Source organism: Nocardia sp. NPDC005745, assembly GCF_040630775.1.
Lineage (GTDB): Bacteria > Actinomycetota > Actinomycetes > Mycobacteriales > Mycobacteriaceae > Nocardia.
Map to the genome: position 1 here is coordinate 1 of NZ_JBEXYF010000033.1, position 87,929 is coordinate 87,929.

At 68.8% G+C, this 87,929-nt stretch carries 87 protein-coding genes and 1 pseudogene; 48 read left to right on the top strand and 40 right to left on the bottom strand.

The features are described from left to right. On the bottom strand, positions 1-287 hold a 287-nt coding region (locus ABZ420_RS27850; protein WP_357128582.1), incomplete at its 3' end, for a helix-turn-helix transcriptional regulator. A gap of 113 nt (positions 288-400) precedes the next feature. Between ABZ420_RS27850 and ABZ420_RS27855 the strand changes: the two genes are divergently transcribed. Further along, positions 401-1,756 carry a hypothetical protein gene (locus ABZ420_RS27855; RefSeq protein ID WP_357128585.1) on the top strand — a complete coding sequence of 452 codons (1,356 nt, stop codon included), beginning with the start codon at positions 401-403 and terminating at the stop codon, positions 1,754-1,756. A gap of 534 nt (positions 1,757-2,290) precedes the next feature. Here the strand turns inward: ABZ420_RS27855 and ABZ420_RS27860 are convergent. After that, positions 2,291-3,811 carry a catalase gene (locus tag ABZ420_RS27860; protein ID WP_357128588.1) on the bottom strand — a complete coding sequence of 507 codons (1,521 nt, stop codon included), beginning with the start codon at positions 3,809-3,811 and terminating at the stop codon, positions 2,291-2,293. A gap of 496 nt (positions 3,812-4,307) precedes the next feature. Here ABZ420_RS27860 and ABZ420_RS27865 point away from each other — a divergent pair, with 496 nt between their 5' ends. The 6 genes from ABZ420_RS27865 to ABZ420_RS27890 all read left to right on the top strand — a co-directional run bounded on the left by ABZ420_RS27865 (position 4,308) and on the right by ABZ420_RS27890 (position 9,988). Beyond that, positions 4,308-5,357, top strand: coding sequence for a fused (3R)-hydroxyacyl-ACP dehydratase subunits HadA/HadB (locus ABZ420_RS27865; protein ID WP_357128591.1), 1,050 nt, complete (start codon positions 4,308-4,310; stop codon positions 5,355-5,357). Between the two features lie 161 nt (positions 5,358-5,518). Continuing rightward, entirely contained in the window at positions 5,519-5,683 is a 165-nt protein-coding gene (locus ABZ420_RS27870) for a hypothetical protein (RefSeq protein WP_157113828.1), read from the top strand. A gap of 274 nt (positions 5,684-5,957) precedes the next feature. Next, on the top strand, positions 5,958-7,166 hold the full coding sequence (locus ABZ420_RS27875; RefSeq protein ID WP_357128802.1) for a fused response regulator/phosphatase: 1,209 nt from the start codon (positions 5,958-5,960) through the stop codon (positions 7,164-7,166). After that, a complete protein-coding gene (locus ABZ420_RS27880; RefSeq protein ID WP_357128593.1) occupies positions 7,163-8,788 on the top strand; it encodes a CHASE3 domain-containing protein in 1,626 nt (541 codons plus the stop codon). The genes ABZ420_RS27875 and ABZ420_RS27880 overlap by 4 nt, the downstream gene beginning before the upstream one ends. After that, complete coding sequence (locus ABZ420_RS27885) at positions 8,785-9,231, top strand: response regulator (protein ID WP_357128596.1); 447 nt, start codon at positions 8,785-8,787, stop codon at positions 9,229-9,231. Before ABZ420_RS27880 ends, ABZ420_RS27885 begins: the two co-directional genes overlap by 4 nt. Before the next feature lie 337 nt (positions 9,232-9,568). Beyond that, positions 9,569-9,988, top strand: a complete 420-nt coding sequence (locus ABZ420_RS27890; protein WP_357128599.1) for an ATP-binding protein — start codon at positions 9,569-9,571, stop codon at positions 9,986-9,988. A 9-nt stretch (positions 9,989-9,997) separates the two neighbouring features. Here ABZ420_RS27890 and ABZ420_RS27895 read toward each other — a convergent pair whose 3' ends face one another. After that, positions 9,998-10,354: a MerR family transcriptional regulator gene (locus ABZ420_RS27895; protein ID WP_357128602.1), complete on the bottom strand. Its 357-nt coding sequence runs from the start codon at positions 10,352-10,354 to the stop codon at positions 9,998-10,000. A 143-nt stretch (positions 10,355-10,497) separates the two neighbouring features. Between ABZ420_RS27895 and ABZ420_RS27900 the strand changes: the two genes are divergently transcribed. The 6 genes from ABZ420_RS27900 (at position 10,498) to ABZ420_RS27925 (ending at position 14,158) form a co-directional block, all read left to right on the top strand. Then, positions 10,498-10,917 (top strand): HSP20 family small heat-shock protein, encoded by a 420-nt coding sequence (locus tag ABZ420_RS27900; protein WP_040872081.1) that lies wholly within the window; start codon positions 10,498-10,500, stop codon positions 10,915-10,917. A gap of 117 nt (positions 10,918-11,034) precedes the next feature. Further along, the gene (locus ABZ420_RS27905) at positions 11,035-11,190 is read left to right on the top strand and encodes a hypothetical protein (RefSeq protein ID WP_357128605.1); all 156 of its coding nucleotides are present in this window, start codon (positions 11,035-11,037) and stop codon (positions 11,188-11,190) included. A 16-nt stretch (positions 11,191-11,206) separates the two neighbouring features. Continuing rightward, on the top strand, positions 11,207-11,476 hold the full coding sequence (locus ABZ420_RS27910) for a cold shock domain-containing protein (RefSeq protein WP_357128608.1): 270 nt from the start codon (positions 11,207-11,209) through the stop codon (positions 11,474-11,476). Positions 11,477-11,667: 191 nt separating this feature from the next. Beyond that, positions 11,668-12,654, top strand: a complete 987-nt coding sequence (locus ABZ420_RS27915; protein ID WP_357128611.1) for an LLM class flavin-dependent oxidoreductase — start codon at positions 11,668-11,670, stop codon at positions 12,652-12,654. A gap of 185 nt (positions 12,655-12,839) precedes the next feature. Beyond that, positions 12,840-13,196, top strand: a complete 357-nt coding sequence (locus tag ABZ420_RS27920) for an OB-fold domain-containing protein (protein WP_357128616.1) — start codon at positions 12,840-12,842, stop codon at positions 13,194-13,196. Between the two features lie 188 nt (positions 13,197-13,384). Next, entirely contained in the window at positions 13,385-14,158 is a 774-nt protein-coding gene (locus ABZ420_RS27925; protein WP_357128618.1) for a hotdog domain-containing protein, read from the top strand. Between the two features lie 6 nt (positions 14,159-14,164). On the opposite strand, the gene ABZ420_RS27930 is transcribed toward ABZ420_RS27925, so the two are convergent. From ABZ420_RS27930 to ABZ420_RS28000, 15 genes are all read right to left on the bottom strand, one after another. Next, entirely contained in the window at positions 14,165-15,229 is a 1,065-nt protein-coding gene (locus ABZ420_RS27930) for a dihydrodipicolinate reductase (protein ID WP_357128621.1), read from the bottom strand. A gap of 98 nt (positions 15,230-15,327) precedes the next feature. Continuing rightward, complete coding sequence (locus ABZ420_RS27935) at positions 15,328-15,756, bottom strand: DUF427 domain-containing protein (protein WP_357128624.1); 429 nt, start codon at positions 15,754-15,756, stop codon at positions 15,328-15,330. A gap of 29 nt (positions 15,757-15,785) precedes the next feature. Then, a complete protein-coding gene (locus ABZ420_RS27940; RefSeq protein ID WP_357128805.1) occupies positions 15,786-16,616 on the bottom strand; it encodes an acyl-CoA thioesterase domain-containing protein in 831 nt (276 codons plus the stop codon). Then, on the bottom strand, positions 16,558-17,268 hold the full coding sequence (locus ABZ420_RS27945) for an LLM class flavin-dependent oxidoreductase (RefSeq protein WP_357128627.1): 711 nt from the start codon (positions 17,266-17,268) through the stop codon (positions 16,558-16,560). Before ABZ420_RS27945 ends, ABZ420_RS27940 begins: the two co-directional genes overlap by 59 nt. A 45-nt stretch (positions 17,269-17,313) precedes the next feature. Next, the gene (locus ABZ420_RS27950) at positions 17,314-18,150 is read right to left on the bottom strand and encodes a mycofactocin-coupled SDR family oxidoreductase (RefSeq protein ID WP_062967592.1); all 837 of its coding nucleotides are present in this window, start codon (positions 18,148-18,150) and stop codon (positions 17,314-17,316) included. Positions 18,151-18,223: 73 nt separating this feature from the next. Continuing rightward, positions 18,224-19,501 (bottom strand): cytochrome P450, encoded by a 1,278-nt coding sequence (locus tag ABZ420_RS27955; RefSeq protein WP_357128631.1) that lies wholly within the window; start codon positions 19,499-19,501, stop codon positions 18,224-18,226. A 117-nt stretch (positions 19,502-19,618) separates the two neighbouring features. Further along, positions 19,619-20,293: a hypothetical protein gene (locus ABZ420_RS27960; RefSeq protein ID WP_357128634.1), complete on the bottom strand. Its 675-nt coding sequence runs from the start codon at positions 20,291-20,293 to the stop codon at positions 19,619-19,621. Between the two features lie 57 nt (positions 20,294-20,350). After that, positions 20,351-21,649, bottom strand: a complete 1,299-nt coding sequence (locus ABZ420_RS27965; protein WP_357128637.1) for an MlaD family protein — start codon at positions 21,647-21,649, stop codon at positions 20,351-20,353. After that, complete coding sequence (locus ABZ420_RS27970) at positions 21,646-22,752, bottom strand: MlaD family protein (RefSeq protein WP_357128640.1); 1,107 nt, start codon at positions 22,750-22,752, stop codon at positions 21,646-21,648. Before ABZ420_RS27970 ends, ABZ420_RS27965 begins: the two co-directional genes overlap by 4 nt. Then, positions 22,749-23,849: an MCE family protein gene (locus ABZ420_RS27975; RefSeq protein ID WP_357128643.1), complete on the bottom strand. Its 1,101-nt coding sequence runs from the start codon at positions 23,847-23,849 to the stop codon at positions 22,749-22,751. The genes ABZ420_RS27970 and ABZ420_RS27975 overlap by 4 nt, the downstream gene beginning before the upstream one ends. Then, the gene (locus ABZ420_RS27980; protein WP_357128646.1) at positions 23,846-24,901 is read right to left on the bottom strand and encodes an MCE family protein; all 1,056 of its coding nucleotides are present in this window, start codon (positions 24,899-24,901) and stop codon (positions 23,846-23,848) included. The genes ABZ420_RS27975 and ABZ420_RS27980 overlap by 4 nt, the downstream gene beginning before the upstream one ends. Before the next feature lie 4 nt (positions 24,902-24,905). Then, complete coding sequence (locus tag ABZ420_RS27985) at positions 24,906-25,943, bottom strand: MlaD family protein (RefSeq protein WP_357128649.1); 1,038 nt, start codon at positions 25,941-25,943, stop codon at positions 24,906-24,908. Next, positions 25,940-27,208 (bottom strand): MCE family protein, encoded by a 1,269-nt coding sequence (locus ABZ420_RS27990; protein ID WP_357128652.1) that lies wholly within the window; start codon positions 27,206-27,208, stop codon positions 25,940-25,942. Before ABZ420_RS27990 ends, ABZ420_RS27985 begins: the two co-directional genes overlap by 4 nt. After that, the gene (locus ABZ420_RS27995) at positions 27,205-28,059 is read right to left on the bottom strand and encodes an ABC transporter permease (protein WP_357128655.1); all 855 of its coding nucleotides are present in this window, start codon (positions 28,057-28,059) and stop codon (positions 27,205-27,207) included. Before ABZ420_RS27995 ends, ABZ420_RS27990 begins: the two co-directional genes overlap by 4 nt. Beyond that, complete coding sequence (locus ABZ420_RS28000) at positions 28,059-28,949, bottom strand: ABC transporter permease (protein ID WP_357128658.1); 891 nt, start codon at positions 28,947-28,949, stop codon at positions 28,059-28,061. The genes ABZ420_RS27995 and ABZ420_RS28000 overlap by 1 nt, the downstream gene beginning before the upstream one ends. Positions 28,950-29,666: 717 nt before the next feature. Between ABZ420_RS28000 and ABZ420_RS28005 the strand changes: the two genes are divergently transcribed. Further along, positions 29,667-30,275: a TetR/AcrR family transcriptional regulator gene (locus tag ABZ420_RS28005; protein ID WP_357128661.1), complete on the top strand. Its 609-nt coding sequence runs from the start codon at positions 29,667-29,669 to the stop codon at positions 30,273-30,275. Between the two features lie 20 nt (positions 30,276-30,295). On the opposite strand, the gene ABZ420_RS28010 is transcribed toward ABZ420_RS28005, so the two are convergent. Together ABZ420_RS28010 and ABZ420_RS28015 are read right to left on the bottom strand one after the other, a co-directional pair. Further along, positions 30,296-30,808, bottom strand: coding sequence for a hypothetical protein (locus tag ABZ420_RS28010; RefSeq protein ID WP_357128808.1), 513 nt, complete (start codon positions 30,806-30,808; stop codon positions 30,296-30,298). 410 nt (positions 30,809-31,218) lie between these two features. Next, entirely contained in the window at positions 31,219-31,935 is a 717-nt protein-coding gene (locus ABZ420_RS28015; protein ID WP_357128664.1) for an enoyl-CoA hydratase/isomerase family protein, read from the bottom strand. 91 nt (positions 31,936-32,026) lie between these two features. Here ABZ420_RS28015 and ABZ420_RS28020 point away from each other — a divergent pair, with 91 nt between their 5' ends. The 7 genes from ABZ420_RS28020 (at position 32,027) to ABZ420_RS28050 (ending at position 39,085) form a co-directional block, all read left to right on the top strand. Next, entirely contained in the window at positions 32,027-33,586 is a 1,560-nt protein-coding gene (locus ABZ420_RS28020; protein ID WP_357128666.1) for an AMP-binding protein, read from the top strand. 38 nt (positions 33,587-33,624) lie between these two features. Next, the gene (locus ABZ420_RS28025) at positions 33,625-34,818 is read left to right on the top strand and encodes an amidohydrolase family protein (protein ID WP_357128669.1); all 1,194 of its coding nucleotides are present in this window, start codon (positions 33,625-33,627) and stop codon (positions 34,816-34,818) included. Beyond that, positions 34,815-36,242: a FadD3 family acyl-CoA ligase gene (locus ABZ420_RS28030; RefSeq protein ID WP_357128672.1), complete on the top strand. Its 1,428-nt coding sequence runs from the start codon at positions 34,815-34,817 to the stop codon at positions 36,240-36,242. The genes ABZ420_RS28025 and ABZ420_RS28030 overlap by 4 nt, the downstream gene beginning before the upstream one ends. A gap of 63 nt (positions 36,243-36,305) precedes the next feature. Then, positions 36,306-36,758 (top strand): MaoC family dehydratase, encoded by a 453-nt coding sequence (locus tag ABZ420_RS28035; RefSeq protein ID WP_357128675.1) that lies wholly within the window; start codon positions 36,306-36,308, stop codon positions 36,756-36,758. Between the two features lie 7 nt (positions 36,759-36,765). Further along, positions 36,766-37,305, top strand: a complete 540-nt coding sequence (locus ABZ420_RS28040) for an amidohydrolase family protein (protein WP_357128678.1) — start codon at positions 36,766-36,768, stop codon at positions 37,303-37,305. Between the two features lie 217 nt (positions 37,306-37,522). Then, the gene (locus tag ABZ420_RS28045) at positions 37,523-38,779 is read left to right on the top strand and encodes an amidohydrolase family protein (RefSeq protein ID WP_062967618.1); all 1,257 of its coding nucleotides are present in this window, start codon (positions 37,523-37,525) and stop codon (positions 38,777-38,779) included. A 9-nt stretch (positions 38,780-38,788) separates the two neighbouring features. Beyond that, positions 38,789-39,085 (top strand): hypothetical protein, encoded by a 297-nt coding sequence (locus ABZ420_RS28050; protein ID WP_357128681.1) that lies wholly within the window; start codon positions 38,789-38,791, stop codon positions 39,083-39,085. Between the two features lie 70 nt (positions 39,086-39,155). Here ABZ420_RS28050 and ABZ420_RS28055 read toward each other — a convergent pair whose 3' ends face one another. The 4 genes from ABZ420_RS28055 to ABZ420_RS28070 are packed head-to-tail and all read right to left on the bottom strand — an operon-like array spanning position 39,156 to position 44,206. After that, on the bottom strand, positions 39,156-40,313 hold the full coding sequence (locus ABZ420_RS28055; RefSeq protein ID WP_357128684.1) for a beta-ketoacyl synthase N-terminal-like domain-containing protein: 1,158 nt from the start codon (positions 40,311-40,313) through the stop codon (positions 39,156-39,158). After that, positions 40,310-41,488: an OB-fold domain-containing protein gene (locus ABZ420_RS28060; RefSeq protein WP_357128687.1), complete on the bottom strand. Its 1,179-nt coding sequence runs from the start codon at positions 41,486-41,488 to the stop codon at positions 40,310-40,312. Before ABZ420_RS28060 ends, ABZ420_RS28055 begins: the two co-directional genes overlap by 4 nt. A gap of 19 nt (positions 41,489-41,507) precedes the next feature. Beyond that, positions 41,508-42,716, bottom strand: coding sequence for a CoA transferase (locus ABZ420_RS28065; RefSeq protein ID WP_357128811.1), 1,209 nt, complete (start codon positions 42,714-42,716; stop codon positions 41,508-41,510). A 23-nt stretch (positions 42,717-42,739) separates the two neighbouring features. Next, a complete protein-coding gene (locus ABZ420_RS28070) occupies positions 42,740-44,206 on the bottom strand; it encodes an aldehyde dehydrogenase family protein (protein ID WP_357128690.1) in 1,467 nt (488 codons plus the stop codon). A gap of 303 nt (positions 44,207-44,509) precedes the next feature. On the opposite strand from ABZ420_RS28070, the gene fabG reads away from it, so the two are divergent. From fabG to ABZ420_RS28115, 9 genes are all read left to right on the top strand, one after another. After that, the gene (gene fabG, locus ABZ420_RS28075) at positions 44,510-45,217 is read left to right on the top strand and encodes a 3-oxoacyl-ACP reductase FabG (protein WP_357031357.1); all 708 of its coding nucleotides are present in this window, start codon (positions 44,510-44,512) and stop codon (positions 45,215-45,217) included. A 59-nt stretch (positions 45,218-45,276) separates the two neighbouring features. After that, positions 45,277-46,137 carry a mycofactocin-coupled SDR family oxidoreductase gene (locus ABZ420_RS28080; RefSeq protein WP_357031360.1) on the top strand — a complete coding sequence of 287 codons (861 nt, stop codon included), beginning with the start codon at positions 45,277-45,279 and terminating at the stop codon, positions 46,135-46,137. Positions 46,138-46,151: 14 nt separating this feature from the next. Further along, positions 46,152-46,346: a ferredoxin gene (locus ABZ420_RS28085; RefSeq protein WP_357128693.1), complete on the top strand. Its 195-nt coding sequence runs from the start codon at positions 46,152-46,154 to the stop codon at positions 46,344-46,346. A gap of 11 nt (positions 46,347-46,357) precedes the next feature. Continuing rightward, positions 46,358-47,716, top strand: coding sequence for a cytochrome P450 (locus ABZ420_RS28090; RefSeq protein ID WP_357128696.1), 1,359 nt, complete (start codon positions 46,358-46,360; stop codon positions 47,714-47,716). A gap of 79 nt (positions 47,717-47,795) precedes the next feature. Further along, positions 47,796-49,481 (top strand): OB-fold domain-containing protein, encoded by a 1,686-nt coding sequence (locus tag ABZ420_RS28095; RefSeq protein WP_357128699.1) that lies wholly within the window; start codon positions 47,796-47,798, stop codon positions 49,479-49,481. A gap of 16 nt (positions 49,482-49,497) precedes the next feature. Beyond that, on the top strand, positions 49,498-50,457 hold the full coding sequence (locus tag ABZ420_RS28100) for an alpha/beta fold hydrolase (RefSeq protein ID WP_357128702.1): 960 nt from the start codon (positions 49,498-49,500) through the stop codon (positions 50,455-50,457). A gap of 4 nt (positions 50,458-50,461) precedes the next feature. After that, positions 50,462-50,983, top strand: coding sequence for a DoxX family protein (locus ABZ420_RS28105; RefSeq protein WP_357128705.1), 522 nt, complete (start codon positions 50,462-50,464; stop codon positions 50,981-50,983). Beyond that, on the top strand, positions 50,983-51,801 hold the full coding sequence (locus tag ABZ420_RS28110) for an NAD(P)-dependent oxidoreductase (protein WP_357128708.1): 819 nt from the start codon (positions 50,983-50,985) through the stop codon (positions 51,799-51,801). The genes ABZ420_RS28105 and ABZ420_RS28110 overlap by 1 nt, the downstream gene beginning before the upstream one ends. A gap of 1 nt (position 51,802) precedes the next feature. Continuing rightward, positions 51,803-52,606: an NAD(P)-binding domain-containing protein gene (locus ABZ420_RS28115; RefSeq protein ID WP_357128712.1), complete on the top strand. Its 804-nt coding sequence runs from the start codon at positions 51,803-51,805 to the stop codon at positions 52,604-52,606. 275 nt (positions 52,607-52,881) lie between these two features. Here ABZ420_RS28115 and ABZ420_RS28120 read toward each other — a convergent pair whose 3' ends face one another. Further along, on the bottom strand, positions 52,882-53,070 hold the full coding sequence (locus tag ABZ420_RS28120; RefSeq protein ID WP_357128715.1) for a ferredoxin: 189 nt from the start codon (positions 53,068-53,070) through the stop codon (positions 52,882-52,884). Then, positions 53,067-54,368, bottom strand: a complete 1,302-nt coding sequence (locus ABZ420_RS28125) for a cytochrome P450 (RefSeq protein WP_357128718.1) — start codon at positions 54,366-54,368, stop codon at positions 53,067-53,069. The genes ABZ420_RS28120 and ABZ420_RS28125 overlap by 4 nt, the downstream gene beginning before the upstream one ends. A gap of 140 nt (positions 54,369-54,508) precedes the next feature. On the opposite strand from ABZ420_RS28125, the gene ABZ420_RS28130 reads away from it, so the two are divergent. Together ABZ420_RS28130 and ABZ420_RS28135 are read left to right on the top strand one after the other, a co-directional pair. Continuing rightward, the gene (locus ABZ420_RS28130; protein WP_357128721.1) at positions 54,509-55,654 is read left to right on the top strand and encodes an acyl-CoA dehydrogenase family protein; all 1,146 of its coding nucleotides are present in this window, start codon (positions 54,509-54,511) and stop codon (positions 55,652-55,654) included. Between the two features lie 34 nt (positions 55,655-55,688). After that, a complete protein-coding gene (locus tag ABZ420_RS28135) occupies positions 55,689-56,918 on the top strand; it encodes an acyl-CoA dehydrogenase family protein (protein WP_357128724.1) in 1,230 nt (409 codons plus the stop codon). Between the two features lie 190 nt (positions 56,919-57,108). Here the strand turns inward: ABZ420_RS28135 and ABZ420_RS28140 are convergent, their stop codons facing one another. The 4 genes from ABZ420_RS28140 to ABZ420_RS28155 all read right to left on the bottom strand — a co-directional run bounded on the left by ABZ420_RS28140 (position 57,109) and on the right by ABZ420_RS28155 (position 60,788). Continuing rightward, entirely contained in the window at positions 57,109-57,420 is a 312-nt protein-coding gene (locus ABZ420_RS28140; RefSeq protein ID WP_357128727.1) for a 2Fe-2S iron-sulfur cluster-binding protein, read from the bottom strand. Positions 57,421-57,577: 157 nt separating this feature from the next. Next, positions 57,578-58,345 (bottom strand): enoyl-CoA hydratase-related protein, encoded by a 768-nt coding sequence (locus ABZ420_RS28145; RefSeq protein WP_357128730.1) that lies wholly within the window; start codon positions 58,343-58,345, stop codon positions 57,578-57,580. After that, a complete protein-coding gene (locus ABZ420_RS28150; RefSeq protein WP_357128733.1) occupies positions 58,345-59,616 on the bottom strand; it encodes an acetyl-CoA hydrolase/transferase C-terminal domain-containing protein in 1,272 nt (423 codons plus the stop codon). Before ABZ420_RS28150 ends, ABZ420_RS28145 begins: the two co-directional genes overlap by 1 nt. Next, positions 59,613-60,788 (bottom strand): CoA transferase, encoded by a 1,176-nt coding sequence (locus ABZ420_RS28155; RefSeq protein WP_357128736.1) that lies wholly within the window; start codon positions 60,786-60,788, stop codon positions 59,613-59,615. The genes ABZ420_RS28150 and ABZ420_RS28155 overlap by 4 nt, the downstream gene beginning before the upstream one ends. 106 nt (positions 60,789-60,894) lie before the next feature. Between ABZ420_RS28155 and ABZ420_RS28160 the strand changes: the two genes are divergently transcribed. The 7 genes from ABZ420_RS28160 (at position 60,895) to bfr (ending at position 68,211) form a co-directional block, all read left to right on the top strand. Beyond that, on the top strand, positions 60,895-62,433 hold the full coding sequence (locus tag ABZ420_RS28160; protein WP_357128739.1) for a class I adenylate-forming enzyme family protein: 1,539 nt from the start codon (positions 60,895-60,897) through the stop codon (positions 62,431-62,433). Beyond that, positions 62,430-63,206, top strand: coding sequence for an SDR family oxidoreductase (locus tag ABZ420_RS28165; RefSeq protein WP_357128742.1), 777 nt, complete (start codon positions 62,430-62,432; stop codon positions 63,204-63,206). Before ABZ420_RS28160 ends, ABZ420_RS28165 begins: the two co-directional genes overlap by 4 nt. 137 nt (positions 63,207-63,343) lie before the next feature. Further along, positions 63,344-64,327, top strand: a complete 984-nt coding sequence (locus tag ABZ420_RS28170; RefSeq protein WP_357128745.1) for an MDR family oxidoreductase — start codon at positions 63,344-63,346, stop codon at positions 64,325-64,327. Positions 64,328-64,340: 13 nt separating this feature from the next. Continuing rightward, positions 64,341-65,534 (top strand): MaoC family dehydratase N-terminal domain-containing protein, encoded by a 1,194-nt coding sequence (locus tag ABZ420_RS28175; RefSeq protein ID WP_357128748.1) that lies wholly within the window; start codon positions 64,341-64,343, stop codon positions 65,532-65,534. A 28-nt stretch (positions 65,535-65,562) separates the two neighbouring features. Continuing rightward, entirely contained in the window at positions 65,563-67,272 is a 1,710-nt protein-coding gene (locus tag ABZ420_RS28180; RefSeq protein WP_357128751.1) for a class I adenylate-forming enzyme family protein, read from the top strand. Between the two features lie 209 nt (positions 67,273-67,481). Next, positions 67,482-67,673, top strand: a complete 192-nt coding sequence (locus ABZ420_RS28185; protein ID WP_040871767.1) for a (2Fe-2S)-binding protein — start codon at positions 67,482-67,484, stop codon at positions 67,671-67,673. A gap of 58 nt (positions 67,674-67,731) precedes the next feature. Then, positions 67,732-68,211 (top strand): bacterioferritin, encoded by a 480-nt coding sequence (bfr, locus tag ABZ420_RS28190; RefSeq protein ID WP_062967666.1) that lies wholly within the window; start codon positions 67,732-67,734, stop codon positions 68,209-68,211. A 37-nt stretch (positions 68,212-68,248) separates the two neighbouring features. Here the strand turns inward: bfr and ABZ420_RS28195 are convergent, their stop codons facing one another. Genes ABZ420_RS28195 through ABZ420_RS28215 form a run of 5 tightly spaced genes read right to left on the bottom strand, consistent with a single transcriptional unit; the run spans position 68,249 to position 73,499 of the window. Then, positions 68,249-69,379: an acyl-CoA dehydrogenase family protein gene (locus ABZ420_RS28195; RefSeq protein WP_357128754.1), complete on the bottom strand. Its 1,131-nt coding sequence runs from the start codon at positions 69,377-69,379 to the stop codon at positions 68,249-68,251. Next, positions 69,376-70,572: an acyl-CoA dehydrogenase family protein gene (locus tag ABZ420_RS28200; RefSeq protein WP_357128757.1), complete on the bottom strand. Its 1,197-nt coding sequence runs from the start codon at positions 70,570-70,572 to the stop codon at positions 69,376-69,378. Before ABZ420_RS28200 ends, ABZ420_RS28195 begins: the two co-directional genes overlap by 4 nt. After that, positions 70,569-71,351: an enoyl-CoA hydratase/isomerase family protein gene (locus ABZ420_RS28205; RefSeq protein ID WP_357128760.1), complete on the bottom strand. Its 783-nt coding sequence runs from the start codon at positions 71,349-71,351 to the stop codon at positions 70,569-70,571. Before ABZ420_RS28205 ends, ABZ420_RS28200 begins: the two co-directional genes overlap by 4 nt. Positions 71,352-71,355: 4 nt before the next feature. Beyond that, on the bottom strand, positions 71,356-72,297 hold the full coding sequence (locus ABZ420_RS28210; RefSeq protein ID WP_357128814.1) for an acyl-CoA dehydrogenase family protein: 942 nt from the start codon (positions 72,295-72,297) through the stop codon (positions 71,356-71,358). A 32-nt stretch (positions 72,298-72,329) separates the two neighbouring features. Continuing rightward, positions 72,330-73,499 (bottom strand): acyl-CoA dehydrogenase family protein, encoded by a 1,170-nt coding sequence (locus ABZ420_RS28215; protein WP_357128763.1) that lies wholly within the window; start codon positions 73,497-73,499, stop codon positions 72,330-72,332. Between the two features lie 121 nt (positions 73,500-73,620). On the opposite strand from ABZ420_RS28215, the gene ABZ420_RS28220 reads away from it, so the two are divergent. The 8 genes from ABZ420_RS28220 to ABZ420_RS28255 all read left to right on the top strand — a co-directional run bounded on the left by ABZ420_RS28220 (position 73,621) and on the right by ABZ420_RS28255 (position 84,767). Beyond that, on the top strand, positions 73,621-74,427 hold the full coding sequence (locus tag ABZ420_RS28220) for a GntR family transcriptional regulator (RefSeq protein ID WP_357128766.1): 807 nt from the start codon (positions 73,621-73,623) through the stop codon (positions 74,425-74,427). A gap of 478 nt (positions 74,428-74,905) precedes the next feature. Then, positions 74,906-76,501 carry an SMP-30/gluconolactonase/LRE family protein gene (locus ABZ420_RS28225; RefSeq protein ID WP_357128769.1) on the top strand — a complete coding sequence of 532 codons (1,596 nt, stop codon included), beginning with the start codon at positions 74,906-74,908 and terminating at the stop codon, positions 76,499-76,501. A 6-nt stretch (positions 76,502-76,507) separates the two neighbouring features. After that, entirely contained in the window at positions 76,508-77,368 is an 861-nt protein-coding gene (locus ABZ420_RS28230) for an SDR family oxidoreductase (RefSeq protein WP_357128772.1), read from the top strand. Positions 77,369-77,397: 29 nt separating this feature from the next. Continuing rightward, on the top strand, positions 77,398-78,774 hold the full coding sequence (locus ABZ420_RS28235; protein WP_357128774.1) for an aromatic ring-hydroxylating dioxygenase subunit alpha: 1,377 nt from the start codon (positions 77,398-77,400) through the stop codon (positions 78,772-78,774). A 56-nt stretch (positions 78,775-78,830) separates the two neighbouring features. After that, positions 78,831-80,660, top strand: a complete 1,830-nt coding sequence (locus ABZ420_RS28240; protein ID WP_357128777.1) for an NAD(P)/FAD-dependent oxidoreductase — start codon at positions 78,831-78,833, stop codon at positions 80,658-80,660. 45 nt (positions 80,661-80,705) lie between these two features. Continuing rightward, the gene (locus ABZ420_RS28245; protein WP_357128780.1) at positions 80,706-81,632 is read left to right on the top strand and encodes an SDR family NAD(P)-dependent oxidoreductase; all 927 of its coding nucleotides are present in this window, start codon (positions 80,706-80,708) and stop codon (positions 81,630-81,632) included. After that, complete coding sequence (locus tag ABZ420_RS28250) at positions 81,622-83,328, top strand: thiamine pyrophosphate-binding protein (RefSeq protein WP_357128783.1); 1,707 nt, start codon at positions 81,622-81,624, stop codon at positions 83,326-83,328. Before ABZ420_RS28245 ends, ABZ420_RS28250 begins: the two co-directional genes overlap by 11 nt. Positions 83,329-83,330: 2 nt before the next feature. Beyond that, positions 83,331-84,767 (top strand): aldehyde dehydrogenase family protein, encoded by a 1,437-nt coding sequence (locus ABZ420_RS28255; protein WP_357128786.1) that lies wholly within the window; start codon positions 83,331-83,333, stop codon positions 84,765-84,767. Positions 84,768-84,800: 33 nt separating this feature from the next. Here the strand turns inward: ABZ420_RS28255 and ABZ420_RS28260 are convergent, their stop codons facing one another. From ABZ420_RS28260 to ABZ420_RS28275, 4 genes are all read right to left on the bottom strand, one after another. Then, positions 84,801-85,637, bottom strand: coding sequence for a patatin-like phospholipase family protein (locus ABZ420_RS28260; RefSeq protein ID WP_357128789.1), 837 nt, complete (start codon positions 85,635-85,637; stop codon positions 84,801-84,803). A 180-nt stretch (positions 85,638-85,817) separates the two neighbouring features. Next, on the bottom strand, positions 85,818-86,240 hold the full coding sequence (locus ABZ420_RS28265) for a hypothetical protein (RefSeq protein ID WP_245659770.1): 423 nt from the start codon (positions 86,238-86,240) through the stop codon (positions 85,818-85,820). A gap of 325 nt (positions 86,241-86,565) precedes the next feature. Beyond that, positions 86,566-86,991: a DUF4383 domain-containing protein gene (locus tag ABZ420_RS28270; protein WP_357128793.1), complete on the bottom strand. Its 426-nt coding sequence runs from the start codon at positions 86,989-86,991 to the stop codon at positions 86,566-86,568. Positions 86,992-87,101: 110 nt separating this feature from the next. Continuing rightward, on the bottom strand, positions 87,102-87,437 hold the full coding sequence (locus ABZ420_RS28275; protein ID WP_357128796.1) for a hypothetical protein: 336 nt from the start codon (positions 87,435-87,437) through the stop codon (positions 87,102-87,104). 93 nt (positions 87,438-87,530) lie between these two features. On the opposite strand from ABZ420_RS28275, the gene ABZ420_RS28280 reads away from it, so the two are divergent. Further along, positions 87,531-87,713 carry a hypothetical protein gene (locus tag ABZ420_RS28280; protein ID WP_357128799.1) on the top strand — a complete coding sequence of 61 codons (183 nt, stop codon included), beginning with the start codon at positions 87,531-87,533 and terminating at the stop codon, positions 87,711-87,713. Positions 87,714-87,847: 134 nt separating this feature from the next. On the opposite strand, the pseudogene ABZ420_RS28285 reads toward ABZ420_RS28280, so the two are convergent. Continuing rightward, positions 87,848-87,929 (bottom strand): annotated as a pseudogene (locus ABZ420_RS28285) (TetR/AcrR family transcriptional regulator); the annotation flags it as partial.

An 87,929-nucleotide genomic window follows, 5' to 3' on the forward strand; every position in this document is an offset into this window, starting at 1 on the left:
AAATGCGCCTTCTCCGCCGCATCCAACGACAACGTCCGCGCCACAGCATTCAAAACTTGGACACTGACATTTATTTGCCGCCCCTGCTCGAGCCACGTGTACCACGTGATCCCTATCCCGGCCAATTGAGCGACTTCTTCCCGGCGGAGGCCCGGGGTACGTCTGCGCGGTCCAGGCGGTAGTCCTACGTCCTCGGGCGAGATCCGGGCTCGACGGGACTTCAGGAAAGCCCCGAGTTCGGCACGCCGGGCCTTGCGGAGAGCCTGGACGTCGACAACATCGGTCATCCTGAGATCCTCCCGTACCGTGCCACAGGTATCCAGGTGCTGGTAATACCAGTTTCGGAGGCGGGCGGGCGGGCGGGGATGTTCGGTTCGACTTCGCTGGGTACGCCTGTGGAGTGGTGCGACGGAGTGAGGTGCTCGAAGGCGTCACGGCGTTCCTGGCCACGGCGGTGGCCGGGCTGCTGCTGGTCGTGCCGCTCAGCTTCGGGCGGACCTGCCGTTGCACGCCTTACCAGGTGAACCAGCTGATCCTCAGCGTGCCGCGGGAGGCGGCGATCGGGGTGTTGGTCGCTGCGGTCACGGCGGTGGTCGCGGTCAGCCTGGCCCGGCCGCGCACCGCGTGGTGGATCGCTCTGGCGGGGACGCTGCTGCTGTTCATCACGCACACCGTCGAAGCGCACAGCTCCTCGCCCGACATCCTGACGACCACCGCATACCTCGATGCGATCAGCAGTGGAATCCTGCTCGGTGCGACGGGCGTGGCGGTGCTCGGCCGCCGCGTACCCGGGATGGGGTTCGTCGTGGGCGGCGCCGGGTGCTTCGTGGTCATCACGCTCTCGCAGGCGTCGGGACTGCTGGGCAATCCGCACCGGGCGACGTCCGAACCGCACGTGTGGTCGGTGTTCGGAACGCAGCCGCTCTGGTTGCTCGCGGCGGTCACCGTGCTCATCCTGGCGTGCCAGCTGGTCACCCGGCAGCGGTTCACGCCGGAACCCATCTATCCGGAATTGCCGCTCAGCCCCGTCGTCGCCGCGATCGTGCTGGTGATGACCGAATTAGCCGTCGCGGAATGGCGCTTCCGCCACGGCGACGGCAGCATGGGGCTCATCGTGACAGCGGTGTGCACCTTGCTGGCCACGACCGTCGCCGCGTGGTTGCTGCCGCGCCGGGACGGGATCGCGATCTTTCTCGCGGTCGCACTCAGCGCCACCGGCAGCGCGGTGGGCAACGGGCCGCGCCCGGCATGGAGCGTGCCGCTGCTGCTCGGTCTGATCCTGCTGGGCTACCTCGGCGGACTCCGATGGTCGAATCCGCTGTTCGGCGCCGGATTGCTCGCCGCTGTCGCGTTGCTGGCCGCCGTCGCTCCGGCCGGTGACATGCGCAACCTCGCCACGGCCGCCCTGGCCGTCGGCGCGGGGTACTGCTGCGCTTACATCCAGCCCCGAACGGCGGGCAGCATCCTGGCGATCGCCATTCTGTGGCGGCCGTCGACCGTGGCGCCCATTCGTACCGAATCGTTCGACTGGACGATGGTCTCGCCGCACCATCTCGGCGACCGGGGCCCCATCACCGTGGTCTCCGGTTCGGCATGGGCCGGGTTCGCCATCGTGGTCGGCTGCGGGATCGGACTCGTACTCCGTGCTTTCCCCAAAGACAAAGCGGCTGCGGATCTTCGCGATCCGGCCGCCGAGGCGGGAGATACCGCCGCTGTAGCGGGGCGGTATGCCGAGAACATCGGCGACTCGACATGAGCGCGTGCAATGGAGTTCTAGGCCGTCGGAGCGATCGAAGCGTGGTGTGGAACCGCGCGACCGAACGGCATCTGGGGAATCGGGGGTGCGGGCGGGGTGAATCGCAGCATCTCGGGAAAGCCCCGAAATCCACCGGGAATGGGGACTTCTACTGGGACATCGGGTGCGCCGCGAAGGGACGGCTGCGCGATGGCGGGCGCGGCGGCGAGTACTGCGGTGGCGGCGACAACCCCGGCTGTCATGACCTGCCACGAACGACGTGACGTGCGTCGAACAGGTCGAACATCGAACGCCATACTGCGGTCCTCCGATCTACGTCGGCCGGCCCGGTACGATCCATCCACTGCCACGGGGACGTCACCGAGCCTCGAATTGATTCGAAACACCACGGTGCTTGCGGTCCACTGGATCCGGGACTCATGCTCCCGCACTCGATCGAAGTGCGCGCCCAGGACACTCCCGAACAATATAACGAAACAATAACGCCGCGCGGGCCGAAGCGGCCGGTCGTGAACCGGCCGCCCGCGGCATCCGTCAGGCTTTGACCTGCGCCGACGAGCGAGCCGGATTGGCTTGGCCGGCTGCCTTGGGGTCGCGTTCGTCCTGTTTCGCGCGCACCCCTGCCTCGACCCGGTCGCCGAGGTTCTTGTCGACATTGCGCCAATATTCGAAGGCCCGCTCGAGTACCGGTGCGGTGACGCCGTTCAGCAGGTGTCCGACGATGTTGTCGACCAGCCGCTGGCGCGCCGCGTCGTCGAGCACGTCGCGGACCAAGGTTCCGGCCTGACCCCAATCGTCGTCGTCCCGGTGCAGCGTGTAGGCCGAGCGCACGAGTTCGCCGTCGGTGTGCCAGGTCGCCGGCGGACCCGCGGCCGCGGGATCGGCATGCGGGCCGCCTTTGGAATTCGGCACGTAGACCGGGTCGCCGGGGTTGTGGTGGCGCAGCGCGCCATCCTTGCTGTACGACCGGACAGCGGTGGCGTGCGGTGTATTGACCGGCAACTCTTTGTAGTTGACGCCGATGCGGTATCGGTGCGCGTCGGGGTAGGAGAACCAGCGTGCCATCAGCATCTTGTCCGGACTGGGGCCGGTGCCCGGCACCGAATTGCTCGGCTCGAATGCCGCCTGTTCGATCTCGGTGTGGTAATCCGCCGGATTGCGGTCGAGGGTCATCTTGCCGACGTCGATCAGCGGATAGTCGCCGTGCGGCCACACCTTGGTGAGATCGAAGGGGTTGAACCGGTAGTCGCGCGCCTCGTCGAACGGCATGATCTGCATCTTCAGCGTCCAGCTCGGGAAATCGCCGCCTTCGATCGATTCCCACAGGTCGCGGGTGTGATAATCGGTGTCCATCGCCGCCATCTGATCACCTTCGTCCTGGGTGAAGAACTCGATGCCCTGATCGGACTTGAAGTGGTACTTGACCCAGAAGCGTTCGCCCGAGGCGTTCACCCACATGTAGGTATGGCTGGAGTAACCGTTCATGTGCCGCCACGTGCGCGGGATGCCGCGATCGCCCATCAGCCAGGTCACCTGATGCGCGGATTCCGGTGACAGCGTCCAGAAGTCCCATTGCATGTCGTGGTCGCGCAGATTGTTGTCGGCGCGGCGCTTCTGGGAACGGATGAAGTCCTGGAACTTCATCGGATCGCGAACGAAAAAGATCGGTGTGTTGTTGGCGACCATGTCGAAGTTGCCCTGCTCGGTATAGAACTTCAGCGCGAACCCGCGTGGATCCCGCCAGGTGTCGGGGCTGCCACGCTCACCGGCGACGGTGGAGAAGCGGGCCAGCATCTCCGTTTTCTTCCCCGGCTGGAACACGTCGGCCATGGTGTAGGCGCTCACGTCGTTGGTGACCTCGAAGACGCCGAACGCACCGCCGCCCTTCGCGTGTGGCTGACGTTCGGGCACGCGTTCCCGATTGAACGCCGCCATCTTCTCGATCAGATACCAGTCCTGCAGCAGGATCGGTCCATCCGGTCCGGCGGTCAGCGAGTGCTCATCGCTGGGAACCGGGATACCGGCGTCGTCGGTGGTGTGGTTCGGAACAGACATCTCTCTCCTCTCCTACAGCCGCGGGCGGAGGGCCGGCGACCGAACCGCCGGGGCGAGGGGCGCGAGATCGCGATACCCGGCTGCGAAGTGGCTGCGGCGGTTCGGCCGGAAGCTCTCCGATCGGCGTTACAACCGACCTATCCTGCCGAGGAGCGCGGCCACGACGGGGCCGAATGCCGACCCCATCCCGTCGGTCCTGTCGATCGACTTCCCAGGGGTCCGCTGCTCAAACCGCTGTCGACCGGGGCGGCGTCGGATACGCGGTATGCCGGGAGCCGGCGACCGGAACACCCGACGCCGACGTCGCGGTGCAGGTGAGCGCCCACCAATCGGTGCAAGGGACCGCGGACGTGATGGTGGCCGCCGAGTGGAGTCTCTGCTGAACCGACCGGAGCGGCGGCCGACGCGACCTGGTTCGCGGACGTCGCCTGCCGCGAAACGGCGTGCGATGCGGGCTGACCGGAATTCCGCCGCGCGTTGGGTAGATTCCCCCGCGATGTCCAGACTCCCTACCCCATCCGGTGCGAACGACGTGACCGATGCCGCGCTTCCCGCCTCGATGGTCGGGCGCCGGTATCGCAGCAGCGACTACTACGAAGTCGGGCGCGAGAAGATCCGTGAGTACGCCCGCGCGGTGCGCAACCACCACCCTGCGCATCGGTCGGAGGAGGCGGCGGCCGAACTCGGTTACGACCGCCTGCTCGCTCCCCCGACCTTCGGCGCGGTGCCGGGGTACCTCGCCTACGCCGAAGCGTTCGAGACGATCCTGCCCGGCTACGACCTGAGCAGGACCATCCAGACCGATCAGATGATCGAATTCCACCGCCCGCTCCAGGCAGGCGACCGGATCGACTTCGAGATGTGCCTGGACTCTTTCCGGCACGCGTTCGGCGGCGACCTCATCGGCCTGCGTCAGACCATCCTGGATCAGGACGACCGGCCTGTCGTGACGTCCCGGACCAGTTTGGTCGGGCGGGCCGACGAGGCTCTCCCGACGTGGTTCGACGCGGTCGTGATGCACGGCGCCCGCCCGGAAGGGCGGAAGCAGCGTCGCGCATCGCACCCGCGATATGTCGGGGACGGCAGCGAGCCCGGACGCCGGACGCCGCCCGCACCGGCCGGTCCCCATGTCCGGCCCTTCGACACCGTGCGTCTCGGAGCGGAGCTGCCGCCGCGCGCCCTCACGGTCACCCGGGGCGATCTGGTCAACTACGCCGGAGTCGCGGGAGATCCGAATCCCATCCATTGGAGCACCGCGGCCGCCGCGCTGCTGGGGCTGGAAACCGTCGTCGCGCAGGGCATGTTCACCATCGGGCTCAGTGTGGACTTGCTCACCTCCTGGCTGGGCGACCCCGGCGCGCTGCGCTCCTACAACGTGCGGCTGACCAATCCCGTCCACGTCGGCGTGACCGGCGGCCGGATCGAGTTCGCCGGCCGGGTGAAACACCTGGACACGCACACCCGTACCGCCACCATCGCGATCACCGCCGAGCACGACGGACGCAAGATCTTCGGTCGTGCGACGGCCGAGGTAGTCCTCGCGTGACCGCACGCCCCGTCCGCGCCCCCGGAATCGATGGGTTTGGCTTGGAGCAGCCGGGGCACGTTGGAGGCGGAGCGCGCGCCCGCCGGGGTCGGCGACGCGAACTCGGCACCCGATCGAGCGGGCAACCGGCCCGTTCGCACCCGAAAGGACCGGTATCTGTCGTGGTTGTGCTTCTTGCTGTGATCGGCTCGGCCTCCCTTGCCGTCATCGCGGTTCATGCCACGGTCGTCGCCCGCAGCTTGGCGGAACTCCGTTCCCCGCGCCGCGATGGCGCGGTCCGGGAGGCCGAGCGGGACACCGCGCGGCTCACCGGCACCACGGTCTGATCGCCCGCGCACCTTTCGGCAGCTTCTCCATCCGCGCAGGTCGGCACTGCCATGTCTCGGTCGGATGTCGGATCGGATACGATCTTGACTGTTTCTCGGTCCAGCAAACGGCCGCGGAGACAGTCGGCGTGCGCTGGTGCCGCCCCATGGTGATCGGAGGCCGGGTTGTCGGTGTTCGCCGACGACGGCAATCGTGCTGTCATTCGTTCTGCCACAATCGGACCCGCGACCGGTGGTGTCCGTGCGGCGTGACGGGACAGACGACGATCCCGAAGTGATCGTGGACGCGGATTGGCCGTGGCAGCAACCTTCGGTGCTGCTGATCGAGGACGATCCGGGGGATGCGCTGCTGGTCGAGGAACTGGTCGTGGACGGCGCGCCCGGGTTGCAGCTGCACTGGGTCCGGTCGCTGGCCGAGGCCGCCGAGCATCTGGCCACCGCCGAGCCCGACTGTGTGCTGCTGGACCTGCATCTGCCCGATGCCCAAGGGCTCGAGGCGGTAGAACGCATCCGCCGGCACACCGACCAGGTCGCGATCGTGGTGATGACCGGTCTGGATCAGGAGCAGACCGGTTTGGCCGCGGTCGCGGCGGGAGCCCAGGACTACCTGGTCAAGGGCCGGGTCGAGCCCGAACTGTTCGGGCGTGCCGTGCGTTATGCGATCCAGCGCAAGCAGGCCGAGCGCACCAGCGCGGCCTTGCAGGCGATCAATATGCGCGCGCAGGAGAACGCGCGGCTGGAACGCGGCCTGCTGCCCACTCCGCTGCTGCGCGGGAAGCGGGTCGTCGACGTGGTGGCGCGCTACCGTCCCGGCCGGGCCCACGCGCTGCTCGGCGGCGACTTCTACGACGTGGTGCAGGACTCGGACGGCACGGTGCACGCCGTCATCGGTGACGTGTCCGGGCACGGCCCGGACGAGGCGGCGACCGGTGTGGCGTTGCGCCTGGCCTGGCGCACGCTGGTGCTGAGCGGGGTGACCGGGGCGCGACAGCTGCGGTTGCTCGAACAGGTCCTGCTGGCCGAACGCACCGGCAGGCAGACCTTCGCGACGGTGACCAGCCTGATGTTGCATCCGGGCGAGCGCCGTGCTCAGGTGCTGCGGGCCGGGCACCCTGGGATGTTGCAGCGCTCGGCCTCCGGATTGACCTGGGTCGAGGTGCCCGGCGGGCCTGCCCTCGGCTTCCTGCCCGGTCGCGCCGAGTGGCCCGTGCACGATGTGGACCTTCCGCTGGGCTCCGGGCTGATGGTGTTCACCGACGGATTGTTCGAGGGACGGGTCGGGACCGATCAGGAACGTCTCGGCGAAGAAGGATTGATGGAGGTCGCCCGCGCCGTCCAGGCCGCGGATCCCGACTGGTTCGTCGACGAGCTGATCGGCCGCGTCGAGGCACTGGCGGGGGCGTCGGGCGGTTTGGACGACGATGTCGCCATCCTGTATCTGGGATGGCACGGCGACGGGCGAGGACAGGACCAGAACCGATGACGACGAAGACCGGGCGGCCGCCCCTGAGCACGCGACTGACCGCCCAGGCCTGGTTTCAGCTGGTGCTCGCCTCGATGGTGCTGGTGGTGATCATCGGCACCGTCGCGGGCGCCCAGGTGATCGCGCAGACCAACCGGGGGGCCGATCGGCTGCTCGACAAGTCGTTGCCCGCGGCGGCCGAGGCCTACAAATTGCAGAGCGCCCTGGTAGACCAGGAGACCGGCCTACGCGGCTACGGCATCACCGCCGACCCGCAGTTCCTGCAGCCCTACCGGGACGGCACCCGGGACGAGGCTCAGTCGGTAGCCCGCTTGCGGGAACTGCTGGCCGACCGGCAGCCATTGCTCGACGACCTCGACGCCGTGGAGCAGTCCGCGCAGCGTTGGCGCACCGAGTACGCCGAGCCGCTGGTAGCCGGATTGACCTCCGGGGCGACCCGCGGTCTCGAGCCTTCCACCCCGAGCCGCGGCAAGCCGCTGTTCGATGAACTCCGGACGCGCTTCGAGGCCCAGAACAACGGTCTCGAGGCGGCCATCGCACACGACGAAGAGGAGCTCGCGCGCACCCGCACCGTCCGGGACGCCGTGCTGGCCGGAATGGTCATCGCGTTCCTGCTCACCGGTGTGGTGCTGACCGTGTTGGTGCGGCGCTTGATCGCCCGTCCCCTCGGCTCCTTGACGGACGCGTCGCTGCGGGTGGCGGGCGGCGACTTCGATCATCACATCGACGTGCACGGTCCGGCCGACTTGGCGACCGTCGCGCAGGCGGTGGAGAGTATGCGCCGCCGGATCGTCGCCGAGCTGGAATCCTCGCGCGCTCAGGAAGCCGCGCTCGCCGAGCAGAAGACCGACCTCGACCTGCAGGCCATGGAACTGCGCCGTTCCAACGCGGAGCTGGAGCAGTTCGCTTACGTCGCCTCACACGATCTGCAGGAGCCGTTGCGCAAGGTGGCGTCGTTCTGCCAGCTGCTGGAGAAGCGCTACGGCGACAAACTCGACCAGCGCGGCAAGCAGTACATCGACTTCGCCGTCGACGGCGCCAAGCGGATGCAGGTGCTCATCAACGACCTGCTCACATTCTCCCGGGTGGGCCGCATCACCGACCGCACCGAGCCCACGGGCCTCGGCCAGTCCCTGGACAAGGCACTGACCAATCTCTCCGCGGTCATCGATGACACCGACACCGCGATCCGGCGCCCGGAGGAGCTGCCCGAGATCATCGGCGATCCGACGCTGCTGACGATGCTGTGGCAGAACCTGATCGCCAACGCCATCAAGTTCCGTCGACCCGATCACCCGCCGGAGATCGAGATCACCTGCGAGCCGGGCGAGGAGGGCAACGGCTGGCTGCTGTCGGTCTCCGACAACGGCATCGGGATCGCACCCGAATTCGCCGAGAAGGTGTTCGTCATCTTCCAGCGGCTGCACAATCGTGAGGAGTACAGCGGCACCGGCATCGGGCTGGCGGTATGCAAGAAGATCGTGGAGTATCACGGCGGCCGGATCTGGATCGATACCGATTACACCGCGGGCACCCGTTTCTGCTTCACGCTGCGTACCGCCGACGCCGACACCACCGCCCGCACCGCCGATATTCCCGCCCCCGAAGGAGCCACCGTATGACCTCCCCCGGCCAGCCGATCGACATCCTGCTCGTCGAGGACGATCCCGGCGACGAGCTGATGACGCGAGAGGCCTTCGAGGACAACAAGATCGGTAACAACCTGCATGTCGCCAGAGACGGGGAGGAGGCGCTCGAGTTCCTCTACCGCCAGGGCCGGTACCCGGACGCGCCGCGGCCGGACCTGATCCTGCTCGACCTGAACCTGCCCAAGTACGACGGCAGGCAGGTGCTGGAGAAGATCAAAGCCGACCCCGATCTGGCGCACATTCCGGTGGTCGTGCTGACCACCTCCGCGGCCGAGGAGGACATTCTGCGCAGCTACCGGCTGCACGCGAACGCGTACGTCACCAAGCCGGTCGACCTCGATCAGTTCGTGGCCGCCATCAAGCAGATCGACGATTTCTTCGTCCAGGTCGTCCGGCTGCCGCGCCAAAACCTGTAGCGGCGTTCCCTCGCGAAACCGCGCCGGCTCTGCCGGGCTGTGGCACAGCGTTTTACGGATGCCGCGCGATGGCCGGGGGCCGGATCTGCCCGGCCGCCACCCAGGATGAATGGGGAATGATCAACTGGGTATAGCCTCGGGGAGCATGGCACACGCACGGCGAACACGGCCGCCGAGCTCGATGACGGTCCACGTGCTCGGCGTGACGGGTACAGCGCACCGATCCCCGACAGGGAGGTAACGAGGTGACGGCGCATCGACGCCCTTGGCACGGCACGACCACGGGACGACCGGACCGCGACAGACGCACTCCGATCCCGGCGGCTGGTGCGCGCTCGTGAGCGCGGGCGAGCGGGTCCCGCTACCCAACGCCGTGACGCCCCTGGAGTTGGATTTCGCTGCCGAGGCGGTGCACTTGGCGACCGTCCGGCATACCCTCCAGGAATGGCTCACCGAGTGCGGGATGGCGGCCGCCCCGGCCTACGACGTGCTGCTGGCCGTCGGTGAAGCGTGTACCAACGCCGTAGAACACGGCCATCACGGCGACGGCGGCGTGGTCCGCTTGCGCGCATCGATCGAGGGCGACGAACTCCGGGTGACCATCGCCGACAGCGGCCGATGGAAACAACCCGACCCGCAGGCGGATCCGCTGCGCGGGCGCGGTATGCCGCTGATCCGCGCGCTCATACCGCACGTCACTGTGACCACCGGCGATTCCGGCACAGTGGTCGATCTGCGCACCCACTTCTCGGAATAGTTTGCGCGCTCACGCCAAACCTGGCGCGTTGTCCTGCGCGTCCCGCAGCCGGACGTTGTCGGCGTGCAGCCGGTCGTTGTCCGCGTGCAGGTCGGCATTCGCGTCCTCGAGGTCGAGAATGCGGCGGATGCCCGCGAGGTTCACGCCCGTGGCGACCAAGTCGGTGATCCGCCGCAACCTGGCGAGGTCATTGCCGCTGTAGCGGCGGGTGCCCCCGTCGCTGCGCGCTGGAGTCAGCAACCCGTGACGCTCGTAGAGCCTGAGCGTCTGCACGCCGATTCCGGCCAGGCCGGCAGCGACCGAGATCCCGTACACCGCTTGGCCCGGATCCGGCAGGTGCCCCGAGTCGCCCCTCTCCCGCGTCATCCATCCTCACTTCGAGTTGCCAACAGATTTCCTAGTTTAGCGCCTTGCGCTCAACTTCTCTCGATGCTATAAAAAATCTATGTCAGGTAACAGAGGTTATCTGGCCCCTACTACGGAGAATGGAGTGAGTGGAGGTGGCGACCATGCTGATGCGCACCGATCCGTTCCGCGATCTGGACCGTCTGACGCAGCAGGTGTTCGGCACGAAGGCGCATCCCGCGGTGATGCCGATGGATGCCTGGCGCGCGGGCGAGGAATTCGTCGTCGAGTTCGACCTGCCCGGCATCGACCCCGAATCCCTGGACCTGGACATCGAGCGCAATGTGGTGACGGTGCGCGCCCGCCGTCCCGAACTCGACTCGGGCCGTGAGATGATCGCCGCTGAACGCGCCCGCGGCGTGTTCAGCCGTCAACTGTTCCTGGGCGAGAACCTCGACACCGATAAGATTCGCGCCGATTACACCGACGGCGTACTGCGGCTGACGATTCCGGTCGCGGAGAAGGCCAAGCCGCGCAAGATCGAGATCGGTCGCGGCAACGGGCACAAGGCGATCGACGCCTGAGGCAGCCGCGGAGAACGCGGGTCCGGGATCCCGGGCCCGCACCCGGCCGGGAACGCGAAAGGCGTTACCGCACAGAGGTTATCTTCGCGAACGGAACACCTGATGGAGCACCCGATCATGACATCGACCGAACGGCACGACCCGCTGCTCGCAACGGCCGAGTCCGGAACCGAGGTTTCCCCCGAAGCCGCGGTCGTCTGGCCCGACCCCAGCCCACTGGACGCGTGGTGGCAGCGGATCATGCACGCCGATCCGTTGCCCGACGCCGCGTGACCCGGATGATCCTTTCGTGACCGGCCTGCCCCACCACCGGACCGCGGCGGATTTCTGGCGCCGCGGCACGGTGGTCTGGTTCAACATCGAGAAGGGTTTCGGATTCCTTCAGCCCGCGGACGATCCCACCCAGGTCTTCGTCGAGTACACCAGTATCGAGACGACCGGATACAAGTCGTTGTACGCCGGCCAGCCCGTCCTCTTCACCGCCACCATGCGCAAGCGCGGCCCCGAAGCCACGGCGGTGCGTCCACTGCTTCCGGACGTTCGGCCGCGGTCTCGATGATCGGGACCATCATGACGCTGCGTGCAGCGGCGCGACGACCGCGTAAATCACGATGTGCGCGGTCTGCCGGTAGGCCCGGTCCGCGCGACACTTGCGCGGCCACACCGGGACAGTGATATAACCGGACATACGTGTCCGGAGATGTCATGGGCCGGAGCGCAGGTCGCAAGCTCGCGGGAGGTGGTGGTCGCGTGACGTCGGACCCGCCGCGCCTCGAGCCGGTTCCGCCGCACCGGAGTGCCGGAACTCCCGCCGGAATGGAGTTCGGGATCTACGTTCCGCAGATCGTCCCGGAGTACGAGACGCTGCTGGACCTCGCGCGAACCGCCGAGCGGACGGGCTTCGACACGCTCTGGTTGTTCGACCACCTCTACGCGCCCGCGCTCCCCGACCATCCGGCGCTCGAGGCGTGGACAACCGCCACGGCGCTGCTCGCCGACACCACGACTCTGCGTGTCGGCGCCCTGGTGCTGTGCAACAACTTCCGGCACCCGGTGCTGCTCGCCCGCATGGCCACCACCCTCGATCTGATCTCCGGAGGGCGGCTCGAGTTCGGCCTCGGCAGCGGTTCGGTGCGCGAGGAGCACCGGCAGGCGGGCCTGCCCTGGGGGTCGGCCGCGGACCGAGCCGAACGGCTCGGCGAAGCGCTCGAGATCATCACCCGGATGTTCGCCTCCGAGCGCACGTCGTTCCAGGGCCGTCATTACCAGGTGACCGAGATGCCCAATCGGCCGCGACCCGTCCAGCAGCCGCGGCCCCCGATCCACATCGGTGGCGCGGGGCCGAAGTACACAATGCCCCTGGTCGCTCGTTACGCCGACGTCTGGAACGTGCCCACCTACGGACTGCGCGACTGGCCCGCGCTCACCGGTGTGCTGGAGAAGGAATGCGCACGGATCGAGCGGGACCCGGGCCTGATCCGCAGATCGCACCAGGCCGTCTTGGCGGTGGCCGCGCACGAGCGCGATCTCCCCGAGTTGCGGGCCCGCGTCGGCCGCCGCTTCGCCGCCGCGGCGTTCGGTGTCGACGACGGCTATATCGGGACGCCCGCCATGTTGGCGGATCGACTGGGCGAACGAGCCCAGCAGGGCATCTCCTCGTTCGTGTTCATGGTCGGGGCGAAACACGCCGCGGCGACGATGGAGCTCTTCGCCGCCGAGGTCATGCCCCGGCTGTGAGCCGGGGCAGCGAAAAATAGGTATACCCCCGGCCGATCGGCCGTCGTGCGGTGAAACACGCCTACGAGAGACTGACATGGTCGGTGACATCAGCACGATGATTTCGAGGCTCTATGTACCAGCGCGATCCGAAACACACCGGAAACGTCGGTGACACCCCCTCCGCTCGACGAGAGGCAACGCTGATGATCAGGCGTTGCGAATGCTGCGGCCGTCTGCTGGCGCCCCGGTTCGACGCGTGTTCGTCCTGCCGATCCGCTGATCTGGCATGGGTTCCGTGCTCCGGCGCCGGATCGGTCGTGTCGTGGCGGGTGTTGCAGTGCGCCGCGAATCCACGCGCCGAGGTCGAGCGCTCCACGATCGCCATTGTGGAACTCGATGAAGGCCCGTGGTTGTACACGACGATCCATGGCGAACTGCCGCCCTCCTCCACCGGGCCGGTCCGTGTGCGGTTCCGGGCACGTTCCCACGGGGACAGATTTCCGGTGTTCGCGGTCAACCGTGGGGCGCGGGTCTCGGACGCCGGTCTTCAACCGGCATAACTCCAGCTTTCCGCACCGCGCTCCCTCGGCTGCGCCGAAGCCGTATGCCGTCATCGCCTCCGACGACAGCACCGGCGGCCCACCCGGGCGTGCTATGTTGGATATCGGCATTCTCTCATTTAAGAATTAGATTACTCACTGTCCGAGGCCTCGCGAGCTCGAGCCGTGGCGCCGAGCAGGAGGAAGCCGTGACGAGCGTCCCGAGCAGCCTGGAAGAACGCGGCCGCATTCTGCGGGAACTGGGGTTCGCGACGCGCCGGGTCGGCGACGAACTGCACGGTCGCGCCGAGATAACGCCCGAGATGCACGTACCGGACACCGCCGTGCTGCGCACGTCCATCCTCGCGACCTGGGCCGACACCGTTTCCGGCCTGCTGGCCTCCCTGGCGATGGGCCCGCGGGTACCGGTCACGCTGGAACTCGACGTCAACCTGTACCGTCCCGCCCCCGGTACGGGCGAGGTCAGGGCCGTCGGACGAACGGTGAAGGCAGGTCGCTCGGTCTTCGTGGCGGAGTTCGAATTCAGCGTCGACGACGAGCCCATCGCCCTCGGGGCCGCTTCCTTCATGGTGGCGCCCGATCCGGACGTGCAGTTGCCGCCGCGGCTGAGCGTCGAACTGCCGCCCACGGCGGAGCGGCTGCCGATGCCGTTGGCAGAGCGCGCCGGCTGCCTGCGGGTCGCCCCGGGAACGGTGGTACTGCCGCGGTCGGCCGAGGGGCTCAATGCCTCCGACACCATCAACGGTGGCCTGCTCGCTTTGGTCGCGGAGGAGGCGGTGCTCTCGCTCGCCCCCGGCGACAGCCTCTGTTTCCTCGGCCTGCGCTACGTGCTCGGGGCCCGGGTGGGCCCGGTGGTCGCCGACGCGCGGTTGCACGAGGGACTGGGCCGGGTCGAAGTGCGCGACACCGGGAACGACAATCGGCTCACCACGCTGGCCACCGCCCGGGTTTTCGGCAGGTGAACGGCCTCAGCCCTGCGGTGCCACGCCGCGAGGCAGGATGAGCGCCAAGTCGTTGTAGGTCACGATGCCCGGGGCGGCGCCGACAACGGCGGGAATGGCGTTGATGACCGGCATGGCGGTCATGATGTGCCCAAGGGTCATGAAATCGGCGATCGTCTCGGCCTGGAAATCCGGCGGCGGCAGAAAGCTGACGATGTTCTGCACCGTCGGGCGGCCGTCGACTCGCAGCACCCATCCGTCCTGCTCGATCCGCCAATCGGGCTCGAGCGTCTGCCCCTTGCGCCAGCGGACGTTGATCTCGACGAGGGTCCGGTCGCCCGCTCGCCCTTTCCAGCTCGCGTGGACGCCGGCGACACAGCCCGCCGGGATGGTCCACGACCCCAGATCGAGATCGGCGGTGGTCTGCGCGTACTGCGCGTCACAGCGCACTTCGTCGAGTTCGACACCGAGAGCGTCGCCGATCAGTCGTACGGCCTCACCGAACACGCCGGTGCCGTGCGCGGTCATCGCGGGCAGGGCGGGATCGCCGATCGGCCTGCCGAACCCTACCGGCTTCTCGGTTTCCGGCGAGTCGTAGAACGTGGTGTCGGCGGCCTCGTCGATGGTCACCTTGTCGACCCGGTCGCAGATGCCCGCGGCCACCACTGCCAACAGGTTGATGTACCCCGGGCTGATACCGGAACCGAACATGGTTGAACCGCCGCGGCGGCATGCCTCGGCGATCCGGTCGCGGCCGTCTCCCTGGTTGTGGCCGGTGATGAACGAAGCGGCGGCGACGACATCGACCCCCGCCGACAGGATGCGGACCAGTTCGTCCACGTCGATCCACATGGGGTTGTAGACCACGCAATCAGGTTTCAGCGCCAGCAGCGCCTCGATGTCGTCGGTGGCCATGACTCCCAGGGGCTCGATACCGCACAACTCGCCGGCATCGCGCCCCACCTTGTCCGGCGACCAGGCGTAGCAGCCGACGAGCTCGAACAGCGGATTGGCCGCGATGGCTCGCACCGAACTCTTACCGACATTCCCCGTGGTCCACTGAACGACCCTGTACGCAGGTGTGTTTGACACGCGCTCAGCATAGAAGCCGACAGCGCCATTTCGAAGTCGAATTCTCATATTCGAGAACTTTGCTCTCATAATGCGCCGAGCACCGGATTGTGGAGCGCTCAGGCCCGGGCGGACACTCCCGGGACCGCCGGAGTCGCCACACCGACGCAGACCTGTACCCGGTCCTGATAGAAGGCGACGTGCCCGTGTAGGCGCGCCACTTGGCGGATCGGGTCGTCGTAACTCCAGCACACGGCGGCGTCGCCGTCGCCGTCGAAACGCCAGTAGGTCGCCTGCCCTTTGAACGGGCATCGGCTGCTGCGCGCGTCGTCGCGCCGGAGCGCGACCCGCACGTCCTCGCGGGGGAAATAGAACACCAGACCGTGGTCCTGCTCGTCGACGAGCAGGGGCCGCGTCGTCTCGGCGACGAGCCGGTCGCCGAGCCGGGCCGTGACGAGGTTGCGGCGGCGGTGGATGTCGACGCGATAGTCGGGTCTGGCCGCGAAACCGGAGTGCTCGACCTCCGCAACGGTCCGCTGTTCATCCATCCCAGGGTTCCTTTCCGAAGCCCGACCGCTCACAGCCGCGCGGCCGCCGGGATCTCGGCGTGTTCCCGGCGCAGCGGGCGGATCATCGCCTCCTGCGTGAACGAGGCGATCAAGCGGCCGTCCTCGGTGTGCACCTGGCCGCGGACATACGACATGCCCCCGCCGACCTGCGTGCTCTCGTGGGAGTACAGCAGCCAGCCGTTCCACCCGACCGGCTCGTGGAAACTCACCGTCACGGTCATGACCGCCGTCGAGATGGTGTGGTGCGCCTGGCTGGTGCCGACACCCGCGTGCGCGCGCATGGTCGCCGATACCGAGAGGTGACCGGTGAAGTGGGCGAGCAGGGCCTTGGCGAGGTCGTCGCGGACCGGAATCGTTTCGTAGCGCAGCCAGGCGGACAACTCGGGCGGGCCGACCTCCGCGGGGTCGTTCACATCGGCGACGCCGACGATCCGCAGCTCGCGGCCCGCCATCGGCATCTCGGCCACGATCGCCTCGTCCGGCCCCGGGACTCGCGGGCGTGGCGCGTGATGCCGGATGACGTCGGCTGCCGGTGTGTCGGCCAGGACGGCGACCGACGCGCAGCGGCGACCGTTCTGTTGCACCGCCACCGCCGCCGCGGCCATCGAACGTCCCTCGTGTGTCACGTCGACCACGAACTCGAGGGGCTCGTCCGGATCGACGACACGGGTGAAGATGGCGTGCGCCGACCGGATCGATCTGCCGGGCAACCGTTTCGCAACCGCGACGAGGGATTGCGCGAGGAGCTGGGTGCCGTCGACCACCTTGCGCGATCCGCCGTCACTGGCGCCGGTGAAGGCGTTCACGCCGACGGGCACGACATCGAAGATCTCGAGCATCCGCGTCACCGAGGACTCGCCGGGCGCGGCCGTGTCCTCGATGGCGTTCGTCGCGTCTCCGCCGGGGCCGGCCCCCGGCCGGGTATGGGTCATCTGGTTCCTTCTTCTCGGTGCCGGTCCGCGGTGACCTGCCGCGGCGCGGCGGACCCGCGGTCACGCGGCGCAGTGCCTGCGCGTACTCCCCCGGGCCGGGATGAAAGCCTTCCAGCCACCAGGTCGCGCCCGCCGCCGCGATAGCTTCGACCGTGACGCAGGCCGCCTCGGGCCGGTCGGCGGGCGTCCGGCCGGTGATGACGACGTCGAACGCGGACCCGTCCGTGCGATATTCGGCGACCGCGCCGACCAGTTCGGTGACGATCCGCGGCGCCGGTCCGAACGACCCGTCGGCACCGATGATCATCGGGGCGACACCGTCCCAGCGGGCGGCACGCCGTAGCGGCGAGCGATTGGGCCAGTTGCCGCCGATCCAGATCGGCGGGCGAGGTCGTTGCACCGGGGTCGGCAGAAACGTGACGCCATCGGCCGACAGGTGCGTGCCATGGAAGTCGACCTCCGCACCGGACCACAGCGCGGTGAGCAGAGCCAGCCCTTCGTCCGACCGCTCGGCGACCGCGCGTGGCTCGGCCGGTTCGCCCCAGGTGCCGTACCGCAAACCGTTCTCACCCCCGGGCGTAGCCGTGTGACGCGCAGCCGCCTTTCACTTGAGCATGCTGCCCGCGTCGATCGGCAACGGAACACCGGTGACGAAACGGGACTCGTCCGAAGCGAGGTAGAGCACCGCGTTGCTGATGTCGACCGGCTCCACCCACGGGATCGGCAAGGTGTGGAACATCCGGCAGATCGGTTCGAGATCGGCGGGGCCCGGATTCTCCAGATCGGGGCGGAACAGCTTGTAGGTGCCGTCGTTCATCACCATCGGCGTGTTCACGTGCGTCGGATGCACCGAGTTGACCCGGATCGAGTGGTGGCCGAGTTCCACGGCGAAGGTTCGCATGAGACCGACGACGCCGTGCTTCGCGGCGACGTAATGACCCACGTTCGGATACGCCTTGAGGCCGCCCACGGAACTGGTGAGCACGATCGAGCCGCCACGGCCGCCCGCGATCAGATGCGGCGCACCGGCTTTCACGGTCTTCCACACGCCGCCCAGGTTGACGTCGATCATGTCGTCCCACAGGTTCTCCTCGAGGTCGAGCAATTGCCCGCCCTCGTTGCCGATACCCGCGTTCGCCACGATGACGTCCAGCCGGCCGAGCTGCTCGACGCCGCTGTCGACGGCGGTCTTCAGCGCGGCGAAGTCGCGCACGTCCACCTCGGCGGTGAACACCCGCCTGCCTTCGGCTTTGACCAGATCGGCGGTGGTCGCCAAATCCTCGGGGGTGGACATCGGGAAGGGCACGTTGTCGAGCTGCTTGCACACGTCGACGGCGATGATGTCGGCGCCTTCCTGCGCCAGCCGCACCGCGTGGCTGCGGCCTTGGCCACGCGCAGCACCGGTGATGAACGCGACCTTTCCTTCTACCCGTCCGGTCATGGTTACCTCTATTCGTTGTTCCGCCGAAACGGCTGGTTCGTGAGATCGCCCGTGAGCGGGGAGTTACCCCTGCTCAGGAGTTGGGCGTGAAGGTGATGTGGAGGTCGGTGAGCCCGCGCAGGATGTAGGTGGGCTCGTAGCTGTAGCGCCGCTCCCCCGCCGGTCCGTGGCGTTCCTCGTCGATGGCGATGTCCAGCATCCGGTCCAGGATGCGTTCGATCGACACGCGCCCCTCGACCCGAGCCAGCGGGCCGCCGGGGCAGGAGTGCACCCCGCGCCCGAAGGCCATGTGTTCGCGGAAATTCGGCCGGTCCAAACGGAATTCGTGCGGATTCTCGAACCGCCGCGGGTCCCGGTTGGCCGCGCCGGGGCAGAACATCACCGTCGAGCCCACCGGGATGTCTATATCGCCGATGGTCGTCGCGCGCTTCGCCAGGCGGAAACCGCTCTTGACCGGCGAATCCATGCGCAGCGACTCCTCGATGAACACCGGAATCAGACTGCGATCGGCGCGCAGCCGCTCCTGCACCTCGGGATGATCGCCCAGCACCCGCAGTGACGCGCCCAGCAACTTCGCGGTGGTTTCCTGCCCGGCGGCGAACAAGAAGGTCGCCGAGCGCACCACATCGATGACCTCGGGTGTGGAGCCGTCCGGGTACTTCGCCAGCGCCAGCGACGTCAGGACGTCGTCGCGCGGCTCGCGCCGCCGATCGCTGATGTACGAACCGAATTTCTCGTCCAGCCACTCCAGCGGATTGCTCGACACCACCTCTTTGTCCAGCGCGCCGACCCGCGACCCCGGACGCTCGGCGCCCAAAGCGATGCGGAAGTCCTCGTGGTCCTCCTCCGGCACGCCCAGCATGTCGGCCACGACCAGCAACGAGAACGGCTTGGCGTATTCGGCGAGGAATTCACACCGCCCGCGCTCCAGGAATTCGTCGAGCTGGCGGTCGGCCAGCCGCCACATGAAGTCCTCGTTCTCCTTCAGCCGCGCCGGCGTCAACAACCGGTTCAGCAACGACCGCGCGTAGGTGTGCTGCGGCGGATCCATCGTCACCATGTGCTCGAACATCGGCAACTGGCTGCGGTGCTGTTCGAGCAACTCGGTGAGGTCGTCGCCCTGGACTTCGAACGGCAACGGCGGGAACGGACCTCCCACGGCGATCGCGGAGGAGAAGACCTCCGAGTTCTTCAGCACCTCCGTCGACTCCTCGTATCCGGTCACCGCGTACACCCCGTACCGCGATTCCCGCGTCACCGGGCACTTGGCCCGCAGGTGATCGAAGTACGGATGCGGATCCGGTACGACGGCCGGATCGGTGAAGTAGTCGACCGAATCGAAGTCAGTCATGGAGAGCACTCCTGAGTGATAGAAGCTACTTAGCGAAAGGATAACATTATTCTCTTCTAGAGCGAAGATCATTCTCACGCCGCCGCGAAGAGATTCACTCGCGCGGTGGGGCGGGGATCAGGGCAGGTAGACCCGGCTCGCCAGCCAGCGGCCTCCGACGAGTTCCATGGTCATCTCGACCCGGCTGCGATCGACTCGCGGATCCGCCGAGGCGGAATTGGTCACCGTCTGATCGATGAACAGCAGGACTTCGACTTTCGTCTCCGTCGCCGACTTGACCGCGGCGTCCAGCACCGTTCCCTTACCGGTCGCTTTGTTCTCCAGCAGCAGCTGGCGCAACTGTCCGCTCGAGCGGGTGTACATATCCCGGAACTCGCCCGTCGCGCCGTCCAGTACGGCGGCGAAATCACGGTCGAGGGTGCCCGAGTCCACGCTGGTCAGCGTCATGGCATACGAGCGTGCCGCGGAAAGCCCGGCCGCCGCCGCGGCGTCCACGTCGCGTTCCTTCTTCAGCTGCCAGCCCAGGACGGCCGCCGCCGCTATGGCGGCGACCGCGACGGCCGCGGTGACGGGCAACAGGGCTCGCCGGATCAGCGGGGTCACGCGTGACAGCAGGCCCGGTCGCGCGGACGCGCTCGACTGCCGTTCGGCGGCGTCGCCGTCGGCAGGCCGCTCGTCCGGGGCCGGATCCGTCACGGCGGCCGTCTCCTCGGCCGTCTCCTCGGCTTCGCCCGGGGCGGTCGACAGCTTCTGCTCGGTCGCTACCGAGGTCGCGGTATCACTGTGACTCATGATGACTCCTCGTTTGTGGTGTGTGTGCACTGTCAGGCCGACCGTGGCCGCGGCCGGTCATCGCCGCGGCGCGGGCGGTGGGGGCGGCAGCGGCGGTCCCGCGAACGTGAGTGGAAGCGACAACGGCCCGATCGGGGTGGGGGTGGCCTGCTGGTCGGCACGCACGCCCGGCGGCGAGCCGTCCGGGATCTCCTCTCCCGGTGGACGTGGCGCATTGCGCGCGCCACGGATCAGCACCGAGGGATCGTGGTCGGGACACGACGTGTACAGATAGGGCTCCGGGAAGTCCGGCAGAGACGGCGGGCGGCGCGGCAGGTCGTAATCACAGCTGCGGCGCGGGTACAGATTCACCAGTCCCCAGATGCCGCCGTCGTGGAACGCCACGCCTATGGCGTCCAGCGTGGAACCGGCGCGCTCGGTCGGGAAGAAGAACTCCTGGAGAGCGGGGACTCGCTTGGATGTCGTGTCCGCCACCACCGCCAAGTTGTCCAGCAGCGCGGCGCCCGCGCCCGAATTCTGCGCGAGTACCGCGTCGAGCGCACGCAGGGTTCCCGGTGCGGCGCCGAGCAATTCGGCGTAACCACCGGACTTCTTTTCGACGCCGCTCAGCAAGGCATTCGTGTTGCCCGCGAACTCGATCAGACCCGGCCCGAAATCACGGATGGTCCCGAGCACCGACCGGCTGTCCCGCAGCAGGCTCACCGTCTGTGGGAGCACCGAATCCAGTGTGGAGAGCAGGAATACGCCGCCGTCGAGGATATCGGCGAGCTTGCCCGGCCCAGCCGGGCTCACGCCGAGTTCGTCCACGATGGCCGCCAGCTGGGCGGGATCCACTTGGGCCAGTGCCGAATCCAGTTCGGAGAGCGTCTTCCACAGGGGCGTCGGCGTCGTGGTGGCCTCGACGGCGATCTCCGCGCCGTCGGTGAGGTACGGCCCGTCGTCGCGGGTGGGGCGGAAGTCCAGGTATTGCTCGCCGGCCAGCGACAGGCTCGCCACACGCACCTCCCCGTCGGCGGGCACCCGGATGTCCGCGTCAACGGCGGCGACCGCGACCAGCCCGGTGCTGGTCAGCTCCACCGATTCGACCCGGCCGATCGGTACTCCGCGCAAGGTCACCTGCCGACCGGCCAGCAGGCCGCCGGAGTCGGCGAGGTGCACCCGCACCGTGATCGTCGCTGCGGTCGGATCCACGCCGAGCGCGCCGAACACCAGATAGCCGACGCCCACCACCAGGGTGAGCACCAGCGCGCCCGCGGAAAGGCCCGAGCGCCTGGCTCGTCCCGCGCGCACCACCGTCACCAGCAGCCGCGCCGGCAGTTCCAGCGCCGCCGCGCGCAGCCGGGCCGGTGTGCTCATCGGCCGGTTCCCGTCACCCGTTGCTGGAGCTTCAGCAGTGTGTAGGTGAGGCTGCCCACGAACGCTTCCCAATCCCGCGCGTCCGGCAGGCGGCTGGCCGGATCACCGGGATGGTTCGGGTCCGGCAAGACGCCGAGCGCCAGATCCCGCATGTCGGCGTCGACGCTCGCCGAGGTGCTGCTTGTCACGGCGATGACCGGTCCGAGCATCGCGTTCATCGCCGCCACGCTCGCGTTCGGGTCGGTCGCGGCGGCGTTGAGTTCCGCGGCGATCCTGTTGATGTCGGCGACCATGCCGGTGGTGGCGGCGCCGTTCAGCCCGGGCAACTTCTCCAGTTGGCCGCTGATCTGATCCACCCGCCGGACCAGTGCCAGCGCTTGCCGCGCATTGTCCTGCAGCGTGGTCAGCGCGGGACCCGCCGCGAAGACCACGTCGTCGATGGTGCGCCGCTGGGCGTGTACCTGCCGGGTGAGCTCGTCGATCTGGGCGAGGGTGGTGCGGATGTCCTCCGAGCGAGCGGCCAGTGCCCCCACCACTCGGGTGGACTGCTCGATCAAGGCGCCGACCCGCTCGCCGCGGTCGCCGACCGCTTGCCCGAGTCCGTTGACGAGAGTGGTGAGATTGCGGATCGCGCCACCGTTCACCAGCAGCGCGGCCGTGGTCAGCAACTCTTCGATGGTCGCGGCGGCAGCCGTGGCATCCCGGGCGATGCTGTCCCCGTCACGCAGGGCGGGGGTGGCGGGTGTGGCGTCCGGCGGCGGTGTCAGCGAGACGAAGACATCGCCCAGCGGGGTGGCGGTGCGCAGCTCCGCGCGCGTCCCGAGCGGCAGGACCACGCCTTGGTCGATGCCCATCGTGACGACGGCGGTGAAGTCGCGCACCGCCATACCGGTCACCTCGCCGACGTCTGCCCCGGAGAGCCGGACTTTCGCCTTGGCGGGCAGGTTCAGCGCGTTGGCGAAGTCGGCGTGGACGGTGTACTTCGCGCCGCCGATGCCGGGCGCGGGCAACGGGAGGTCCTCCAGCCCCACCGAGCACGCCGTCATCGTCGCCAGCACCGCGCCGAGCGCCGCGGCGCGCATCCCGAATCTCCAGTTCGTCATCGCGGCAACCTGGACATCGCGTCGAGCATGTCGGTGATCCCGAAGTCCGGACCGAAGTCCTGCAAAGTTCCGGTCGCACAGCCGAGTTGGCGCAAGCCCAAGATGTTGCACACCTCTTTGACGAGCTGACCGTCGAAGAACACCTTGTCCAGCAGCGCGTGCACCCGCACCCCGCGATACGGGAAATCGACCGCGTTGTACGCGTTGTTCAGCAGCAGCGGTGTCACATCGATGAACTCGGCCAGCTCACGCCGGTAGTCGGCGAGCGCGCGCGTCACGGTGTTCGCGTCGGCCACCGTGGACCGGATGCTGTCCGCGTTGTGCGTGAGCAGATCGTTCGCTTGCAGCAGGATCTGGTTGATCTGCGCGCCCGTCTCCCCCGCGCCGATGTTCAGATCGGCCAGCGCATCGCCCAATTGTGCGGTGGCGCCGCCGAATTCACGGATCACACCTTCGTTGTCGGCGGCGGCGCGCGCCAGGACGGCCAGTTGGTCCACGATCCTGGTGATCGCGTCGCGGACCTGCGCGCCGCCATCGTCACCCAGGCGCACCGCGTCGGCCAGTTCGTCCATGGTCCGGCGCAGTTGCGGGCCGCTGCCGGTGGTGATCGCCGCGGATACGCTCAGCAGCTCGGCGATCGGACCGTCGCCGGGCCGTGCGCCCTGCAATTGGCCGCCCATTCGGTCGGCGGCCCCCAGCAGGCGGTCGAACTCGACCGGCGTCCTGGTGCGATCGAGTCCGATCCGAGCGCCGTCGGCCAGGGTGGGACCGCCCTGGTAGGCCGGGGTGAACTCGACGTGGCGGTCGGTGAGGACCGAGGTCGACAACGTGACGGCCTTCGCGTCGGCCGGGATGTCGACATCGGCGTCGATCCGCATGGTCACCTCGACGTGCGAGCCGTGCGGCTGCACCGCGGTGACCTCACCGACCGGCATGCCGAGTACGGCCACCGCGTTGCCGACGTACAGGCCGGCCCCGTTGTCGAACGCGGCGGTCACGGTCGTGCCGGGGTCGCCCACCGCGTCACCGGCACATCCGGCCGACGCGCCGACCAGCAGCACCGCGCCGATCCTGACCAAGACTGATAGCGCTCTCATCGGCAGTCCTCGAAATAGGGCGGGAGGTCGATTCCGGGGGCGCGGCTGCTGATGGCGCACATCCAGGAGTCGATCAGCGGGCCTGCCGGTGCGGTGAAGTCGACTTCGTTCGCGGTGCCGGAGGCGTTGGCGAAGTTGCGCACCGGAACGGGCAGGATTTCCAAGGTGCTTCGCAGCAGTTGGTCGTTGCGGGCCAAGCTGCCGAGCAGTCCGTTCAAGCCGGTGATCAGCTCCTCGAGCTTCGGCCGGTCGTCGACGACCAGCACGCGCAGCTGGTCGGCGAGGCGGCGGGTCCCGTCCATCAGCCGCTCGATCGCGTCGCGGCGGGCGACGATCTCGCCGAGCAGGTCGCGGCCCTGCGCCGTGATCGCGGCCAGGTCGGCCCGCTGCTCGGTGACCACCGTGGTCAACCGCTGCGTCCCCGCCAGCAGCGCGCCCAGCTCGCCGCGGCGATCGCCGATGATCGTGGCAAGCGCGCGCATGTTCTCCAGCAGTCCGGGCAGCACCGCGGGCACCCCGTCCAACTGGGTGGCAAGACTGTCGAGCGATTTGCTGATCTGCTGCGCGTCGATCTGCTCGAAGGTGACCGTGGCGTTCTCCAGGGCCTGCTGCAGGTCATACGGAACGGCGGTGTGGCGCAGCGGTATCCGTCGTCCGGGCAGCCCGCCCTGCCCGGCGGGCCGTAGCTCCACGTAACGGGCGCCGAGCAAGGTGGTCAGCTTGATCGCGGCGCCGGTCTCCGCCCCGAGCGCCACGTTCTCGTCGACAGCCACCGTGACCACCACGTGGTCGCCGGCCAGTCGTTGCGCCTCGACGGTCCCGACCGGCACACCGGCGATGGTGACCGAGTCGCCTGGGCGGATGCCCGCCGCCTGGGCGAATTCCACCTCGTAGGAGACCCGGCCGACGCCGAGCGCGTTGAACCCCAGCGCGGCGGCCAGGACGGCCAGCAGCACCGCGAGCGCCAGCACGCCGAGCACACTGCGCCGGTGCGACTCGATCGGCTGCCGCAACGTCCGAATGGCTTGTGCGGCGATCTCTTTCGATTTCATACTGTCACCTGCAGATCGGTGATTGCTGGGGCTGCCCGGTCGCGGACGCGAGCCCCACGATCGTGGGCACGAGCGTGGCGAGGCTCGGGATCAGGTCGACGCCGAAATTGCACAGATAGGTGTCGAGATAAGCGCCTTCTTGGCTCACCCTGGCCAGGCCCTTCATCAGGGCGGGCAGGTTGAAGCCCAGGTAGGCGAAGTTTTCCTTGTTGTCCATGAAGTGCCGGGTGAAACCCGGTTCGCGATAGAGCATTTCGTCGAGTTCCGGTCGCACGCCCGCGACCACGCCCGCCATCCGGTCGGTCAGGGTCGCCGCGGTGCTCAGCGTGCCGAGCAGTTCGTCGCGGTGCAGTGCCAGGCCGTCGATGACCGCACGCGATCGCGTGATGAGCGCACTCACCTCACCGCTGTGCACGGCGAGATCACCCACCACCTGGTTCAGGTTGCTGATGACCGCGCCCAGTACCTGATCCGGTCCGGCCAGCGACCGGGCCAGTGTCGAGACCTGCTCGATCAGCAGCACCACCGACGTGTTGTCCCCCTGCAACGCCCGGATCAGGGCACCGGTCACATTGTCGACCTGGGCGGGGTCGAGTCCGCCGAACAGCGGCTCGAATCCGTTGAGCAGCGCGGAGATGTCGAACGAGGGTTCGGTGTGCTCGAGCCGGATCTCCCCACCCGGCCGCAGCGGGGACGGGTCACCGAAATCGGCAGGCGAGAGGCCGAGGTACCGCTGGCCGATGACGTTCTGGTAGGTGATCGACGCCTTGGTGTTGCCGGACAGCCTCTGGGCGTCCTCGACCCGGAACCGCACCCGCGCTCGCGTGCCATCCAGCTCGATCTTGTCGACGCGACCGACCCTGACCCCGGCCATGCGGACGTCGTCGCCCACCCGTAAGCCGCTGACGTCGCTGAACACCGCCGAGTACGGATCGGTCCCGCCGTCGATTCCACGGTCCAACGTCACGAAGGTGACCCACAGCAGGGCGACGGCGGCGGCCACGAAAAGGCTGACGCCGATCAGGGAGCGGCGATAGCTCATCGGGCACCTCCGCCGGGGAAGGGACCGTCACCCAGCAACGGCGCGAGCAGTGATTCCGCGCCGTCGGCTCCTCCGCTCAGGACGCGGCGGATCAGCTCCTGGAGGTCCGGCGGCAGGTCCGGTGGGGACGGGTAGTTGCGCGGATCCATGGCCGGTGGCAGTTCCTCGGTGGGTGCGGCGGTGGGAGCGGTGCTGCAACTGGCTCCGGCCAGTTCGCCGTAGCGGGGGCAGTCGGCCCTGGTGTAGGGCGTGTGCGGGGTGAACCGGAACTGGAACTTGCCGCGCCCGCGCGGGCTGTCCTGGTTCCAGAACTCGGTGAACCACAGGTCGGACAGCTTCTTGATCCGGACCACGATCGGCCCGAAAGCCGGTGAGCCGTCGGCGAAGACGTCGAGCACCGGACCCATCTGATTCGCCACGGTGACGATCTGGTCGGTGCGCCGGTCCAGCGTGTCACCTACCGAGGACAGGGTCGTGCCACCTGCCGACAGCAGCCCGACCAGTTGCTGGTTCTGCTCGGCGAAGGTTCGCATGGGCAGGACAGCGTGGTGCAGCGCGTCCAGCAGATCGGGCGCGGAGGCGTTCAGGGCGCGCACGGCGCCGGCCAGCACGGTCAGCGTCGGCGGACCACCGTCCGCGGTGAGCAGCGCGTCGAATTCCCTGGTGATGCGCTCGAGTTGCGCGCCGGCCGCGACGATGTCGGCGCCACGGCGGTCGGTCGCGGTCGCCACCGCGGCCAGCACGCCCACGGTGTTGCCGGCGCCGATCCGCGCCGCGCTCGCGATGATCTCGCGCAGTTTGGTGAGAGCGGTCTGCAACTGCACCGTCGACAGACTGCGATCCTGGCGGATTTCGGCATGCGGAGGCAGCGCCGAGCCGGGACCGTTGTCCACCAACTGGACCGACGACACGGCGAAGACATTGCTCGGGACCACCCGCGCGGTCACCGTTCGCGGGATCCCGGCGGCGGCCGCGGGATCCAGGACCAGCCGCACCCGGTTGGGACCGCCGGCGGCAGGCGCGACCTCGGCGACGGTGCCGACCAGCATGCCGCGGAACTTCACGTCCGACCGGGCGGGCAGCCCGTCGCCGAGTTGTTCCAGCAGGGCGGTCACTTCCACCTTGTCGTCGAAGCGGCCGGTGGACTTCATCAGCAGCACCGTCACGACCGCCACGGTGACCAGGACGAGGATCAGCCCGCGCACGAGCAGCGAGATCACCGAGGGGCCGCGCCCGTCTTTCTCGAACAGGATCGACATGGTCATCCTCCGAGCCTCGCGCTGGCGCCGATGCCCCAGAGCGCAATCGTGAGCAGCAGATTGACGACGATCATCAGCGAGATCGCCGCGCGCATCGCCCGCCCGGCCGCGATGCCGACCCCTTGCGGGCCACCGGCCGCGTAGAAGCCGTAGTAGCACTGGACGGTCGAGGTGAGGATCACGAAGACGACCGCCTTGAGCAGCGAGTAGACGATGTCCGGTCCGTTGAGCACCAGTTGGAAGTAGTGCTCGTAGGTTCCCGCGGACAGCCCTCCGGACAGCCCGACCACCACACGCACGGCGAGATAATTCACCGCGAGGCACACCACGTACAGCGGGATCATCGCGAGTATCGAGGCCAGGATCCGGGTGCTGACCAGATACGGGATCGAGCGAATGCCCATCGACTCCATCGCCTCGATCTCCTCGGCGATGCCCATGGCGCCCAACTGCGCGGTGAACCGGCAACCCGCCTGGGCCGCGAACGCCAGCGAGGCCATGATCGGAGCCAGTTCCCGCGTGGAGGCGGTCGAGGCGATCAACCCCACCGTCGGCTCCATTCCGAGCAGATGCAAGGCGTTGTAGCCTTCCAGGCCCACGATGGCCCCGCCGGCGGCGCCCAGCACGATGATGACGCCTGCCGTGCCGCCACCGACGACGATCGAACCGTTGCCCCACGTGACATCGGAGAGGATGCGCACGAACTCGGTTCGGTAGTGGCGCAGCATGACCGGTATCGAGAACAGTGCCCGCAGGAAGAACGTCATCATGTGCCCGAGCCGCATGACAGCGGTTCCCAGCCGAGCGAGCCCGCGCAGCGCGACGCGGGTCCCCGGCGGGCGGTACGGCGCGGCCATCACAACCCCTGCCGGGGCAGCAGGATCATCGACAGCTGGGTGACGCCGACGTTCACGGTCATCAACAGCAGGATCGAGGCCACCACGGTCGAGTTGACCGAGTTGGCCACGCCGGCGGGGCCGCCCTTGGTGGACAGTCCCTTCTCGCACGCGACGACGGCCACGATGGCGCCGTAGACGACGGCTTTGAACAGTGTCAGCACCAGGTCGCCGACCGTCGCGAACGACGCGAAGGTGGTCACGAAACTACCGGGCGCCCCGCTCTGGACGAAGACGTTGAACAGATATCCGGCCAGGAAGCCGACGAAGCAGACGACACCGGTCAGCGAAACGCCGACGACCACCGCGGCGGCCAGCCGCGGTACGACCAGCCGCCGCACCACCGACACCCCCATCACCTCCATGGCGTCCAGTTCGTCCCGGATCTTCCGGGAGCCGAGATCCGCGCAGATCGCCGAGCCGACGGCGGCGGCCATGAGCAGCGCGGCCACCATCGGCGCCCCCTGCCGGATGACCGCCAGGCCGCTCGCTGCCCCCGCCAGCGAGGTGGCGCCGACCTGCCCGGCCAGCAGGCCGAACTGGATCGACAGCGTCACCCCGATCGGCAACGACACGAAGATCGTCGGCAGCACGGCCGCCGAGGCCATGAACGCGGCTTGCCGGACGAACTCGGCGAACGCGAACCGTCCGGTCACGATGTCCACGCACAGGTATTGCAGTGCGCGCACGCCCAGCACGAACTGGCCGCCGACGGTTTCCAGGGCGGTGACGGGATGGCGGCGCAGATAACCCCGGAACCACGCGGTGATCTCCCGGGTCGCCGACGAGGCGCCGCTGTCGGCGGCCGCACGCGTGTTCTCGCGCGCGTCGGTCTCGCGGGAAATCATCATCGATCTCGAATCTTCGGGCCGGCATCCGTGGACGAGCGCGCGAGAATATTCCGAAACAGGTTTATCCCACGCGAGCTCCCCGCACTGCGGTACAAGGAATGGCCGGACGTTCGAACGGTCCAGTGACTGCCACGCTTCCGGAGCGTCGAGAATATGTTCCCGGGATGTCGACTCAGCTGTCCGACTCGAATTTCGCCCCGAGCTCACTCCGGCGACGAAGCGTCACATCGCTATTGTGCGTGCCGTTACATCACGAGTCAATAGCGAGAGGAACGGCCTGTGGCGATTCGATCGAGCACGAAAAACCGATGAACGGCAGGATGATGAAAGCACAAATGGAGTGGCGGAGCGTCCCCACCACCCGAATCGCCGAAGTTTCGCGGAAACGGCAATTCGTTTCCGAAAACGTATTGTTTTACTCGAGCCGACGCGCGACGATATGCGCGCATGCCACGGAATCGGCGCCCCGATCGACTGCCGCTCACCGCGACCCCGTTACGAGCCTCCTGACTACCTGCGTCCACTGTCTCTCGCACCACACCGCATCAGGACACCGCAGCGGATCGACCGGCGCGGATGCCCAGTGCCGAGCGGGTGCTCAGCACCCTGCTGTGCACATGCATAGCACGAGGGTGGACAATGCGTCAATAGAACCGGCTCCCGGTACTACGATACGAATTGATCCGATGACCGAATATTGCCGAAGGAGGCCGGTGGATGCCATCGTCCCGCAGGATCGGAGCACCCGACGCCAAGAATCGCGGCGTCCTGATCGACGCCGCCGAACAGCTGCTGCTGGAAGAGGGATGGGCGGCGGTCACCTCCCGCCGGGTGGCCGAACGCGCCGGACTCAAACCGCAACTGGTGCACTACTACTTCCGATCCATGGACGAACTGCTGCTCGAAATCTTCCGGCGCCGCGCGGAGCAAGGACTCGAACTCCAGGCGGAGATGATGAAAACGGAAAAACCACTGCGCGCGCTATGGGATTTCAGCACCGACGCGACGGCGGTGCGCTTCACCATGGAATTCGTCGGACTGTCCAATCATCGGCCCGCGATACGAGAGGCGGTGGCCGGCTACGCGGAGCGATTCCGGAGCATCCAGACCGAGGTTTTGCATCGCATTCTGAACGAATACGAATTCGATACCACGCGCTTTCCGCCCGCGGCCATGGCGGTGCTGATGACGAGCGTTTCCCGCGTGGTCGTGCTGGAGCGGGCGCTCGGCATGTCCGGCGGCCACGCCGAAGCCTTCGAGCTGGTCGAGCGTGAGATCGACAGACTCGAGGGCGAGCGCGGCGACGCCGGGCCTGGCATCGCCTGACCGGCGGCGACCGGCCGGGTTCAGCGTGCCGGAACCAGATCCACCTCGCAGCGGTAGGCCGGCGGCCGGAGTTCACCGGTCCGGAACGCCTCGCTCGCGCCCACGGCCTCGGCGGGCAGCCCCGCCGCGGCGAGGGCGCACGACTTGAAAGCCCGCGCGGCCACACTCATCCGATGCTGCGCGTGATCGACCCGGTGCTCCAGTTCGGCGGGCAGGTCCACGCCCCACAACGCGACTTCGGTGAGGCCGCGATCGAGGCAGTCGAGCACCCCGGCACGCACCCGGCCGTCGGACCGGTAGGTCTGCGCGGCCACGGCGACGGCCGTCGGCCAGGTGTCGTGCACCGGCGTGGTCAGCGACTGTTCCAGGTCGAGCACCGTGGCGCCGAGAATCCGCAGCGGACGCACGTTCGCGTGGTCGGCGACCAGAACTGTCACCTCCCACCCGGCGGTGGTGCGGTCGAACAGCCAACCGCCCGCGTGACGGATCACCTCGGTCGCACTCGGTGCGACGACCGCCAAGCGGTAGCGCAGCGGATGCCGCCGCGCATGGGCTCGCCAGCGCGCGACGGAGTGGAGTTCCCGAACACCTCGGTCGATGGAATCGACGGATCGTCTGACCATGGTTACCCATCCCGTAATCGAACGTGCAGTTCAGGGCAGGTCCGACCGCGAAACTCGCGCGAGCGCACGCGGTCTCGCCGACACCGGAATCGGCGAAGCCGTGCTCGGCGGCGCCCGCACGTCGAGCCGAACGGTCGAAGCCGGAGCGGACGGCACGCCAGGGCTGATGACGGAGCCCGTGCCGCTCCACCGGAAACCTACCGAACACACCGTAAATCGGTTCTTCCCGCCGTGATAATGACCTACCAAATATGCATTATGTGATTTACATCACATTCATGCCTGCACCCGCGCAACACCCACCGGCGCATGACCTGAAATCACTTGGCGCGATTCATCACTCGATCGGCGGCGCGCCAGTGCTCGTCGGCTACCCAGAGCCGGGCGAACTCCGTGACAGCCTCCTCCGCGGGGACACCGCCGATCACCCGTTTGATCGCAGCGGCGGGCAGGCTCGCCAGGGACCGGGCCACGGCCCGCCAGCCCTTGTCGAATTCGGCACGGGGCAACACCTTGTCGACCAAGCCGACTCGCTCGGCGGACGCGGCGTCGAGGATGGCGCCCGAACCGGCGAGCAGCAGCGCCCGACCCGGCCCGACCAGCCGGGTCAGCCGCTCGGCGCCACCCCACGCGGGCATGATCGCCAGCGACACCTGGTTGAACCCGATCTTGATGTCGTCGGCCGCGATCCGGATGTCCGCGGCCACCGCCACCTCTGCGCCGCCCCCGAGCGCGTGTCCGTTGAGTGCGGCGATCACCGGGCCGGGGAACGCGGCCAGCCGGTCGCAGATGCCGCGCATCCGCCGGGCCATGGCCGCCGCCTGCTCTTCGGTTCGCAGCGCGGCGAGTTCCTTCAGATCCCCGCCGGAGACGAAAGCGCGATCCCCCGCCCCGGTGACGACCAGTGCGCGGGCATCGGCGGCGGCGTCGATCGCCTTCTCCAGTTCGTCCATCGTGCCGGGCGCGATGGCGTTGCGGGCGTGCGGGCGATTGATGGTGACGACCGCCAATCCCGCCTCCAGCTCGAACTCGACCATTGCTTGTTCTCCTATAGGGAAATGTGATTCTCTTGTCGAGAGAACTATAGGTGTACCGCGCGGCCCTCCGCCACGAGACAGGAGTTCGACCATGCGCAAAGTCCCCCTCGACCTGGTCCAGCGCTACCAGGAGGAGGGCTGGTGGACCTGCGAGACGATCGGTGACCTCTTGGCAGGTGGACTGGCCGCCGCGCCCGGCACCGCGTTTCGCATCCATTCCGCGGTGCGGCCGTGGTCGGGGACGTTCGGCGATGTCGAGCAGATCGCCCGCAGGCTGGCCGCCGGGTTGCGCCGCCGCGGCGTAGGTCCCGGCGACGTGGTCGCCTTCCAGCTGCCGAACTGGATGGAGGCGGCGGCGGTGTTCTGGGCGTCGGCCTTCCTCGGCACCACGGTGGTGCCGATCGTCCACTTCTACGGGCGCAAGGAAGTCGGCTACATCTTGGCGACGGTCCGGCCGAAGGTCTTCGTGACCACCGATCGGTTCGGCAACGCCGAGTTCGCCCCCGGCCTGCGCGACGCGGTCCCGATCGTCGGCGTGGTGGGCGAGGATTTCGAGGACCTGCTCGACCCGGCGCCCATGCGGGGGACCCTTCCGGCCGACCCCTCGGGGCCCGCGCTGATCGCGTTCACCTCCGGCACCACCAGCGCCCCGAAAGGCGTGGTACACAGCCATCGGACGCTGGGCCACGAGACCAGACAACTGGCCGGGATGTACCCGGCCGACCGTGGCGACCAGCTCACCGGGGCGCCGGTCGGCCATTTCATCGGCATGGTGAACGCCTTCCTCATCCCGGTGCTCGACCGGGTGCCGATCAACCTGATCGATGTCTGGGATCCGGGCAGAGTGCTCGAGTTGATGCGCACCGAACACCTCACGGTGGGCGGCGGCGTGCCCTACTACGTCACCAGCCTGCTCGAGCATCCGGACTACACGCCCGAGCATCTGCCCCAGCTGCGCTACGCGGGGCTGGGCGGCGCGGCGGTGCCCGCCGCGATCACCACCCGTCTGGCGCGGACCGGTATCACCGTGTACCGCTCCTACGGCAGCACCGAACACCCCTCGATCACCGGATCGCACCCGACCGCCCCCGAGGCAAAACGGCTGTTCACCGACGGCGCCCCGCTGGCGGGCGCAGAGGTGCGACTGGCCGAGGACGGCGAAATCCTCAGCCGCGGACCGGATCTGTGCCTCGGCTACACCGATCCGGAGCTCACCGCGGCGGCCTTCGACGACGATGGCTGGTACCACACCGGTGACATCGGCGTGCTGGACGCGGACGGTTACCTGACGATCACCGACCGCAAGTCCGACATGATCATCCGCGGCGGCGAGAACATCAGCGCGCTCGAGGTCGAAGAGGTGCTGCTGGCCCTGCCCGGCGTGACCGAGGCGGCGGCGGTCGCCGTGCCCGACCCCCGGCTCGGCGAGCGCACCGCCGCGGTGCTGCGCCTGCAGCCGGGGCGGGCCGCGCCGCACCTGGACGAATTGCGTGCGCACTTCGGCGGCGCCGGGCTGGCCAAGCAGAAGTGGCCGGAGGAAGTGCACGTCGTCGACGACTTCCCCCGTACCGCGAGCGGAAAGATCCAGAAGTTCGTGGTCCGCGCGAACCTGGCGGCCGCACGGGTCGAGGGCGTTGCGGTACAACCCTGAAGAGAATAACATTCTCATTAATCGAAAAGGAGGCTTCCATGACTGAAGTCGAGCTGCCCTACCAGCTCTTCGACGCCGACAACCACCTGTACGAGACCAAAGACGCCCTCACCAGGTACCTGCCCAAGGAGTACGAGGGCACCATCCAGTACGTCGAGATCAAGGGCCGCACGAAGATCGCGGTGCTCGGCCAGATCAGCGAGTACATCCCCAATCCCACCTTCGACGTCGTGGCCCGGCCCGGCGCCATGGAGGAGTACTTCAAGCACGGCAACCCCGAGGGCAAGAGCAGGCGCGAGATCTTCGGTGAGCCGATGCGCGCGATCGAGGCCTTCCGCGATCCGGTGGAACGCCTGAAGGTCATGGACAACCTGCAATTGCAGCGCGCGCTGATGTTCCCGACCCTGGCCAGCCTGGTCGAGGAGCGGATGCGCCACCATCCGGACCTGATCCACGCGGTGATCCACTCGCTGAACCAGTGGATGCTCGAAACCTGGGGCCAGGACGGCAATTACGTGCACTCCGGCCGCATCTTCACCGTGCCCGTGGTCAGCCTGCCGATCGTCGAGAAGGCGATCGCGGAACTGGACTGGGTCGTCGAGCACGGCGCCAAGGCGATCCTGGTGCGCCCGGCCCCGGTGCCCGGCCTGCGCGGCATGCGGTCGTTCGCGCTGCCCGAGTTCGACCCGTTCTGGAAGCGGGTCGTCGAGCACGACGTGCTGGTCACCATGCATTCCTCGGACAGCGGCTATTCGCGCTTCGATGCCGAGTGGGATGGCAACAGCCTGGAGATGCTGCCGTTCAAGACCAACACCTTCGCGATGACCAACCAGTGGCGGCCGGTCACCGACGCCGTCGCGTCCTGGGTCTGCCACGGCGCGCTGAACCGCTTCCCGGAACTGAAGGTCGCTGTCATCGAGAACGGCTCCTCCTGGCTGGAGCCGCTGCTGCAACAGCTGTCGGACGTCTACAAGAAGGCGCCGGAGGGCTTCGGCTTCCAGGATCCGGTGGAGACCCTGAAGCGCAGCCTCTATGTCAGCCCGTTCTGGGAGGAGGACCTGCAAAGGCTGTCGAACACGATCGGCGCCGATCACGTGCTCTTCGGCTCCGATTGGCCACACCCGGAGGGCCTGGCCGAGCCGGCGCGCTATATCAACGAGATCAAGGACATGCCGCTGGAGGATCAGTCGAAGATCATGGGCGGCAACCTGGCGCGGCTGCTGAAGGTATGACCTGGCAGACCCTCCCCGAGCTGGTCCTCGACGCGGCGGACCGCTTCGGCGACGCCGAAGCGATCGTCGACGGGGACCTGCGGTGGAGCTTCACCGAACTGGCCGAGCGGGTGCGCCGGGCCGCGGGCGCCTTCGCCGCGGCGGGGATCGAGAAAGGCGACCGCGCGGCGATCTGGGCGCCGAACTCGGCGGAATGGATCGTCGCCGCGTTCGGCCTGCTCACCGCGGGCGGCGTCGTGGTGCCGGTGAGCACGCGTCTGAAGGCCGCGGAGGCGGGCGACATCATCCGCCGCAGCGGCGCCAAGGCGGTGCTGGTCCAGCAGGGGTTCCTCGGCGTCGACTACACCGGTGCCACCGATGTGCCCGTGATCGATGTGAAGTCGGATTTCCTGAGCGGGGGCATACCGTTCGAGCGGAACGTCGCCGGCACCGACATCGCCGACGTCGTCTACACCTCCGGCACCACCGGGCGTCCCAAGGGAGTGATGATGAATCACGCCCAGACGTTGCGCCTGTACGCGGAGTGGTGCGATCTTGCCGATCTGCGGGAAGGCGACCGTTATCTCATCGTCAACCCGTTCTTCCACACCTTCGGGTACAAAGCGGGTCTGGTCGCGTCGCTCATCCGCGGCGCGACGATCCTTCCGGTGCCGGTGTTCGACGTCGATCGGGTGCTGGAACTGGTGGCCCGGGAGCGGATCACGATGCTGCCCGGGCCGCCGACCCTCTACCACTCGCTGCTGGAGGCCGTGGGCGAGCATGATCTGTCCTCACTGCGCGCGGCCGTCACCGGGGCGGCCGACATTCCGGTCGAACTCATCCGCCGGATGCGCGAGGAACTCCCGTTCCAGTCGATCATGACCGGATACGGGCTGACCGAGGCGGGCACCGCGACCGCCTCCCGGCCCGGGGACACCTTCGAGCAGATCGCGACGACGGTTGGGAAGCCCTGCGACGGCGTGCGGATCCGCATCGCCGAGGACGGCGAGATCCTCGTCCGCGGTTACAGCGTGATGCAGGGCTACCTGGACGATCCGGAGGCGACGGCCGAGGCGATCGACGCCGAGGGCTGGTTGCACACCGGCGATCTGGGCAGCCTCGACACCGACGGCAGGTTGCGCATCGTCGGCCGCAAGAAGGACATGTTCATCGTCGGTGGGTTCAACGCCTATCCCGCCGAGATCGAGGGATTCCTGCTGGAACATCCCGCGGTCGCGCAGGCCGCCGTCGTCGGCGTGCCGGACGAACGGCTCGGGCAGGTCGGCCGGGCCTTCGTGGTGACGAGAAGCCCCGTCACCGAGGACGAGTTGATCGCCTGGAGCCGGGACCGGATGGCGGGCTACAAGGTTCCGCGCTCGGTGCGTTTCCTGCGCGCCCTGCCGCTGAACGCGACCGGCAAGGTGATGAAGGACCAACTGCGGTAGCAGCTGACCCGGCGGCCTGCGCGCCGGATATCGTGCAGGCGCCGACCGCAGAGAGGATCCCGCATGACCGAGTTCCATGATTTCGACGCCCTGCGCGCCGCGGTGGGCTCCGTGCTCGGGCCCGGCGAGTGGCTCGAGATCGACCAGCGGCACATCGACCTGTTCGCCGAGGCCACCGGCGACCACCAGTGGATTCACGTCGATCCCGGCCGCGCCGCGGACGGCCCGTACGGGGCCACTATCGCCCACGGATTCCTCACCCTCGCGCTGCTCGCGCCGATCAGCCAGCAGTTGATGTCGGTGCGCTCGGCCCGGATGGCGATCAACTACGGGCTGAACAAGGTGCGCTTCATCAGCCCGGTCCTGGTCGGCAGCCGGGTGCGCGGCACCGTCACGCTCACCGCCGTCACCGATGTGCCCGGCGGGGTGCAGGCCGAACGCACCGTGACGATCATCGCCGAGGGCGCGGACAAGCCGGCCTGCGTCGCCGAGCACCTGGTCCGGTACCTGGCCTGAGCGGCCCATGCTGATTCGTAACGCCACACTGTCCGGCAGCCCGCACACCGACGTGCGCTGGCGCGGTGGGCGCATCGTCGAGTGTGGCACCGGATTGCGGCCGCTGCCCGGCGAGGACGATCTGGATGCCCGCGGCGGCTGGTTGCTGCCCGGACTGCACGATCATCACCTCCATCTGCGGGCGCTCGCCGCGCAGACCGGGTCCGTGCCGGTCGGCCCGCCGCACGTCCGGGATGCCGCCGCGTTCGCCGCGGCGCTGAGCCGGGCGGACGCCGAACTACCGGCGGGACAGTGGATTCGCGGCGTCGGCTACCACGACAGTGTCGCGGGGCCGCTCGACCGGACGGCGCTCGACCGCCTTGTCCCGGATCGGCCGGTGCGGATCCAGCACCGATCCGGCGCGCTCTGGGTGCTGAACTCCCACGGCTGCCGGGAGACCGGGGCGCACGGCTGCGCGCTGCCGGGGGTGGAGCGCGACCGGCGAAGTCCGCTCCAGCGGTACCGGGGTCACCGTGCCGATGCCCCGAGCGTCCTCCGATTCATGTGAAACCAAAATTCTCTCCCGGGGAGAATGCTCTCCCAACGCGCGGTAGTCGCCGATGGTCGACGAGACACCGGGATGACGTCCTCACCCTGTCGACCCGGCCCGACCCGAGGTGTATCGTCTACTAGAGCTACGAGAGTGACATTCTCTTATTAGAAGATTTATCGTCTCTAGCTGCCGGAGCGCAGCCCGGCGCAGCGCGCGAACAGCGAGGAGTCACGTGAACATCGACGACATGATCCTGGTGAGCATCGACGACCATGTGGTCGAGCCGCTCGAGATGTTCGACAACCACGTTCCGAAGAAGTGGGCCGAATTCGCCCCGAAGGTCGTCGTCGACGAGAACGGCATCGACCGGTGGGTGTACCGGGACCGGCCCACCGGCGTCGCCGGTCTCAACGCCGTCGTCACCTGGCCTGCCGAGGAGTGGGGCAAGGACCCGGCCGGATACGCCGAGATGCGGCCCGCGGTCTACGACGTGCACGACCGCGTGCGCGACATGGACGCCAACGGCGTCCTCGCCTCCATGTGTTTCCCCACGTTCACCGGCTTCAGCGCGGGTCACCTCAGCCGCGGCGGTCAGGACGAGATCACCGTCGCGATGATCTCGGCGTACAACGACTGGCACATCGAGGACTGGGCGGGCGCCTACCCGGGCCGGTTCATCCCGATCGGCATCCTGCCCATGTGGGATCCGGCCCTGGCGGTGGCCGAGATCGAGCGGCTGGCGGCGAGGGGCTGCCACTCGGTGACCATGCCGGAGCTGCCGCACATCGACGGCCTGCCCAGCTACCACGATCTCGACTACTGGGCGCCGGTGTTCCAGGCGCTGTCGGACAACGAGACGGTGATGAACCTGCACATCGGACAAGGCTTCGGTGTGCTGCGGCTGGCGCAGGACGCCCCCATCGACAACCTGATGGTGCTGGCGCCGAGCATCTCGCTGATCGCCGCCCAGGATCTGTTGTGGGGCCCGGCCTTCCGCAGCTATCCGAAACTGAAGGTCGCGCTGTCCGAAGGCGGCGTCGGCTGGATCCCGTTCTTTCTGGACCGCTCCGACCGGCACTACACCAACCAGCGCTGGCTGCGCCGCGACTTCGGCGGCAAGCTGCCCAGCGAGGTGTTCCGGGAGCACGTGCTCGCCTGCTACGTGACCGACAAGACCGCCCTGAAGTTTCGCCACGACATCGGCATCGACAACATCGCCTGGGAATGCGACTACCCGCACTCGGACTCGATCTGGCCGGACGCGCCCGAGTTCGTGCTGGGCGAACTGCGGGCCGCGGGCGCCGACGACACCGACATCCACAAGATCACCTGGCAGAACGCCACCCGTCACTTCGACTGGGATCCGTTCGCGCACATCCCGAGGGAGCGGGCGACCGTGGGGGCGTTGCGGGCGAACGCGACCGACGTCGACACCTCGACCAGGTCGCGCAAGGAATACGCCGCGGCCTATGCCCAGCGCGCGAGCTGAGGCGGCGGAGTGCGGCTGCTGGTCTTCTCCACTCCGCGGGACGGAATGGACGCCGAATACAACGAGTGGTACGCCGGGACGCACATCCCCGAGATGCTCGCCGTCCCCGACGTCCTCTCCTGCACTCGCCACCGCTTGATTCGTGGCGACGCAGGTGAGGCCCGCTACCTCGCGGTGTACGACATCGACGGCGATGTGCACACCGTGCTGGCCGAACTCGGCGAGCGCGCCGCCGACGGACGTATGGCGCTCACTCCGGCGGCCGACCCCGACCGGACCAGAATCACCGTCTGGGAACAGATCTGAGCGGGGACAGCCCCGGTGCACGACGGTCGAGACCGTCCGCACCGGGGCTGTCCGCTGCCCGGGCCTGGCCTCAGCGCGGCCCCTCCAGGATCGTTACCGCCGACACCGCGGTCGGCCCGCCGAGATTGTGTGCCAGACCGATTCGCGCGCCGTCCACCTGGTTGACGGCGGTGCCGCGCAATTGCTCGAACAGCTCCACGCACTGCGCGACGCCGGTCGCGCCGGGCGGGTGACCCTTCGTCTTCAGTCCGCCACTGGGATTGACCGGCAGGACGCCGCCGACCGTCGTCGCTCCGGCCTCCACCAGCTTGTGCGCCTCCAATCGCTCGGCGAAACCGAGGTCCTCGTAGCTGATCAGCTCGATGCCGGTGAAGAAATCGTGCACCTCGGCGACGTCGATGTCGGCCGGGGCGAGCCCTGCCATCGCGAACGCGGCGCGCGCCGCCCGCACCGTCGCCGGAAAGGTGGTCATGTCCCGCTTGTGCTGGTGCATCACCGAGTCCAAGCCGAGGCCGACGCCGCGGATCCACACCGGGCTGTCGGTGTAGCGGTCCACGACGTCCTCGGCGGCGAGCACCAGAGCCGCGGCCCCGTCGCTCTGCGGCACGCAGTCGTACACGCCGAATGGATCGGCCACGATCGGCGCGGTGAGCGCCTGCTCCAGCGTGATCTCGAACCGCAAGCGGGCCTTGGGATTGCGCGCGCCGTGCCGATGGTTCTTCACCGCGACCATCGCCAAGTGCTCCCGCGTCGCCGAGGACTCGTACAGGTACCGGTTGACATGCAACGCGAACCCCGCCGGGGCGAACAGGCCGAGCTGGTAGTCCCAAGCGTTGTCCCTGGTCTGGGTCTCCCACTCGCGCAGCAGATCCTTCTGCGCCGTCTCGCGCAACTTGTCGGCGCCGATCACGAGCGCGACGTCGACCGCGCCGGAGGAGAGGGCGAACAGCGCGTTGCGGACCGCGTCGTGACCGGTGGCGCAGGAGTTGTCGATGTGCGTCACGGGCAGGTCCGGCAGGTCCAGCGCATCGGCCAGCACACCTGCGGGGAAGCCGCCGGTGGTGCCGATGGCGCCGAACCAGGCGGCCTGTAGATCCGTCGTGCGCAGGCCCTTGTCGACCGAGGCTGCGCAGTCGGCGAACGCCATGAGCAGCAGGTCTTGGATGCCGAGCGCGAAATGTTCGGCGAAGGGCGTCATCCCCGCGCCGACGATGGCCACTTTCCTCATACCGCCTCCGGTTCCGGTTCGAACGCGTATCCGTAATCCGGCACGCCGGAACGCACCGCCACCCGGCGCAGGACCATGCGCCCGCGATCACCGATGGTCACCGTGCCCGGGTCGGCTCCGGTGACCTTGGCCAGCGCCCGGACGCCGACGTCGTCTAGTTCCACGATCACCAGCGAGTACGGGCTCTTCAGCCCGGGCACCGGGATCCGCACCGTCGTCTCGGCGTAGACGCTGCCGGTCCGCGGCAGCGGCACCAGTGTGTAGCCGGTGCTGAGACTGCCGTCCCGGCCCACCCGGTAGCGGGGCGGGAAGTCCAGCTCCGCGCTGTCGCCGTGCCTGCCCGCTTCCCAGCGGACCTTGGCCTCGAACGCACGCTCGTAGGCGGCCAGCGACATCGGCAGGTCCGCGCCGGGCAGGGCGACGACCTCCGGAAGCGCCCGCGCGGGCGGTTCGTTGCGCCGCACCCGGGCAGCGCCGGGCACCACCATGACCCCGCTCAGGTTGGCCTGTTCCACGCCGACCAGCAAGCCGGCCCCACCCCAGTCGGCCATCGCGGCGAGCGCGAACAGCCCGGCGCTGGCGCCCAGCGTCGGCAGTCGCGGCGGCGCGGCCAAGCACAGCGCCGCCGCCTGCTTGTGATCGACGCCTGCCACCGCCACCGGCGTGTCCAGCCACGCCGCCGAAAGCGAGGCGACCAAGCCCCTTTCGTGCAGCAGCCGGGGATCACCGTAGTCGTGCACCGCGCCGAGGGCGTTGCGGGTACGCACCGGCAGGCTGCGCGTGACGCGCGCCGCGGTGCGCACCTGCAGGCCTTCGCGGTCGGACACCCAGGCCGCCACCGCACCCGCCGGTTCCAGGTCGACACCGATGACCAGCGTGCGCGGGCGCGCCGAACTCAAGGCGTCCAGCGCCGCCGGAGCGCCGCCGAGCCGCTCGATGACCTCCAGTTCGGGATCCAGTCCCAGGCCGGCCAGCAGGACGGCGGCATTACTGCTCTCCACCAGCGGCAGATCACGACTGACCAGCACGACGCGTTCCACCGGCTCGCCGGACGCGACAGCGGATCGCCCGGCCTCCACCGCCAGGGTGACGGCGTCCTCGTCGTCGCCGGGAATCCGGCTGCGCTGGCTGCCCCAGCAGGGTAGATACGTGCCCAGCGATGCGATGTACGGCATCGGTCCCTCTTTCCCGCGCCTAGGCCACCGCGCCGGCGGCCTTGAGCGCGATGATGCGATCCCAGTCCAGGCCGAGTTCGAGCAGGACCTCTTCGGTCTGGGCGGCGAACTCGGGGCCGGGCCGCAGTTCCGGTGCGCCGACGTCGAACTGCACCGGACTGGACACCAGCTCCAATTCCCCTGCCGGAAGCAGGTACTCGTTCGCCCTGATCTGCGCGTCCTGCGTCACCTGCCACGAGTCCTGCACCGGAGCCCAGGGTCCGGCGAGCGTGGCGAAGCGCTCGGTCCACTCGGCCAGCGTGCGTTGCTTGATCACCTCGCGCAGGATCTGCACCGCCTCGGCGGTGTGCGCGGCGATCTGCGCGGCATCGGCGAAGCGCGGGTCCTCGGCCAGTTCCGGGCGGTCGATATGCCGGCAGACGTCCGCCCAGAACTTGGCGGGTTGCAGCATCACGAACGACAGATAGCGATCGTCGGCGGTGGCGTAGAGCCCCGACAGCGGGTTGCTCGGTGCGCCGTGGGCGCCGGGCACCGGCGCCACCAGCGGCTTGTCCTGACTGGCCGACAACGCGACCGTGTGCCCCAGCGCCCACAGACCGCTGCCGAGCAGCGAGACGTCGACCACCGAAGGTTGCCCGGTCCGTTCGCGTTTCAGCAGCGCGGCGGCTATCCCGCCGGCGAGATTGGTGCCGGAGATGGTGTCGCCGAACGCCGGGCCGGGCGGATGGATCATGCCCTCGATGCCGGGCGGGGTGATGGTGGCCGCGATACCGCCGCGACACCAGAACGCGGTCATGTCGTAGCCGCCCCGGCCGGATTCGACACCGCGCGGTCCCAGTGCGCTACCTCGCGCGTAGACGATGTCCGGGTTCACCGCGCGGATATCGTCTACGTCGATGCCGAACTTGGCGCGCGCCTGCGGCAGGAAGCTGGTCAGGAACACATCCGCGCGACGAGCCAGGTCATAGATCACCTCGCGGCCCTCGGCCACCGACATGTCCACCCCGATGCTGCGCTTGCCCCGATTGGCGTGCTCCACATTGGGATTCGGATCGCCCTCGACCTTGAACACCCCCACCTGCCGCAGTCCGCGCTGCGGGTCACCGGTGACGGCGTGCTCGACCTTGACGACGTCGGCCCCCCAGTCGGAGAGCACCGCGCCCGCCGACGGGACGAAACCGTACATCGCGACCTCGAGCACCCGGATGCCCTCCAGCGGCTTGCTCACGACGTCGCCTCGCTCGGGCTCGCTCACGCGACCACCTCCGCGAGGGTCTTGCGCTCCAGGAACTCCTCCAGGCCGACGCGCCCCAGCTCGCGGCCGATGCCCGATTGCTTGTATCCACCGAAGGGCGCGTCGGGGTGGAAGTAGTTGCCGCCGTTGATGCTGAGGGTGCCGGTGCGGACGCGCCGCGCCACCGCCTTCGCCCGTTCGGCGTCGCCGCTGAACACCGCGCCGGACAGGCCGTAGATGGAGTTGTTCGCGATCCGTATCGCGTCCTGGTCGTCGGTGTAGGGGATGAGGGTCAGCACCGGGCCGAACACCTCCTCCTGCGCGATCTCGCTGTCCGGGTCGACGTTCGCCAGCAGGGTGGGCTTGTAGAAGTAGCCCGGATTCAGTTTCTCGCCGCCGGTGACGAGCGTGGCTCCGCCCTCCACCGCCCGCTGCACCATGCCGTGCACCTTGTCCCGCTGGCGTTCGCTGATCAACGGGCCCATATAGGTTTTGGGATCACCGGGGTCACCCCAGGTGACATGCGCGAAATTGGCCGCGATCAACTCGGCGACCTTGTCGTGGTCCTGCCGCGGCACGAGCACCCGCGTGGTCAGCGCGCAGCCCTGCCCGGCATGGGTGACCACGCTGAACGCCGCGAACAGCGCGGCTTTGGTGTAGTCGGCGTCGTCGAGCAGGATCATCGCCGATTTGCCGCCCAGCTCCAGGAACACCCTTTTGAGCGTGCCGCTGGCGGCGGCCATGATCTGGCGTCCCACCGGCGTGGAACCGGTGAAGGTGACGACGTCGACGTCCGGGTGGGTGGTCATCCGCTTGCCGACCTCGATATCGGAGGAGGCCAGGACGTTCACCACACCGGCTGGAATGTCGGTGTGCCGGGCGATGATCTCGCCCAGCGCCAAGGTGGCCAGCGGAGTATCGGGCGCGCCCTTGAGCACCACGGTGCATCCGGCGGCGAGGGAGGGCGCGAGCTTGGCCAGCGCCAGCTGATGCGGGTAGTTGTAGGCGGCGATGGCGGCCACCACGCCCGCGGCTTCCAGCTCGACCCAGCGCCGGTGCTGCTGACCGCGGATCTCCACCACGCCGAGGTCCTCGCTCCAGCTGTAGTCCGCCAGCAGTTCGGCGTAGTAGCGCACGATCTCGAACGGAATCTCGAGCTGGTTGCCGTGGGTCAGCGTGCGCGTCGCGCCCACCTCCGCGATGGTCAGCTCACGCAGCTCCTCCACATTGTCGCGCAGCGCCTGGTACAGCTGGTTCAGGCAGTGCGCCCGGAACTCGTGGTTCGTCGCCCAGTCGGTGGTGTCGAAGGCCCGTCGCGCCGCAGCGACGGCCGCATCCACCTCGGCCACACCGGCTTCCGGCGCGTAGCCGTATACCGCACCGGTCGCGGGATCGAGCGACGCGAGCGTGTGCCCGGTCTCGACCAACCGTCCGTCGATCAGCAGCCGCCGCGCCACCGCTATCGCCTGTTCCTGCGTTGACATCCTGTCTCCTCGCCGGATATGGAAATTAGATTCTCGATAACGGAGAATTTAACACTCGCCATAGCGGAACGCAGCAACAATCACCAAGCTGCGCAGCTTCGGGGATCTCACCTCCAGCCCGAGGGGCGAAGCTCGGTTCCGCCTGCGGCGCGACTCTTGCGCCCGAGAACTGAACGAGAGTACGGTTCTCGCAATCGGAAGGGAGATTCTTGTGGTGAACACGACAACACGGATCCCGGTCTCGGCGCAGCCGCGCGCACGCCGGTCGCCGATCGGCGCGATCACCGGAGAGGGGTCGCACGCGTGAAGACGGCCGTGGTCACCGGAGGGGCGTCCGGCATCGGGCTGGGCATCGCACAGCGGTTGCGCAGCACCGGATTCCACGTCGCATCCCTCGACCTCAATCCGCCCGCCGACGACGACTTCGCCTACCGGGCCGACGTCACCGAACCGGAGCAGATCGCCGACGCGCTCACCGCCATCCGGGCGAAGCTGGGCCCGGTCACCGTGCTGGTGAACGCCGCGGGCATCGACGGCTTCAAGCGCTTCCAGAACATCTCGTTCGCCGAATGGCAGCGCGTGATCGACGTCAATCTCAACGGCGTCTTCCATTGCGTCCAAGCGGTGTTGCCGGACATGCTGGCCGCCGGGTGGGGGCGCATCGTCAATATCTCCTCCTCGAGCACGCATTCGGGCCAGCCGTTCATGACGCACTACGTCTCGGCCAAGTCGGCGGTCAACGGCCTGACCAAAGCGCTGGCGCTGGAGCTGGGCCCGTCCGGCATCACCGTGAACGCGGTGCCGCCGGGGTTCATCGACACCCCGATGCTGCGCAAGAACGAGGAGGCGCGCCGGCTCGGCGGCTCCGTCGAGGACCACATCCAGCGGACCCCGGTCCGCCGGGTCGGCACACCCGAGGACATCGCCGCCGCCTGCGCGTTCCTCATCTCCGAGGAGGCCGGTTACATCACCGGCCAGATCATCGGCGTCAACGGCGGACGCAATACCTGAGACCCGTTGCGCAGCAGGCGCGATAGGTCAGCACGACAAGCAAGAACGAAAGGATTGCCGTGGGACGCGTAGAGGGCAAGGTCGCCTTCGTCACCGGAGCCGCTCGTGGCCAAGGCCGCAGCCATGCGGTACGGCTGGCGCAGGAAGGTGCCGACATCATCGCGGTGGATATCTGCCGCGACATCGACACGATCGGGTACGCGCTGTCGCGCCAGGAGGATCTGGACGAGACCGCGCGGCTGGTCGAGAAGACCGGCCGCCGCATCGTCGCCGAACCGGCCGACGTGCGCGAGGCCGGGCAGCTGCGCGCCGTGCTGGAACGCGGCATCGCGGAGTTCGGCCGGCTGGACATCGTCATCGCCCAGGCTGGCATCGCGGGCATGAAGGGCACGCCGCAGTGGCAGGCCTGGTCCGACGTGATCGACACCAACCTGGTCGGTGTCATCAATACCATCCAGGTCGCGCTGCCCCATCTGGGCGCGGGCGGGTCGATCATCGCCACCGGCTCGGTGGCCGCGCTGATGGACGTGTCCAAAGTGGACCAGCCGGGCAAGGATCCCGGCGGGATCGCCTACGTGGTCGCCAAACGCGGCCTCGCGCAGTATGTTCACGCGCTCGCGTTGCACATCGCGCCGCAGAACATCCGCGCCAACGTCATCCACCCCACCAACTGCAACACCCCCATGCTGCAGAGCGAACCGATGTACCGGTCCTTCCGCCCCGACCTGGAGCATCCCACCCGCGCGGACGCCGAGCCCGCCTTCCATGTGCAGCAGGCCATGCCGACCCCCTACGTCGAGCCGGAGGACATCAGCGACGCGGTGCTGTTCCTGGCCTCCGACGAGGCGCGCTACATCACCGGCACGCAGTTGCGCGTCGACGCGGGCGGCTACCTGAAGTGGTACGACTACCACGTCTGAGAGGAAGAAACACCGTGAAGGTCCGAGTCGATCAGCAGCGCTGCCAAGGGCACACGCTGTGCGCGATGATCGCCCCGAAATCGTTCGAACTCAGTGAGATCGACGGCCACTCCTCCCCGATCGGCGAATCGGTTCCCGCGAACCAGCTCGATCAGGTCCGCGAGGCGGTGCATTCCTGCCCGGAACGCGCGATCTCGATCGCCGAGTAGGGGCCTGCGCCATGACCGTGGAGAACGTCACCGATACCGAACGCAAGCAACCCCGGTTCCATTTCGACCGCTACGCTCCCGAATACCGGGAGAACTTCCAGGCGATCACCGAGGCGATGCAGAGCGAGTGCCCGCTCGCTTGGACCGACACCTACGACGGTCACTGGGTGGCCGCGGGCAACAGGGAGGTGTTCGAACTCGCGCGCTGCCCGCACATATCCAACGATCACGACCCGCAGGGCGTTCGCAAGGGCTACCGGGGAATCTCCATTCCGCCCGCGCCGCGCGCACGCGGCATCCGCGGCGGCATCCTGGAGATGGACGAGCCGGAGCACCGGGAACTGCGTTCGGCGCTCAACCCGTACCTCTCCCCGGCCGCCGTCCAACGCTGGGTACCGTTCGTGGACGAGGTGGTGCGCGCGGCCATCGACGAGAAGATCGAGAGCGGCCGAATCGATTTCGTCGACGACCTGGCGAATGTCGTTCCCGCCGTGCTGACCCTCGGCATGCTGGGCGTTCCCTTGCGGAAGTGGACCATCTACAACGAACCGGTGCACGCCGCGGTCTACACGCCGCCGGACTCGCCGGATTACCCACGCGTCGCGGAGATGCACCGCACGATGGGGCTGGACCTGCTCACCAATCTCGCCGAGATCCGGGAGAGTCCCCGGCCCGGGCTGATCCACGCGGTCGCCTCGGCGCAGGTCAACGGGGGTCTGTTGCCGGACATGGAGATCCTGGGCATGCTCAGCCTGCTCATCGGCGGCGGTTTCGACACCACCACCGCGCTCACCGCGCACGCTCTGGAATGGCTGTCGCAGAATCCGGGTGAACGCGAAACCCTCAGCCGGGAAAGGGATCTGCTGCTCGACTCGGCGACCGAGGAGTTCCTGCGCTACTACACCCCGGCTCCCGGCGACGCGCGCACCGTCGCGGAGGACTGCGAGGTGGCGGGAGCCTCCTTCCGAGAAGGTGATCGCCTCTGGTTGTCGTGGGCTATGGCCAACCGCGACCCGGCGGTGTTCGAGAATCCGGAGCGGCTGATCCTGGACCGGAAAGGCAACCGGCACTACAGCTTCGGTCTCGGCATCCACCGCTGCATCGGTTCCAATGTCGCCCGCACGGTGTTCAAGCGGATGCTGGTGGCCGTGCTGGACCGGATGCCGGACTTCCGGTGCATCCCGGAGGAGACCGTGCACTACGACACGATCGCGGTGATCCAGGGCATGCGGCACCTGCCCACCGAGTTCACCCCGGGCCCCCGGCTCGGTCCCGGACTCGACGAGACCCTGGCGAAGTTGCAGCGAGTCTGCGACGAGCAGCGGCTCGCCGAGCCGGTGACCGTCCGCAGAGGCGCGGCACAGATCTGACCGGAACCGGACCGACCCCGCCGCGTGTGGCCGACCGGACACGCGCGGCTCCCGGCTGCGACGACTACGAGGAGGCGCTGTGGCGGACACGGAGCAGACCCCCGCGACGGCCGAGCCGTCGGGACGGCCACTGCCGCTGCTCGGCCTGGACACCGAGTTCTTCTGGACCTCGGGCGCCGACGGCACGCTGCGCATCCAGGAGTGCCGATCCTGCGCGGCGTTGATACACCCGCCGCAGCCGGTGTGCCGGTACTGCCGCGGGCACGATCTCGGCGTGCGGGAAGTCTCCGGTGCGGCCACCCTGGCGAGCTTCACGGTGAATCACCGCTTCGCCGTCCCCGGCCTGCGGCCGCCGTACGTGGTGGCGCAGGTGGCGCTGGTGGAGGATCCGCGCGTCCGGTTGACCACCAACATCGTCGACGCCGATCCGGACGACCTGACCCTCGGCATGCGGATGGAGGTGGTCTTCCAGCAGGACGCCGACGTGTGGCTGCCGCTGTTCCGGCCCGCCGCCGAGCAATCCGAGCCCGCGCCGCTGCCGGTGGACGAGATCGAGCCGGAGCGTTTCGCCGAACACGTGCGGCCGATGCTGCGGCAGGAGAAGTTCGAGGAGAAGGTCGCGCTGACCGGGATCGGGATGTCCCGGATCGGGCGCAGGCTCATGGTGCCGCCGCTGGCGCTGACGATCGAGGCGTGCGAACGCGCGGTCGCCGACGCGGGCCTGACGCTCGACGACATCGACGGCCTGGCGTCCTACCCGGGCGGGGGGAATCTCGGCGGCTTCGGCGAGGGCGGGGTCACCGCCCTGGAAGCCGCGCTAGGCCTGCGCCCGAGCTGGCACAACGGCGGTATCGAGACCTTCGGGCCCGGCGGATCGGTGATCGCGGCGATGACGGCGGTGGCCGCCGGGCTGGCCCGGCACGTGCTGTGCTTCCGCACCGTATGGGAGTCGACCTTCAACGAGCTGACCAAGGCGGGCCGGATCCCGCCGTCCGGCGGCCGCACCACGAGCTGGCTGACGCCGTTCGGCGCGATCTCCGCCGCGCACACGCTGGCCCAGAACGCCCAGCGTCACTTCCACCGCTACGGCACCACCCGCGAGACGCTGGGCTGGATCGCGCTCAACCAGCGCGCCAACGCCGAACTCGAGCCGACGGCGGTCTACCGCGACCCGATGACCATGGACGACTACCTCTCCGCGCGGCCGATCACCTCTCCGTTCGGGCTCTTCGACTGCGACGTGCCCTGCGACGGCGCGGTGGCGGTGATCGTCTCGGCGCTCGACGCCGCACGCGATCTGCCCGGTCCGCCGGTGCTGGTGGAGGCGGTCGGCACCCAGATCGTCGAGCGCGTCGAGTGGGACCAGAGCACGCTCACCCACGAACCCCAGGTGCTCGGCCCGGCCGCGCATCTGTGGACGCGCACCACGCTGCGTCCCGAGGACGTGGACGTCGCCGAGCTCTATGACGGGTTCAGCTTCAACTGCTTGTCCTGGATCGAGGCGCTCGGTTTCTGCGGGATCGGCGAGGCCAAGGACTTCCTCGACGGAGGCAAGAACATCGCCCGCGACGGCACGATCCCGGTCAACACGCACGGCGGCCAGCTCTCCCACGGCCGCACGCACGGCATGGGCCTCCTGCACGAGGCGATCGTGCAGCTGCGCGGCGCGGGCGGGCAGCGGCAGGTGGCGGGCGCCCGGGTCGCGGTCGTCTCCAGCGGCGGACTGACGCCCGGCGGCGCCATGCTGCTGCGCTCGGCGTCCTGAACGCGATGGGCACGCCATGACACTCACCGAATCCGACCTCGGCCGCCTCGACGACACGGCACCGCTGCCCGTGGTCGCCGACGTCGACGGCATCCCGGTGTCGGGGCTGCTGGCCGAGGCGCCCGCGCCCCGCGCGGTGGTGGTCGCCCTGCACGGTGGCGCCACCACCTCGGCGTACTTCGACTGCCCCGGGCATCCGGAGCTTTCCCTCCTGCGGCTCGGCCTCCGGCTGGGATACACGGTGCTGGCGCTGGACCGGCCCGGATACGGCGCCTCGGGTCCGTTCGCCGACGAACTCCTCCCGCCGCAGCGCCGCGTCGATCTGATGTTCGGGGCCGTCGAAGCGCAGCTCGCCGGCCGTCCACGCGGGGCGGGCGTCTTCGTGCTGGCGCACTCGGCGGGATGCGAACTGGCCCTGCGCATGGCCGGTGACGAACGCGGCAGCGAGCTGCTCGGCCTCGAGTTGGCGGGCACCGGCCGCACACACCATCCCGAAGCCCAGAAGGTGCTGTGGAGTCCGCGGCCGGAAGGCACCCGGCCCGCCGGACTCGGCGCGCTGCTGTGGCGACCGCGGCGGTTGTATCCCCCCGACCTGGTGGGCGGCGCCTCGATCGCCGTCCCCGGCCCGCGGCTGGAGGCCACCATCGTCACCGAGTGGGCCGATCGGGATTTCCCGCGCTTGGCCGCGCGGGTGCGGATCCCGGTGCGATTCACCGCGGGTGATCACGAAACGGTGTGGCGCAACGACATCGAGGAGCTGACCGCCATCGCGGCGCTGTTCGGCGCGGCGCCGCGGGTGGTGCTCAATCAGCAACCCAACACCGGGCACAACACCAGCCTGGGGTACACGGCGGCGGCATACCACCTCAAGGCGCTCGCCTTCGCCGAAGAGTGCGTCGTCGCGGCCCGCACCGGCGAATTCACCGGTCCCGCAATTCAATTGGACGGGCGCGCGCACGCGCGACCAGAAAGGTGAGGCCATGGAGGTCACCGATGTCGCGCTGCTGCTGTTGCGGCTGGTGGTGGGAGTCACCATGATCGCGCACGGCGTCAATCACTGGATCGGCGGCGGCCGGATCGCGGGGACGGCGCGGTGGTTCAGCGGGCTGGGGCTGCGCAACGGCGTCCTGCAGGCCTGGCTGAGCGTGGTTACCGAGCTCGGCGCGGGCGCACTGCTCGTGCTCGGGCTGCTCACGCCGTTCGCCGCCGCGGCGATCATCTCGGTCATGCTCGTCGCCGGACTGCTCGCGCACCGCGCCAACGGATTCTTCGTCTTCAAGGAAGGCTACGAGTACGTCCTCGTGCTGGCCGTGGTCGCGCTGGCGCTGGGCCTGCTCGGGCCCGGATGGCTGTCGCTCGACCACGCGGCGGGCGTCGAGATCACCGGTTGGGCCGGTGGCGGCATCGCACTCGGTATGGCGGTGCTGGCGACGGTGGGACTGCTGACCGCCTTCTACCGGCCCGCTCCCGCGCCGGAGATCGTCACCGAGGAGGTGCGCTGATGCGTGTGGGGTTCATCGGGCTGGGCAGTCAGGGCGCGCCGATGGCGCGCCGCATCATCGAAGGCGGCTACCCGACCACCTTGTGGGCGCGCCGCCCCGCCTCGCTGGAGCCGTTCGCGGGCACGGCGGCCGTGACGGCCGAATCCCCCGCTGCCCTGGCCGCACGCAGCGATCTGGTCTGTCTGTGCGTGGTCGGCGATGCCGACGTGCGCGAGGTGGTCACCGGACCCGACGGCGTCCTGGCAGGCCTTACGCCGGGGTCGATCATCGCCGTGCACTCCACCGTGCACCCGGGCACCTGCCGGGAGCTGGCCGATCTCGCTGCGCCGCACCGGGTCACGGTGATCGACGCGCCGGTCAGCGGCGGTGGGCCCGCCGCGGCGGAGGGCAGGCTGCTGGTCATGGCAGGCGGTGCCACCGAGGCCGTCGAGCGCAGCCGACCGGTGTTCGAGACCTACGCGAACCCGATCGTCCACCTGGGCGAGCTGGGCTCCGGTCAAGCCACCAAACTGCTGAACAACCTGTTGTTCACCGCGAATCTCGCCACCGCCGCCGCCACGCTCGCGCTCGGCCGAGGGCTCGGCATCACGCCCGAACAACTCGGCGAAGTCATCACGCACGGCACCGCGAACAGTTTCGCGCTGGAACGGATCGTCGCCGCGGGCGGCACTGTGGATCAGTTGGCCGCGCATGCCGGCGATCTGCTGCGCAAGGACGTCGGCCTGGTCGCCGAGCTGGCCGCCGCGGCGGGAGTGGCCCCGGGGATCGTGCTCGGCGCTGCCGACGCGACGCTCGCGCTGATGGACCGGCAACGCTGACGTGCGCATCGGTTTCGTGGGAGCCGGGCGGATGGGCCGCCCGATGATCGGGCGACCGGTGTCGGCCGGGCACGCCGTCCGGGCGGTCGGGCGCTCCGCCGAATCGCGCGCGGCCCTCGCCGAGATCGGGGCCGAGCCGGTCGCGACCGTCGCCGAGGCCGCCGACGCCGCGGAGGCCGTGGTGGTGTGCGTTTTCACCGACGATCAGGTCCACGAGGTATGCCTCGGCGGCGCCCTGCTGCGTGAGCTGCCGCGCGCGGCCGTGCTGATCGTGCACACGACCGGCAGTCCCGCGACGGTGGCCGAAATCGCGGCGGCCGCCCCGACGGTCGAGGTGGTGGACGCGCCGGTGAGCGGCGGACCGCACAACATCGCCACGGGTGAGCTCACCGTCTTTCTCGGCGGTACCGACGAGGCGGTGCGCCGTGCGCGGCCCGTGGTGGCGGCTTACGCCGACCCGGTCCTGCACCTCGGCCCACTCGGCGCGGGGCAGCGGGTGAAGCTGGTGAACAACGCGCTGTTCGCGGCGCAGATCGGGCTGGTCGCCGATGCGGTCCGGCTCGGCGGCCAACTCGGTGTGGACGAGGCCACCCTGCTCGCCGCCCTACCGCACGGCAGCAGCGGTGGCCGCGCCGTCAGCAGCGTCGCGGGGAAGGGCGGGGTCGAGGTATTCCGCGCCTCGGTGGGAGAGTTCCTCCGCAAGGATGTGGCAGTGACTCGCGCGCTCGTCGCCGAATTGGGTAGTGCAATGGGGATATTGGACGCCGCCATCGACGCGGGCATACCCGCGACCGACCGCAACTGATCAGCGAGCCGACACCGCCGTCTGGTGCCGAGAAGGCGGTGCGGCCGAAGACGTCGATGCCAGGGTCACATCGCCGCGGCGGTGGCACCACCACTGCGCGCTGCACTCGCGTCGGCCCGTATGCTGGATTCCGCGGTGTGATCGCAGGCCGCGGACCCCATCCCGCAACGCCTGCCTATCTCTCACGTGCCGAACAAGCCTCTTGGGCCGGACAACTCGTCTCAGCCGCTGCGCACCGCCGATATCTCAGGGGCGGGATCCGCGCGCGCCAACGCTCACTCGACGACGATGGCCTGTTCGGGACAGGACTGCACCGCTTCGTGCACCTGCGCCTCGAGGTGCGCGGGTACGTCGGCGACGGTGGCTTCGGCGTAGCCGTCGTCGGTCAAGGAGAACACCTCCGGGCACAGACCGAGACACACGCCGTGCCCCCGGCAACGATCCTCGTCGACGGTGACCTTCATCGGCCCACGCCCTCCGCGACGTCGAACTCCAGATGCAGCGAGGTGAGCCCGCGCAGGATGAACGTCGGCAGATAGCGGTAGTCGCGCGCGCCCTCGGGGCCGTGCACGCTCTCGTCGATCCGGAAGCCGGTGGTGCGCTCGAGCAGCCGTTCGATGGCGACCCGCGCTTCGGCCCGCGCCAGCGGCGCACCGGGGCAGGTGTGCACTCCGCGCCCGAAAGCCAAGTGCGAGCGAGCATTGGAGCGTTCCGCCGCGAAGGTGGTGGGGTCGTCGAATCGGCGCGGGTCCCGGTTCGCGGCGCCGTTGACCACCATCAGCACCGTGCCCGCGGGCACCTCGGTCCCGCCGACCGTCGTGGACACCTTGGCCAGCCGGAAATCGCCCTTGACCGGGCTCTCCATCCGGAGGCACTCCTCGATGAAGTTCTGGATGCGGCTACGGTCCTCGCGCAGGTACTGCTGGATGTCGGGGCGCTCGGCCAGTATCTTCAGCGCCGAACTGAGCAGCCGGACGGTGGTCTCCTGACCCGCCGAGAAGAGGTTCGCCGCCACCCGGACCACATCGAGCACCTCGGGCTCGCGCCCGTCCGGGAACGTCGCGGTGGCCATGCTGGTCAGCACGTCGTCCCGCGGGTTGGTCCTGCGATCCGCGACGTACTCGGAGAACTTGGCGTAGAGGAATTCGATGGGGTTGTGCGACATGTTCTCCCCCGCGGTGCTGCCGACGCTGGAGCCCTCGCGGTGCGGATCGCGTTGCAGCGCCTGCAGGAACGCCTCCTGATCGTCCTCGGGCACACCCAGCAGGTCGGCGATCACGTAGAGCGTGAAGGGGCCCGCGAATTCGCGCATGCAGTCCCCCTTGCCCTCGGCCAGGTACTGATCGAGCATCCGGTCGGCGATCGCCCACATCGCCTGCTCGTTCTCCTTCAGGCGTTTCGGGGTGATCAACCGCATCAGTAAGGCGCGGTGATCGGTGTGCACCGGCGGGTCGAGGGTCGGCAGCTGGTCGCTCATCGGCAGCGTGTCCCGATGCTCGGCGATGAGGGCGTCGACGTCGGTCGCCCCCTCCAGCGGTACCGGGAATCCGGGGAACGGACCGGTGACCGAGATGCAGGAGGAGAACCGTTCGACGTCGTTGTAGACCTCGAGCGCCTCCTCGTAGCCGGTCACCATCATCACGTCGTGGTGCTTCTCGCGCGTCACCGGGCACTGCTCGCGCAGCGCGTCGAAGTACGGATACGGATCGGCGACCAGTTCCTGCCCGAGGAAGAAGTCCAGATCCTGGAAGTTTTTCACCACTCGACGATCCCTTCGACGCCCGGCCGGCATCGCCAACAGCGTGATTTGCCGGTCGACTTCCGTGATTGAGAATATGCCTCTCATCTGTGAGTATGAGATTTCCATATCCAGCGCTGCGAGTCAACCGAAGGACCGGAACCATGAGCCTCGATCCTGCCGCCGATCAGCGGTTTTTCCAGTCGACCACCCGTGATTTCCTCGCGCGCACCGTCCCGGTGGGTACCGTGCGAGCGCTCGGCGCGTCCGGAACGGGATTCGACCGGACCTGGTGGCAGCGCGGCGCGGAACTGGGATGGACGGCCATGCTGGTGCCCGAAGAATTCGGTGGCGGAACGGTTTCCGGGCGGCCGATGACCGAGCTCGCCTTGGTGGCCGCAGAACTGGGTCGCGCCTGCGCGCCAGGGCCGTTCGTCACGACCAACGCGGTCCTGGCCGGGCTCACCTCGGAGGCGAGTCGTTTCGCCGAAGCCCTCACCGCCATCGCCGCAGGCGAGACGATCGCCACGTGGGCGGTCTACGAACCGGGCCGAGGCTTCGACGCTCTCTCCCCCGGCTCCGGCCGGGCCGCGCGCACCAGGGCCGAACCCGACGGCCGCGGTTACCGGCTCAACGGTGTGAAAGACCGCGTGGAGTCGGCCGACCAGGCAGACCTGTTCCTGGTAACCGCCGAGAGCGCCGACGGCCCGGTCCAGCTGCTGGTGCCCGCAGACACCCCGGGCGTGAGCGTCACACCGGCGTGGACCCTGGATCTCGTCCGCCGCACCGCGCGTGTGATGTTCGAGGACGTCGCGGTGCCCGCCCACGCCGTGCAGGTGGGCGCGGGCGCCGCCGACGCGATCCGAGCGCAGGCGCGCACGGCGGCCGCGCTCACCGCCGCCGAGATGGTCGGCGCCACCGACACCGCGCTGGCCGCGACGTCGACCTGGTTGTTCGACCGCTACACCTTCGGCAGGCAACTGGCCTCCTACCAGGCGCTCAAGCACCGGATGGCCGACAACAAGACGTGGCTGGAAGCGTGCCGAGCCACCGCGACCGCCGCCGCGGCGGCCTGGGACGACGACCCGGCGAGCGCGGAGGAGGCGATCAGCATCGCGAAGTCGTATGTGGGAGCGAAGGCCCCCGTGATCGCCCAGGACTGTGTGCAGCTGCACGGCGGCATCGGCGTCACCTGGGAACACGACCTGCACCTGTATCTGCGCCGCATCACCCTGGGCCGCGCTCTCTACGGCACTCCCGAAGAGCACCGGCGCCACATCACCGATCTGCTCGACACCGCAGCCGCGTGAACCGAATCGAACTCGCTTGGAAGGCACCGACGCTATGACCACGGATCTGGAGCCCGTCGAAGACTTCCGCGCACGTGCGCGGACCTGGTTGCGCGACAACCTGCCCCCGGCCTCCGCCGCGGAATACAAGTCCGACACCGAGGAGGCGTGGGACCGCGCCCGGCAACTGCAACGGATTCTCCACGACGGCGGCTTCGCCGGGATCTGCTTCCCCGCGGAGTACGGCGGACTCGGCCTCACCGCCGCCCACCAGCGGGCGTTCACCGAGGAATCGCTTCCCTACGAGATGCCGCTGCTGCTCAACGTGCCGACGCTGGCCATCTGCGCGGCGAGCCTGCTCGATCTCGGCACCGAGGAGCAGAAGCGCGCGCACCTGCCCGCCGTGCTGCGCGGCGAGGAGATCCTGGCGCAGTTCCTGTCCGAGCCGCGCGGCGGGTCGGATCTGGCCGGGCTCACCACCCGCGCGGAGCGCGACGGCGATCGCTGGATCCTCAACGGATCCAAGATCTGGAGCTCCGGCGCCTACGCCGCCGACTACGGCCTGTGCCTGGCTCGAACCAACTGGGATGTCACCAAGCACCGCGGGCTCACCATGTTCCTGGTGCCGGTGCGCGCCGAAGGCGTGACGGTGCAGCGGATCAAACAGGTGACCGGCTCGACCGAGTTCTGCCAGGAGTTCTTCGACGACGTCGCGCTGCCCGAGGAGGCGGTGCTCGGCCAGGTGGACGGTGGCTGGGACGCCGCGTCCCGGCTGCTCTACCACGAGCGGGCCGCACTGGGCGGCACCTCGCCGTACACCAGCGGCGCACGCCCGCATCTGGGCGGCGAGGCCGGCCGGTTGCTCGAGCTCGCCCGCGCCACCGGCCAGTGGAACGACCCGCGCACCAGGGAGGACATCGGCGAGGCGCGGGCCATGAACGTGGTACGCGACCAGCTCATCGCGCACATCTCGCGGGCGATCGCCAGCGGCGAGCTGCCACCCTCCGCCGGCGCCATCACCCGGCTGTTCACCGCCGAGAACGCCTGGCTGCAAACGGATCTCGCGGTACGCATCGCCGGGCCCACCGCGGCTACCCACAGCCCCGGGGACGCGGCCGACACGACCGAGGTCGGCCTCGACTACCTGTTCCGCTCGGCGTGGAGCCTGGCGGGCGGCAGCACCGAGATGGCGCGCAACGTCATCAGCGAGCGCGTGCTCGGCATGCCCCGCGAGTTCGCCGCCGATCGCGACGTCCCGTTCAACCAGGTCGAGCACGGCCGATGACCCGGGACGGCGGGACCGCCGCTTCGGCGGCCCCGCCCGGGAGGGCTGGTGCGACGACGACTGGGGACGGATCGACCCCGGCCCGGCCCGACACCGCATAGGAGATCGACGCCGAACCGGTGGACATTCGCCGGATCCGGCGGACCAGCGGAATCGTTGCACCGCAGGGGAAGTCGCGCCGCAGCACCGATCATGCGTAATCGACTGTCACCGAAGGGGTCTGCGGAACGGACTGACAGGTGAGCACGTAACCGTCGGCCACGTCCTCGTCGGTCAACGCGTCGTTCACCCGCATCTCGACGCGGCCCGCGACGAGCCGCGCCATACAGGTGCCGCAATTGCCCTCCTCACAGGCGAACGGCGGGTTGAGCCCGGCTCGCTTCGCGGCTTCCAGCACCGTCTCGTCGGGGCGCACGTCGATGGTGGACTGCGCGCCGTCCAACAAGACGGTCGCCACGCAGGTGGCCGTCTTCGGCGACTCGGACAGTGGGGATACGGCCATGACGCACACTCCTGATCAATGGGGATCGCACAACGCCGATGTCGCGCCGACCGGCGCCGCCCGGGGCGTAGATTGAGCACTCGCTCAGCATGCTGTGCACATGCGTAGCATGGTTCTTCCGGCTGGGTCAAGCGGAGGACCGCGCAGGGGGACCGGGTCAGCGGCCCGTCCAGCGCGGGCTGCGCTTCTCGGCGAACGCGCGGGGACCCTCTTGCGCGTCCTCGCTCGTGTAGCAGCGCACCGACGCGTGCCGAGCGGCTTGCAACGCGGCCGAGCGGCCCATCTCGGTCGCGAGCATGACCGTCTCCCTGGCGGCCCGCACCGACAGCGGAGCGCCCGCGAGGATCTCGGCGGCCAGCTCGAGTGCCGTGTCCAATAGAACCTCGGGTTCGGCCAGCCGGTTCACCAGTCCGATCTCGTAGGCCCGCCGCGCGTCGATCGGCTTTCCGGTCAGCAGCAGCTCCATCATGATCCGCTGCGGGATCATGTGGATCAGCGGCGCGGCCCACGGCGAACTGCGACCCACCTTGACCTCGGTGACCGCGAAGGTCGCCGTAGTGCTCGCGACACACAGATCGCATGCCTGGGCGATCATCCAGCCCCCGGCGAACGCCGCGCCGTTGACCGCCGCGATAGTGGGCTTGGACAGCTCGATGGTGTCGTACGGCAGCGGGTACATCTCGCGCGGCGGCACCGTCATACCGGTCGCCACCATCTCCTCGAGATCCCCTCCCGCGCAAAACGCTTTCGGCCCCGCGCCGGTCAGGATCGCGACGCGCAACGCGGGATCGCGCTCGAATCGGTCCCAGGCGTCGAACAGCCCCTCCCGCACGTCCCGCGCCAGGCAATTGCGCCGTTCCGGCCGATTCAACGTGATGATCGCGATCCCGTCGGAGCGGGCGTCGAAGACAACGGCGTCGGACATCAGAAACCTCTCCGCTGGACGACGCGCGCCGCCCGCTCCAGTTCGTCGCGAAAATCGGGATGCGCCACGGCGATCAGTCTGCGGGTGCGCTCGGCCAGCGTCCGTCCGGCGAGTTCGGCGGCCCCGAATTCGGTGACGATCACGTCCACGTCACTGCGCGCCGTGGTGACCGGCCCGGACAGTGCTGCGGTGATCCGGCTGACCGTCCCGCCTTTGGCGGTGGAGGGCAGCGCGATGATCGCGTGCCCGCCCGGCGAACGAGCGCCTGCCCGGACGAAGTCCACTTGGCCCCCTGTGCCGCCGAGATAGGACGCACCGCTCTGTTCGGCGTTCACCTGCCCGGTCAGGTCGACCTCCATGGCGGAGTTGATGGTGACCAGCCGTTCCAGTCGCGCGAGCACGCCCGCGTCGTGGGTGTAGTCGGTCGCGCACATCCGGATCGCCGCATTGCGGTCGGCGAACCGGTACAGGCGCTCGGTGCCGATGAGCGCGCCGGTGACCGATACCCCGCGATCAATAGGTTTGCGCCCGTTGGTGATCGCGCCCGACTCGACCAGATCGACCAATCCGTCACCGATCATCCCCGAATGCACGCCGAGATCGGTGCGGTCGTGCAGCAGGCGCAGCACGGCGTCGGGTACGGCGCCGACCCCGATCTGCAGCACCGCGCCGTCCTCGATATAGGCCGCCGCGTGCGCGGCGATCGCTTCATCGACCGGACCGATCCGGGCGGGCGGCACCTGAACCGGCGGCCGGGAAACGCGCACCGCGTAGTCGATTCGAGCGCCGGGCAGCCGTTCGCCCAGCGTGAAGGGCACTTGGTCGTTGACCTCGGCGACCACGACGCGCGCCGCCGCCACCGCCGCGCGCACATGGTCGCTGACCAGGCCGAAGCTGTGGTCGCCGTGTTCGTCGGCTGGACTCACCTGCACGAAAGCCACATCGCAGCCGAGGATTCCGGCTTCGATCATCGGCCCCACCCGGCTGACGTGGCAGGGGACGATGCCGAGCCGATGCTCCTCGGTCAGCGACCGCAGCGCGCCGATGGCGCCCATGCTGGACAAGGTGAAGGATTCGGTCGCCGCCGGGGTGAACAGACCGGAGAAGCTCGTCGCGATGAACGCCGACACCGCGCCGATCGCACCGCCCTGTGCGATGAGCGCCTCGATCAAAGTGGCGGGCTCGCCGCATGCCTGACCGACCACGATGCGGTCACCGGCCCGCAGGATCGTGCTGAGGTCCAGGTCGGCGGGCTCGAGCAGCGCGGTCACCGCTGGACCCGGCCGTTCGGGCGGTCGTCGGCGGCGTGGCGCAACCCGCCGAGCACCTCGGCGGTGTCGGCGCCGAGCCTGGGTGCTGGTCCCGCGATGCTTCCAGGAGTGCGGGAGAACCATGTTGGCGGACCGGGGAAACGGACCGATCCATATGGTGAATCCACGGTTTCGAAGAAGTCCGTGTCGGCGAGATGCGGATTGTCGAAGAGTTCGTCCAGCGACCGCACCGGTGCGGCCGGAATGTCCAGCGAGCGCAGCAGTTCCAGCCATTCGACCGTGGTTCGCTCACGGAACGTTTCGGCGAGACGGGCATAGACGATGTCGATCCTGGCCGCGCGCTGCTCCAGCGTGGCGAACTCCGGCCCGGCCCACGGCGGGCGCACCGCCTCGACGAATGCCGTCCACTGCTTGTCGTTGTAGACCAGCGCGGACAGGTAGCCGTCCGCGGTGCGATAGGGCTTGCGGTTCGGCGTCACCGCGCGCGGGTAGGCCGCGGGCCCCAGCGGGGGATCGAACATGGCCCCGTTGGCGTGCTCCACCAGCATGAACGCGGCCATCGTCTCGAACATCGCGACCTCGACTTCTTGCCCCTCCCCGGTGCGTTCCCGGTGGAACAGCGCCATCGTGGTCGCGTACAGCGCGGTCATCCCGGCGATCTTGTCGGCCATGATGGTGCCGACGTACCCGGCGGCGCCGGTGAGCCGCTCCTGCACGAAGGGCAGTCCGCACTCGGCTTGAATGGTGTCGTCGTAAGCGGTACGGCCCGCGTCCCGGCCACGGCGGCCGTAACCGTAGCAATTGGTGTAGACGATCGAAGGATTGAGCGCGGCCACCTCGTCGTAAGCGAAGCCCAGCCGGGCGATCGCGGAGGCGCGCATCGAGTGGATGAACACATCGGCCTGTGCGACGAGTTCGCGCAACGATCGCTTGCCGTCCTCGGATCGCAGGTCCAGCACCACGCTGCGCTTGCCGCGGTTGACGTTGACGAAAACGCCGCCCATCCCCCGCTCCGGGCCCACCGAGATGTAGCGGGTGTTGTCCCCGTCCGGCGGCTCTATCTTGATCACGTCCGCGCCCATGTCGGCCATGATCTGCGTGCAGTACGGGCCCATGACCATCGCCGTCAGATCGACGACCCGGACCCCCACCAGCGGACCACGATGTTCCATCGCCACGCCTCTTTCACCACCCTCCACCGCCGCCGGATCGCCATCCGAGCGACGGCCGTGAGCCTATCTGATGAATCTTTGCAAGGATAGTGATATCAAGGATGCTGTGGACGATTTCAACGCTGACGCCCCACCCCCTCGGCGTGCCCTCCGCCCGATCGCCGAGGTGCTGGACGTCGCGCTCGGCTCCCACCCCGACGCCACCGCGGTGGAGGCCGCTTCCGGTGCGTGGACCTACGTCGAACTCGACGATCGCGCCCACCGCGCGGCCGGCGCGCTCTGGGCGCTCGGCGTGCGCCCCGGCGATCGCGTCGCGGCCTGCCTCCCCAACGATCTGGACATCGTCGCCGCCTTCCACGGCGCGCAACGCATCGGTGCGGTGTGGGCGGGCATCGGCGAGGCGCTGACAGCGACCGAACAGCAGCACCTGCACGACCTGTGCGAACCGGCAGTCGTACTCGCCGGGTCCCGCTGCCGGGTGGACCCGCCCGGTACGGTCGACCCCGATCATTGGGCGGCACTGCTGGATCGCGCGGCACCCGCGCCACGGGTGGAGCACGACATCGATGCCCCGGCCGGAATCGCCTTCACCAGCGGCACCTCCGGACAGCCGAAGGCCGTGGTGCACAGCCAGCGCAACCTCCTGCTGCCCGGCGCCGTGCTGACGGCCACGCGAGGCTGGGGGCCCGATCTGCGCAAGGGCGACAGCTTCCCGCTGACGATCCTCAATCTGATGGTCCTTTCCACCCTGCTCACCGCGCAGGCCCGCGGCTGCTCGGTCGTCATGGACCGCCGCGATGCCGACGGGGTGGCCGACTGGATCGCCGAGCATCGCGTCACGGTCTGGAACGGCGCACCCGCGCAGCTCTACGACCTCGCGCGCAGGCCGGGGCTCGATCTCGGCTCGTTGCGCGAAGTCTGGAGCGGCGGCAGCGATACGCCCGACTCGGTTCGCGCGGCCTTCGCCGACGCGCACGGGCCGGTGCCGCGTGCCACCTACGGCCTGACCGAGGCGCCGACGGTGGTCTCGATCGACCCACCCGGCAACGAATGGTTCCCGGGTGCCAGCGGCCGGGTGCTGCCGCACTACGACGTCGCCGCCTACGACGACGATGGCCGCAGGCTACCGCCCGGTTCGCTCGGCGAGCTGCGGCTGAAGGCGGCCGCCACCGGCCCGTGGGCCCGATGGTGGACGCCGATGCTGGGCTACCGGGAGCGCGATGGAGTGCGACCGCCGCGACCCGGCCCGCTCCCCACCGGCGATGTCGGCACCGTCGACGCCGAAGGCAGGCTGTCGGTCCTGGACCGCAAGAAGATGGTCATCATCCGGGGCGGGGCGAACGTCTACCCGCAGGAGGTGGAGCGGGTCATCGCGACGCACCCCGGCGTGGCCAAGGTCGCGGTGTGCCCGGTGCCGGACGAGCGGCTCGGCCAGAGGGTCGCGGCGGTGATCGAAAGCGCCGATCCCGCGGTGGATCTCGACGCCCTGGCGCGATTGTGCCGACGGGAGCTGGCCGGATACAAAGTGCCGGAGTTCTGGACCCTGGTGGATGCACTGCCGGTGAACGCCATGGGCAAGATCGAGCGAACGCGGCTCACCGAACTGGCGACCGCCGCGCGGCACACGACGCGGGAGCGGCCGTGACCGCGCGGCCCGCGCGCGCCCCGCGCCTGTTCGACCTCGACGGCAGGGTGGCGATCGTGACCGGAGCATCCTCCGGGCTCGGCGCCGCGGTCGCGGAAACGCTGGCCTCGCTCGGGGCCCGCGTCGCGGTCGCGGCCCGCCGCGCCGACCGGCTGACCGAGCTCGCCGGGCGCATCGACGGGCTCCCCGTGGTGTGCGATCTGACCCAGCCGCAGGGCATCGGCGCCGTGGTCACCGCGGTGGCCGCCGGCCTGGGGCCGCCGGAGATCCTGGTCAACGCGGCGGGGAACCGATTCACCACCGAGCGGGCCGAATCCGAGCCGCTCGACGCCGTGCACCGGACCCTGGAACTCAACCTGGTGGCGCCGTTCCTGCTCGCCCAAGCGGTGTTCCCGCACATGCGCGCGGTGGGTCGCGGCTCGATCGTCAACGTATCCTCCATCAGCGGCCGGGTCGGCGTTCCCGGCATCCCGCAGGCGTCCTACGCCGCGAGCAAGGCGGGGCTGTCCGGGCTCACCGCCGAACTCGCCGTGCAATGGGCGCGGTATTCGATCCGGGTGAACACCGTCGCGCCCGGCTTCTTCCGCAGCGAGATCACCGACACCCTCTATGACGACGAGCGCGGCGCCGCTTACCTGCGCCGCAACACCCCCCTGCCGACCGAGGCGGAGGCCGAGGACATCGTCGGAGCCGTCGTCTGGCTGGCCGGTGACGCCGCGCGGTACGTCACCGGCCAGACCGTCGTCGTCGACGGCGGCTGGACCGCTCGATGAGCGAACGGCGATTCCACGTTGACACCCGAATCCCACGGTGAAAGCATGACAACATCTTAAGAGAATGTCATTCTCCAAATTGGAAACTGTACATACACTCAAATGACCCACTCGTTCTAGGAAGGGAATTCTTCCGCATGTTTGCCGCAGTTCTGATCGAGAAGGGCGAGGCGGGACCGAAGGTCACGCTGACGAACGCGGACGAAGCGTCGCTGCCAGAGGGGGACGTCACCGTCGAGGTCGCCTACTCCACCCTCAATTACAAAGACGCCCTGGCGATCACCGGAAAGTCTCCCGTCGTGCGCGCGTTCCCGATGGTGCCCGGCATCGACTTCGCCGGTGTCGTCACCGAGAGCAGCCACGCGGATTGGTCGGTGGGTGACGACGTGATCCTCAACGGCTGGGGCGTCGGAGAATCGCACTGGGGCGGCCTCGCTCAGCGGGCCCGCGTGAACGGCGACTGGCTGGTGCCCCGGCCCGCCGAGTTCACCGCGCGACAAGCGATGACGATCGGCACCGCCGGATACACCGCGAGCCTGTGCGTCGAAGCGCTGCTGCGCCACGGCGTTCGGCCCGACGGAGGCGAGATCCTGGTGACCGGCGCGACCGGCGGCGTGGGCAGCATCGCGATCGCGCTGCTGAGCAGAGCCGGGTTCGCCGTCGCGGCCGCCACCGGCAAGACCGCCGAGACCGCCTACCTCCAGCAACTGGGCGCGGGCACCGTGGTGGATCGCGCCGAACTGGCCGAGCGCGGCAAGCCGCTACAGAAGGAGCGCTGGGCAGGTGTGGTCGACACCGTCGGCAGTCACACGCTGGCCAATGTGTGCGCCCAGACCCGGTACGGCGGCGCGGTGGCCGCCTGCGGCCTGGCTCAGGGGATGGACTTCCCCGCCACGGTCGCCCCGTTCATCCTGCGCGGGGTCACGTTGTTCGGCATCGACAGCGTGATGGCGCCCAAGCAGCGGCGCCTCGACGCCTGGGCGCGGCTCGCCCGTGACCTGGACCCGGCCGTCCTGGACGGCATCGCCCAGGAGATCCCCCTCGGCGAGGCCGCTGCCGCGGCCGGCCGGCTCGTCGACGGCGCCGTGTGCGGCCGGATCGTCGTCGACGTGAATCGTTGATCAGGAGCATCCCGTGACCAGGAAATCGATGAAATCGACTGTGGAACTCGATCTGTCCGACGTCGACCACCGGGTCGGCAAGCCGGTGGGCGGCGGCCAACTGTGGGACCCGTGCAGTTCCTCCGACATCCGCCGCTGGGTGATGGCGATGGATTATCCGAATCCGCTGCATTGGGATCAGGAATTCGCTCGCGAATCGCGATACGGCGGAATCGTGGCACCCCAATCCATCGCGGTCGCTTTGGATTACGGGCACGGCGCACAGCCGGCCTGCGTCGGCCACATCCCCGGCAGCCACCTGATCTTCGGCGGCGAGGAATGGTGGTTCTACGGCTGCCCGGTGCGCCCCGGCGACACCTTGTTCCAGGACCGGCGATTCCACGACTACAAGGTGGTGGAGACGAAGTTCGCCGGGCCGACGATGTTCTCCCGCGGCGACACCGTCCACCGCAATCAGCACGGCGCGCTGGTCGCCCGCGAAAGGTCCACCGCCATCCGCTATCTGGCGTCGGAGGCCATCAAGCGGGGCATGTACGACAGCCGGCTCGGCGCGGTGCGGACCTGGACCGCCGCCGAACTGGCCGAGATCGAGTCGCTGCGGCACGAGTGGATCCTGACCAACCGCGCCGGGGTCTCGCCGCACTTCGACGAAGTGAAGGTCGGGGATCGGCTGCCGCGCCGGGTGATCGGCCCGCACACCATCGCCGGCTTCACCACCGAGTACCGCGCCTTCTTGTTCAACATCTGGGGCACATTTCACTGGACCGCGCCGGCGGGCATCGATGATCCCTGGGTTTACCAGGATCCGGGCTGGACCGAGGGGTTCGCCTTCGACGAAGAGGGCGCGCGCATCGACCCGCGCAAGCGCGACGGCCTGTACGTCGGTCCCTCCCGCGGGCACATCGACGCCGACAAGGCGGGCGAGGTCGGGATGGCGCGGGCCTACGGCTACGGCGCCACCATGGGCGCCTGGTGCACCGACTACCTCTCCTACTGGGCCGGGCACGACGGCATCCTCCGCCACAGCAAGGCGGACTTCCGCCTGCCCGCTTTCGAAGGCGACGCGACCTACTTCGACGCCGAGATCATCGGCAAGGAAGCGGATTCGGTCTGGGGAGTACCGCTGGTGCAGGTGAAACTGCGGTTGACCAATCAGGACTTCGGCGTATTGGTGGACTGCACGGCCGAGGTCGAGCTTCCGTACTGACAGTCACCGGAAAGAAACGGGAGAGGCGATGCCCACCGACACCAACGACGTCCTCGCGCCTGCCGTGGCGATCGCCTCCGGGCCGCCGCTGTCCGAAGAGCCGGGTCTGGGACCGCTCACCCTGCCCGGCTTCCTGCGCGAAGTCACCCGCGGGTACGGCGACCGCGAGGCGCTCGTCGCGCACACCGGCACCGGCGTCGTCCGCTGGAGCTATGCCGAGTTGTGGGAGCGCGCCACCGAAGTGGCCCGCGCTCTGCGCGCCTGCGGGATCGGCAAGGACAGCCGGGTCGGCGTGCTGATGACGAACCGGCCGGAGTGGCTCTCGGCCGTCTTCGGCGTGTCGCTGGCCGGCGGGGTGGCCGTCGCCCTCAGCACCTTTTCCAGCCCCGCGGAACTCGACCATCTGCTACGGCTGTCCGGTGTGTCGATGCTGCTGTTCGAAAGGTCGGTGGCGAACAGAGATTTCGCCGACGTGCTGACCGGACTGGAACCCGCCGTCGGCACCGCCGCGCCGGGCGCTCTGCGCTCGACGGCCTACCCGTTCCTACGTCATCTCGCGATGGTCGGCGAACCGGTGCCCGATGCGGCGATCGACTCCTGGCACACGTTCCTGGCTCGCGGGCACTCCGAAGCACAGGAACTGATCGAGGCGACGGCCGCCACGGTGCGACCCGCGGATACCGCTGTGCTGTTCTTCTCCTCGGGAACCACCAGCAAGCCGAAAGGCATCCGCAGCGCGCACCGCGGCGTCGCCATCCAGATGTGGCGGTTCCGGCGCATGTTCGGGTTCGGCCCGGACGACCACGTGCGCTGCTGGACCGCCAACGGTTTCTTCTGGTCCGGCAACTTCGGTCAAGCGCTCGGCGCCACCCTGGCCGCGGGCGGCACCCTGGTGCTGCAATCAACCTTCGACGCCGCCGAGGCGCTGGAGTTGATGCGGGCCGAGCGAGTGAACTTCCCGGTCGCGTGGCCGCACCAGTGGGCGCAACTGGAAGGCGCGCCCAACTGGTCGACGACCGACCTGAGCAGCCTGCGATTCGTGGACGTGAGGACGCCCGCGGCGCGGCACCCTCGCGTGTCGACCACCTGGACCGAGCCCGGGCACGCCTACGGCAACACCGAAACCTTCACCATCACCACCTGTTTTCCGGCCGATACACCCGAGGACGAGATCGCGGGCAGCAGTGGCAAGCCGTTGCCCGGCAACACCGTCAAGATCGTCGACCCGCTCACCGGCGCGGTCGCGGCGCGCGGCGAGCGCGGCGAGATCTGCGTCAAAGGGCCGACACTCATGCTCGGCTATCTCGGCACCGCATTGGACGAGACGCTCGACGTCGACGGCTACTTCCACACCGGCGACGGCGGCTACCTCGATGACGCGGACCGGCTGTACTGGGAGGGGCGGTTGACCGACATCATCAAGACCGGCGGGGCGAATGTCTCCCCGCTGGAGGTCGACGAGGCGTTGGCCGGCTTCCCGGGTGTCAAGGTCGCGCGCACCGTCGGCGTACCGCACGAGACGCTCGGCGAGGTCGTGGTGGCGTGTGTGGTGCCGCACGCGGACGCGACCGTGGACGCCGCCGCGGTCCGCGCGTTCCTGCGCGAGCGGCTGGCCAGCTACAAGGTGCCGCGACAGGTGCTGCTGTTCGCCGAGGAGGACATCGCGCTCACCGGAAGTGCGAAGATCAAGTCCAGTGACCTGCGGCAGCTGGCGGTGAAGCGGCTGGCCGACAGCTAGCGCCACGGGCCCTGCCGAGGCTTCTCCCGTCCAGCGCGTCCAGTGCCGCGCCGACGGTCCCGAGGTCGCTCCGCCCGGCGACACCAGACACGGCGACACCGCACCCACCGGGCTTCACACAGCCGATCCCGGATGCTATATATTAGGGGAGGCTTACCTCGTTAGTCGAGGCTAACCTCATTGAAACGGTGACCTGGCTGTGAGGCTTCATGTACGTGTGCATCTGTAACGCGCTGTCCGAAGGTGACGTGCACACCTGCGTCGCGGCCGGGGCCGACAGTGTCCGCCAAGTGAAGAACGCCTGCGGCTGGAAGCCCGGCTGCGGCAGTTGCACGGCGCGATTGGCCGAGGTCATCGGCCGCGCCCGCGCGACGACCGAGGCGCAACCCTCGGCCGCCTGATCCGACACACCAGGCGGTCTGCCTGCCGCTGCGCACAATCTGTGCCACGATCGCAGCTATGGACGGCGACAAGGACATCGTGGCGTTGCTCAACGAGCAGCTGACGGCCGAACTCACGGCGATCAACCAGTACTTCCTGCACGCCAAGATGCAGGAGAACTGGGGCTTTACCAAGCTGGCGCGGCACACTCGGCACGAGTCCATCGATGAGATGAAGCATGCCGAACTCCTCACCGACCGGATTCTCTTCCTGGACGGCCTGCCGAACTACCAGAAGCTCAATCCGTTGCGCATCGGGCAGAGCGTGCCGGAGCAATTGCGGGCCGACCTGCAGATCGAGCTGGAAGCGGTCGAACGGCTTCGCCGGGGCATCGAGTTGATGCGGTCGCGCGGCGACGTGACCTCGGCTCGCATCTTCGAGCACATCCTCGAAGACGAGGAGCAGCACGTCGACTACCTGGAGACCGAACTCGACCTGGTGGAGAAGCTGGGCGAGCCGCTGTACCTCCAGCGCTTCACCGAGACCCCGGAGGACTGACCCGGTATCCGGGGCGCCTGCGAACGGCTGTCCGGCGCTACGCCGAGTCGTATCGCCGGGCCAGTCGTTTCCGATGCTCGGCGGGCGTACCGAAGAGGGAACGATCGAGCGTTGCCCGCTTCAGGTACGCGTGGATCCCGCTTTCCCAGGTGTAGCCCATGCCGCCGTGCAGTTGCATGGCCTTCCCCGCCACCCGCACCGCCGTCTCGGTGCTCAACGCCTTGGCCATCGACGCCACGTCGCCCGCGTCCGGCGCCGACGTCGCCTCGGCCCGGACGGCGGCCGCTACCACCTGCCGGGCCACCGTGACCTGCACCAGCATGTCCGCGCAGGCGTGTTTGACGGCCTGGAAGGAACCGATCGGACGGCCGAACTGCTCGCGCACCGCGGCGTAGCCGACGGTGGCCTCGAGCATGGCCTCGCTCAGTCCGAGGCTGTCGCAGGCCATCGCGACCGCCGCCCGGTCGTACAACCGCCGCACGGCGCGCTCCCCGTCGCCACGGAATCGCCACACCGCCGCCGGCGCCACCGCGACGTCGTCGGCGGTTACGCGCCCGAGGCTGCGGGTCGCGTCGACCACCGGTCGCGCGGTGACCACCGACCCGGTCGCACCGGATTCCACTGCCGCGAGCACGATCTCGCCGCCGGGATCGCGGGCAGGAACGAGCAGCCGGTCCGCGCCCGGCGCGTCGAGCACGAAGTCGGCGCAACCGTGCAGGCGCAGGCCGCCGGTACCGGTCACCAGCCGGAACGGCGATTCGACCGGCGTGCGATCGGCGTGCGCGGAGACCGCACCTGACGACTCGGCGCCGGCCCGCCGCTCCCCCGCAAGCGCGACAACCGGAACCACCGCACCGGCGACGGTGCCGCGAAACAACTCGTCCCGTTGCGGATTCGGCTCCAGCAAGGCGAGCGCGCCGACGGCGAGCACCGCCACCGACGGGTAGGCGCCACGGGCGACCGCTCGGCCCACTTCACGGAGCACCACGGCGACTTCGGCGAAAGTCGCTCCGGCACCGTCGAATTCGGCGGGCGCCTCCAGACCGAGCCACCCCGATCGAGCGATCGGCGACCAGTCGACCGCCGACTCGGAATCGGCTTCGCCGAGCAGGTCGCGCGCCACCGCGCGCAAATCGTCGTGGCTGGCGGCGAATTCGTCGCTCATCATGTTCCCGTCGGTTCCCGGGGCAGGCCGAGCCCGCGCTCCGCGATGATGGTGCGCTGGATCTCGCTGGTCCCACCCGGAATAGTCCATTCCCAGGAGCCGACGAAGTCGAGCACCCAGGCGCCCGACTCCCAGCCGCTGGACATCGGTTTGCGCAGCACAGTGTGCGCGGCCAGTCCCCCGACCTCCGTGCCGAAATCCGTCATCCGCTGCAACAATTCGCTGTAGTACAGCTTCACCACCGAAGCGTCGGCCGGGCCCGCGACGCCCGCCTCGTGCCGCTCCACCAAGTCGCGGCACAATGCGCGCAATCCGAAGATCTCGATCTCCAGCGCGGCCAGCCGATCGGCCACCACCGCGTCGTCGACCGCTCGCCGCCCACCGGGATCGGCTCGCTCGCACGCTTCGAGGAGCCATCGGAATCCGGCGTTGCCGAGCCGTTCGGCCAGCTCCAGCATGGTCAGGCCCCGCTCGGCGCCGAGCGTCCGCTGCGCCACCTGCCAACCCGCGTGTTCCGCGCCGACCAGCCCGTCCGCCGGGATCCGCACCTCGTCCAGGAAGATCTCGCAGAAGTGCGATTCCCCGGTGGCCTGCCGGATCGGGCGCACTTGGATGCCGGGGCTGCGCATGTCCAGCAGGAAGTAGGAGATGCCGCGCCGCTTCGGGGCGCCCGGGTCGGTGCGGGCCAGCAGCAGGCACCAGTCCGCGTATTGCGCACCGCTGGCCCACACTTTCTGCCCCGTCACGACATAGCCGTCACCGTCTCGGCGGGCGCTGGTCCGCAATGCCGCCAGATCGGATCCGGCGCCGGGTTCGGAGAAGCCTTGTACCCAGATCTCGCCGTCCAGGATCGCGGGGAGATGCCGCCGCCGCTGCTCGTCGGTCCCCGCCGCCAGCAACGTCGCGGCCGCGTGGTGAACGGCCACGAAGGCCAGCACCAGTCGCGGCGCGTCATGGGCGGCGAGTTCCTGATACAGCACGATCTGTTCCGGGATGGACATGCCGCCGCCGTATTCACGCGGCCAATGCGGCACCGCGTATCCCGCATGGCGGAGCTGCTGGAACCACTCGTGCTGGAAACGGACGAATTCCGCGTCCGTGGGGCCGGTCTGCGACCGCCGCCAATCGGCGGGCACGTGCGCGCGGCACCAGTCCCGGACCTCGCCGCGGAACCCGTCGAGGTCGTGCCCGGTCACCGTGCCCGCGCCCGCTGTCGCAACGCCAGCAGCCGGTCCCGGTGTTCCGGTGACCGCATGGTGACCACCTCGGCGGCGAAACCGGCTTGCATCGGACCACCGAGCGCCTGGGACAGGTACATGTTCACCACCCGTTTCGTGCTGCGCAGCGCCTCCGGCGGCAGGGCGGCCAACCGGACGGCCAGTTTCCTGGCCTCGCGGAGCAATTCGTCCGCGGCGACGACCCGCGACGCCAATCCGACCTCGACGGCGGTGGCGGCATCGATCCGGTCGCCGGTGTACAGGAATTCCCGCGTCCGAAGGATCGGGGTGAGCAGCGGCCAGAACGCGGCGCCGCCGTCCCCTGCGACCAGCCCGACCGCCACGTGCGGGTCGGCCAGGTAGGCGCGATCCGACATCAGCACGACGTCGCACAGCACCGCCAGGCTGGCGCCGAGCCCCATCGCCGCGCCGTTCACCGCGGCGATCACCGGCAGCGGGAAGCGCAGCATCTCCTCGATGATCTGGGCACCTTCGCGAATGCTCTCGTCCCGCGCGACCGGGTCGTCCGCGAAGGAGCTGATCCACTCCAGGTCGCCACCCGCGCTGAAGGCCCGGCCGGAACCGGTGAGGATCACGACTGCGGCCTCCTGGTCCGCGGCCAGCTGCCGCCACACCCCGGCCAGCGCTCGGTGCAACTCGGCGTTCACCGCGTTGAGCTCGTCGGGGCGGTCGATGACGACGATACGGACGGGCCCTTCGCAGGCCACGGTCAGCACATCGGGCAGGTCGTAGCGCATGGCGTCACCCTTCCCCCGGATCGGAGAACAATCCGGTCAGGCCGCGGCGGCCCGCCAGCCGGGCCAGCAGATCCTCGGTGGCGACCGAGCCGAGCGGAAGTCGGCGCAACGGCAGGCTGTAACGCGACAGCCAGGACAGCGGCGACTCGTCGCAGAAGCCGAGGGCGCCGTGCAATTGGTGGGCGACGCGGAACACGGCCTCGGCCGCCTCGAGTGTCGCGGAACGCAGAGCCAACGCGTCGATCAGCGCATCGCCGCGCTCGGCTTGAATGCTCCACAACGCGTGGCGGGCGAGCATGTCCACGCCGCGCCGTTCCACCTCGGCGTCGGTCAACTGGAACTGCACCGACTGGAACTCGGCCAGCGGCTTGCCGAACTGCTCCCGGACCAGCACGTGGGCCCGGGTGAGTTCGACGGCACGATCGAGCATGCCGAGCAGGGTCCAGCACGGCAGCACCAGCGCCAACGCCAGGTCGGCGCCGCCGCCGGTGTCCACCGGCGACACCTCCAGCCCCGTCACGAACGCCGACTCACGCGCGGACGCGCGGGGTGGTCGCACCACCACCGAGCCCCGGGAACCGTTCAGAGTCACCGCTGCCCAGCGCAGGTCGAGATGCGCGACCGCCGCGGCGGGCTCGTCCTCCGACACCACCACCAACCCGTCGACCTCCAAGTCGACGGGGCGGGCCAGCCGCTCCGCGACCGGATAGGGCGTGGCCCAGTAGCCGGCGCTGCGGCACAGCGCCGCGGCCGCTTCCAGTTCGACCGGATCGCGCCGCGGCTCCAGCTCCCACGCGCCGAGTTCGCCGAACACCGGCGCGACGAGCGCGCGGCGCGCGGGCTCGCGCTCGGCCCACCGCACCAACTCGTCGCCGCCCGCCGCGCGCAACGCGCGCACGGCCTGCTTGCCGTATTCCGTTGCCTCGGCGCACAGTTCGATGGTCATCGCCCGACCGCCCGCCGGGAACGACGCGGCGGTCATGCGGCCTCCCCCGCCCGGCGCGGGCCACTCAGCAACGAGCGCGCCAGCAGGATCTTCTGCATCTCGATACTGCCGGAGGCGACCGTGGCGGCGTTCGCGTATCGCCAATGGTCGTCCACCGCGCGCCGGAACCGGTGCCCGCGCTCTTCTTCCGAGCCCGCGAAGGCGGCGAGTTCGGCCAGAACACTCGCGCTTTCCTGATCGAGCCGGGTCACCGCGATGCGGTAGGCCGCGGCGTCACCCGGTGTGACCCGCCCGGCGCTCTGCATCGCGACCACCTGATACGCCAGTAGCCGCGCCCGCCGCGCCCGGGTGAGCATGCGGGCCCAGCGACCGCGCAATTCGGCCGGAGCCGTCTCCCACCGCGGGCCGAGAACATCCGGCGCGGCCTGCAACAGCCGCTCACAGCGCGCGTAGCGGGCGATGCCGACGCGTTCGAACGCGAGCACCTCCTGCACCACCGACCAGCCCTCGTCGACCCGACCGAGCACGTCGGCTTCCGTCACGCGCACCCCGTCGAAGAAGACCTCGTTGAGGTGGTGCGGGCCGAGCATGGACCGGATCGGCCGGACCTCGATCCCCGGATCGGACATCGGCACCAGGAAGACGGTGAGCCCTTGCTGTTTCCGCGCCCTGGTCGCGGTGCGCGCGAGCAGGAAACACCACTGCGCCATGGTGGCGTAGGAGGTCCAGATCTTCTGGCCGGAGATACGCCAGCCCTCGCCGTCGCGTCGAGCGCTGGTCCGCAAGGAGGCCAGGTCGGACCCGGAGTCCGGCTCGCTGAAGCCCTGGCACCAGATCGTCTCACCGCGCGCGATCGGCGGCAGGTGCTTGCGCTGCTGTTCCGCCGTGCCGTGCCGCATGATCGTCGGGCCCACCCAGTTGACGCCCATGTACTGCGCCCCGCGAGGTTCGTGGTGCGCCCACATCTCCTCGCGGACCACGGTCTGCTCCCACACCGAGGCGCCGCGGCCACCGAACTCCGCGGGCCAGGCCGCGCACAGCAGGCCCCGCTCGGCCAGCACCCGGCAGAAACGCTGAGCGACAGCCAGATCGGCCGGATCGTCGGTGAACGCGCCGAGGTAGTCGGCGGGGACCTCTTCGGCAATCAGCCGCCGTAGTTCACCCCGGAGGCGGGTGGCGGCCTCACCCATAGTGAAGTCCATGTGGCGCACAATACTTCAATCCTCATAAGGATAGCAATATTTGTATGGTCATCTCGCGGTGACTACACTGCCGCCATGACGGAAAGGCGTGCCCGGTGAGGACCAACCAGAGGCGGACCGCATGACGGCCGCCAGACGCGGCCGGGTCCCGCAGCGTCGTATCGCGGAGACCGTCGCCGCGGAGCTGCGCACCCGGATCCTGGCCGGCGAGGAGAACTATCGGCTTCCCACCCAGGATCAGCTGGTCCAGGACTTCGGGGTGAGCTACCCCTCGATCCGCGAGGCGCTGCGCATCCTGGAGACCGAGGGCCTCGTCACCGTCCGCCGGGGCAATGTGGGCGGCGCCGAAGTGCACCGGCCCGACGAGACGTCGGCGGCGTATCATCTCGGTCTGGCCCTGCAAGGTGCGCGCGTCACCCTCGGCGATCTCGCCGCGGGCCTGCGCACGCTGGAACCGCAGTGCGCGGCCGCCTGTGCCGAGCGGCCCGACCGCGCCGAGACCGTCGTCCCCGCGCTCACGGAGAACGTCGAGAAGTCGGCCGAGCTCATCGACGACGGCGTCGCCTTCACCCACACCGCTCGCGAATTCCACAACCTCATCGTCTCGTTCACCCCGAACCTGACCATTCGCTACGTCGTGAGCACGCTGGTCACGCTGTGGTCGGCACAGGAGGAGGCGTGGGCGGAGGCACTGACCCGGCGCGGGGAATACCCGTCCGAGGCCGAGTCGACCGAAGCCGTGCGCACCCATCGCCGCATCACCCGCGAGATCGCGGAGGGACGGGCCGCCGAAGCCGAACGCCTGTACCGCACCCATCTCGCCGCCACCCAGACACTCGTGTTGCAGCGGTTCGACGACGGCGTGGTGAACGCTTCGTCCGCCGGTGCGCGGCTGGCGATCCAGTCGGGTCTGCGCTCGCAGATCTGAGTTCGTCGAGCCGCCGTCTCGCACGTCGCCGCACCTCCGTCTGGCAAGAGCAAGTCGGTTGCGCATCACCCTACCCGCTGTACGATAATGACGTTTTCACAGTGTGAAATTGGGTTGCAAGAATCCGGCTATAGCCAGGTAGCACCCTGTGCGGTCGGCCGCAGAGCGTCCATCCGCCAGCCGAACCCGCCGCCGACGCCGCCCCTCGAGCGGAAAATCTTGGCACACAGTGCCATCAGCCCTGACGTGGTCGTAGCGAGATGCTCGGCGGCGACGCTCCGATGACGCACGACCACCCTGAGGCGAACCTACTCAGAGGTAGCCAACCAATTAAGTATTGCTATCCTTACGAGGATTGAAGTAGCGTGGCCCACGACACACCGCCCGCCCCACGTGGGTGCCGGATTCCGTCGCCCGGACCGCCGGGCCGGGCTGTGTCAGTGGATATCGACTTTCTCATCGCATGGGAGGCCCCGCCTTGACTCGAGGGGCGCGCTACAGCACCACCACACCGATAACACTCGCCGAGGGGTGGAGCGTTCGACGACTCACCCCGCCGAGCCGACTGTTCGGTGCGAACGGCCTGCGGACGGGTGCCGACGGCCGGATCTACGTCGCCCAGGTGGCGGGCAGCCAGATCAGCGCACTCGACGTCGCCACCGGCGACCTCGAGACCATCAGCGCCAAGGGCAGCGACATCATCGCCCCCGACGACCTGGCCTTCGATCCCGAGGGCAATCTGATCGCCACCGAGTACATGGACGCGCGGGTGAGTATGCGCGGTACCGACGGCCGCACCCGTGTGATCCGCGACGATCTGCCGGGCGCCAACGGCATCACGGTGTACAACGGCCGGTTGTTCGTCAACGAATGCCGGATCGGCGGTCGCCTCATGGAGCTGCCGCTGGACGGCGGCGCGCCGCGCATTCTGCAAGACGACCTGCCGATGCCCAATGCCATGGAGGTCGGCCCCGATGGTCTCCTCTACTACCCGGTCATGGGGACCAACGACATCTGGCGGATCGATCCCGACGGAGGTGCGCCCGAACGAGTCGCCGGTGACCTCGGCGTGCCCGACTCGGTCAAGTTCGACTCCGCGGGCTTCATCGTCTCCACCCAGGTGCAGACCGGCGAGGTGCTGCGAATCAACCCGCGCACCGGGGACCGTCAGGTGCTGGCGAGCCTGGATCCCGGATTGGACAACTGCACCTTCGTCGGCGACCGCCTGTTCGTCTCGAACTTCTCCGGCGAGATCACCGAGATTCTCACCGGCGGCCGGACCCGGCCGGTCCTGGAAGGCGGCCTGCTGTGGCCGCTGGACCTGACCGTCGGCCACGACGGCGATCTCTACGTCGCCGACGGCACCTTCTTCTACGTGTTTCGTGACGGCAGATTGCACACGGTCGCCTCCCTTTTCAGCGCCGGCAACCCCGGCTATGTACGCGGCGTCAGCGCCGTCGGATCGGGCGAGTTCCTGTGCGCCACCTCCACCGGGCAGATCGCGTACTACCGCCCGGGCACGGACGAGGAGCCCGAGATCGTCGCCGACGGGTTCGATCAGCTCTACGGGGTCGCGGCAACCGCGAACGGGATGATCGTCGCCGCGGAACTCGGCGCGGGCCGGGTGCTATCGATCCGGTCCGGCCAGGTCGACGTGCTGGCCTCCGGGCTGAACGCCCCGATGGGTGTCGCGTTCGGCCCGGACGGCACGCCCCTGATCTCCGAATCCGGAGCCGGGCGGATCGTCTCGATCAGCGGCGCCGGAGTCGACACCGTGGTGGACGGGCTGGAGACGCCGCAGGGAATTCTGGTGCGCGGCACACAATTACTGATCCTCGACGCCGGTTTGCAAGCCTTGGTCTGCGTCGATCTCGAGACCGAGGCGCGGCAGACGCTCGCCGCGAACCTTCCGGTCGGCGCGCCGCCCGGGGTCGTCGCCAAACCCTTGCGCGGCACTCCCCCGTTCTCCGGACCCATGGGCCCGTTCGCGGGGCTCGCCGCCGGACCGGACGGCACGATCTATCTCTCCGCCGACGCCGAGGGCAGTGTGCTGGCACTGCGCGGGAAGGCATGACCGGCCATGACCGATGACGGCCGCACACACGACTTCTTCGGACTGACCGGGCGCGTCGTCATCGTCGCAGGCGCGGGCGGTGGCGGCATCGGCACCGCCGTCACGCGCCTGATCGCCGGCGCAGGCGCCACCGTGATCGGGGTGAGCCGCTCGAAGGAGAACCTCGCCGAGCATGTCGAACCACTTGCCGCGGAAGGGCTTTCCGTGCTGACCGTCGCGGCCGACGTCGGCACCGAGGAGGGTGTCGCGACCGTGCTCGAGCACGCCCGCTCGGCGCCTGGCGAGTTGCACGGACTGGTCAATGTGGCGGGCGGCGCCGCGGTGCGCACCTGGATGCCCGCGACCCGGGTCACCCGGGAGGACTGGCGGGCGTTGTTCGCCCAGAACCTGGAGACGATGTTCTTCATGAGCCAGGCGGTGGCCGCGGAGCTCAAATCACAAGGCCGGCCCGGTTCGCTGGTATCGCTCTCCTCGATCAGCGGCATGAACACCGCACCGTTCCATATCGCCTACGGCACCGCGAAGGCGGCGCTGGTCGCGGCAACCCGGACCTTGGCGGTGGAGCTGGCCCAGGACGGCATCCGGGTGAACGCCGTCGCGCCGGGCGTCACCGAAACGCCGGCCTCCGGCACCTACGTCGACGACGATCCCCAGCGCGACCGCCGGGCCATCGCCATGGGCAGACGCGGGCGGCCGGAGGAGCAGGCGGGCCCGATCCTGTTCCTGCTGTCGGATCTGTCGACCTACGTCACGGGCCAGACCCTGCTGGTGGACGGCGGCCTGAACCTCAGGTGGACCCATCTCGGGGATGACCACACGTCGCTGTTCCTCAAGGACGAGAACTTCCGCGCATCCATCACCCGCTGACGCACCCGAGTTATGACCAGGAGCATGTCATGAGCGAAACGACAAACGGGGCAACGACATCCGCGACTGCCGAACCGTTGTCGACGCCGATGACGATCGGCGTCGAGGCGTACATCTCGGAGGAATACGCACGCGCCGAGGGCGACAAGCTCTGGGCCAAGGTGTGGCAGCAGGTCGAACGGGTCGAGGAGATTCCCCGGGTCGGCGACTTCCTCACCTACGAGATCCTCGACGATTCGATCATCGTCGTGCGCACCGCACCGGACACCATCCGGGCCTACCACAACGTGTGCGCGCACCGCGGCCGCAAACTGATCGACACCCCGGATGGCGCGCACGACGCCCGCGGCAGTCGCAAACAGTTCGTGTGCGGTTTCCACGGGTGGCGTTACGACCTCGAGGGCCGCAACACCTTCGCGGCCGAGCGCGAGGATTGGTCCTGCGGTCTCACCGAGCGCAACGACGGGTTGAACCGGGTGCGGGTCGACACCTGGGGCGGTTGGATCTGGATCAACATGGACCCCGACGCGCAACCGCTGCGGGAGTACCTCGAGCCCGCGGCCGATCTGCTCGAACACTTCGAACTGGAGAACATGCGCTACCGCTGGCGGCGGTGGCTGACCTTCGACTGCAACTGGAAGGTCGCCTTCGAGGCGTTCATGGAGACCTACCACGTGCCCTACACCCACCCGGAGTTCATGAACTTCGGCACTTTCCTCGGATGGTCGCGGGCGCAGGGCAAGCACAGCAATATCGGCTACGACGCCCCCAAGGGCATGGAGGAGAACCAGGCCAAGGTGCGCGTCGGCAGCGGTCCGGACGCGCGCGTCTCCACCGCCACGCTACAGAACTTCACCTGGGAGAACGCCAATACCAACACCACCCGCACGCTGGTCGACGTCGCCAATCGGCTGGTCGACGAACTGCCCGAGGGCACCCCGGCCGGTGAGGTGCTGCGCTACTGGCTGGACACCGCGCGGTCGGAGGACGAGGCACGCGGCGTGGTCTGGCCGAAGGTCGACCCCGACATCGTCGCCAGGGCGGGCACCGCGTGGCAGATCTTCCCCAACTTCCAGATCGGCCACGCACTGAACAACATGCTGTGCTACCGGTTCCGGCCCTACGGCTACGACCCGGGCAAGTGCATCTTCGAAGCCGCCGTGTTCGAACTCTTCCCGCCCGGCCAGGAGCCGCGGACCGAGTGGGAGTACACCCCCGTCGGCGACCCCGGCTGGCGGACCGTCCTACCGCAGGACTTCGCCAATATGGCCGCGGTCCAGCAGGGCATGAAGAGCCGCGGCTTCTCCGGGCCGAAACCCAACCCCTATCGCGAACGCAGCGTGGTGAATCTGCACCACAACCTCGCCGAGTACATGGGTACCGGCGAGCCGCGCGATCTGACCTGACGAGCGGGACCCGCCGGTCCGCCACCGATGACCGAGACAGAGATCCAGGAATCCGAATGCAAGAGTGCAAGCCCACGGTTACGCCCGATGTCGATCGGGACGCCCTCCGCGCGAAATATCTCGCCGAACGCGACAAGCGCCTGCGGCCCGAGGGACAGAAGCAATATTTGCTGACCGAGGGCGAATTCGCGGATTACTACGAAGAGGATCCGTACACGCCGGTCGAGCCGCGAGACGAGATCACCGACGAGATCGAGGTGGCGATTCTCGGTGGCGGTTTCGCGGGTCTCATCGCCGCGCACCGGTTGCGGCAGGCCGGTGTGGACGATTTCCGGATCATCGAATTGGGCGGCGACTTCGGCGGGGTCTGGTACTGGAATCGCTACCCCGGCATCCAGGTCGACTCGGACAGCTACTGCTATCTGCCGTTGCTCGAGGAGACCGGCTACATGCCGAAGGAGAAGTTCTCCTTCGGCGACGAGTGCTACGAACACGCCCAGCGCATCGGCAAGCACTTCGGCCTGTACGAGAAGGCGATCTTCCACACGCTGATCCGATCGCTGGAATGGGACGAGCAGATCGGACGGTGGCGGATCGCGACCAACCGGGGCGACGACATCCGCGCCCGGTTCGTCGTGATGTGCCAGGGTCCGTACAACCGGCCGAAACTGCCCGGCATCCCCGGCATCACGCAGTTCCAGGGCCACACGTTCCACACCGCGCGCTGGGACTACGCGTACACGGGCGGCACGCTGAAGGGCGGCCTGGACAAGCTCGGCGACAAGAAGGTGGCCATCATCGGCACCGGCGCCAGTGGTATCGGGACGATCCCGCATCTGGCCGAAGGCGCCGGACACCTGTACGTGTTCCAGCGGACGCCGTCCTACATCTTCGAGCGCGGCAACACCGCGACCGACCCCGAATGGGTGAACTCGCTGCGGCCGGGCTGGCGGGAGGAGCGGCAGCGCAACTTCCACAACGCCGCCTACGCGTTCTACTCCCCGGGCGAGCCGGACCTGATCTGCGACGGCTGGACCGAGGTCGCCCGCAACGTGGCCGCCCACCTGGACGCCACCGGCGGCTGGGCCGAACTGGCGACGAATCCGCTGAAGGTCATGGAGCTCAAGGAGGCCGAGGACTACCGCGCGATGGAGCGTGTGCGCCGCCGCGTCGAGGAGATCGTGACGGACGAGGCGACGGCCGAGGCGCTCAAGCCGTACTACCGGCACCTGTGCAAACGACCGGGCTTCAGCGACAACTACCTACCGGCGTTCAACCGCCCGAACGTCACGCTCATCGATGTCTCGGACACCAAAGGGGTGGAGCGCATCACGGCGAAGGGCATCGTCGCGCACGGTGTCGAATACGAGGTCGACTGCATCGTCTTCGCCAGCGGCTTCGAGATCAGCAGCGACATCGACCGCAGGCTCGCCATCCAGCCGTTCGCCGGGCGAGGCGGCCGGTCGCTCTACGAGCACTGGAACGCGGGATTCCGTACCCTGCACGGGATCATGTCGCACGGGTTCCCGAACCACTTCGCGACCGGGTTCGTCCAGGGCGGGGTGACCGCGTCCACTACGCGGATGTTCGAGCAGCAGGCCGATCACATCGCCTACATCATCTCCGAAGCCCTGGCCCGGGGGGCCACCACGGTGGAGCCCAGTGCGGAGGCCGAGGAGGCGTGGATCGCGACCATCCGTGCCAATTCGTTCGACAACAGCAACTTCGTCCGGGAATGCACCCCGGGCTACTACAACAGCGAGGGCGAACCGAACGGGCGGTCGTTCCTCGGTGATCCCTTCTGGGGTGGCTTCTACGTGCTCGAGGACCTGCTGCGGGACTGGCGCGACACCGGCCGGCTGGAGGGTCTCGTCCTCGGTGCATGACGAGTCTCCCGCCATCACGACGCACCTGTGAGAGGACCGACCACCTTGCCAGAACTCAGATTCGACGATCGCGTAGCCGTGATCACCGGCGCCGGAAGAGGTTTGGGTCGCGCATATGCACTGCTGCTCGCCGCGAAGGGGGCCAAGGTGGTGGTCAACGACCTCGGCAGCAGCGTGCGCGGCGACAGCGTCGAGGCCCACCCGGCCGCGGAGGTGGTCGCCGAGATCGAAGCGGCGGGCGGCACCGCCGTCGCCTGCACCGAGTCGGTGGCCACGGCCGAAGGCGGGCGCGCGATCATCGACACGGCGCTCGACCGGTACGGCCGCCTGGACATCCTCGTGCACAACGCGGGCAACGTCCGCTACGGTTCGCTGCGGCAACTGAGCTACGAGGATTTCGACGCGGTGCTCGACGTGCACCTGCGCGGCGCGTTCCACGTCGTCCGGCCCGCGTTCCCGGTCATGGCCGAGGCGGGTTACGGCCGCGTGGTCCTGACCTCGTCCATCGGCGGGCTGTACGGGAACAAGGGCGTGGCCAACTACGCCATGTCGAAGGCGGGCATAATCGGCCTGTCGAATGTGATCGCCCTGGAGGGAGCCGAATTCGGCATTCTCGGCAACGTCATCGTGCCCGCCGCGGTGACGCGACTGGCCGACGGACTCGACACCTCGTCCTATCCGCCCATGGGACCGGAATTGACGGCGCCGGCCGTCGGCTGGCTCGCCCATGAGTCCTGCTCGATCACCGGCGAGATGCTGGTGTCGGTCGCCGGACGGGTGGCCAGGGCCTACATCGCCGAGACCCCCGGGGTCTACCGCCCCTCGTGGACGGTCGAAGAGATCGGCGAGCAGATCGACGCGATCCGCGATACGACCGGCTCCTGGATTCTGCCTGCCGTTCCCTCGGGGCACAGCGATCACATCAGGAAGAGTTTCGAGCTAGCCACGGAAGCAGGACAGCATGCCCGTTAAGGTCTACGAACGTATTCTTCAGCTCTTCGAAGCCGAGGGCATCAACACGATATTCGGTATTCCCGACCCCAATTTCGTGCACATGTTCCACCTCGCCGAGGAACGCGGCTGGAATGTCGTCGCGCCGCATCACGAGGAATCGGCCGGTTTCATGGCCGAGGCGGTCTCGCGGATGACCGGTAAGGCCGCGGTGTGCATCGGCACCCTCGGGCCGGGCGTCGCCAATCTGGCGGGCGCGATGATGTGCGCGAAGGTCGAGAATTCGCCGGTGATCTTCCTCGGCGGGCAGCGCGCCCGGATCACCGAGCAGCGGGTGCGGCGCGGGCGTATCCAATTCGTCAAGCAGGCCGAACTCTTCGCACCGTCGGTGAAGTACCACGCCAGCATCGAATACGCCGACCAGACCGACGAGATCATTCGCGAGGGCTTGCGCCGAGCACTCACCGGAACACCCGGGCCGGTCTACATCGAGTGGCCCAAGCACATCATCCAAGAGGAACTCGACGTTCCGGAACCTCTGCCGCCCAGCCGGTATCGGCTCGTCGGCCAGACCGCGGGCCAGGACCGGATCGAGGAGGCGGCGCGGCTGATCCGCGCGGCGCGACAGCCGGTCCTGCTCGTCGGGCACGGCGTGCACACCACGCGCGCCGGGGGCTCGGTGCGCGCGCTCGCCGAGCTGATGGCTTGCCCGGTTATCCAGACCTCCGGCGGTACTTCGTATATCGAGGGACTCGAGGACCGCACCTTCGCTTACGGCTTCTCGCCGTCGTCCATCGATGCGGTGGTGCGATCGGATCTGTGCCTGGCCGTCGGCACCGAACTCGGTGAGCCCGTCCACTACGGGGTGGGCCGGCACTGGGTGGCCAACGAGGCGAACCGGAAATGGATTCTGGTGGAACAAAATCCGGAGGCCATCGGGGTCAATCGCCCCATCGATGTTCCGCTCGTCGGTGACCTGCGCGCGATCGTCCCGCAGCTGGTCGAGGCACTGAAGGACACGCCTCGCACGCCGTCGCCCGAGCTCGCCGGCTGGATCGAGCAGGATGCCGCCCGGCTCGCCGAACTGTCCGAAACGGCGCCGTCGGGCCGATCCCCGGTACACCCCGCGCGACTCGTCGTCGAGGCGACCGAAGTGTTCCCCTCCGACGGCATCATGGTCCGCGACGGTGGCGCCACCACGATCTTCGGCTGGACCTATTCGCAGGCCAAGCCGCACGACGTGATCTGGAACCAGAACTTCGGGCACCTCGGCACCGGGCTGCCCTACGCCATCGGCGCCTCGGTGGCCGAGGGCAGGAAGCGGCCGGTCATGCTGGTCACCGGCGACTCGTCGTTCCTGTTCCACATCGGCGAACTGGAGACCGCGGCGCGACTGAACCTTCCGCTGGTCTGCGTGGTGGCCGTGGACTACGCGTGGGGCCTCGAAGTCGGGGTCTACAAGGGGCTTTTCGGGCCCGGGTCGCTGGAGACCGGTACGCACTGGAGCGCCGACACCCGTCTGGACAAGGTCGCCGAGGGCTTCGGCTGCTACGGCGAATTCGTCGACCACGACCAGGACATCGCCCCGGCCATCAAACGGGCGTACGCCAGCGGCAAACCGGGCGTCATCCACGTAGCCGTCGATCCGAAGGCGAACTCCGAGGAGATGCCGAGTTACGACGAGTTCCGCACCTGGTACGCGGAAGGGACACAGTAGTCATGCGCGAGTATTCCCAGTTCTACATCGACGGCGCCTGGGTCGACCCGGCCGAGGCGCGGTCCTTCGAAGTCGTGAACCCGGCGACCGAAGCGGTGTGCGGCACGGTCGCCAACGGCTCGGCCGCGGACGTCGACCGGGCGGTCTCGGCCGCCCGCGAGGCGTTCGCCGCTTGGTCGGCGACCACGGTGGCGGAGCGGATCGCGTTGCTGCGCGCCATCGGCGCGGAGTACGGCAAACGCGCGGACGACCTCGCCGCTGCGCTGACCGAGGAGATGGGCGCACCGAGCGCGCTGGCCTGCGGATTCCAGGTGGATCTCGGGGCCGGGCACCTGTCGACCGCCATCGAGGTCCTGGAGAATTTCGCCTTCGAGCAGCGGCGCGGCGCCACCCTGGTCGTCAAGGAGCCCATCGGCGTTTGCGGCCTCATCACGCCGTGGAACTGGCCGATGAGCCTGATCGCCGTGAAGGTGTTCCCCGCCCTCGCCACGGGTTGCACCACGGTGCTCAAGCCGTCGGAACGCTCGCCGTTCACCGGGCAGATCTTCGCCGAGATCCTCGATGCCGCAGGCGTTCCCGCCGGCGTCTTCAATCTGGTCCAGGGCGACGGTCCCAGCGTCGGGGTGCCGCTGTCGGCGCATCCGGACGTGGATCTGATCTCCTTCACCGGCTCCACCCGTGCGGGCATCGAGATCGCGCGCAATGCCGCGCCCAGCGTCAAGCGGGTCACCCAGGAGCTGGGCGGCAAAAGCGCGAACATCGTGCTCGACGACGCCGACTTCACCACCAATGTCGCCGCCGCGATCGGCCCGATGATGATGAACTCCGGCCAGACCTGCAGCGCGCTGTCGCGCATGCTGGTCCCCCGTGCCCGCATGGACGAGGCCATCGACACCGCGCGCCGAGCCGCTGCCCAGCTCAGCGTGGGCGACCCCACCGGTGATGCTGCGCTGGGCCCCGTGGTCTCCGGTTCGCAGTTCGACAAGATCCAGGCGTTCATCCAGAAGGGCATCGACGAGGGAGCCACGCTGGTGGTGGGCGGCACCGGCCGCCCAGACGGACTCACCAAGGGCTACTACGTGCGGCCCACCGTGTTCGCGAACGTCACCAACGACATGACCATAGCCCGCGAGGAGATCTTCGGCCCGGTGCTGGCCATCCTCGGCTACGACAGCGTCGACCACGCCGTCGAGATCGCCAACGACACCGAGTACGGACTCGCGGGCAATGTCGCGGGCTCCGATCTGGACCAGGCCCGCTCCATAGCCCGCCGCATCCGGTCGGGCTGGATCACCATCAACGACGCCTTCGACTTCCACGCCCCCTTCGGCGGCTATCGCAAGAGCGGAAACGGCCGCGAGTGGGGCGAATTCGGATTTCACGACTACCTGGAGATCAAGGGCATCCTCGGGTACGCACCGGAAGAAGCCGGATCGTAGCGGAGCACGGACGGGAGGGGACGGGTGGCTGGTTCAGGGGTTCGGCCAGACGTCCTTCAGTCGCAGCGCCGCCTCGGCGGACTGGCGCACACCGGCCGCATGGGCGGGGGCCAGCGCGGCCGGGTCGAACACGTCGAGTCCGAACGCGGTGATGGCGTGGTCGTCGGGCACTAGGGAAATCTCTGTGGCCGAACCCAATTCACGATCGCTGGGAATGCGCGGGAACATGTGCGCCAACGGTTCGACAATCACCACGACGTCCGCGCCCGCGGCCAGGTCCGCGTTGACCGGGGAGCGCAACCCGCCGTCGATGTAGTGGCGGCCGTCGATCGGAATCGGCGGGAAGACACCCGGCACCGCGGTGCTCGACGCCAGCGCGGCGGGCAACGACGCCGCGCCGTCCCTGGTCCACGCGCGCAACTCGCCGGTGGTGATATCGATCGCCGTGACGACCAGATCGCGCGCTGGCCACCGCGCCACACCGGCCAGCCCACCCATGCGCGCGATGTGCTCGTTTGGATCACCCACCTGCGCGGCCAGCGCCAGCTCACCCGCCCGGCGGCGCGCCTGCGCGGGATCCTGTCCGGGGGCGCGCAGGACGGCGAATATCTCCGCCATCCGCGCTGGATCCGCCTGTACCGGCGCCGACGTCGACGGCCGCAGCAAACGCGCCGGATCACCGCCGTCGGCCAGGACCGCGCCGACCACCGCACCGGCCGAGGTGCCGACGAACCGGTCGGCCAGGGACAAATCGATTCCGCTGTCGCGCAGCCCGGTAGCCAATCCCGCCAACCACGCGAGGCCGACCGGACCACCTCCACCGAGCACGAGCGCGACCGAGAATCCGTTGGGTGACACCGTCTCCGACATACCGCCAGCCTATCCATCCCGGTCGCGGCAACCACTACGCTCGATCGGCCGCCCTTCGCTACCAGCGGTGATAGCCCGGATCATCGACACCACCGATCTGCGACCACGTCGAGCGCGACCCGCATCGCTATCAGCGCAGGCCCGGCCGTCGGCTCAGAACGCTCGCCGGCACCGCGCGAACTATGCCCAGATGCGCGACAGCGCCGAGCGGGAGTATGTCTGCTGGGGCGTGACCGTGATCAGGTCGCACACCTCGACGAGTTCGGCCGGTACCGCGTTGCCGAAGTGCTGCAGCCCCGGTGCGATGACCGCATCGACACCGAAGGTGCGTGCGGCTTCGACCAGGCGATCGACCGGTGCGTCGGTACCGGCGCCGAAGGTCACGGTCTTGCACAGCTCGTAACCCAGCCGCTTCGCCAAACTCCGCATCTGCGCTTCGTCCCAATCCTGGGACACACCCGAGACGTCCTTGCGGAGATATCCCAGCGCGGGTGGTTTGGCCCTCATCGGTACTCCCTCGGCGCGGTCGTTGCTGAAGTGGTCGAAGCGCCTGCACTCCCACAGCTCGAGCGGCGTCGGCGCATCGAGGAACGGGCTGAGCAAGGTATTGACATCATATGTTGTCTACAGCAGCTGATGTCAACATGTGCGGCGTGCGGCAAGTGCAACTTCTTCCCGGGCCGGACCGGGCCTCCCGCCGAGCGTAGCGCCGCCCCTCCGGCATTACGGGGCTCGTGGACGGACGCCGAGATCCCTTGGCTCGGCGGCAATCTCCCAGCGGCAAGACACCGGCCCTCGACTAGGACATGTTCTAGTCGAGGGCCGGTGTCGAAGCGCTCCTGCGCCCACTTCCTGCTACCGGCGGCCCCCCGCTCCACCGCCTTCGGTCATCCCGCGGGCGGCTCGATCGGGCTGGGTCGGGCGCGCTCTATTCCAGAATCCCGGACTGCCTGCCCGCGCCGGGCGCTTGGGTCGCGGGCCGCCGCGCCAAGATCACTCCCAGCGCGATCATGCCGGCACCCAGCACGAAGTGCAGCCAGTTGTCCGCCGTGTCGAGCGGCACGAAGTTGGCGTCGCTGTCGGGGTTCACGACGAGTCCGTACAGCCACAGGATCAGATAGACCACACCGCCGCCGATGAGGTACGCGCGCGCCGATGCGGCGGTGCGTGCGGCCAGCACTCCGGCGAACCCGAAAGCCAGATGGACCACGTTGTGCAGCACGGAAACGCCGAACACACCGAGCAACTGAGCCTGGGAGTGATGTCCCGCCCAGTCGAGTTCGCTGTAGTCGGTGGTGATCCCCGGAATGAACCCGAGGATGCCGACCAGGAGGAATACCGCTCCTACGGCCATGGCGGCGACCTGAAGAGGAGACCGCCGATCTGTTGTCGCGCCTGGTGGGGAAGTAGTAGACATCGCCGAGCCGACCCTTTCCACTGGTAGTGGGTACCTTCGTCCCCGTGCTACCCCAGCGGGAAGTGGGCAAACAGGCAGGCTGCTGCACGCTTGTCGGCGGAGGTGGTGGTCGACGGCCCGGACGACGTGGCGGCGCCACGATCGCCGAGCCGATGGTGGACATCAGCGCCGCACAACGAACGGGTGCGACGCCGAATCACCGAGACCCGGCCCACATACCAGGTCACCAGTGGCGCGCCGTGATCCTTGTCTCCTGCGCCGACTACACCGGAGCCGTGCCGCACGGAGGAACCGGCGTTCGCGCTGGTGCGACGGGCCGGACAGACGTCGATGGCGGCTTCGGTGGCGGCGCGCGGCTGCCACCCTCGACTCGCGTAGGCCACGCGCTCGGGCGATACTGTGCAGGACTCGAAAACAACTGTCCGCCTTGGTAAGCCAGCGCAGTCTGTCAGCCGGATGGGTGATGCCCGGGAGGCATGGCAGTGTTGGTGTGGTGCGTTGTGGCGATGATCGTCGCCGTCCTGTTGGGCACAGCGGCAACGGCGATGGTGTGGGATCCGCGCGGCCGTCGCCGCGCGGCCGTCGCCGCGCCGATTCCGGTGCGGGCGACCGCGGAGTCCGCGGTGCCGAGCGCAGGCGATTGGCCGCGCACGCGCTGAACGGAACACGGCGCTGATCCCGGACACCGGATCGGCGCCGTCCGCGAGTTCGGGCGATCAGGCGGCGAAGCGATGTTCGCGCGGCCGGGTCGGAACAGCAGGAAGCGGCCGAGGCGGTATCACGCCTCGGCGGCAAGGTCGTCGATGACGTGGTCGATGATGTCGCGCTTGTTGCTGAAGTACCGGTAGAAGGTGCCGTGACCGATGCCAAGCTGT

Bases quoted from the DNA above. Each gene is read 5' to 3' on its own strand.
- ABZ420_RS27860 (WP_357128588.1), bottom strand. From the start codon at position 3,811: ATGTCTGTTCCGAACCACACCACCGACGACGCCGGTATCCCGGTTCCC.
- ABZ420_RS27865 (WP_357128591.1), top strand. From the start codon at position 4,308: ATGTCCAGACTCCCTACCCCATCCGGTGCGAACGACGTGACCGATGCC.
- ABZ420_RS27880 (WP_357128593.1), top strand. From the start codon at position 7,163: ATGACGACGAAGACCGGGCGGCCGCCCCTGAGCACGCGACTGACCGCC.
- ABZ420_RS27885 (WP_357128596.1), top strand. From the start codon at position 8,785: ATGACCTCCCCCGGCCAGCCGATCGACATCCTGCTCGTCGAGGACGAT.
- ABZ420_RS27895 (WP_357128602.1), bottom strand. From the start codon at position 10,354: ATGACGCGGGAGAGGGGCGACTCGGGGCACCTGCCGGATCCGGGCCAA.
- ABZ420_RS27900 (WP_040872081.1), top strand. From the start codon at position 10,498: ATGCTGATGCGCACCGATCCGTTCCGCGATCTGGACCGTCTGACGCAG.
- ABZ420_RS27905 (WP_357128605.1), top strand. From the start codon at position 11,035: ATGACATCGACCGAACGGCACGACCCGCTGCTCGCAACGGCCGAGTCC.
- ABZ420_RS27920 (WP_357128616.1), top strand. From the start codon at position 12,840: ATGATCAGGCGTTGCGAATGCTGCGGCCGTCTGCTGGCGCCCCGGTTC.
- ABZ420_RS27935 (WP_357128624.1), bottom strand. From the start codon at position 15,756: ATGGATGAACAGCGGACCGTTGCGGAGGTCGAGCACTCCGGTTTCGCG.
- ABZ420_RS27940 (WP_357128805.1), bottom strand. From the start codon at position 16,616: ATGCTCGAGATCTTCGATGTCGTGCCCGTCGGCGTGAACGCCTTCACC.
- ABZ420_RS27950 (WP_062967592.1), bottom strand. From the start codon at position 18,150: ATGACCGGACGGGTAGAAGGAAAGGTCGCGTTCATCACCGGTGCTGCG.
- ABZ420_RS27955 (WP_357128631.1), bottom strand. From the start codon at position 19,501: ATGACTGACTTCGATTCGGTCGACTACTTCACCGATCCGGCCGTCGTA.
- ABZ420_RS27960 (WP_357128634.1), bottom strand. From the start codon at position 20,293: ATGAGTCACAGTGATACCGCGACCTCGGTAGCGACCGAGCAGAAGCTG.
- ABZ420_RS27965 (WP_357128637.1), bottom strand. From the start codon at position 21,649: ATGAGCACACCGGCCCGGCTGCGCGCGGCGGCGCTGGAACTGCCGGCG.
- ABZ420_RS27970 (WP_357128640.1), bottom strand. From the start codon at position 22,752: ATGACGAACTGGAGATTCGGGATGCGCGCCGCGGCGCTCGGCGCGGTG.
- ABZ420_RS27975 (WP_357128643.1), bottom strand. From the start codon at position 23,849: ATGAGAGCGCTATCAGTCTTGGTCAGGATCGGCGCGGTGCTGCTGGTC.
- ABZ420_RS27980 (WP_357128646.1), bottom strand. From the start codon at position 24,901: ATGAAATCGAAAGAGATCGCCGCACAAGCCATTCGGACGTTGCGGCAG.
- ABZ420_RS27985 (WP_357128649.1), bottom strand. From the start codon at position 25,943: ATGAGCTATCGCCGCTCCCTGATCGGCGTCAGCCTTTTCGTGGCCGCC.
- ABZ420_RS27990 (WP_357128652.1), bottom strand. From the start codon at position 27,208: ATGACCATGTCGATCCTGTTCGAGAAAGACGGGCGCGGCCCCTCGGTG.
- ABZ420_RS27995 (WP_357128655.1), bottom strand. From the start codon at position 28,059: ATGGCCGCGCCGTACCGCCCGCCGGGGACCCGCGTCGCGCTGCGCGGG.
- ABZ420_RS28000 (WP_357128658.1), bottom strand. From the start codon at position 28,949: ATGATGATTTCCCGCGAGACCGACGCGCGCGAGAACACGCGTGCGGCC.
- ABZ420_RS28005 (WP_357128661.1), top strand. From the start codon at position 29,667: ATGCCATCGTCCCGCAGGATCGGAGCACCCGACGCCAAGAATCGCGGC.
- ABZ420_RS28015 (WP_357128664.1), bottom strand. From the start codon at position 31,935: ATGGTCGAGTTCGAGCTGGAGGCGGGATTGGCGGTCGTCACCATCAAT.
- ABZ420_RS28020 (WP_357128666.1), top strand. From the start codon at position 32,027: ATGCGCAAAGTCCCCCTCGACCTGGTCCAGCGCTACCAGGAGGAGGGC.
- ABZ420_RS28025 (WP_357128669.1), top strand. From the start codon at position 33,625: ATGACTGAAGTCGAGCTGCCCTACCAGCTCTTCGACGCCGACAACCAC.
- ABZ420_RS28030 (WP_357128672.1), top strand. From the start codon at position 34,815: ATGACCTGGCAGACCCTCCCCGAGCTGGTCCTCGACGCGGCGGACCGC.
- ABZ420_RS28035 (WP_357128675.1), top strand. From the start codon at position 36,306: ATGACCGAGTTCCATGATTTCGACGCCCTGCGCGCCGCGGTGGGCTCC.
- ABZ420_RS28040 (WP_357128678.1), top strand. From the start codon at position 36,766: ATGCTGATTCGTAACGCCACACTGTCCGGCAGCCCGCACACCGACGTG.
- ABZ420_RS28055 (WP_357128684.1), bottom strand. From the start codon at position 40,313: ATGAGGAAAGTGGCCATCGTCGGCGCGGGGATGACGCCCTTCGCCGAA.
- ABZ420_RS28060 (WP_357128687.1), bottom strand. From the start codon at position 41,488: ATGCCGTACATCGCATCGCTGGGCACGTATCTACCCTGCTGGGGCAGC.
- ABZ420_RS28070 (WP_357128690.1), bottom strand. From the start codon at position 44,206: ATGTCAACGCAGGAACAGGCGATAGCGGTGGCGCGGCGGCTGCTGATC.
- ABZ420_RS28090 (WP_357128696.1), top strand. From the start codon at position 46,358: ATGACCGTGGAGAACGTCACCGATACCGAACGCAAGCAACCCCGGTTC.
- ABZ420_RS28100 (WP_357128702.1), top strand. From the start codon at position 49,498: ATGACACTCACCGAATCCGACCTCGGCCGCCTCGACGACACGGCACCG.
- ABZ420_RS28105 (WP_357128705.1), top strand. From the start codon at position 50,462: ATGGAGGTCACCGATGTCGCGCTGCTGCTGTTGCGGCTGGTGGTGGGA.
- ABZ420_RS28110 (WP_357128708.1), top strand. From the start codon at position 50,983: ATGCGTGTGGGGTTCATCGGGCTGGGCAGTCAGGGCGCGCCGATGGCG.
- ABZ420_RS28120 (WP_357128715.1), bottom strand. From the start codon at position 53,070: ATGAAGGTCACCGTCGACGAGGATCGTTGCCGGGGGCACGGCGTGTGT.
- ABZ420_RS28130 (WP_357128721.1), top strand. From the start codon at position 54,509: ATGAGCCTCGATCCTGCCGCCGATCAGCGGTTTTTCCAGTCGACCACC.
- ABZ420_RS28135 (WP_357128724.1), top strand. From the start codon at position 55,689: ATGACCACGGATCTGGAGCCCGTCGAAGACTTCCGCGCACGTGCGCGG.
- ABZ420_RS28140 (WP_357128727.1), bottom strand. From the start codon at position 57,420: ATGGCCGTATCCCCACTGTCCGAGTCGCCGAAGACGGCCACCTGCGTG.
- ABZ420_RS28145 (WP_357128730.1), bottom strand. From the start codon at position 58,345: ATGTCCGACGCCGTTGTCTTCGACGCCCGCTCCGACGGGATCGCGATC.
- ABZ420_RS28155 (WP_357128736.1), bottom strand. From the start codon at position 60,788: ATGGAACATCGTGGTCCGCTGGTGGGGGTCCGGGTCGTCGATCTGACG.
- ABZ420_RS28170 (WP_357128745.1), top strand. From the start codon at position 63,344: ATGTTTGCCGCAGTTCTGATCGAGAAGGGCGAGGCGGGACCGAAGGTC.
- ABZ420_RS28180 (WP_357128751.1), top strand. From the start codon at position 65,563: ATGCCCACCGACACCAACGACGTCCTCGCGCCTGCCGTGGCGATCGCC.
- ABZ420_RS28185 (WP_040871767.1), top strand. From the start codon at position 67,482: ATGTACGTGTGCATCTGTAACGCGCTGTCCGAAGGTGACGTGCACACC.
- bfr (WP_062967666.1), top strand. From the start codon at position 67,732: ATGGACGGCGACAAGGACATCGTGGCGTTGCTCAACGAGCAGCTGACG.
- ABZ420_RS28195 (WP_357128754.1), bottom strand. From the start codon at position 69,379: ATGATGAGCGACGAATTCGCCGCCAGCCACGACGATTTGCGCGCGGTG.
- ABZ420_RS28205 (WP_357128760.1), bottom strand. From the start codon at position 71,351: ATGCGCTACGACCTGCCCGATGTGCTGACCGTGGCCTGCGAAGGGCCC.
- ABZ420_RS28210 (WP_357128814.1), bottom strand. From the start codon at position 72,297: ATGACCATCGAACTGTGCGCCGAGGCAACGGAATACGGCAAGCAGGCC.
- ABZ420_RS28215 (WP_357128763.1), bottom strand. From the start codon at position 73,499: ATGGACTTCACTATGGGTGAGGCCGCCACCCGCCTCCGGGGTGAACTA.
- ABZ420_RS28220 (WP_357128766.1), top strand. From the start codon at position 73,621: ATGACGGCCGCCAGACGCGGCCGGGTCCCGCAGCGTCGTATCGCGGAG.
- ABZ420_RS28230 (WP_357128772.1), top strand. From the start codon at position 76,508: ATGACCGATGACGGCCGCACACACGACTTCTTCGGACTGACCGGGCGC.
- ABZ420_RS28235 (WP_357128774.1), top strand. From the start codon at position 77,398: ATGAGCGAAACGACAAACGGGGCAACGACATCCGCGACTGCCGAACCG.
- ABZ420_RS28240 (WP_357128777.1), top strand. From the start codon at position 78,831: ATGCAAGAGTGCAAGCCCACGGTTACGCCCGATGTCGATCGGGACGCC.
- ABZ420_RS28250 (WP_357128783.1), top strand. From the start codon at position 81,622: ATGCCCGTTAAGGTCTACGAACGTATTCTTCAGCTCTTCGAAGCCGAG.
- ABZ420_RS28255 (WP_357128786.1), top strand. From the start codon at position 83,331: ATGCGCGAGTATTCCCAGTTCTACATCGACGGCGCCTGGGTCGACCCG.
- ABZ420_RS28260 (WP_357128789.1), bottom strand. From the start codon at position 85,637: ATGTCGGAGACGGTGTCACCCAACGGATTCTCGGTCGCGCTCGTGCTC.
- ABZ420_RS28270 (WP_357128793.1), bottom strand. From the start codon at position 86,991: ATGGCCGTAGGAGCGGTATTCCTCCTGGTCGGCATCCTCGGGTTCATT.
- ABZ420_RS28280 (WP_357128799.1), top strand. From the start codon at position 87,531: ATGGCAGTGTTGGTGTGGTGCGTTGTGGCGATGATCGTCGCCGTCCTG.